General features: G+C 62.6%; 106 protein-coding genes, 1 tRNA gene and 1 pseudogene (1 of these 108 running past the window's edge). 57 read left to right on the top strand and 51 right to left on the bottom strand.

Going from position 1 to position 115343, the window contains the following annotated elements; all coding sequences use genetic code 11:
- The 10 genes from PLO63_16000 to PLO63_15955 form a co-directional block, all read right to left on the bottom strand.
- On the bottom strand, nucleotides 1-569 hold the 5' portion of the coding sequence (locus tag PLO63_16000) for a hypothetical protein (protein ID HOI75648.1). It extends 85 nt beyond the left edge of the window; the window shows 569 of its 654 coding nt (coding positions 1-569); the start codon lies at nucleotides 567-569; its stop codon lies off the left edge, out of view.
- A gap of 112 nt (nucleotides 570-681) precedes the next feature.
- Nucleotides 682-2226 (bottom strand): tetratricopeptide repeat protein, encoded by a 1545-nt coding sequence (locus PLO63_15995; GenBank protein HOI75647.1) that lies wholly within the window; start codon nucleotides 2224-2226, stop codon nucleotides 682-684.
- Between the two features lie 261 nt (nucleotides 2227-2487).
- Nucleotides 2488-3309, bottom strand: coding sequence for a hypothetical protein (locus PLO63_15990; protein HOI75646.1), 822 nt, complete (start codon nucleotides 3307-3309; stop codon nucleotides 2488-2490).
- Between the two features lie 158 nt (nucleotides 3310-3467).
- Nucleotides 3468-4319 (bottom strand): hypothetical protein, encoded by an 852-nt coding sequence (locus tag PLO63_15985; protein HOI75645.1) that lies wholly within the window; start codon nucleotides 4317-4319, stop codon nucleotides 3468-3470.
- Nucleotides 4320-4517: 198 nt separating this feature from the next.
- Nucleotides 4518-5180, bottom strand: a complete 663-nt coding sequence (locus tag PLO63_15980) for a polysaccharide deacetylase family protein (protein HOI75644.1) — start codon at nucleotides 5178-5180, stop codon at nucleotides 4518-4520.
- 44 nt (nucleotides 5181-5224) lie between these two features.
- Nucleotides 5225-5653, bottom strand: coding sequence for a MaoC/PaaZ C-terminal domain-containing protein (locus PLO63_15975; GenBank protein HOI75643.1), 429 nt, complete (start codon nucleotides 5651-5653; stop codon nucleotides 5225-5227).
- 22 nt (nucleotides 5654-5675) lie between these two features.
- Nucleotides 5676-6845 carry a Xaa-Pro peptidase family protein gene (locus tag PLO63_15970; protein ID HOI75642.1) on the bottom strand — a complete coding sequence of 390 codons (1170 nt, stop codon included), beginning with the start codon at nucleotides 6843-6845 and terminating at the stop codon, nucleotides 5676-5678.
- Between the two features lie 250 nt (nucleotides 6846-7095).
- Nucleotides 7096-8598 carry a caspase family protein gene (locus tag PLO63_15965; GenBank protein ID HOI75641.1) on the bottom strand — a complete coding sequence of 501 codons (1503 nt, stop codon included), beginning with the start codon at nucleotides 8596-8598 and terminating at the stop codon, nucleotides 7096-7098.
- A 298-nt stretch (nucleotides 8599-8896) separates the two neighbouring features.
- Entirely contained in the window at nucleotides 8897-9316 is a 420-nt protein-coding gene (locus tag PLO63_15960) for a Tudor-knot domain-containing protein (GenBank protein ID HOI75640.1), read from the bottom strand.
- A 149-nt stretch (nucleotides 9317-9465) separates the two neighbouring features.
- Nucleotides 9466-10779: an alpha/beta hydrolase gene (locus PLO63_15955; GenBank protein ID HOI75639.1), complete on the bottom strand. Its 1314-nt coding sequence runs from the start codon at nucleotides 10777-10779 to the stop codon at nucleotides 9466-9468.
- A 434-nt stretch (nucleotides 10780-11213) separates the two neighbouring features.
- Between PLO63_15955 and PLO63_15950 the strand changes: the two genes are divergently transcribed.
- Nucleotides 11214-12086 carry a 3-keto-5-aminohexanoate cleavage protein gene (locus PLO63_15950; protein ID HOI75638.1) on the top strand — a complete coding sequence of 291 codons (873 nt, stop codon included), beginning with the start codon at nucleotides 11214-11216 and terminating at the stop codon, nucleotides 12084-12086.
- A 744-nt stretch (nucleotides 12087-12830) separates the two neighbouring features.
- Here the strand turns inward: PLO63_15950 and PLO63_15945 are convergent.
- Nucleotides 12831-12907: transfer RNA gene (locus PLO63_15945), tRNA-Arg, on the bottom strand.
- A 109-nt stretch (nucleotides 12908-13016) separates the two neighbouring features.
- Between PLO63_15945 and PLO63_15940 the strand changes: the two genes are divergently transcribed.
- Together PLO63_15940 and PLO63_15935 are read left to right on the top strand one after the other, a co-directional pair.
- Nucleotides 13017-13763: an amidohydrolase family protein gene (locus PLO63_15940; GenBank protein ID HOI75637.1), complete on the top strand. Its 747-nt coding sequence runs from the start codon at nucleotides 13017-13019 to the stop codon at nucleotides 13761-13763.
- Nucleotides 13760-14479, top strand: a complete 720-nt coding sequence (locus tag PLO63_15935) for a SagB/ThcOx family dehydrogenase (GenBank protein HOI75636.1) — start codon at nucleotides 13760-13762, stop codon at nucleotides 14477-14479. Before PLO63_15940 ends, PLO63_15935 begins: the two co-directional genes overlap by 4 nt.
- A gap of 156 nt (nucleotides 14480-14635) precedes the next feature.
- On the opposite strand, the gene polA is transcribed toward PLO63_15935, so the two are convergent.
- The 4 genes from polA to PLO63_15915 all read right to left on the bottom strand — a co-directional run bounded on the left by polA (nucleotide 14636) and on the right by PLO63_15915 (nucleotide 18783).
- Nucleotides 14636-17299 (bottom strand): DNA polymerase I, encoded by a 2664-nt coding sequence (gene polA, locus PLO63_15930; GenBank protein ID HOI75635.1) that lies wholly within the window; start codon nucleotides 17297-17299, stop codon nucleotides 14636-14638.
- Nucleotides 17300-17342: 43 nt separating this feature from the next.
- Nucleotides 17343-17588: a hypothetical protein gene (locus PLO63_15925; GenBank protein HOI75634.1), complete on the bottom strand. Its 246-nt coding sequence runs from the start codon at nucleotides 17586-17588 to the stop codon at nucleotides 17343-17345.
- 124 nt (nucleotides 17589-17712) lie between these two features.
- Nucleotides 17713-18075 carry a phosphomannose isomerase type II C-terminal cupin domain gene (locus PLO63_15920; GenBank protein HOI75633.1) on the bottom strand — a complete coding sequence of 121 codons (363 nt, stop codon included), beginning with the start codon at nucleotides 18073-18075 and terminating at the stop codon, nucleotides 17713-17715.
- 153 nt (nucleotides 18076-18228) lie between these two features.
- Nucleotides 18229-18783, bottom strand: a complete 555-nt coding sequence (locus tag PLO63_15915) for an NUDIX hydrolase (protein HOI75632.1) — start codon at nucleotides 18781-18783, stop codon at nucleotides 18229-18231.
- A 116-nt stretch (nucleotides 18784-18899) separates the two neighbouring features.
- Between PLO63_15915 and PLO63_15910 the strand changes: the two genes are divergently transcribed.
- The 7 genes from PLO63_15910 to PLO63_15880 all read left to right on the top strand — a co-directional run bounded on the left by PLO63_15910 (nucleotide 18900) and on the right by PLO63_15880 (nucleotide 28030).
- Nucleotides 18900-19343: an Hsp20/alpha crystallin family protein gene (locus PLO63_15910; GenBank protein ID HOI75631.1), complete on the top strand. Its 444-nt coding sequence runs from the start codon at nucleotides 18900-18902 to the stop codon at nucleotides 19341-19343.
- Between the two features lie 74 nt (nucleotides 19344-19417).
- On the top strand, nucleotides 19418-21778 hold the full coding sequence (lon, locus tag PLO63_15905) for an endopeptidase La (protein ID HOI75630.1): 2361 nt from the start codon (nucleotides 19418-19420) through the stop codon (nucleotides 21776-21778).
- 19 nt (nucleotides 21779-21797) lie between these two features.
- On the top strand, nucleotides 21798-22616 hold the full coding sequence (locus PLO63_15900; GenBank protein ID HOI75629.1) for a hypothetical protein: 819 nt from the start codon (nucleotides 21798-21800) through the stop codon (nucleotides 22614-22616).
- 122 nt (nucleotides 22617-22738) lie between these two features.
- Nucleotides 22739-24940: an acetate--CoA ligase family protein gene (locus PLO63_15895; GenBank protein HOI75628.1), complete on the top strand. Its 2202-nt coding sequence runs from the start codon at nucleotides 22739-22741 to the stop codon at nucleotides 24938-24940.
- Between the two features lie 66 nt (nucleotides 24941-25006).
- Entirely contained in the window at nucleotides 25007-25717 is a 711-nt protein-coding gene (locus tag PLO63_15890; GenBank protein ID HOI75627.1) for a histidine phosphatase family protein, read from the top strand.
- A 22-nt stretch (nucleotides 25718-25739) separates the two neighbouring features.
- A complete protein-coding gene (locus PLO63_15885; protein ID HOI75626.1) occupies nucleotides 25740-26945 on the top strand; it encodes an acyl-CoA dehydrogenase family protein in 1206 nt (401 codons plus the stop codon).
- Nucleotides 26946-26962: 17 nt separating this feature from the next.
- Nucleotides 26963-28030: a phosphotransferase family protein gene (locus tag PLO63_15880; GenBank protein HOI75625.1), complete on the top strand. Its 1068-nt coding sequence runs from the start codon at nucleotides 26963-26965 to the stop codon at nucleotides 28028-28030.
- Nucleotides 28031-28135: 105 nt separating this feature from the next.
- Here the strand turns inward: PLO63_15880 and PLO63_15875 are convergent, their stop codons facing one another.
- From PLO63_15875 to PLO63_15855, 5 genes are all read right to left on the bottom strand, one after another.
- A complete protein-coding gene (locus tag PLO63_15875) occupies nucleotides 28136-28846 on the bottom strand; it encodes a lysophospholipid acyltransferase family protein (protein ID HOI75624.1) in 711 nt (236 codons plus the stop codon).
- Nucleotides 28843-29910, bottom strand: coding sequence for a CehA/McbA family metallohydrolase (locus tag PLO63_15870; protein HOI75623.1), 1068 nt, complete (start codon nucleotides 29908-29910; stop codon nucleotides 28843-28845). The genes PLO63_15875 and PLO63_15870 overlap by 4 nt, the downstream gene beginning before the upstream one ends.
- On the bottom strand, nucleotides 29903-30589 hold the full coding sequence (locus PLO63_15865) for a hypothetical protein (protein ID HOI75622.1): 687 nt from the start codon (nucleotides 30587-30589) through the stop codon (nucleotides 29903-29905). Before PLO63_15865 ends, PLO63_15870 begins: the two co-directional genes overlap by 8 nt.
- 104 nt (nucleotides 30590-30693) lie before the next feature.
- Complete coding sequence (locus PLO63_15860; protein HOI75621.1) at nucleotides 30694-32166, bottom strand: DegQ family serine endoprotease; 1473 nt, start codon at nucleotides 32164-32166, stop codon at nucleotides 30694-30696.
- A 133-nt stretch (nucleotides 32167-32299) separates the two neighbouring features.
- Nucleotides 32300-33115: a fumarylacetoacetate hydrolase family protein gene (locus tag PLO63_15855; protein HOI75620.1), complete on the bottom strand. Its 816-nt coding sequence runs from the start codon at nucleotides 33113-33115 to the stop codon at nucleotides 32300-32302.
- A gap of 256 nt (nucleotides 33116-33371) precedes the next feature.
- Here PLO63_15855 and PLO63_15850 point away from each other — a divergent pair, with 256 nt between their 5' ends.
- From PLO63_15850 to PLO63_15835, 4 genes are all read left to right on the top strand, one after another.
- A complete protein-coding gene (locus tag PLO63_15850) occupies nucleotides 33372-34157 on the top strand; it encodes an ABC transporter permease (GenBank protein HOI75619.1) in 786 nt (261 codons plus the stop codon).
- Between the two features lie 77 nt (nucleotides 34158-34234).
- The gene (locus PLO63_15845) at nucleotides 34235-34630 is read left to right on the top strand and encodes a hypothetical protein (GenBank protein HOI75618.1); all 396 of its coding nucleotides are present in this window, start codon (nucleotides 34235-34237) and stop codon (nucleotides 34628-34630) included.
- The gene (locus PLO63_15840; protein HOI75617.1) at nucleotides 34614-35540 is read left to right on the top strand and encodes a hypothetical protein; all 927 of its coding nucleotides are present in this window, start codon (nucleotides 34614-34616) and stop codon (nucleotides 35538-35540) included. The genes PLO63_15845 and PLO63_15840 overlap by 17 nt, the downstream gene beginning before the upstream one ends.
- Nucleotides 35537-36223 carry a hypothetical protein gene (locus PLO63_15835; protein ID HOI75616.1) on the top strand — a complete coding sequence of 229 codons (687 nt, stop codon included), beginning with the start codon at nucleotides 35537-35539 and terminating at the stop codon, nucleotides 36221-36223. Before PLO63_15840 ends, PLO63_15835 begins: the two co-directional genes overlap by 4 nt.
- Before the next feature lie 190 nt (nucleotides 36224-36413).
- Here the strand turns inward: PLO63_15835 and PLO63_15830 are convergent, their stop codons facing one another.
- Nucleotides 36414-37454 carry a deoxyhypusine synthase gene (locus PLO63_15830; GenBank protein HOI75615.1) on the bottom strand — a complete coding sequence of 347 codons (1041 nt, stop codon included), beginning with the start codon at nucleotides 37452-37454 and terminating at the stop codon, nucleotides 36414-36416.
- A gap of 145 nt (nucleotides 37455-37599) precedes the next feature.
- Between PLO63_15830 and xseA the strand changes: the two genes are divergently transcribed.
- From xseA to metG, 13 genes and pseudogenes are all read left to right on the top strand, one after another.
- Nucleotides 37600-38943, top strand: a complete 1344-nt coding sequence (gene xseA / locus PLO63_15825) for an exodeoxyribonuclease VII large subunit (protein HOI75614.1) — start codon at nucleotides 37600-37602, stop codon at nucleotides 38941-38943.
- Nucleotides 38944-38946: 3 nt separating this feature from the next.
- Nucleotides 38947-39174 (top strand): exodeoxyribonuclease VII small subunit, encoded by a 228-nt coding sequence (locus tag PLO63_15820; protein HOI75613.1) that lies wholly within the window; start codon nucleotides 38947-38949, stop codon nucleotides 39172-39174.
- The gene (locus PLO63_15815) at nucleotides 39171-40076 is read left to right on the top strand and encodes a polyprenyl synthetase family protein (GenBank protein HOI75612.1); all 906 of its coding nucleotides are present in this window, start codon (nucleotides 39171-39173) and stop codon (nucleotides 40074-40076) included. Before PLO63_15820 ends, PLO63_15815 begins: the two co-directional genes overlap by 4 nt.
- An 11-nt stretch (nucleotides 40077-40087) precedes the next feature.
- Nucleotides 40088-42001, top strand: a complete 1914-nt coding sequence (gene dxs, locus PLO63_15810; GenBank protein HOI75611.1) for a 1-deoxy-D-xylulose-5-phosphate synthase — start codon at nucleotides 40088-40090, stop codon at nucleotides 41999-42001.
- Nucleotides 42002-42025: 24 nt separating this feature from the next.
- A complete protein-coding gene (locus PLO63_15805; protein HOI75610.1) occupies nucleotides 42026-42847 on the top strand; it encodes a TlyA family RNA methyltransferase in 822 nt (273 codons plus the stop codon).
- On the top strand, nucleotides 42837-44579 hold the full coding sequence (gene ispH, locus PLO63_15800) for a 4-hydroxy-3-methylbut-2-enyl diphosphate reductase (GenBank protein HOI75609.1): 1743 nt from the start codon (nucleotides 42837-42839) through the stop codon (nucleotides 44577-44579). Before PLO63_15805 ends, ispH begins: the two co-directional genes overlap by 11 nt.
- Nucleotides 44580-44602: 23 nt before the next feature.
- Entirely contained in the window at nucleotides 44603-45190 is a 588-nt protein-coding gene (locus PLO63_15795; protein ID HOI75608.1) for a hypothetical protein, read from the top strand.
- Between the two features lie 25 nt (nucleotides 45191-45215).
- Nucleotides 45216-45437 carry a NifU family protein gene (locus PLO63_15790; protein HOI75607.1) on the top strand — a complete coding sequence of 74 codons (222 nt, stop codon included), beginning with the start codon at nucleotides 45216-45218 and terminating at the stop codon, nucleotides 45435-45437.
- A gap of 65 nt (nucleotides 45438-45502) precedes the next feature.
- A complete protein-coding gene (locus PLO63_15785; protein HOI75606.1) occupies nucleotides 45503-45682 on the top strand; it encodes a 4Fe-4S binding protein in 180 nt (59 codons plus the stop codon).
- Between the two features lie 127 nt (nucleotides 45683-45809).
- Nucleotides 45810-46505, top strand: a complete 696-nt coding sequence (gene tmk, locus PLO63_15780) for a dTMP kinase (protein ID HOI75605.1) — start codon at nucleotides 45810-45812, stop codon at nucleotides 46503-46505.
- A complete protein-coding gene (gene holB / locus PLO63_15775) occupies nucleotides 46457-47458 on the top strand; it encodes a DNA polymerase III subunit delta' (GenBank protein HOI75604.1) in 1002 nt (333 codons plus the stop codon). The genes tmk and holB overlap by 49 nt, the downstream gene beginning before the upstream one ends.
- 5 nt (nucleotides 47459-47463) lie before the next feature.
- Nucleotides 47464-48273, top strand: coding sequence for a regulatory iron-sulfur-containing complex subunit RicT (gene ricT, locus PLO63_15770; protein HOI75603.1), 810 nt, complete (start codon nucleotides 47464-47466; stop codon nucleotides 48271-48273).
- Nucleotides 48274-48308: 35 nt separating this feature from the next.
- A pseudogene (gene metG / locus PLO63_15765) lies at nucleotides 48309-50237 on the top strand (methionine--tRNA ligase).
- Between the two features lie 34 nt (nucleotides 50238-50271).
- Here the strand turns inward: metG and PLO63_15760 are convergent.
- On the bottom strand, nucleotides 50272-50706 hold the full coding sequence (locus PLO63_15760; GenBank protein ID HOI75602.1) for a pyridoxamine 5'-phosphate oxidase family protein: 435 nt from the start codon (nucleotides 50704-50706) through the stop codon (nucleotides 50272-50274).
- A gap of 33 nt (nucleotides 50707-50739) precedes the next feature.
- On the opposite strand from PLO63_15760, the gene mutY reads away from it, so the two are divergent.
- From mutY to PLO63_15740, 4 genes are all read left to right on the top strand, one after another.
- Entirely contained in the window at nucleotides 50740-51927 is a 1188-nt protein-coding gene (gene mutY, locus PLO63_15755; GenBank protein ID HOI75601.1) for an A/G-specific adenine glycosylase, read from the top strand.
- A gap of 78 nt (nucleotides 51928-52005) precedes the next feature.
- Nucleotides 52006-52491, top strand: a complete 486-nt coding sequence (gene ybaK, locus PLO63_15750; GenBank protein HOI75600.1) for a Cys-tRNA(Pro) deacylase — start codon at nucleotides 52006-52008, stop codon at nucleotides 52489-52491.
- Between the two features lie 8 nt (nucleotides 52492-52499).
- Nucleotides 52500-53078: a thioredoxin gene (gene trxA, locus PLO63_15745; GenBank protein HOI75599.1), complete on the top strand. Its 579-nt coding sequence runs from the start codon at nucleotides 52500-52502 to the stop codon at nucleotides 53076-53078.
- Nucleotides 53079-53207: 129 nt separating this feature from the next.
- Nucleotides 53208-55628, top strand: coding sequence for a penicillin acylase family protein (locus PLO63_15740; protein ID HOI75598.1), 2421 nt, complete (start codon nucleotides 53208-53210; stop codon nucleotides 55626-55628).
- Between the two features lie 117 nt (nucleotides 55629-55745).
- Here PLO63_15740 and PLO63_15735 read toward each other — a convergent pair whose 3' ends face one another.
- Together PLO63_15735 and PLO63_15730 are read right to left on the bottom strand one after the other, a co-directional pair.
- Entirely contained in the window at nucleotides 55746-56258 is a 513-nt protein-coding gene (locus PLO63_15735) for a hypothetical protein (GenBank protein HOI75597.1), read from the bottom strand.
- Nucleotides 56255-57592, bottom strand: coding sequence for a diguanylate cyclase (locus PLO63_15730; GenBank protein ID HOI75596.1), 1338 nt, complete (start codon nucleotides 57590-57592; stop codon nucleotides 56255-56257). The genes PLO63_15735 and PLO63_15730 overlap by 4 nt, the downstream gene beginning before the upstream one ends.
- Nucleotides 57593-57710: 118 nt before the next feature.
- Here PLO63_15730 and PLO63_15725 point away from each other — a divergent pair, with 118 nt between their 5' ends.
- The 20 genes from PLO63_15725 to PLO63_15630 all read left to right on the top strand — a co-directional run bounded on the left by PLO63_15725 (nucleotide 57711) and on the right by PLO63_15630 (nucleotide 76490).
- A complete protein-coding gene (locus tag PLO63_15725) occupies nucleotides 57711-58664 on the top strand; it encodes a hypothetical protein (GenBank protein ID HOI75595.1) in 954 nt (317 codons plus the stop codon).
- Between the two features lie 154 nt (nucleotides 58665-58818).
- Entirely contained in the window at nucleotides 58819-60126 is a 1308-nt protein-coding gene (locus PLO63_15720) for a phenylacetate--CoA ligase (protein HOI75594.1), read from the top strand.
- 14 nt (nucleotides 60127-60140) lie between these two features.
- Nucleotides 60141-60572 carry an ACT domain-containing protein gene (locus tag PLO63_15715; GenBank protein ID HOI75593.1) on the top strand — a complete coding sequence of 144 codons (432 nt, stop codon included), beginning with the start codon at nucleotides 60141-60143 and terminating at the stop codon, nucleotides 60570-60572.
- 116 nt (nucleotides 60573-60688) lie between these two features.
- A complete protein-coding gene (locus tag PLO63_15710; protein HOI75592.1) occupies nucleotides 60689-61381 on the top strand; it encodes a cytidylate kinase-like family protein in 693 nt (230 codons plus the stop codon).
- A 181-nt stretch (nucleotides 61382-61562) separates the two neighbouring features.
- Entirely contained in the window at nucleotides 61563-63710 is a 2148-nt protein-coding gene (locus PLO63_15705; GenBank protein HOI75591.1) for a PAS domain S-box protein, read from the top strand.
- Nucleotides 63707-65083: a sigma-54 dependent transcriptional regulator gene (locus PLO63_15700; GenBank protein HOI75590.1), complete on the top strand. Its 1377-nt coding sequence runs from the start codon at nucleotides 63707-63709 to the stop codon at nucleotides 65081-65083. Before PLO63_15705 ends, PLO63_15700 begins: the two co-directional genes overlap by 4 nt.
- A 281-nt stretch (nucleotides 65084-65364) precedes the next feature.
- Nucleotides 65365-65829, top strand: a complete 465-nt coding sequence (locus PLO63_15695; GenBank protein HOI75589.1) for a hypothetical protein — start codon at nucleotides 65365-65367, stop codon at nucleotides 65827-65829.
- Between the two features lie 87 nt (nucleotides 65830-65916).
- Nucleotides 65917-66756 (top strand): hypothetical protein, encoded by an 840-nt coding sequence (locus PLO63_15690; GenBank protein HOI75588.1) that lies wholly within the window; start codon nucleotides 65917-65919, stop codon nucleotides 66754-66756.
- A 57-nt stretch (nucleotides 66757-66813) separates the two neighbouring features.
- Nucleotides 66814-68211, top strand: coding sequence for a F0F1 ATP synthase subunit beta (atpD, locus tag PLO63_15685; GenBank protein ID HOI75587.1), 1398 nt, complete (start codon nucleotides 66814-66816; stop codon nucleotides 68209-68211).
- Nucleotides 68208-68594 carry a F0F1 ATP synthase subunit epsilon gene (locus tag PLO63_15680; protein ID HOI75586.1) on the top strand — a complete coding sequence of 129 codons (387 nt, stop codon included), beginning with the start codon at nucleotides 68208-68210 and terminating at the stop codon, nucleotides 68592-68594. The genes atpD and PLO63_15680 overlap by 4 nt, the downstream gene beginning before the upstream one ends.
- A complete protein-coding gene (locus PLO63_15675; GenBank protein ID HOI75585.1) occupies nucleotides 68587-68916 on the top strand; it encodes an AtpZ/AtpI family protein in 330 nt (109 codons plus the stop codon). The genes PLO63_15680 and PLO63_15675 overlap by 8 nt, the downstream gene beginning before the upstream one ends.
- Before the next feature lie 64 nt (nucleotides 68917-68980).
- A complete protein-coding gene (locus PLO63_15670) occupies nucleotides 68981-69289 on the top strand; it encodes an ATP synthase subunit I (GenBank protein ID HOI75584.1) in 309 nt (102 codons plus the stop codon).
- On the top strand, nucleotides 69277-69993 hold the full coding sequence (locus PLO63_15665; protein ID HOI75583.1) for a F0F1 ATP synthase subunit A: 717 nt from the start codon (nucleotides 69277-69279) through the stop codon (nucleotides 69991-69993). Before PLO63_15670 ends, PLO63_15665 begins: the two co-directional genes overlap by 13 nt.
- Nucleotides 69994-70019: 26 nt before the next feature.
- Nucleotides 70020-70298 (top strand): F0F1 ATP synthase subunit C, encoded by a 279-nt coding sequence (locus tag PLO63_15660; GenBank protein HOI75582.1) that lies wholly within the window; start codon nucleotides 70020-70022, stop codon nucleotides 70296-70298.
- 4 nt (nucleotides 70299-70302) lie between these two features.
- The gene (locus PLO63_15655; GenBank protein ID HOI75581.1) at nucleotides 70303-71070 is read left to right on the top strand and encodes a F0F1 ATP synthase subunit delta; all 768 of its coding nucleotides are present in this window, start codon (nucleotides 70303-70305) and stop codon (nucleotides 71068-71070) included.
- A gap of 33 nt (nucleotides 71071-71103) precedes the next feature.
- On the top strand, nucleotides 71104-72663 hold the full coding sequence (locus PLO63_15650; protein ID HOI75580.1) for an alternate F1F0 ATPase, F1 subunit alpha: 1560 nt from the start codon (nucleotides 71104-71106) through the stop codon (nucleotides 72661-72663).
- Nucleotides 72650-73585, top strand: a complete 936-nt coding sequence (locus PLO63_15645; protein HOI75579.1) for a F0F1 ATP synthase subunit gamma — start codon at nucleotides 72650-72652, stop codon at nucleotides 73583-73585. Before PLO63_15650 ends, PLO63_15645 begins: the two co-directional genes overlap by 14 nt.
- Nucleotides 73582-74367: a cytidylate kinase-like family protein gene (locus PLO63_15640; protein ID HOI75578.1), complete on the top strand. Its 786-nt coding sequence runs from the start codon at nucleotides 73582-73584 to the stop codon at nucleotides 74365-74367. Before PLO63_15645 ends, PLO63_15640 begins: the two co-directional genes overlap by 4 nt.
- Before the next feature lie 181 nt (nucleotides 74368-74548).
- The gene (locus tag PLO63_15635) at nucleotides 74549-75937 is read left to right on the top strand and encodes a PAS domain-containing protein (GenBank protein HOI75577.1); all 1389 of its coding nucleotides are present in this window, start codon (nucleotides 74549-74551) and stop codon (nucleotides 75935-75937) included.
- Nucleotides 75938-76019: 82 nt separating this feature from the next.
- Nucleotides 76020-76490, top strand: a complete 471-nt coding sequence (locus PLO63_15630) for a hypothetical protein (protein ID HOI75576.1) — start codon at nucleotides 76020-76022, stop codon at nucleotides 76488-76490.
- Between the two features lie 117 nt (nucleotides 76491-76607).
- On the opposite strand, the gene PLO63_15625 is transcribed toward PLO63_15630, so the two are convergent.
- From PLO63_15625 to rsmG, 10 genes are all read right to left on the bottom strand, one after another.
- Nucleotides 76608-78044 carry an RtcB family protein gene (locus tag PLO63_15625; GenBank protein HOI75575.1) on the bottom strand — a complete coding sequence of 479 codons (1437 nt, stop codon included), beginning with the start codon at nucleotides 78042-78044 and terminating at the stop codon, nucleotides 76608-76610.
- Nucleotides 78037-78462 (bottom strand): archease, encoded by a 426-nt coding sequence (locus PLO63_15620; protein ID HOI75574.1) that lies wholly within the window; start codon nucleotides 78460-78462, stop codon nucleotides 78037-78039. The genes PLO63_15625 and PLO63_15620 overlap by 8 nt, the downstream gene beginning before the upstream one ends.
- Nucleotides 78459-79160, bottom strand: coding sequence for a TVP38/TMEM64 family protein (locus PLO63_15615; GenBank protein ID HOI75573.1), 702 nt, complete (start codon nucleotides 79158-79160; stop codon nucleotides 78459-78461). The genes PLO63_15620 and PLO63_15615 overlap by 4 nt, the downstream gene beginning before the upstream one ends.
- A 68-nt stretch (nucleotides 79161-79228) precedes the next feature.
- The gene (gyrA, locus tag PLO63_15610; protein ID HOI75572.1) at nucleotides 79229-81718 is read right to left on the bottom strand and encodes a DNA gyrase subunit A; all 2490 of its coding nucleotides are present in this window, start codon (nucleotides 81716-81718) and stop codon (nucleotides 79229-79231) included.
- Between the two features lie 88 nt (nucleotides 81719-81806).
- Entirely contained in the window at nucleotides 81807-84209 is a 2403-nt protein-coding gene (gene gyrB, locus PLO63_15605) for a DNA topoisomerase (ATP-hydrolyzing) subunit B (protein HOI75571.1), read from the bottom strand.
- Between the two features lie 55 nt (nucleotides 84210-84264).
- On the bottom strand, nucleotides 84265-85386 hold the full coding sequence (gene dnaN / locus PLO63_15600; GenBank protein HOI75570.1) for a DNA polymerase III subunit beta: 1122 nt from the start codon (nucleotides 85384-85386) through the stop codon (nucleotides 84265-84267).
- A 159-nt stretch (nucleotides 85387-85545) separates the two neighbouring features.
- The gene (dnaA, locus tag PLO63_15595) at nucleotides 85546-86895 is read right to left on the bottom strand and encodes a chromosomal replication initiator protein DnaA (protein HOI75569.1); all 1350 of its coding nucleotides are present in this window, start codon (nucleotides 86893-86895) and stop codon (nucleotides 85546-85548) included.
- A gap of 88 nt (nucleotides 86896-86983) precedes the next feature.
- The gene (locus PLO63_15590) at nucleotides 86984-87847 is read right to left on the bottom strand and encodes a ParB/RepB/Spo0J family partition protein (GenBank protein ID HOI75568.1); all 864 of its coding nucleotides are present in this window, start codon (nucleotides 87845-87847) and stop codon (nucleotides 86984-86986) included.
- Nucleotides 87847-88623: a ParA family protein gene (locus PLO63_15585; protein HOI75567.1), complete on the bottom strand. Its 777-nt coding sequence runs from the start codon at nucleotides 88621-88623 to the stop codon at nucleotides 87847-87849. The genes PLO63_15590 and PLO63_15585 overlap by 1 nt, the downstream gene beginning before the upstream one ends.
- Before the next feature lie 96 nt (nucleotides 88624-88719).
- Nucleotides 88720-89382 (bottom strand): 16S rRNA (guanine(527)-N(7))-methyltransferase RsmG, encoded by a 663-nt coding sequence (rsmG, locus tag PLO63_15580; GenBank protein ID HOI75566.1) that lies wholly within the window; start codon nucleotides 89380-89382, stop codon nucleotides 88720-88722.
- Between the two features lie 168 nt (nucleotides 89383-89550).
- Here rsmG and PLO63_15575 point away from each other — a divergent pair, with 168 nt between their 5' ends.
- The 4 genes from PLO63_15575 to PLO63_15560 all read left to right on the top strand — a co-directional run bounded on the left by PLO63_15575 (nucleotide 89551) and on the right by PLO63_15560 (nucleotide 94524).
- A complete protein-coding gene (locus PLO63_15575; GenBank protein HOI75565.1) occupies nucleotides 89551-90390 on the top strand; it encodes an RNA methyltransferase in 840 nt (279 codons plus the stop codon).
- Between the two features lie 53 nt (nucleotides 90391-90443).
- A complete protein-coding gene (locus tag PLO63_15570) occupies nucleotides 90444-91790 on the top strand; it encodes a S41 family peptidase (GenBank protein ID HOI75564.1) in 1347 nt (448 codons plus the stop codon).
- Nucleotides 91791-91858: 68 nt separating this feature from the next.
- Nucleotides 91859-92818 (top strand): divergent polysaccharide deacetylase family protein, encoded by a 960-nt coding sequence (locus PLO63_15565; protein ID HOI75563.1) that lies wholly within the window; start codon nucleotides 91859-91861, stop codon nucleotides 92816-92818.
- Nucleotides 92815-94524, top strand: coding sequence for a tetratricopeptide repeat protein (locus PLO63_15560; protein ID HOI75562.1), 1710 nt, complete (start codon nucleotides 92815-92817; stop codon nucleotides 94522-94524). Before PLO63_15565 ends, PLO63_15560 begins: the two co-directional genes overlap by 4 nt.
- Nucleotides 94525-94587: 63 nt before the next feature.
- Here PLO63_15560 and ybgF read toward each other — a convergent pair whose 3' ends face one another.
- The 4 genes from ybgF to mdh all read right to left on the bottom strand — a co-directional run bounded on the left by ybgF (nucleotide 94588) and on the right by mdh (nucleotide 98600).
- Nucleotides 94588-95421 (bottom strand): tol-pal system protein YbgF, encoded by an 834-nt coding sequence (gene ybgF, locus PLO63_15555; GenBank protein HOI75561.1) that lies wholly within the window; start codon nucleotides 95419-95421, stop codon nucleotides 94588-94590.
- Nucleotides 95422-95439: 18 nt separating this feature from the next.
- Nucleotides 95440-96030, bottom strand: coding sequence for a peptidoglycan-associated lipoprotein Pal (gene pal / locus PLO63_15550; GenBank protein HOI75560.1), 591 nt, complete (start codon nucleotides 96028-96030; stop codon nucleotides 95440-95442).
- Between the two features lie 145 nt (nucleotides 96031-96175).
- Complete coding sequence (gene gltX, locus PLO63_15545) at nucleotides 96176-97585, bottom strand: glutamate--tRNA ligase (GenBank protein ID HOI75559.1); 1410 nt, start codon at nucleotides 97583-97585, stop codon at nucleotides 96176-96178.
- Between the two features lie 82 nt (nucleotides 97586-97667).
- The gene (gene mdh / locus PLO63_15540) at nucleotides 97668-98600 is read right to left on the bottom strand and encodes a malate dehydrogenase (GenBank protein ID HOI75558.1); all 933 of its coding nucleotides are present in this window, start codon (nucleotides 98598-98600) and stop codon (nucleotides 97668-97670) included.
- 220 nt (nucleotides 98601-98820) lie between these two features.
- Here mdh and glmM point away from each other — a divergent pair, with 220 nt between their 5' ends.
- Nucleotides 98821-100170, top strand: coding sequence for a phosphoglucosamine mutase (gene glmM, locus PLO63_15535; GenBank protein HOI75557.1), 1350 nt, complete (start codon nucleotides 98821-98823; stop codon nucleotides 100168-100170).
- Nucleotides 100171-100260: 90 nt separating this feature from the next.
- The gene (locus PLO63_15530) at nucleotides 100261-101220 is read left to right on the top strand and encodes a hypothetical protein (GenBank protein HOI75556.1); all 960 of its coding nucleotides are present in this window, start codon (nucleotides 100261-100263) and stop codon (nucleotides 101218-101220) included.
- A 753-nt stretch (nucleotides 101221-101973) separates the two neighbouring features.
- Here the strand turns inward: PLO63_15530 and PLO63_15525 are convergent.
- The 13 genes from PLO63_15525 to PLO63_15465 all read right to left on the bottom strand — a co-directional run bounded on the left by PLO63_15525 (nucleotide 101974) and on the right by PLO63_15465 (nucleotide 115269).
- Nucleotides 101974-103434, bottom strand: a complete 1461-nt coding sequence (locus PLO63_15525) for a DUF853 family protein (protein ID HOI75555.1) — start codon at nucleotides 103432-103434, stop codon at nucleotides 101974-101976.
- A gap of 95 nt (nucleotides 103435-103529) precedes the next feature.
- A complete protein-coding gene (locus PLO63_15520; GenBank protein HOI75554.1) occupies nucleotides 103530-103835 on the bottom strand; it encodes a hypothetical protein in 306 nt (101 codons plus the stop codon).
- An 85-nt stretch (nucleotides 103836-103920) separates the two neighbouring features.
- On the bottom strand, nucleotides 103921-105789 hold the full coding sequence (locus PLO63_15515) for an aldehyde ferredoxin oxidoreductase family protein (GenBank protein HOI75553.1): 1869 nt from the start codon (nucleotides 105787-105789) through the stop codon (nucleotides 103921-103923).
- 66 nt (nucleotides 105790-105855) lie between these two features.
- Nucleotides 105856-106626, bottom strand: coding sequence for an AAA family ATPase (locus PLO63_15510; GenBank protein ID HOI75552.1), 771 nt, complete (start codon nucleotides 106624-106626; stop codon nucleotides 105856-105858).
- The gene (locus tag PLO63_15505; protein HOI75551.1) at nucleotides 106626-107267 is read right to left on the bottom strand and encodes a hypothetical protein; all 642 of its coding nucleotides are present in this window, start codon (nucleotides 107265-107267) and stop codon (nucleotides 106626-106628) included. The genes PLO63_15510 and PLO63_15505 overlap by 1 nt, the downstream gene beginning before the upstream one ends.
- Nucleotides 107268-107283: 16 nt before the next feature.
- The gene (locus tag PLO63_15500) at nucleotides 107284-107652 is read right to left on the bottom strand and encodes a 4Fe-4S dicluster domain-containing protein (GenBank protein HOI75550.1); all 369 of its coding nucleotides are present in this window, start codon (nucleotides 107650-107652) and stop codon (nucleotides 107284-107286) included.
- Between the two features lie 22 nt (nucleotides 107653-107674).
- Complete coding sequence (locus PLO63_15495) at nucleotides 107675-108514, bottom strand: 4Fe-4S binding protein (GenBank protein HOI75549.1); 840 nt, start codon at nucleotides 108512-108514, stop codon at nucleotides 107675-107677.
- Between the two features lie 80 nt (nucleotides 108515-108594).
- Nucleotides 108595-109014 (bottom strand): SCP2 sterol-binding domain-containing protein, encoded by a 420-nt coding sequence (locus PLO63_15490; GenBank protein ID HOI75548.1) that lies wholly within the window; start codon nucleotides 109012-109014, stop codon nucleotides 108595-108597.
- A 14-nt stretch (nucleotides 109015-109028) separates the two neighbouring features.
- Nucleotides 109029-110225: an iron-containing alcohol dehydrogenase gene (locus PLO63_15485; protein ID HOI75547.1), complete on the bottom strand. Its 1197-nt coding sequence runs from the start codon at nucleotides 110223-110225 to the stop codon at nucleotides 109029-109031.
- Nucleotides 110226-110291: 66 nt separating this feature from the next.
- Nucleotides 110292-111437 (bottom strand): acyl-CoA dehydrogenase family protein, encoded by a 1146-nt coding sequence (locus tag PLO63_15480; GenBank protein HOI75546.1) that lies wholly within the window; start codon nucleotides 111435-111437, stop codon nucleotides 110292-110294.
- A 29-nt stretch (nucleotides 111438-111466) separates the two neighbouring features.
- A complete protein-coding gene (locus PLO63_15475; GenBank protein HOI75545.1) occupies nucleotides 111467-112999 on the bottom strand; it encodes an AMP-binding protein in 1533 nt (510 codons plus the stop codon).
- A 50-nt stretch (nucleotides 113000-113049) separates the two neighbouring features.
- Complete coding sequence (locus PLO63_15470; GenBank protein HOI75544.1) at nucleotides 113050-114111, bottom strand: 4Fe-4S dicluster domain-containing protein; 1062 nt, start codon at nucleotides 114109-114111, stop codon at nucleotides 113050-113052.
- Nucleotides 114112-114210: 99 nt separating this feature from the next.
- Nucleotides 114211-115269 carry a 4Fe-4S binding protein gene (locus PLO63_15465; protein ID HOI75543.1) on the bottom strand — a complete coding sequence of 353 codons (1059 nt, stop codon included), beginning with the start codon at nucleotides 115267-115269 and terminating at the stop codon, nucleotides 114211-114213.
- Nucleotides 115270-115343: the final 74 nt, after the last annotated feature.

Genomic DNA, 115343 nt, shown 5'->3' with positions numbered 1-115343 from the left:
GTGAAATACTTGTGGATGCCCTGGAAAGAGGCGCGGTACACACCGGCCGCTTCCTCCTCGCGGGAAAGACAGATCACCGACTCCACGTGCCAGTACGTTGCAATCACCTGCGATTCGAGGAGAAACAGGATAATGTCCCGAAGCGTGAGCGGAGATGGGGAAAGATCCAGTATTTTCCCGATCTCCATCCTCTGTCCGGGACGAATCCGGGTTGCGTCCACCCTCGCCAGGGGGGTGAAGTATTTCACCGACACGACAGGCTCGCACGTTGTCTTTCGAATGCCCATGAGCATGACACCATGGACGGCATACCGGGCAAGGGACGGAACGGCATCAAAGGATTCCGCGACAAGATCGGCAGCCTGCACCACGGGACCGGAATCCCCCGACCGGGTGCTTCGGGCGTCCCATACCCGAAAGGGGTTCTGCGCTCTCGTCACGCGGATCCGGGTGACACACGATTCCGATCCGTTTCGATCCCCGGCGCCCGCTGCCGCGGCATCGGGATTCATCAGGACTCCCGTCGACAGCAGGGCCAGGAAAAGAAGCGGCCAGAGGTTCCTTTTCATGGTGCGTCTCCAGCATGCAAATCTTTGATCGGGTTTCCCTCGACCCGGCGGGATGCCGTTTTCCGAACGGGCCGACCGGGGCGGAATAAAATCCGGAAGGCAACACCCCGGTTCAGTTGCATCGCAGTTTGCCCTTCATCGCTTCGTACCCGCTGCATTTCCCCAACTGGCAGGCCTTGATGAAGGAACGGCAGCTTTCCCGCGTGTTGCCGAGAAAGAAAAGGGCATAGCCTCGCTGGCTGTAAGATGCGGCATGATCGGGCTTCAGCCGGATCGCCTGATCGAAGTCCATGAGGGAGTGTTGGTACCGCTTCAGCCCCATGTATTCCAGGCCCCTCAGGAAATAGGCCTCCGCACTGTCCGGCTTCAGCAGGATCACCTGGTCGAAATCGCGGATCGCCCGTTCCGGTTGTCTGGTAATGCCATACGCGTTTCCCCGCGACAGATAATACGAGTAGTCTCCCTGAAGGGAGATGGCCTTGCTGTAATCTTCGATCGCCCGATCGTAAATCCGCAGTGACGAATAGGAACCTCCACGGCTGGAGTACAGATCGGCCGAATCCGGCTTCAGGCGAATCGCTTCGCTGTAGTCCCGGATGGCATTCTGATGCTGACCGAGCCTCGCGTAGGCAAGCCCCCTCGAATTGTAGGCGAATGCGTCGCCGGGCGCCCTTCGGATCGCTTCGTCGAAGCTTTTCACAGCGAGTGCATATTGCTTCATTCCGACGTAAAGAAGCCCTCGCTTTAAATACAAAAAGGAATTGTCCGGCTGCAGCTGAATTGCCCGGTCGTTGTCCTCGATGGCCTTCTGAAAATTGCCCAAGCCGGCATAGGCGGAACTTCTTCTCAAATATCCGAAAGCGTCTTTCGGCTTTTCGAGCTGGATCACTTTTCTGTAATCGGCCGCGGCTTGAGCTTCCCGACCGGTAGCAGAATAGATGTCACCCCGCAACGCATAGGCCTCGCTGTAATCAGGTTTCAGCTTGATGGCCGTCGACAGGTATTCCACCGCTTTCCGGCCGCCTTCGGCGATTTGCGACAGATAGGACAATCCGTGTGCGCCGGAAACCGTAAGCTGCCATTGCGCCGAGGCCTGCCTGTACCAGTCCACCGCCGACAGCTCCCGCGAAACTTCCTGGAACTGCTTTTTCAGCTTCGCGGGGCTTTCTTTTTTCACCGTGAGACGCCTGTTTTCATCTTCAAGCCTGGCCACCTGGTCCAGCAGCTGCTTTTCCCTTTTCCTGGCCTGATTGAGCTGGTCCAGGTAGGTCCTGTCGCGGAGAAGTTTTCGGACCCTGCTTTCCAAAAGCGACGTGTCCACCAGCACCTTGACGACAACCTCAATCCCAAAGCTGTCTTTCGTATGATAGTTCTCCTGGGAAATCACCTCCGCCTTGAGCACGCCGGCAGCCAGGGCAAGGATTTCATCCTTGGCGACGGTGCTGTCCTTCACAACCGTGAGACTCTCGATATAGGTCCCTGCCATCTCCAGCGCTTCGCGCTTCGCCTTGGCAATCGCCGCAATGCGTGCGTCGTCGGGCGACTGGCTGCCTCCGAAGGGCTGCTTGACCGTGTGGGTGATGGTTTGAATGTCCGCCTGGACGCAGGCTGGAAGGAACAGCAGAAGTGCCAGAAAAATCGTGAGAAAGGTTTTCACGAGGACCTCCTGTTATCGGACCGGAAGGAATTCATATCATGATCCCATATACAGAATCCACGGAACAGTCGTAACCGGCCATCCCGCAAAAATGGACCCCGTCGAACCGTGCATCCCGGCACGTATCCACAGCCCCACAAACGGGAACGATTCGGACCGGACAAACAGACCGGATGCATCGCCGGCCGGGAAACGGTCGTTGAACAACCGGTTTTCATCCGTTCATCATCCCCGATCTGCGATTCTGATCCGCCGTCCCGGTCAGAACGAGGCCTTCCTTCCCGGAACCAGGAGCCTTGTTTCCATGCCGGCCCTGCTCTTCTTCAGCCTCGCCGTGAATCCTTCAAGGTCTGCGGACCGGATCGTCCGGAAATCCGCTCCCGGAACCAGGGGAAGCGAGAAGTCGTCATAGTGAAACGGTACGACACAGGACGGCCCGACGATATCAATAAGCCGCTCGGGATAGCCCGGCCATTTCTTCCATCCGGGAGCACAGAGAAAGAGCACGTCGCAGGTGTGCCCCGAAAGCTCCTCTTCCAGAAACCCGGCGCTCCCGACGTGGAGGAACGTGACCCCGCCCAGTTCCACCTTCACGGCAAACATGGAACCGAGCCTATATTGGTTTGCCCTGAGCGGTGGTCTTCGGGCCCCATCGATCTCGCCCTCCATGAGAAGCAGACGGGAGAGGACGAGGCCGTGCATGGAAGGAATCAACGTCAACGCAAGCCGGTCGTCGAGGACCAGGCGCTCCCGGGCACGGCAGACCGTCACGCGGCCTGGCTGGCCGGATATGCCCAGAAGGGTGTCGAGACTGTTGCTGCCGATGAGCATTGCATCAGTCCGACGCGCCACCTCCGGGATGTCCAGCGCATGATCGAAGTGGGTGTGGCCCGCGAGGACGGCCCGGACATCGCCCTCCAGGCCGTCAAGGTAGGACTGGACGGCCCCGGGATCCGGTTCGAGACGGCGGATGAAGATCGATCGCTTCGACGGCCTTGTTATATAGGGGTCGATCAGCACGATACGGCCGTCGAAATGGAGCTCGATATGGGCTGTCCCCATCCAGCGCGCTTCAACCGGCATGGTTTCCTCCTCCATTTGCCATGATCTTCCTCCGGTCGATGCATCCGCTGTCCATCTGCCGGGAAACAACCACAAAAGGCCGAATCGGTATCGGGGGCTGCTCACCGGCGGAATGATGCCCGTCCCGGAACGGGACTGGCTTCCGTGAGGCAGGTCTTTCAGCGAAGGCCCCGGAGTTGCCTCCAGGGTTTCAGGTGGTGGATCGCAATCCCGCGGTAACTTGGCTGTTCGCGACAGACACGCTCGACGATGGCCATCTCCCGCGACAGGATCTCGAATCCAAGATGCTGAAAAGTGAGCTTCTCCGGCTCGGCAGGCCCGGTCTCCAGCCCGATCACCACGCCTTTTCCGGTCCTGGAAGCGTAGGCCAACTCCTGCCGGGCGTGGAAGATGATGCCGTCCTCCCCCTCGGCGTGGTTCCGGTAGTCCATCAGGGCGACATAGTCGTAAAGGTCCTGTACGAACTCGTTGAGCGGGCGCTGCTGTCCCTGCCACTCCACCTCCAGCCCGTCGTACCAGAACGGGATGGCCGCCCCGACTTCCAGGTGAGCCTTTTTCGCCATGACGACCCATTCCCGGGAACGCTCCAGGAACAAGCACGCAATCCTGTTGCTGTTCTTCTCCCAGGCGGCCATTGTGTAGGGTTCGATGTCCAGGTGGATGGCGTCGAAGCGCGACCGCGCCTGGGCCTTCACGTTGAAATCCACCACCCGTTGCACCATTTCCCTTGCCGCTTTGGCCTTTTCGGGCAGCACGTACCGGGGGGTGTTCAGATAGAGGGATCCCAGGAGGGCCTCGACTTTGAAGCCGCGGCCGTGCATCCGTTCGATCAGGCCCTGGAGCTTTCCCGGCTCCTCAACAATGGGCAGGCGCCCCTTGTAGGAATCCGCGTAAAGGTACAGGGTGGTGATCCCCTGGGACCGGAGGTCATCCAGGATCTCCTTCTCGAACGCGGGATCGTCGATCAGGCGGAAGCTGTCCACTTCCCAGATCCACATGGCTCGAGGCATAGCCGCCTCCGCACAGGACGCCCAGGGGGCGAAGAAAACCGCCAGCAGGAATAAGACACACAGGATGAAGCGATCGGGGAAAGCATTCATGGACAGGCCATATGCGGAAGCGATTCTTTCTGTCAATGCAATTCGGCCCCGGTCTTCGTCGGCGAGTCTTCCCCGAGGGGTGCAAAGGATATGGGAAAGGGTGCTCTCTTACGGATTGCCGCCCGCAAACAGGTCCGCCGGGTCGCTCCAGCGCGCATCGGGATCGGCGCCGATTCGCCGGATCATTTCTTCAAAGGCATTCCACATGGCCTCCGTGGTCATCTCGTAGGAATGTCCCCAGAAATAAAAGACGCCGCTTTCCCTGGCGTTCTCGTACCGGGACCACAGGTCCAGCGCAAGAAAATGGCAATTGGGATGGAACAGCATGGGGTTTTCGGGTGGAAACGTGCCTCCGGCTTCGCGGTCGGTCCTCCCGTAGACATGACCCGCTTCCCGGACCAGCGTCACGACAGCGTCATTGTACGAGCCGAAAGGATAGGCAAAGCCCGGCACCGGCTGACCAAAAAACTGCTGGAGGCGTTCCCTGCCCTCCGTGATTTCACGTCGCGCCGCATCGACCGGCATTTGATCCAGGCGCGGATGCGTCAGGCTGTGGTTGGCAATCGTGAAGCCGTCATAGACGGCCCTCCGTTCATCCCGCCCGAGCCGCCTGACCTCCACGCCCTGGTAAACGAAACTCAACGAGCGGTGTTGCGCATACAGGCCGTCGCTGAGGTTGAAGGTGGCCTTTGCTCCGTGCCGCCGGAGGATATCGACGAGCCGGACATCCGTCGTCACGCCGTCGTCCCAGCACTGCACCACGGTCATCATGGTTTCTTCGACCCCGCCCTTCCCACAGCGTCCGTCCGTCGCCCTCAGGGGTGGTCGGTGACGAGCGTCCTGCTCTCCGCCGAGACGAACGTCCGGCCCCGGCCGTCGGAGATCAGGCCTTTCAGCGTCACGACGGTTCCGGACAGGCTGGGCTTTTCCTGGACGGCCGTCACCTCCCAGGAGATCTCCACTTCCTGGCCCGCCTTCACGGCCCCATGGGTGACACAGGAAAAATCGAGACCGAGACCGATGCGACCGGAAGGCCGATAGAAATGGGTCGCCACCAGGCCCGTCATCAGGGAAATCAGCTGGCCGCCCGTGACCACGAGGTCCCCGAAACGGGTCCGGCGGGCGAAATCGGCATCGCGGTGGATCGGACTCTTGTCACCCGTGGCGGCGGCAAAACGCCGGACTTCTTCGGCGCTCACGACGACGTTGCGGCGGAACCGCTCACCGACGGCAATGGCTTCCATGCAGGGACTCTCCTTGTCGCCTCTATCCATCGATCACCGTCAACTCCAGGGGCGTCTTGCAGAGCATCTCCCCACCGTCCTTCGTGACCAGGACCGGACACTCCAGCCTCATGCCGCAGACGCCGGGAACGGTCATGGCCAGGAACGCCACCTCGACGGCATTCTCCTCGAGCACGACGTCCCGGAATTCGTCATTGTTGACGATGGCCGGATACCACTCGTGGCCGAACACGCCGAGTCCGTGCCCGAAGGAGGGAATGGTGTACGCGGCGTATCCAAGCTCGTTAATCAGATCCATCACGGTCTTGCAGACATCGCCCACCGTCTTCCCCGCCTTGAAATTCCGGACGATCGTTTCTGCCGTTCTGAGATAGGCGTCGGCCAGTTTCCGCTGCTCTGCCGATGGCTCTCCAATAATGAAATTGTGCGCCAGATCGGAGGGATACAACTGGTAAAGCGGGTGCAGGTCCACGATGATGTTTTCGCCTTTCTGCACCATTTTCTGCGTGGGCTGGGTCGTTCCGTTCATGGCGTATGTCGCCCGGTACCCGGAGGCGATCTCGGACGATCCCGTGATCGCCCAGTGGTACTCGCTGCCGAGGCGCCGCAGCTCCATCTCGCCGATGCCGGCGATTTGCGCCTCCGTCAAGCCGATCTCCAGTGCATCCCGGACGCATCGGATCCCGGCGTCCGCCATGGCGGCGGCCTGGCGCATCAGCTTGATCTCGCCCGGCTCCTTGACGTAGGAGGCCTGATCCACCACGTAGAGCGCGTTGACGAAGGTCGCCTCCGGCAGCGCGTTTTTCAGGAATTCGTATTCCGTGGCAAAAAGGTATCCCGTGTTCCCGCGGGGGGAATGGCCGAGCTCCACGCCGATCCTTCCCTTTTCCGCGCCGTTCTGCCGGACGAAATGGACGATGAGGTCCACAAGATCCATGCCGGGCAGGGGGGCATAGGAGGAAATGCTGCTCAGCCAGGACTCGTTCTTCAATCGCTCGCAGTCGAGCAGCATGGAAACCAGACCGGCGAATCCGTCTTTTGACACGATCACGGCGCTTCTCCACGGAACGAAGGCGCCGGACACATAGCTCAAGCTCACCGTCCGCGTGCCCACGAACAGATCGAGATCGGTTTTCTTCATCTCCTCCCGTATTTTCGTTATCCGCCCGGGATAGTCAATGTAAGTGTTCATATATCCTCCGTTATCTCATATTTGACGAACGATTTCCTTCATCGGGAAGAACTGTAGGTCCGTTGCCGCTGCAAGTCAAGCCGGCCTTTATTCCGACCAGACGATCGGAGAAATCCGCTCGGGATGGCAAGGGGATTGCCGGAATGGAACGAATCGCCCACGGCCTCCCGGAAGAAGATCCGGGACAGCTCAGGGACAGGAAAAGACGCTGGGATCACAGATTCGGCAGGATCCGCGAACGTCCTCCGGTTCATCGCCTGGTAATCTTGACCTGGAGGAAGGCGACCGCCTGCTGCCCGGCTACGCAGACACCGAACGACTTCAGGGAAAACTGGCTTCGGATCCGGGAGATCAGGCTGTTGTTGACATAATAGCTCAGGGTCTCCCCTCGAACCTCGACTCTCTGGACATTCCGGACATATCGGCCGTCGCTGATCGGCGCCGTGTTCGGCCTCCACGGCATGGCATCGTCCACCGGGATATCGTTCACGTTGACCCAGATCACGGATTGCCCGTTCGCCGAAACTCCGAACGTATACACATTCAGGCGGTCCTGACCCAGCATCAGGCCGTAGGCGTTGTTGTTGATGCCTCTCAGCCACACCGAGACGAGCTCGACGTCATAGTCCCCCGTCGCCCCGGGCGGCAGAGGGAGCATTTCGAGGGACTTCCGCTCGTTCTTCGTCTCCATGACATAGCGGTTGTCCTGGAACACGGCGTCGTAGAAGGGGCCGTTCACGTACACCGGCCAGCCGTTTTTCGGCGATGAGAAGTCGTCATAAAAAAGAACACTGCCGTAGCCCGCCGGCTCTTTCGGCACCGTCAGCTTGCTCTGCTCCAGACTTTTCCGCTGTTCCTCGAGTTTCTTCCTCTCCTCCTCCAGGGCCCTCTTCTGTTCCAGGATCTCTTTTTCCCTCTGAATCCGTTCCCTCTCTTCGGCCAGGATTCGCCGCTCCTCTGCGAGATCATCCGGGGCCTTCGCCGCCGGGACCGCGCCTTTCTGCGGCTTGAAGGAAAAACTTCCTTCCAGGGAGGAAAGTTCCCAGGGAATCTGCTGACCTTTGGTCCGGCGTACCAGATCCTGGCGGACCCGCTTGAAAACCTCCTCAATGGGCACGTCCGGCGACGTCATGTGCTTGATCAGGGATCCCGTAAAAGGGCTGTTGCGCCCGGATCCGTCGACGGCGACCTTTCCCGGGCTCGTGGAGTAGCTGATGAAGGTCCCCTTCGGCGCGGAGGAGATGATGGCGAGTCCGCGGGATGCGGACCGGAAACTCCGGGCGAACGGATTGTCCCGGCAGGCATCCAGGATGACGATGTTGAGATCGTTGGCCGCATTGGCCATTTCGTCCAGGACCATTTCGGTGTCCAGCGCCTGGTACTTCACATCCGTCTCGCGATTGATGCGCGCCCCGACGGGGATGAGGTAGTTCCGGCCGGCGATCTGGATCCCGTGTCCGGCATAGTAGAAAAGCCCCACACCGCCGCGCCGCAGGCGGTCGCCGAAGTCGCGAAGCGACTCGTCCATTTCCTGAAGGCTGGCGTTCTTCTTGAGAATGACCGTGAACCCGAGTCTCTGAAGCGTCGCCGCCAGGTCGGACGCGTCATGCACCGGATTGGTGAGAGGACCGGTTTGGTAGGCGCTGTTGCCGATCACCAAGGCGACACGCTGCGTCTGCGCGGCGGAAGACGCCTGGGGAGCAAAGAGAAGAAGGGCCAGAAACAGCAGTATGAGTCGGCGGATGGGTTCCATGACGGCAAATCTCTTGTGACTCATGACCGGTTTATGGATCGGGAATAGACAACCTGACGTTTGTTTCCCTATACCACACACGGATCGGGATTTCCGCCCGGTTTTTCGCCGGCGGCCGTTCATCGGAAAAAAAACTTAAATGATAATAGGCTCATAAACAGTTATTGCAATCCGTTGCCACCATCTCCCCGCGGTGGCCACGGATTGCAATAAGACACCATTTCGTCTGCTTCCGGAAAGGCTGACCGATCCGATCTGGAAACCGGAAGGTTCAACACCCGGAGCCTTCCGATGGAAACTACTTTGCTTTGATCCTTTTCGGTCCCACCCATTCATCCCAGGAGTTATTGTAGCCGTCATAGTGGATGAGATACTGTTTACCTTTTGTTTTCAGAACATGCGCGTCATACCACTTGCCCTTCCACAGCACACGAACAGCATCTCCTTCATTGAAATCCGCTGCCGGGGCTGCCGGGGCCGCCTGCCCTGCAAGCTTGATCCGGTCGGGACCGACCCACTCATCCCATGAGCTGCTGTAGCCGTCGTAATGGACAAAGCACTGTGTGCCCTTGGCTTCTTTCACCATTGCGGGATACCATTTGCCCTTCCACAGGACCTGGGCCTTGTCGCCGGGCTGACATTCCGCCGCGGCCAACGAAACAAACAAAAAGGAAAGAAACAGACAACATGCAATAAGACCGACGGTTTTCTTCTTCATGAGATCCTCCTCGTTTCAAGAAATTGAATTTATGCAGCAACACCAACTCCTAAATCTTTTCAGCTAAAAAAACAGATTTGAAACTCCCGATCAAGCCATATTTCGTTTTTCAAAGCGGTCCCAAGTAGTCTTCTACCCCGCCGCTCCTATTACCTGAATATTTCGTCCAGCCAGTCGAAGAGTACCAGTCCCACAATGCTGCGGTTCTCCATGATGCAGTGGTTCGTCGCGCCCTCGTCGGACGGCGTGATGACCATTGCCTTCAACGGATTCGGGAAGCTGTCCATGCAGATCTTCTGCTGCCGCTGTACCTCCGCGCTCTTGTACTCGCCTTCCCCGACGATGATCAGGGCCGAAACGGTCACCCGGGCGGGATCGAAGGTGAAGCCCCTGTTGGCCGCGGCAAGCGCCGACGGCTTGTCCATCGGCACACCCCAGCGCCAGTTGATGACTTTGACGATGTTTCCATGGAAAGTGGTCCAGGAATCGATCTCCTTCTGATCGGCGAGAACGACCGGCATCGTCGAGAAGAGCGGGTAGGCGTCCACCACGGCGGAATTCATGGCAACGGCCCGGATCCGGGGATCGTGCATGGCGGCCTGGGGCACGAACCCGCCGCCACCGCTATACCCGTAAGCGGCCAGCCGTTTGGGGTCCACGTCGGGGCGGCTGAGGGCATAGTCGACTACGGCCTTCATGGGCACATACATATCCGGCCGGAAGACTTTCCCCTCCAGGGGAAGGAGCCCCTGCCCCGGCAGATCGACGGTCATGAAGTTCCAGCCGCGCTCATGGGCCTGGGAGGCGATATAGAAATAGAGGTCCTCTGCAAAGGTCTCGCCGCCGCCGACCATGATCAGGGTCTTTTCCGGCTTCATGCCCGCGGCGGCCTTACGGAAATACCCCGGCAGCACCGTTCCCTCGTAGGGAATCTCGAAATACTCCAGCGGCGGGTCAAAGAGTGCTCCCGCTTTTTTCACCAGGCTCCTGCTCTTCCGCGCCCGCTCCTTGAAGTGCGGATCCGTCGGCAGCATGGAGATGAGGGAAATTCGGTAATAGTATGCGGCACGATGGAACTGGTCTCGGGCGCTCACCCTGTGGCCCGCGGTCAGGGATGCCTCACCCCGTGCCTCGACACGGCGCGCCAGCTGGAGCCATTCCTCATGCCAGCTTGCCGCGTCCCCGTCCTTGATTCGAGAGGCCGCATAGAAGGCCTCGCCGATTTCAGCCCCGTGGTTCACGGTGGAACCGAGAACAATGGTGCCGAAATGGAAATCCATGTCCGTGTCATTGAAATGGAAGCGGACACCGGTGTCGTGGGCGTCGAAGGCCTTCTTCTGTCCTCCCGCCTGCACCGCCTTGTTCTCCTGTGCGGCCAGGCCGACACCGGTACCGCCGGAAAAAGCCAGGAATGCCGGCACCATGAAAACGAGCCCCATCTTCCACCAGGTCCTTTTCTTCATATCCGATCTCCTTCCTTCTGCTGCCGGATTTCCCAATCTTGTCTTCAGATCCGGTGCGGCCGGGACGAACCTCCCGCCGGCTGACTTACACAGAAACCTTGTATCAGATTCAGGTTGTCAGGAATGTGGTTTCTTGAGCAGGGATGCCGTCGTCCTGAGTGAGAATCGGGGCAGAGCAGTGATGAAATTCAGAAAAGCGTCCACCTGATCAGCCTGACCGGCCCTGTTTCTCGCGGAAAGTCTTGACCGCTCATGCACCATTTGCAGTGTGGATTACGATTGGGAATTATGGTACCTGGAAATATGTTCGACCGACGTTAACCGATCTCAGACCCATCCAACCCTGTCAGGGGGATCTATGGGAGGAGCCATGCAAAACCCCGTACTTCGGAAGAGAGCGGGGTTTTTTATTTGAAGAAAGGAAGGTGAATACCATGGCACGGAACAAGGTCATTATCACGGCGGCACTGGCAGGCGGGCCTACGAGCAAGGCCAACAACCCGTCGACCCCCTACACACCGGAGGAGTTTGCGGAGGAGTCCTGGCGCTGCTGGCAGGAAGGCTGCTCCATCGTTCACATCCACGCCAAGAACCCGGAAAACGGCATGCCCACTGCGGATATCGACATGATCCGCCCCACCATCGAGGCCATCCGCGCTCGCGTACCGGAAATCATCATCAACATGTCATCGGCCATTTCTGTCGGACTGACCGCCGAGCAGCGCATCGCTCCGATCGAGGTGTTGAAGCCCGAGATGGCATCGTTGAACACCAATACCATGAATTTCGGTTTCGCCGACCGCAAGACCGGCAAATTCATGTTTGAGTTCATCTTCGAAAACACCTTCAAGACCATTGAGGATTTTGCCCGACGAATGATCGCGGCAGGGGTGAAGCCGGAATTGGAGGCCTACGATCCGGGCGGGATATACAACGCTCTTCTCCTGCGCAAACAGGGCGACGTGTTTATCGAGCCCATGCACTGGCAGTTCGTATTTGGAGTCACAGGCGGAATGCAGTTCTCTCCGCTGGGGTACTGCCACTTGAAGAGCCTGCTGCCCGAGGGGCACACCTGGAGTGCGTGCGGGGTGGGAAACCTCCAGTTCCCGGCCATCAGCCTCTCGTGCCTGGATGGCGGCCATATGCGGGTCGGTCTCGAGGACAGCGTGCGGGTGCCGGGCGGCGCGTTGGCCAAGGGGAGCTGGGAGCAGGTGACCTGGGCGAAAAAGATCGCGCAGTCCCTGGACCGCGAAGTCGCCACTCCGGACGAGGCCCGGCGGATCCTGGGGCTGAAACCGCGGGAATAAGAGTGGCTCTTGCAGATGGAGCAGCAAAGGCTTTTTTACAATACCGGATGATGGATCGCGATTACAATAAAACCAACTGTAATGATTCCTTAATAAAACAGTGCGCACACATCGCTCGTCAATATTATAAATAACATTGCTTAAGCAAATGCTATTGTCTGAATACTATTGACAGCGGCAATGTAACAAGGGACGGGTTCGGAGTATCTGCTTGGTGTCAAATAAGAGAGAAGGATCAACAGAAAGTTTATGCGCAAACGAAGCTGTAGAAAAACGAGCGCCCAGCCATGTTCCCTTCATGGCCGGGCTCTCTAAATCTCGCTCCGGTGTTTGAAAACGCATATTGGGAATAAGAAGAACACCCGGAACAGACCTGAAGGCATTTTGCCTATAATGTCCCAATAGTCAATATACCTTTAGATATATTTTTTATAATTAGAGCCTGTTCGTCAGTAAAGAGTTATTTAAATTCTGTTCCTGCGAATCTTTTCTCCACAAAGTAGTTCAGAGGACAATATGATTGTGTTCGAATCTTCCTGAGGTTTCTTTAATACACTCTTCGATTTTTCTTCAAGTATTTCGAAAGTTTTTATCTGTCTTTTCGTGGCTTCATTTTTTCTAATTTTTTTGCATCAGAGCAATGACTCGCTCGCCATGACCCTTGAAGTGGGAAGAGGATGGGGACAGAAAAACGCAGGAAAGAAAAGGGGTCGCAGCTTTCCATCTGCAACCCCCTGATGTAACTGGTACGCCCACTTGGATTCGAACCAAGGGCCTTCGGATTCGTAGTCCGACGCTCTATCCAGCTGAGCTATGGGCGCACGGTGCGGGCCGTGTGAATAGCGGTTGACCGAAAGAGGAGGTGCCTATAGCATATTCCTCCCGTGGAGGCAAAAATAAATCGAAGCTCCCGCTCAGGAGGAATCCCCCGTGAAAATCATCGATTCCCACATGCACTGCGGCGTTCAGAACGTCCGGCAGCCCTACTCTCTCATCCGGAGCGAGCTGGACGACGGGGACATCGCCGGGGCCTGCGTTTTTGCCCCGGTGGAGGACGTGTACGACCGCTACGACTACCACTTCGAGGACAGCCAGGCCTGGGTCGACTGCCGTCAGCGGGCGAACCGCTATCTGCTGGACATCCAGGAGCAGCACGAGGACTTCTTTGCCTACTACTTCGTCTGGAACGACTTCCGCCGGGAGGAACTGGCGAAGGGTTACCGGGGGGTCAAGTGGCACCGCCACGAATACGAGCCGGTCTATCGCTACGGCGACCCGCGCTGCGGCGAGTTCCTGCAGGAGGTCTTCCGCCTGGAGCTGCCCGTCGTCCTGGAGGAGTCTTTCGAAAATTCGCTGTATTTCCTGAACCGGGTGGCCGGGCGGACCGTCGTCATCATCCCCCACATGGGCATGCTCAACGGGGGATTCACGTCCCTCTTCCGGGAGGGAATATGGGAAGATGCAACGGTGTACGCAGACACCGCCCTGGCATCCCGGCACGAGATCACGGCCTTCCTGGACAGCTACGGGCCTGACCGGCTCCTCTTCGGAAGCGATTTCCCCTTCGGGACACCGTACCAGGAACTCCAGAAAGTCGAACGGCTGGGCCTTCCGGCGGAAGACTTCGAAAAGATCGTCTCGAAGAACATCCTGCGGCTGATGAGGGCCGGGGCATGAGGAAGAATCGTGCAGGACAAAAAAGCATCCTGCGGCGCATCGCCATGGCCGTGGTTGTCCTGCTTGCGGGCCTGTCGCAGGCGATTCCCGCCGAAGCCGCCAGGGGGGTGAAAATCATGAAGATTTTCCCGGGGGAAGGAACCGTCCAACTGTCCAAGCCGGCCGTTCGCGGCACCGTTTCGGTGGAGGAGGCCCTGCAGAAGAGGTCCTCCGTTCGGGACTTTTCGGCACGGCCGTTGACAGCCGCCCAGGTTTCACAGCTCCTGTGGGCTGCCCAGGGAACAACGCGCTCCTGGGGCGCCCGAACGGCACCGTCGGCGGGAGCCCTCTATCCCCTGGAGCTGTACGTGGTTCTCCCCGAGGGGCTGTTCCGTTACCGCTCCCGGAGCCATGAACTGGAGCGGATATCCGCCGGGGATCTCCGAAGTCCCCTGGGTGGAGCGGCCCTCGGCCAGGGCTCCGTCCGGGAGGCCGCCGCGGTCTTCGTCGTCGCGGGGGTCCAGGAGCGCACGGCCGGGAAGTATGGAGTCCGAAGCGAGCGCTATGTCAAGATCGAGGCGGGTCACGCGGCTCAGAACCTGATGCTCCAGGCTGTTTCGCTGGGCCTGGGCTCGGTGCCGATCGGGGCGTTCCATGACGACAAGGTCCGGCAGGTCCTCGGTCTGCCGGCAGGGCAGGAACCGCTCTATCTCGTCCCCGTCGGGCATCTCCGGTAACGGGCTCGCCTCCGGTTGGGTCGCCGGGGGCAGGCGCAGGGCAGGATCTTCCGACTCAACCCGCTCCCGCGGGTGGCCGGTTCCCGTTCATTTCCCATTTCGTTGTCTGGTGGGATTTCCTTCCGAGTGTCCGATGCGGCCAGGAATGCCCGGCGCCTATGTGTGGGCCTCGTCCCAGTTCCGGCCGGAGCCGATATCGACCTTCAGGGGAACCTGGAGCGAGATGACCTCCTCCATCTCCTGCTTCATCAGGGCCATGACCTCCTCCTTCTCCTCCGAGGGCACCTCCAGGACCAGCTCGTCGTGAACCTGGAGGATCATGGCGGACCGGAGCTTCTTTCCCTCCAGGAGGCGGTGGATGTTCACCATGGCCACCTTGATGAGGTCGGCGGCGCTTCCCTGGATGGGCGTGTTGATGGCCGTCCGCTCGGCGAACTGGCGGACCGCCACGTTGGAGCTGTTGATCTCCGGGAGGTAGCGGCGGCGGTTGAGGAGGGTCGTCACGTATCCCTGCCGGCGGGCCTCTTCGAGAATGCCGTCCAGGAACGTCCGGACCCCCCGGTAGCGCTGAAAATAGCCGTCGATGTACGCCTGGGCCTGCTTCTGGGTGATCCCGAGCTCCTTGGCCAGGCCGAAGGCGCTCATGCCATAGAGGACGCCGAAGTTGATCACCTTGGCCTGGCGGCGCATGTCCGGCGTCACCATGCCCGGGAAGACGCCGAAGACGTCCGAGGCGGTGCGGGTGTGGATGTCCTCCTCCGAGGCGAAGGCCTCCACCAGGGCCGGATCCCCGGAGAGGTGGGCCATAACCCGAAGCTCGATCTGGGAATAGTCCGCGGAGACGATCTCCATTCCCTCCGGCGCCTTGAAGGCCTGCCGGATGCGCCTTCCCTCGGGGGTGCGGATGGGGATGTTCTGAAGGTTCGGGTTGCTGCTGGAGAGGCGCCCCGTGGCGGTGACGGTCTGATTGAAGGACGTGTGGATGCGCCCCGTTTTCGGGTTCACGAGCAGGGGCAGGGCATCCACGTAGGTCGACTTGAGCTTCGCCAGGCTCCGGTGCGAAAGGATCATTGCCGGCAGTTCGTGCTGGGCCGCCAGGTACGTCAGGACGTCGACGTCGGTCGAGTATCCCTCCTTCGTCTTGCGGCCCCTGGGAAGCTTCAGCTTCTCGAAGAGGATCTGCTGGAGCTGCTTCGGCGAATTGATGTTGAACCGCTCCCCGGCCAGGTTGTGAATCCGTTCCTCCGAAGTCGCCAGGAGTCCGCCCATCTCCCGGGAGATCTCCTTCAGAAGCTCCACGTCAACGAGGACCCCCTTCCGCTCGATCGCCGCCAGGACCTCCACCAGGGGCATCTCCACCTGGTGGAAGAGATCGCCGAGGCCGCCCTCCCGGATCTTTTCGAGAAGGACCGGAACCAGGCTCGCAACGCCATCGGTCCGCCGGCAGGCGTAGGACAGGCGGGCATCCTCGGGCAGATAGCGGAAGGGAACGGCCTTGGCGCCGCTGCCCACCACTTCCCGGGCGGCCGGGACATGGCGGCCCAGGTGCTCCGTGACGACCTCCGGCAGGTCGGCGGACGGCCGCGCCGGATTCAGGAGGTAAGAGGCGATCATCGTGTCGCAGCCGAGGCCCGTCATCCGGACTCCGCGGTTGGCCAGCAGGATCATCGTCTCCTTCAGGTCGTGTCCGTTCTTGGCCTTCTTCCCGTCCGCCAGGAGAGGTGCCAGGATGGCGAGGACCTTTTCGGTTCCCCCGTCCGATGACAGGGGCAGGTAGCGCACGTCCCCGGGCGCGGCGGAGATCGTGACCCCCACCAGGTCCGCCTTCATGGGATCGTCGCCGTCCACGAGCGCACCGACGGTGAAGGAGTTCGCCCGCGACAGGCGGTCCACAAGGGCCTTCATCTCCTCTTCCGTCCAGACAAGCCGGTACTCCCCCTCCACCGACTGCTCCTGGAATTTCAGCTGCTGGAGAAGCGACGAGAACTCGAACTCCCGGAACAGGTCCTTGAGGATCCCGGCATTGGGTCCGGTCCAGCGGGCGGCCTCCAGGTCGAAGGGCACGTCGGCGTCGGTGCGGATGACCGCCAGGTCGCGGCTCAGGCGGGCCTGGTCGGCATGCTCCACCAGGGCGGCCTTCGCCCGGGCGTTGTGCACCTTTTGCAGGTTCCCGAGAACCCCCTCGACGGATCCAAACTCCTCGATGAGCCGCTGGGCGCCCTTCTGGCCGATGCCGGGCACCCCCGGGATGTTGTCCGAGGCGTCCCCCATCAGGCCCAGGATCTCCGGAACCTGCTCCGGTTCCACGCCGAAGCGCTCCCGGACGGCCTTGCGGTCGTAGGTTTTGTCGTTCATCGTATCCACGAGGGTCACGTTGTCCGTCACGAGCTGCATCAGGTCCTTGTCGCCGGAGACCAGGACGACATTCATGCCCGGCGACGCATAGCGCCGCGCCAGGGTGCCCAGGATGTCGTCCGCCTCGATTCCCTCCTGCTCCAGGACGGGGATGGAAAACCCGCGCACGATCTCCTTCACAAAGGGAATCTGCGGCAGAAGCGACTCCGGAACGGCGCGGCGGGTGGCCTTGTAGCCGTCATAGGCCTTGTGCCGGAAGGTGGGGCCTTTGACGTCGAAAGCCACGGCGATGTAGTTCACATCATTCTCCCGGATGAGCTTCAGGAGCATGTTCGTGAAGCCGTACAGCGCGTTGGTGGGAAACCCCTTGGAGTTGGAGAGGTCGCGGATGGCGTAGAAGGCCCGGAACAGGTAGTTGCTTCCGTCCACCAGGTAGAGGGTGGATTTCGTTTCCCCGTTCGTCATGGCCGGCCCCGGAGGGAGGAATCCTGGATCGTCCCGATCGGCCTCAATTGGCCGATCCTCCAAAATGCTCGATGGTGAATTCCTCAACGACGATCCCGGGAGACTGGCCTTCCCGGAGCCGGGCGATGACCTCCAGCACCGACTCCCGGTTCCAGTCCGTCTTGCCGCGGACCGCACAGGCCAGGAGGACCGCCAGGAAGAGCTCCGGGCGCACGCCGAAGGTCCGGCAGATCTCCTCGCAGGCATTCCGAAACCGTCCCTGATCGAATAACCGTTGCTGCATCGTCATGTATATGCCTCCCGACGGTCCCTGAAACATCATTCGCCGCCACGGACGGCGGCTCCTTCGGGGACAATCAAAGCCCCACGGATTCAACGTTCCAAACCGTTCGTTTCACGTGAAACAGGCGGGATTATCCCGTTCCCCGCCCGTAATCATCAGCCAGGCGTTCGATGTCATCCTCGCCGAAATAGTCTCCAGTCTGTACCTCTACATAGACGAGGTCGCCGCTGCCGGTGTTGTGAATCCGGTGGAGGGCTCCCCGGGGAATATCCAAAGCCGCCCCCGCCTTCACGGGGATCTCGCGGTCATCCAGGGTCACCGCCCCTTCCCCCTGCACGACAAACCAGTGCTCGGCCCGCCGTCGGTGCCGCTGGAGGCTCAGACGACCGCCCGGACGGACGAGAATCCGCTTCACCTTGGCCTCGCTGCCGTCGTAGAGGACCTCGAAGAAACCCCAGGGGCGATGGCTGTCCGTCTCGCTGCTCACGATCATTATTCTCCTGTGCCCTTGATTCTGAGCGTATCGGAAAAACGCATCCCTTTCAAGGTGAAGAAAGACGTGCCCGGAAAGGTCATGGGCCGGGGGAAGCGGCAGCGGCTTGGCCGCCTGCCGTGCGCCTCGCTGCAGCCGCCCGGGACGCCGCTTTCAGGCGCCTCCCTTCCGGAACTCCATGAAGTACCGGTAAAAGGCGGCGATCACGAGGGAGTGCCGGATCTCGCCGTCCCGGATCATGCCGGGAATGTCCGCCAGCGGTCGCAGAACGACCTCGATGTCCTCCTTGTCGTCCTGCTCCTGCACGCCCGCCGGGACCACATTCGCCGCCAGGAAGGTGTAGCAGCGGTTGTTCTGAATGGCCGGGTTGGGAAGGACATAGCCCAGGGAGGTCATCCGCTCCTCCCGCCATCCCGTCTCCTCCCGGAGTTCCCTCCGGGCCGCCCCTTCCGGCGTGTCGCCCTCTTCCATAACGCCGCCGGGGATCTCCAGGGTCACCTCCCGGGTGCCGTGGCGGTATTGGCGGACCAGGACCACCTCTTCTTTCGGTGTAAGCGGAATGACGTTCACCCAGGTCGGGGATTCAAGGATGAAGAACTCGTGATCCTTGCCCGTCCGGGGAGAGCGGGCCCGGTCGGTCCGCAGGCGGAAGACCCGGAAGGTACGGTCGTAGCGGGTAGAGAGGACATCCCATGCTTTCGGCATCATGGGGCCTTCCTACTCCAGGAGAACCGGAAAAACAACGGTTGATTTTATCCCGCGGGCCATTATATTCATGCTGTCGCCTGAAGCATTCCTCAGGCCTGCCAACGGGAGGAAGCTGCATGCCCTACATCAGAATCCGCTTCGGAAAAGAGTCTCGCCAGGTCATGGCGGCCCACATCCCGAAAGATTCCCTGCATTTTTTTCAGTCCGAGCGGGAAGAGGGGCTCCGCGTCTGGCAACCCCACATGGACATGTATGAAACTGTCGGTGAAATCGTACTCCTGGTGGAAATCGCCGGCGTCCGCCGGGAAGACCTGCAACTGGAGGTCTCCTCGGATACCGTAACCGTCTCGGGGCGGCGCTCCGAACCTTCCATGGAAGGCAGCGCCCGCTTCCGGCTCGCGGAAATCCCCTTCGGTCCCTTCGAACGCCGGCTTTCCCTTCCGGCCCCGGTGGATGCGGACCATGTCCACGCCACCTTTTCCAACGGCCTCCTGGTCATCCGGATGCTCAAAAGGCCGCTGGATCGGGTCCATCGCGTGCGCATCAAGAACCAGGCTTGAAATCCATCCCTTGATCTCTGCCCTTTCATGCTTACTCTAAGGGGGCGTTTGGAACGACCCGAATGGAGGTAATCATGGAGGAATTGAAAGCTCCCGAGGAAATAAAAGTTGAGGCCGGTGCCGTTCAGGTGCCCGGCGTCATTCCCATCATGCCGCTTTTCAACGTGGCCGTGTATCCCCGGATGATGTTTCCGATGGAGGTTTCGGGAGAGCAGGCAATCCAGCTCGTCGACGAGGCCATGTCCACGGACCGCGTCATGGGCCTGCTCCTGGCGAAAACCCCTCCCCAGGAAGCAAAGCTCGAACGCAGCCACTTCCACGACATTGGAACCAGCGCCGTCATTCTCAAGATGGCCAAGATCGGCGATAACAAGGCCCAGCTCCTCGTCCAGGGAATCAGCCGTTTCCGGGTGATCGAGTTCATCGAGGGGAAGCCCTACATCCGCGCCCGGGTGGAGACCCTGGAGGACCGGGGAGGAATGGACCTCGAGGTGGAGGCCCTGATGGCCAACCTCGTCAGCCTCTTCGACCGCATCGTCAAGCTGTCTCCCTTTCTACCCCAGGAATTCGGGGCCATGGCGAAGAACATCAGCGAGCCGGGCATCCTGGCGGACATCATCGCCTCGGTCATCAACGTCACCATGGAGGAGAAGCAGAAGATCCTGGAGGCCCTCGACGTCAAGGAGCGGCTCCAGGAAGTGACCCGGCTGGTGAACCACCAGGTGGAGATCCTGGAGCTGGGCAGCAAGATCCAGTCTCAGGTCAAGAACGACATCGACAAGAGCCAGAGGGAATACTACCTGCGCCAGCAGTTGGCGGCCATCCGCAAGGAGCTGGGCGAAGGTGAGGAGTCCAAGGTCGAGATCGAGGAGTACCGGGCAAAGATCGAGGAAAAGAACCTTCCGGAGGAGGCGAAGAAGGAAGCCCTCCGGGAACTGGACCGGCTGTCCCGGATGCACCCGTCCTCGGCGGAGTTCACTGTCTCCTCGACGTACCTGGACTGGATCACGGCCCTGCCCTGGCACGAGAGCACAGAAGACAACCTGGACATCCGGAAGGCCCGGAAGGTCCTCGACGAAGACCACTACGGCCTGGAAAAGCCGAAAAAGCGCATCCTCGAGTACCTGGCGGTCCGGAGGCTCAAGCCCGACTCCAAGGGGCCCATCCTCTGCTTCGCCGGACCTCCGGGCACCGGCAAGACCTCGCTGGGGACGTCCATCGCCCGCGCCCTGGGCCGGAAGTTCTACCGCCTGTCCCTCGGCGGCGTGCGGGACGAGGCGGAGATCCGCGGGCATCGCCGGACCTACGTCGGCGCCCTGCCGGGCCGCATCATCCAGGGCATCCGGCGGGCCGAGTCGAACAACCCCGTCTTCATGCTCGACGAAATCGACAAGCTGGGCAGTGATTTCCGGGGCGACCCCTCCTCGGCCCTCCTGGAGGTGCTTGACCCGGCCCAGAACAACACGTTCGCGGATCACTACCTGGACGTGCCCTTCGACCTCTCGAAGGTAATGTTCATCACCACGGCCAATGTCCTCGAGACGATCCCGCCGGCCCTCCGGGACCGGCTGGAGATCATCGAGCTGCCGGGCTACACGGAGGAGGAGAAGGTCCACATTGCCCTGCGCTACCTGATCCCCCGCCAGATCCGGGAAAACGGCCTTTCACCCGATCAGATCCGGATTTCCCGAGGGACCATCCGGCGCATCATCTGCGGGTACACCCGGGAGGCGGGGGTCCGGAACCTGGAGAGGGAGATCGCCAACATCTGCCGCGGCGTGGCCAGCCGAATCGCCGAGGGAGAGATCCAGAAGGCCTCCATCCGCACCGGGGATCTCCACCGGTACCTGGGACCCGTCCGGATCTTCTCGGAGATGCACGCCCGCGTCTCCAAGCCCGGCGTCGCCATGGGCCTGGCCTGGACCCCCGCCGGGGGCGACCTCCTGTTCATCGAGGCCACCTCCATGAAGGGGAAAAAGGGCCTCACCCTGACGGGCCAACTGGGAGACGTCATGAAGGAATCGGCCTCGGCGGCCCTGAGCTTTATCCGGGCCAATGCCGTCGAACTGGGGATCCCCGAGGATTTTTTCGAGGACCGGGATATACACATCCATGTGCCTTCCGGCGCCATCCCCAAGGACGGACCGTCGGCGGGCGTGACGATGCTGACGGCCCTCACGTCGCTTTTGACGAACAGGCCGGTGAAGAGGGACCTGGCCATGACGGGCGAGATCACGCTCCGGGGCCTTGTCCTCCCCGTCGGCGGAATCAAGGAGAAGGTCCTGGCGGCACACCGGGCGGGCGTCAAGACGATCCTGCTCCCGCGCTGGAACCGGAAGGACCTGGAGGATGTGCCTGTGAAAGTCCGGAAGGAGATTGTCTTCCACTTCGTCGACGACATGATGGAAGTCCTCCGGCTCGCCCTGGAAAAATAGCAGACAGAAGAGGTTGATCATGATCGTAACCCCCAAGGAAGCATCGACCGTCATCCTGCTCCGCCGCCCCCCCCGGGGCGGCGAGGGCTTTGAAGTGCTCATGGTCCGGAGGGACCGGAAGAGCAAGTTCGTCCCCGACGCATATGTCTTCCCGGGAGGAGTCCTGGACGAGGAGGACGGCTCGGAGCGGCTGGAACGGCTCTGCGCGGGCCTGACGGCCTCCCGGGCCCTGGGGATCCTGGAGGCCTGCCCGTCCCCGCACGTGGCGCTGGGTTCCTGGGTCGCGGCCATCCGGGAAACCTTCGAGGAAGTGGGCATTCTCCTGGCCCGCCGTCCCGACGGCGGCCTCTTCTCCCCGTCCCTCGACGGGGAGGCGGAACGGCTGCGATCCTGCCGGAGGCGCCTGATCGGGGGCGACATCGCCTTCGCGGATATCCTCGAACAGGAAACGCTGACGCTGGCCTGCGACCGGCTCCACTATTTTTCCCACTGGATCACCCCGGAGTTTCTTCCCCTGCGCTACGACGTCCGCTTTTTCCTGGCAGAGGCGCCGGGACACCAGGAGGCCCTTCACGACGGGGTCGAGCTCACGGACCACGTCTGGCGCACCCCCGGGGACATCCTGGAAGACTCCCGGCGGGGACGGTTCAACATGGTTCTCCCCACCCTCCTGACCATCGAGGAGCTGTGCGGTTTCCGGACCCTGGAAGAGGCAATCCGCTCCACCCGGAACCGGGTCGTCGAAGGCATCCTGACCCGGATGATCGAGGAAGACGGCATCATCGTCGAGTACACACCGGACGGCCGGGCCTTCCGAAACCTCCCACCGTCCGTCTGAACGCGTTCACCCCTCGTCCACCCTGATTCCACGGTTCGTATTTACAGAACGGTTTCGCCTGTGGTATGGGTCGAACCGCGTTCACCCCATAAACGACGTTTATCGGATCATAGAGGTGTTTCATGAAGATAATTGCAGGGATCCAGAGGGCTCTCCAGGAGGGGAGATCCGCGTTGACGGAGGCGGAATCCAAAACGCTGCTCCGGCAATACGGGATTCCCGTCGTGGAGGAAGCCGCCTGCAAAACACCCGGGGAAGCCATCGAGGAGGCCCGCCGCCTGGGATACCCCGTGGTCCTGAAAGGTCTGGGCGCGCGCCTGACCCACAAGACGGAGCGCGGGCTGGTCAAGCTTCACTTGGCATCGGACGAAGAGGTACGCCGGGCTGCGGATGAAATCGAACAGTCTGCCGGCTCCGACCTGGAAGGATACCTGGTCCAGCCGATGGTGGCGGGCCGCCGGGAATTCGTGGCCGGCCTCTTCTGTGATCCCCTGTTCGGCCCCGTGGTCATGTTCGGCCTCGGCGGCGTTTTCACCGAGGCCCTGCGGGATGTGGTCTTCCGCGTGCCGCCCTTTGATGAAGCGGAGGCCGCCCTGATGGTGGATGAAATCCGTTCCGCCGTCCTGCTGGGTCCTTTCCGCGGGGACCGGCAAGTCCACAGGGAAGACATCATCCGGACCCTGACGGGCCTGTCGCGCCTGGCGGAGGAGTGCCCGGACGTGACGGAAGTGGACATCAACCCCCTGCTGATCGGACCGGACGGCCGCGTCACCGCCGTCGACGCCCTGGTCGTGCTGGGCAGGAGGGCCGCCCCCCCGGCAGCGGCGGAGCCTGTAGACCCCAAGGATCTGGCCGGATTCTTCTACCCCCGCTCCATCGCGTTCATCGGCGCATCCGGAATCATCGGGAAATGGGGCCACATGCTGTTCACCAACGTGGCCGCGGGCGGATTCAAAGGCGAGTTTCACCTGGTGAACGCGAAAGGCGGCGTCATCGCCGGAAGGCCCGTCTTCAAATCGGTCATGGACATCCCCGAACCGGTGGACCTGGCAGTCGTTACTGTCCCGGCGGCCGGCGTGTCAGCGGTCATCCCCGAGATCGCCGCCAAGGGAATCCGTCGTGTCGTGCTCATCAGCTCGGGCTTCAGCGAGACAGGCGACAAGGGACGGCAGATCGAGCGGGAGCTGATCGCCCAGGCGCGGGAGCTGGGCATCCTGATCCTGGGCCCCAACACCATGGGCCTGTGCAATCCGCACCACCTGTTTTACTGCATGGGGATGCACGTCCGGCCCGGGGCGGGGGACATGTCCCTGGTAGCCCAGTCGGGAAACCTGGGAACGCAGCTTCTGGCATATGCGAAATCACAGGGAATCGGAATCCGGGCCTTCTGCGGCTCCGGCAACGAAGGGATGATTACCATCGAGGATTTCCTCGACGCCTTCGAAAAGGACGATCCGACCCGCACGGTGGTTCTGTACCTGGAGAGCATCAAGAACGGGGCCCGATTTGTCGAGACGGCCCGCAGGGTGGGCCGCAGGAAGCCGGTGGTGGTTCTCAAGGGCGGACGGACCGATGCGGGGAACCGGGCCGCGGCCAGCCACACCGGCGCCCTGGCTTCCAACATCGCCGTCTTCCAGGCCGCCTGCCGCCAGGCAGGCATGATCGCGGCCGACCATCCCACGGATCTCCTGGATCTGTCCGCGGCATTTTCCGCCCTCCCCCTGCCGAAGGGCAACCGGATCGGCATCGTCACCCTGGGCGGGGGATGGGGCGTCGTGGCGACGGACCTGTGCGTCGAGAACGGGCTGGTGATCCCCAACCTCTCGGATGAGATCATCGCGGGGATCGACAAGATCCTGCCCCCCTATTGGAGCCACACCAATCCCATCGACCTGGTGGCCGAGTTCGATCCCCTGATTCCCCAGCGCATCACCGAGGAGCTCCTGAAATGGGAGGAGTGCGACGCCGTTCTGCACCTGGGCATGCTGGGGCGGGTGAGCTTCTTCCGGACGGTTGCCGATTCGGCCATCCGGACGGACCCCAATTACACGGAAGACGGGCTGAAAGCCAGTCTCGACCTGGTGAGCCAGCATGAAAACGATTTCACCCGGTTCGCTGTCCGCATGATGGAGACCTATCGGAAACCGGTGCTGGGCGTGGCCCTTCTGAACGCGGAAGACAGCCGGTCGATCGTGGAGGTGGAGGGAAGCCCTTACAAGGGCGTCGCCTTCCAGACGCCGGAGCGGGCCGTCAGGGTTCTGGCAAAGATGTGCGCCTACTCGCACTGGCTCTCACACGAGAAGAGCCGCACCATGGAGATGTGAAATCATGAGAACTTCCCCGGTCTCCCCTCTGTACCGGGATTCCCTGGCGAAAGAGAGGGCCGTTGCGTGAGCCGCATCCTTCTGATCCGCCACGGCCAGGCATCCTTCGGCAAGGAGCGCTATGACCGCCTCTCCCGGATGGGCTGGCGGCAGGCGCGGATCCTGGCCGCGCACCTCTTCCAGGCGGGCCACACGTTCGACTCCGTCTGCGCGGGGGAGCTCGAGCGCCAGCAGGACACCGCCCAGGCCGTACTCGCCCACTACGATGGCCGGGAGAGGCCCCTCCCTCCCCTGGAGACGGTCCCCGAGTTCAACGAATATCCTTCCCGATCGATCTTCCTGCACTATTTCCCGCTGGCCATCCGCGACAACCCTTCCCTCGAGAAAAACCCGGAGCGCCTTTACAAGGACCGCAAGGCCTTCCAGCGGATTTTTGAAGCGGTCGTCCACCGGTGGATCGACGACCCGGCACCTCCGGCGGAGATCCTGGGCTGGGACGACTTCCGCGCCACCGTCGCCTCGGGCATGCAAAAAATTCTGCAGCGGAACGGCCGGGGCAGCCGGATCGCCGTTTTCACCTCCGGGGGCGCCATCTCCGCCGCCGTCCAGACGGCCCTGGGCCTCTCCACGGAGGAGACGTTCCGCCTGGCCTGGATGATCCGCAACGCCTCCGTCACGGAGTTTCTCTACGACGGGGAGCGGGTTTCCCTGCTGTCCTTCAACGGGACGGCCCACCTCGAACTGGAGGGGGATCCGTCCGTCATCACATACCGGTAACCCCCGGTAGAGGAGGTGTCCCATGGATTTCGCCGTATCCGAGAAAATGCAGGCCATCACGGGGATGATGGACGACTTCGTCCGGAAAGAGCTGTTTCCCCTCGAACCGGAATTCCTGACCACCGATTTCCGGGACCTCCTCCCCGTCCTGGAGGAAAAGCGCCGCATGGTCCGGCAGATGGAGCTGTGGGCGCCGAACCATCCGCCCGAGTACGGCGGTATGGGGCTCGACCTGATGGATCACGCCCTCGTCTCGGAGGTCCTGGGCCAGTCCCCCATCGGCCACTACGTCTTCGGCTGCCACGCCCCGGACGCGGGAAACATCGAGATCCTGCACAAATACGGGACGGAGAAGCAGAAAATCCAGTACCTGAAGCCGCTGGTGGAGGGAAAGATCCGCAGCTGCTTCTCCATGACGGAGGTGGACCTCCCGGGATCGAACCCGGTCCTGATGGACACGACGGCCGTCACCGACGGGGACGACTACGTCATCAACGGCCAGAAATGGTACTCCACCGCGGCCGACGGGGCGGCCTTTGCCATCGTCATGGCCGTCACGAATCCCGACGCGGCCCCGCACATGCGGGCCAGCATGATCATCGTCCCCACGGACAACCCCGGCTTCAACCTGGTCCGGAACATCCCCGTCATGGGGCACACGGGAAGCGATTTCGCGAGCCACGCCGAGATCCTCTACCAGTCCTGCCGGGTCCCCCGGGAGAACCTCCTGGGGCCGGAAGGATGGGGCTTTGTCATCGCCCAGGAGCGGCTCGGGCCGGGGCGGATCCACCACTGCATGCGGTGGCTCGGCATCTGCAAACGCGTCTTCGACCTGATGTGCCGGCGGGCCGCCTCGCGGGTCATCACGGCCGACGGCAACACCCTGGCATCGCGCCAGATCGTGCAGGCCTGGATCGCCGAAAGCGCCGCCGAGATCCAGGCCGCCCGCCTCATGACGCTCCATTCCGCCTGGAAGATCGAGAACCTGGGCGCCAAGGAGGCCCGGGAGGATATCTCCCTCATCAAGTTCTACGTCGCCGGGGTCCTTCAGAAGGTAGTGGACCGGGCGCTCCAGGTGCATGGCGGCATGGGAATGACCGACGACACGATCATCGCCTATTTCTATCGCCACGAGCGGGCGGCCCGGATCTACGACGGGGCGGACGAGGTGCACAAGGTCACCGTGGCCCGCCGGATCATCAAGCAGAAGGTGACAGGCAAGGCCTGAACGGACAGGGAGACACCATGGACTACATCGATCGAACCAGGACGATCCGCCCGGGAGAAGAGCTGGATCTCACGCGGCTGGATCCGTACCTGAGAAGCATCATCCCCGGTCTGGACGGGCCGATGGAGGTGGAGCAGTTCCCCGGCGGCTATTCCAACCTGACCTACCTGATCCGCTGCGGCGGCCGGGAGATGGTCCTCCGCCGGCCGCCCTTCGGGAAGAAAGCGAAAACGGCCCACGACATGGGCCGGGAATACCGGGTTCTCAAGGCGCTGCGGCCCGTGTTTCCCTGCTGCCCCGAGCCCCTGGTCTACACGGAGGATGAATCGATCATCGGCTGCCCCTTCTTCGTCATGGAGAGGATCCGCGGCATCATCCTCCGGCGCGAGCTCCCGAAAGGGCTGTCCTTCAGCTCCGAGGAGGCCCGGAAGCTGAGCGAAAACCTCCTGGACGTCCTGGTCGACCTGCACAGCGTAGATGTGGACAGGGCGGGGCTCGGCGACTTCGGGAAACCCGAAGGGTACGTCCGGAGGCAGGTGGAAGGGTGGAGCGGCCGCTACCGGAACTCCCGGACACCCGACGCACCGGATTTCGAGGCAGTGATGGCCTGGCTCGCGGACAAGCAGCCGCCCGAATCGGACCGCGTGTCGGTGATTCACAACGACTACCGCTTCGACAACGTGGTCCTGCACCCGGACGATCCCTTCCGGGTCATCGGGATCCTGGACTGGGAGATGGCCACCATCGGCGACCCCCTGATGGACCTGGGAGGCGTTCTGGCCTACTGGGTGGAAAAAGACGATTCGCCGGACCGCCAGGTTCTCCTCTTCGGTCCGACCAACCTGGAGGGCTCCCTCACGCGTGCCGGGGTGATCGAATACTACCTGCGGAAAATGGGCATGACGACGAAGGCCATGGATTTCTACCAGACCTTCGGCCTTTTCCGACTGGCCGTCATCGCCCAGCAGATCTACTACCGGTTCTACCACGGCCAGACGAAGGACCAGCGGTTCCAGATGATGATCGTGGCCGTTCAGGTCCTGGAGAAAGAGTCCCTGAAGCTGATCGGGACGTCGTCCCTGTAGGACGGGGGGCGACCGGAGCGAACCGTTCAGCCGGAACGGGAATCACCCGAAAAGGCAATGACGATTTGCAGGGAACGTTCGCGCTCGCGGCGGTTCCGCCGCGTTTCAATGCCCTTCCAGAAGCAGATTTTTCCAGCCCCACCGCCGGTCGTCCCGATCCTGCTCTTCCCGGATGCTCCGCTCCATGTTTTGCCTCAGGCCTTCAAATCCCGGGACGTCGAGATTCTTCGGGACGTACATGGGCTCACCCCACCGGACGACGATCCGGCTGAAGGGCTTCGGGATGAGCATCCGGTCCCAGCTTCCGAGGCTCCAGGCCCGGCTGAAGGAGATGTACACCGGAACGACGGGGGCACCGGAGAGCTGGGACATGCGGATCAGGCCCGCCTTGATGACCCCCCGGGGACCCGTGGGGCCGTCGGAGGCATGGACGGCAAAGGGGTGCTCCCGAAGGTCCTCGACCATGGCGGACAGGGCCTCGCGGCCGCCGCGGGTGCTGGACCCCCGGACGGGCCGGAAGTTCAGGCGTTCCACGATCCGGACGATGAGGTCCCCGTCCCGGCTGGCGCTGACGATGGCCGAGGGCTTGAACTCCCGGAATCGGGAGGCATATCCGACGACGCCAAGCACCCTCTGGTGCCAGAGCGCGGCGATGGCCTTGCCGCCACCCCGCAGATGGGAAAGCATCCGCTCCTCTCCGATCACCTCAAGCCGCACCAGCGACAGGTATCCACGAATCAGGCTATGCGCCAGGGAAATAACGAGGCTCGACTCGACCACCTTCCTGCCAAGCCATTTCAGGAATCTTTTCTTCACGACACCTCCCGCAAATAGACCGGATTCGAATAGATCCACGGGCGCCGGCGGCCCCAGGCCCACCGATCCACTTCCACCCTGTACACGCCCGGCCCCGGGGCCGGAACGGAAAGAGACCGGCCCCGCTCTTCCCGGATGGTGTGCCCGTCCCGAAGCAGGCGGATCCGTGCCACGCCGGGAACCTGAACGTGAAGCACGCATTTTTCGGTGAGCCGGAAAGGGAACTCTCCCCCCATGACGACGATTTCTCCCGGCCGCTCCGCGTAAAAGCGAAATCCGACGGAAGGCTTGAGCCAGTCATTTGCCACGAACGAACGGCCCTGCTCCAGCGCCTCCAGGACGGTCACCACCGCCGTACCCGGTTCCCCGGACAGGGGCTCCTCCGTCAGGATGTGGGTCCTCAGGATCGGCAGGACCCGGGAAAAGGGAAAGACCGGCAGGGTAACACCAAACCATTGCTTTTTCGTGTCGTGGTTGTCGCACTCGCCGATCCCCGGGACCCGGCGCTCCCTCCCCAGGGCGTCCCATCGGGCCAGTGTTTCCCGCTCGGGTCCCCGGAGGAACAGGGCCGGCATCAGGTAGCTCGCAAAGGCACGGAACTGTCCCGTCAGGGACTGCTGCCAGTCGGTCATGAAATCCCAGATTCCGATCCCGGTGAAACCGCTGACGTCCCAGTCCGTCCAGGGATAATGTTTCACGTGAAACACAGGGGCGCCCCGGTGGTCCGGATGAGCGATAAAGCCGATGCCTCCCGCTTCATGGACCCGGTCGATGTAGCTCTGCGGAGCCACCCCTTCCGTGTCGTCGGGAATGTCGACCGTCCCGCAGGAACCGAATGCCAGGTAATGATTGAAGCGGGGCGATATCTCCTGGCCGACGATGACGAGGACGCCGTCGTGCCATCCCTCCCAGCCGCGCTCCCGGGCGGTGACGCAGGCGTGATCCGTCAGGGCGAGGAAATGAACGCCCGACGTCCGGGCCGCCCGGATCATCTCGGAAACCGGCGTCCGCCCGTCGAAGGAATACTCCGAGTGGAGGTGAATCACCCCTGTGTACTCATGCACGGGCCGTTTCCCCCTTTCGGCCGGCGCGCCGCGAGCCGGCCCCGGCGACGGGACAGCCTTCGCACAGGGGCCGGGCCTTTCGGCAGAAGATCTTTCCCGTCTGGACAAAGAGTGCATGGTACTGCTTGAAGAGGGGAACTTCCTCCGGGAGGCCGTTGACGACCGCGTCCCGAACGGCCCCGTAGGATTCCGATCCGTCGATCCATCCGTGCCTGGCCAGGATCCGCCTCGTATAGGCGTCGACGACGAACACCGGCCGGTTTCCCGCATAGAGGAGGATGCTGTCCGCCGTCTCCTCTCCGATCCCGTTGATCGACAACAATTCCTCCCTCAAAATCCCGGTGTCCTCCCGGAACATCCGTTCCAGGCTCAGGCCGTATCGGGATTGCAGGAAGAAAAGAAAAGCCTTCAGGCGACGCGCCTTGACGCGGAAATACCCCGCCGGACGGATCCGCTCCGCCAGATCCGCTTCCTCCAGCCCGCAGAGCCCCTCCGGGGTCAGGCAGCCGGCCTCCTTGAGGTTTCCGATGGCTTTTTCCACGTTCGTCCAGGCGGTATTCTGCGTCAGGATGGCCCCGACGGCGACCTCGAAGGGAGTTTCCCCCGGCCACCACCCGAGGTCGCCGAAACGGCCATTCATCCTTGCATAGAGATCGAGGGTCGAGGGTGTACTATCCATAAGACCGCCTTTTGCCGGCTTGAAAGGATGGAAGGCGGCGTCCTCCCCCTCCGGATGCCCCGGGGAGGAGACGCCGGAGGATGGTCGTGGAGACTTCCGGCAGCCTATTTCCGGAGGGCCACGTAAAAGGTGGATCGGCCCCGCTTGATCAGGAGGAGCATGGTGTTCTTGTCGCTCTTCTTGGCAATTTCCCGCTGGTACTCCTTCACGGACGTAACCCGCACCTTGTTCACCTGCAGGATGATGTCCTGGGGCTGCATGCCGACTTCGTCCGCCTGGCTTGCCTCCCGCACCTCCGTTACGAGCACGCCGATGCGCGGGGCGACTCCCAGGTAGCGGGCAACCTGCGGGCTAATATCCTGAACGGTGATGCCGAAGTTCTGCCTGTCGTCCCTGCTTCCGGCCCGCGCCACTTCCTTCGAATCGGTCCGTTCCTCCACGACGACCTGGAACATGCGCTCCGCTCCTTCCCGCAGCACCTTCACCGAGATCCGGTCATTCACCCTCAACGAGGCGATCATAAGCAGGAGATCGTGGGTATCTTTGACCTTCTTGCCATTGATCTCGGTAACCACATCTCCTGCCTGGATTCCCGCCTTATCGGCGGGATCTCCCCTGAACACCTCGGAAATCAGGGCTCCGCTCCGGTCCTTGAGCTTCATGCTCTTGGCCAGGTCCTCCGTCACGTCCTGTACGGAGATCCCCATCCAGCCCCGGGTCACCTTCCCTTTTGCCTTCAGGTCCGAAAGAATGGCCTTGGCCATCTCCATGGGGATGGCGAAACCGATTCCCTGGCCGTGAGCCACGATGGCCGTGTTGATGCCCACGACCTTCCCCTCCATGTTGAACAGGGGGCCGCCGCTGTTGCCCGGATTGATGGAGGCGTCGGTCTGGATGAAGTTGTCATAGGGACCGGCCCCGATGACCCGTCCCTTGGCGCTGACGATGCCCGCCGTAACGGTCGCGTCCAGGCCGAAGGGGTTGCCGATGGCGACGACCCAGTCGCCGACGCGGATCTTCTCCGAGTCTCCCAGCTCCGCCACGGGCAGGCTGTCGGAGGTCTTGATCCGGATGAGGGCGATGTCCGTCTTGGCGTCCCGCCCGATGACCCGGGCCTCGAACTCCCGGCCATCGGAGAGCTTCACGAGGATCTTGTCGGACTGCTCGATGACATGGTTGTTGGTGAAGATGTATCCGTCGGAGCTGATGATGAATCCCGAACCCAGGCTCCGCTGCTTGAAGGTCCGCGGCGTGTCTCCGAAGAACCGGCGGAAGAAATCATCCCCGAAATAACGATCGGAGAGATCGTCCTGTCCGAATGGGGTGCGGAACGCCCCCCTGCCGGATCGAACCGTTTTCGTTGTGCTGATGTTGACCACCGCCGGCTTCACCTTCTCCGCGAGGTCGGCGAAAGACCCCGGCGCCTTGACGCTGACGGCGTTGGCGGAGGGGATCTCCGTCCCCGACGGGACGAAGGACGACTTCAGTACCTCCACGAAGGAGACGATAAAAAAGGCGATGAGAAACGCCAGGAGAAACATGATGAACGTTCTCCTGCTGCTTCCTTCCTTGGCCATATGTCCTCCTCTGGAACCCTGCTCTGAACTCCTGCCGCGGGAAAAGGGCGGCCCGCGTGATCCGGTCTTATAAACGGATGAGAACTTTTGTCAACAGCCTTCTCCGCTACCGGCGACGATCAGCCGCTGCCGCTCAAGCCGGTTCGCTCTCCCGCCGCACCGGGTTGGTGAGGGTCCCGATCCGTTCGATGTCCACGGACACGGTGTCCCCGTCCTGAAGAAAGATCGGCGGTTTTCGGGTGAACCCGACGCCCTGGGGTGTCCCCGAGAGGATCACCGTTCCCGGATCGAGGGTCATGGAAAGGCTCAGGTTGCTGACGATGGCCGCCACCGGAAAGATCATGTCCGCGGTCGAGGCGTCCTGCAAGGCCCGCCCGTTGACCAGGCAGCGGATCCTCAGGTTTCCCGGGTCCTCCACCTCGTCCCGGGTCACGATCCACGGCCCCAGGGGGCAGAAGGTGTCGAAGCTTTTCCCCCGGGCCCACTGCCCTTTCTGTTTCTCGATCTGCCAGTCCCGGGCGCTGACGTCGTTGGCGCAGGTGTATCCGAATACGTATTCCATCGCCTCTTCGGGGGAGACGTTCTTGGCCCGGCGGCCGATGATCACCGCGAGTTCCGCCTCGTAATCCACGTGCTCCGCTCCGGCCCGCGGCAGGAGGATCGTCTCGCCGGGACCGATGAGGCTCGTCGTGGCCTTCAGAAAAAGGACCGGCTGCTCCGGGTAGGACATGGCGAACTCATCCCCGTGCTGTCGGTAGTTGATGCCCAGGGCCAGGATGTTCGGAGGCGCCAGGGGTGAGAGAAGCCGCCGGACGGGACGGCACTCTTCACCGACCTCGAAGCCGCCGAAGAGATCCCCTTTCAGGACCCATGCCTCGTCCGCACGGTCGTCGCGGGCCATCCCCAAGGCAACCCGCCCTTCCGGATCGGCAAAACGTATGATCTTCATGGAACTCTCCTTCCGATCCATTCACCGGCATTCATGCCGCCGGCAACGTGAATTTCCCTGCCGGAATCGGGTCCCTTCCCATCCGGACCGCCGTCACGGCACCCCCGTTCTTCCCGCGCATGGAAGCACTCTTAACACGTTTGGGAACCACAGGAAAGGCCTCCAGATCCCCTTTGCCGGTCCGGCCCGCCTTGTGGTAGGATCACCCCTGCCATTTTCCAGCCCGGCGTCTTCCAGGCGGATCGGAAAGGGATTCATGTACGCAGCCATCGAACGGATCGGAGAGTCGAGCATCCGGACGGCCAAGGCCTTCTACGAGACCCTGGCCTTCTCCAGCGTTGTCTTCTTCAAGCTCTTCGACCGGAAATCCTTCAACAGCGCCATGCGGATGGTCCTGGTCAACCAGATCTATTTCACCTCCGTCCAGATCCTGCCCCTTTTCATCGCCGTGTCCATTCTCTTCGGTTCCCCCATCGTGGGAATCACGCTCCAGATTCTCAAGCAGTTCGGCCTTGCCGACCGGATGGGATCGGTCCTGATGGGTGTCGTCGTGACGGAGATATCCCCTTTCATGACGGTTCTCCTGATCGCCCTGCGGTCCAGTTCCGCCATCAACGCCGAGATCGCCGTCATGAAGGTCAACCGGGAACTCAAGACCCTCGATGTGTTCCGCATTGACGTCCTGGATTACCTCTTCCTGCCGCGCATCATCAACGGCATTCTCTCCGTCATCTGCCTGAGCACCCTCTTCTCCATCCTGGCGCTGGCCAGCGGGGCCTTTTTCAGCCGCTACATCCTGGACATGAGTTTCGATGATTACACGACCCTCCTGTTCCTGTCGGCGGATTTCTCGGATCTCTTCATCCTGCTTGTGAAATGCGTCTTCCTGGGATTCTTCATCACGCTGATTCCCATCCGCTTCGGCCTCCGGGCCACCCATGAGCTGACTAGCATCCCCATCTCTGTTCTCAACGGGATGGTCAAGGTTTTCATTGCCATTGTGATCATCGAGGTGATATCATTACTATTCAGATTTATTTAAAACTTTTCCCCCGGGAGGAGGTCCTGGAGAAAGCGCTTGCCGCCATCGTCGCGGAATGCGGCAACGGGCTGGGGCTTGTGGCCGCGGACGTGCCGCTGATCTCCAACCTGGACGTCCTGGGAAACCTCGCCCTGATCAAGCAGTACCGCGAGGATCTCCCGAAACTCGAGGCCGAAACCCTTGTCTTGTCTTATCTCCGGCGATTCGATCTGGAGCGGATCGCCTTCCGTCGGAATCCGGCCCTGACGGCGGAAGAGCGGTTCTGTGCCATGCTGGTCCGGGCCGTCCTGGTTCCCGAGGCGTGCGTCGTCATCGATCGTCCCCTGAAGATCGTGCCGGACCTGCAGGACAACCGCTTTTTCCGGGACATGCTGACGAAGGTTTCTGATTCCTGGTCATCCTGTGTGATCATAGACTATCCCTGGAACCGAGAACGCTATGAAGATATCCAGGTCGTTGACGACAAATCTTAAGGTCGGGCTGTTCCTGACGATCATGGCCTTGCTGGCGATCGTTTTCCTGTCCTACATGGCCCACAAGAAGGGAATTTTCGAACCCACTTCCACGTTCACGCTGTCCTCGAAGACCGGTGAGGATCTGGCGGAGGGCATGCCCATCCATTTCGCCGGCTTCCGGATCGGCCGGATCGACGAACTGGAGCTGAACGACCAGGGCATGGTGATCATCAAGGTCAAGGTGCCCCGGCGGCATGTCAAGTGGATCCGGACCAACAGCATCTTCAGCCTCTATAAGCCCCTGATCGGCTCTCCCCGCCTTATCGTGTCCACGGAGAACATGGCCAGTCCCGTCCTGCCGGAGGACAAGGTCCTGGAGCTGGTCGTCGTCAACGACATCAACGAGGCCATCAAGCAGCTCACCCCGATCATCGAGGAGGTCGGCCAGATCGTCTCCCACATCGAGGCCATCACGGGGAATCTCGCCGACCCGAAGGGCAGCGTCAACAAGATCCTCCGGAACGCCGAGCAGGTGACAGCGAACTTCACCGAAAAGAAGTCCATTGCGGAGATGGCCCTGGGCGACCCGGAATCGGTGAAGTCGCTTCACGAGTCCGTGAAGAAGATCCGCGACATCCTCGTCAAACTGGACGACATGGCCGGAAAGACCGATGTGGAGCTCTACGGAAAGGACGGGGTCCTCCCCCTGGTCCGCTCCATCCTGGCGGACGTCCTGGTCAAACTTCAGAAACTGAACAAGGCCCTGGACAACATCACCAAGGTCACCTCCGACGCAGCGGCCTCGACGAAAGACCTGCATCTGCTCCGAAACGACATCGACGCGACCATCCAGTCCATTGGCCGCACGGTGGAGGACCTGGACCGGATCGTTCCCCTCAAGAAGGAACGGGAGATCAAACTGCCATGACGCGACGCCTCACCTTCGCCCTCATGATCCTTATCGTCGCCATCCTGGCCGGCTGCGGCGGCGCCCGGGTACCCGACTGGACGACCGATGGATACAACAACCTGGAGGCCTTCAAGGAACGATACCTGGCCGGCCGAAGCGGCCCGGCCGAAGCGAATTGGCGCCATGCCGTCGAGGCCATCCGGATGAGCGGGGATCTGGAGGTGCTCGGCCGGGCCTACCTGACCCGGTACGCCGTCCTGACGGCCTGCCTGGAAACCTTCGACGACGCACCCTACCGGGAAATCGAGGCGCTCCGTCCCATGCCGGAGAACCGGGCCTTTCACCGCTTTCTGACCGGGGAGCTGTCCGCCGTAGACGACCGGAGCCTTCCCGATCCGTACCGGGGCATGCTGAAGGCCCTTCGGGACGGAAACCGCGATGCCGTCGCCGGGGAGGCCGGCCGGATCAAGGATCCCCTCTCCCGCCTCATTGCCGTCGGCGTGGCCGTGCGGATGGGATACGGCGATCATGAAGCCCTGCTCAAGACGGGCCTGGCGGAGGCCTCCCGGAGCGGCTGGAAGCGGGTTGTCCTGGCCTGCCTGGAACGTCTCCGCACCCTCTATGAGAAGCGGGGCGACACGGCGGAGGCCGAGAAAACCGGGAAGACCCTGGAAATCCTGAAACGGGAGCTTCCGTCCTAAGGGAGAGCATCTTCTCAACCCGATGTTCGCCGGAACTGTTACGGGGGCTTCCTCCGTCGCGGAAGCTATACCACATTCTATCGCCCGCCCCCGGCCGCGTCCCCACGCCAAGCACAATACTCATGAAGATAAAAAAACCGGGCGACCGACCCGGCCGCCCGGCAAACCTTTTCTGTTTTCCGCCACCCTTCTATTTCTTTACCGACCTGTCCGGAAACAGCTTCGAGAACGACCGGCGCCGCCGTTTCTTCCAGGCCCCCCGATGGTATACATAGCTGGCCATCAGCGGCAGGATCGAAGTCGCCTCTCCATACACCATCTGCTCGCTCGTGCCGTCCACCTTGCCCCAGGAGCTCGCCTCCTTGAGCGTGGAGCTGGAGCAGGCCCCGTCCCGGACATCCGCCACGGTAACCTGGACGGCATACTTGTGCATTGGGACCTCCTTCCCCAGGACTTCCGCGCAGATGACCGTATCCTGTGCAAAATTCTTCGGTACACCACCGCCGACAATGAAAAGACCCGTCGTCCTGGCCTTGATCTTGATCTGGGTCAACTCCCTGAAATCCTTGACGGAATCGATGGAAACATGGGCATTGGGGTACTTTGTCTGATGCAGGACAAGCCCGAAGCCGGCACTGCTGTCCGAAAAGGCGGGACAGAAGATGGGCACGTCGTGATCGAAGGCCGTCTCCACGAGAGAGCCCTTTTTCCGCGCGCCCTTTTTGAGAAAACGGCCCATCTCCCGGATGAACTCCCGGGAGGAGTAGATTCCCGGGGGCAGCGAATCCGCTATCTCCCCGATCGTGCGGTCGCAGTTCTGGAGTTCCTCCTCGTCGATGAAGGTATCGTAGATCCGGTCGATGTAGAGGGAGCGGAGCTGGCGGTCGTCCACGTGGGGGCTTCCCTGGTAATGACGGAATCCCAGGGCCTCGAAGAAATCCATGTCGACGATGGAGGCCCCCGTCGCCACGATGGCGTCCACCATGTTGTGCTTCACCAGGTCAGCGTAGAGGTTCATGCAGCCGGCGGCGCTCGTGCTACCGGCGATGCAGAGGATGACGGAACAGGACCGGTCCTTCAGCATCCGTTCGAAGAGGTCGGCGCCGGCGGCCAGGTCCCGGGCGGTAAAGGACATGCCCTTCATGGCCCGGACCAGGTCGACGGCGTCGATGGATGTGATGTCGATATGCCTCACTGGCGTGTGGAGATAATCCTTCTTTTTGATCTTCATAACCCACCTTTCCGTTATTTCTTGGTTTTTCCTTAACCCAGGGACCCGCCGGTTGTCAATGACCACCTGGGACGCCCGGGCCTGCATCGGCGGGCCTTCCAGAATCCGCCTTGTCATCCTCCGGAATATCTGGTAGGTCCCCGGCATGATGGATGGGTTTTCCCAAAAAGTCTGGACAGTTTCGGAGCTCAACGAGGCCGTCCGGGACCTGCTGGAGGGACGGTTCGATCTCCTGTGGGTGGAGGGGGAGGTGGCCGATCTTCGTCGTCCCTCCTCCGGACACGTATACTTTTCCCTGAAAGATTCGGGAGGCCAGGTCCGGTCGGTCCTGTTCCGCTCCGCCGCGGCGGCGCTCCGGTTCCGCATCGAGGACGGGATGCGCCTGCTCGTAAGGGGGCGTCTGGGCGTCTATCCGCTCCGGGGAGAGTACCAGCTCGTCGTCACCGCCGCCGAGCCCTACGGAATCGGCGCCCTGCAGCGGGCCTTCGAACAGCTCAAGGCCCGCCTCGAAGCGGAAGGTCTCTTCGACCCCACCCGCAAGAAGGCGCTCCCCTTTCTGCCCGGACGAATCGGGGTGGTCACGTCCCTCTCGGGCTCGGTCCTGCGGGACATTCTGCATGTCACCGCCCGCCGCTTTCCGTCGATTCCGCTCCTGGTCGCCCCGGTGCGGGTCCAGGGCGCGGAGGCCCCCCCGGAGATCGCCCGGGCCATCCGGGATCTCCAGGGGGAAGGGCTCGTGGACGTCATCATCCTGGCCCGGGGAGGAGGATCCTTGGAGGATCTGGCACCCTTCAACGACGAGCGCGTTGCCCGGGCCATCGCGGCCTCCACGATCCCCGTCGTCTCCGCAGTGGGACACGAAACGGACTACACGATCGCCGATTTCGTCGCCGACCTGCGGGCCCCCACTCCCTCCGCGGCGGCGGAGCTGGTCGTACCCGTCCGGAAGGATCTCCTGGCAACGGTGGCGTCTCTCTCCGGACGTCTCACCCAGGCTATGGATCGGAACATTTCCGCTCGTTTGGACCGGATCGCCTCGGCGCGCCGGCGGCTCAGGGACCCGGCCCGGCTGATCGCCGACCGGCGCCTGACCGTGGACGAGCGCCTGCAACGGCTGCAGAGACTCCTCCAGGAATCGGTCTCGGGACGACGGCACCGCCTTGCTTATGCCGCCCAGCACCTGCGATACGCCGACCCCCGCGGAAAAATCCGTCGTGAAGCCATGCAGTTGGAAACCCTGCATCGGGACATGAAGCGGGCCCTGGAGGCGGCGATCCTCAAGGAAAAGCAGCGGGTCCGGACCCAGGCGGTCCGTCTCGACGCCCTCAACCCCCTGGCGGTGCTCCGGCGCGGATATGCCCTTGCCCGGCGCCTTCCCGAGGGGACCCTCGTCACGGACGCTTCCGCACTGGCCGAAGAAACCCTCGTGGACATCCGGGTGGCCGAGGGTGGATTCCGGGCGGCGGTGAAAGAAACCTACAGGAGCTGACCCATGGCCCGGGAAAAATTCGAGGACGCCCTCGAAAAACTGGAACAGATCGTTCGCCGAATGGAAGCCGGTGAAATGACCCTGGATGAATCCCTGAAGGCCTTCGAGGAGGGCATCCGCCTGGTCCGCCTCTGCAACGCCCGCCTCGACGACGCGGAGAGGCGTGTCGAGGTGCTTCTCCGGGAGGGAGACCAGCTGGCGGTGAAGCTCTTCGGCGGAGAAGACTCATGAATGACAGGCCGGACGGCTTCTCCCTGTACCTGAAGTCCCGCAAGGAGCTCGTGGAAAGCGCCCTGAACCGCTATCTCCCCGCCGAGGGGGTGTACCCGGTCGAGATCTACAACGCCATGCGTTACAGTCTGTTCGCCGGCGGCAAGCGGCTCCGTCCCATCCTCTGCATCGCCTCGGCGGAGGCCATGGGAGGTCTCCTGGATGATGCACTCCCTGCCGCCTGCGCCCTGGAAATGATCCACACGTATTCGCTCATCCACGACGACCTGCCGTCCATGGACAACGACGACTTCCGGCGGGGAGCCCCGACGAGCCACAAGGTTTTCGGCGAAGCGGTGGCCGTCCTGGCGGGGGACGCTCTCCTGACGGAGGCGTTCCGCCTCCTCACGGATCCTGCGGCCATCCGTTCCGTGGAACCCGCCCGGGTGGTCCGGATCGTTCACGAGATCGCCACGGCGGCCGGCGCCGGCGGAATGGTGGGCGGCCAGGTGGTGGACATCCTTTCGGAAGGACGCCCTTCCGATTATGAAACGCTCCATTACATCCACAGCGGCAAAACCGGCCGGATGATCCTCGCCTCGCTCCGGACGGGGGCGATTCTTGCGGACGGCGGGGAAGAGGAACTGGAAGCCGTCTCGGAATACGGCCGGCATATCGGCCTGGCCTTCCAGATTTCCGACGACATCCTGAACGTCGAAGGGGACCCATCCCTTCTCGGAAAGGGAACGGGGAGCGACGCCGCCCGCCGGAAGGTCACCTTTCCCGCCCTGATCGGGCTGGAAGAGTCGAGATCCATGGCCCGGCAGAGCATCGAGGCGGCCCTGGAGGGCATCCAGCGCCTGGACGAACGTGCAGACCCCCTGCGAAGGCTTGCCCGCTATATCCTCGAACGAAAATCCTGAAGATCGATTCCATGGCCACAAAGGAAGAAAAACAAGCGCCCAGGGCCGTATCCCTCGCGGAGATCCAGTCACCGGAAGACATCCGCAGCCTCGAAGTGTCCCAGTTGAACCTTCTGGCCGAGGAGATCCGTGCCCTCATCATCCGGACCGTTTCCGTATGCGGGGGGCACCTCGCATCCTCCCTCGGCGCGGTGGAGCTGACCCTGGCCATCCACAAGGTTTTCGATACCCCCCGGGACAAGCTTGTCTGGGACGTGGGGCACCAGGCATATGCCCACAAGATCCTCACGGAGCGGCGCGAACGCTTCTCCACCCTGCGCCGCCGGGGCGGCATCAGCGGTTTTCCGAAGCGTGAAGAAAGCCCTTACGACGTGTTCGACGTCGGCCACAGCGGGACGTCCATTTCAGCCGCCGCGGGCATTGCCGAGGCCAAGTGCCTCCGCGGGGAGGACTTCAAGGTGATCGCCGTCATCGGCGACGGCTCCATGACCTCCGGGCTGGCCTACGAGGGGCTGAACTGGGCGGGAGACCGGAAGAAAAACCTGATCATCATCCTCAACGACAACGAGATGTCCATCTCCCCCAACGTCGGCGCTCTTTCCTCCTACATGAACCGGATGTTGACGGGCCAGCGGGCCATGAAAATCCGCTCCGAGATGAAGAGCCTGTTCCGCACCCTGCCGGGCATCGGCGAGCAGATGCTGAAGTTCTCCCGGCAGGCCGAGGAAGCCCTGAAAGGCTTCCTGCTGCCCGGGGCCCTGTTCGAAGACCTTGGCTTTACCTACGTCGGCCCGCTGGAGGGACACCGGCTCGACCACCTTGTCAAAAACCTGGAAAATGTCCGGAACATGCCCGGACCCGTCCTGGTCCACGTGGTGACACGCAAAGGTAAGGGATACGCTCCGGCGGAAGCCAGGCCTCTGCTTTTCCATGGCATCGGTCCCTTCCGCATCGAGACGGGGGAGCCCATCGCGGCGGCAGGCGGAAGGATCTCCTATTCCCGGATGTTCGGCAACACCCTCATCCGCCTGGCCGAGAAGGACCCCCGGATCGTGGCCATTACGGCGGCCATGTGCGAGGGAACGGGCCTCGATGAGTTCGCCCGGCGGTTTCCGTCCCGCTTCTTCGACGTCGGCATCGCCGAACAGCACGCCGTCACCTTTGCCGCCGGCCTGGCAACGGAGGGAATCGTCCCGGTCGTGGCCATCTATTCGACGTTCTTCCAGCGCTCCTACGACCAGATTCTCCACGACGTCTGCCTGCAGAAGCTTCCCGTCGTCCTGGCCCTGGACAGGGGCGGCTTTGTGGGAGACGACGGGCCCACCCATCACGGTCTCTTCGACCTGTCCTATCTGCGGTCGATTCCCAACATGACCGTCCTGGCCCCGAAGGATGAAAATGAATTCCAGCACATGCTGAAGACCGCCGTGGAATGGGGCGCCCCGATCGCGATCCGATATCCCCGCGGGGCCGTGGCGGGAGTGCCCCTGGACGACGACCTGCAACCCCTTCCCATTGGCCGCGGGGAAGTCCTGTGCGAAGGAGGCGATCTGGCCATCGTGGCCATCGGCTCCACGGTCCTGCCCGCCCTGGCGGCGGCGGAGCGGCTGAGGGAGGAAGGAATCGGGGCCCGGGTGGTCAACGCCCGCTCCGTCAAGCCCCTGGATGCCGATCTTTTGTGCGAATCCGCCGTCCGGACGGGAAAGGTGCTGACGGTCGAGGAAAATGTCCTCATGGGGGGGTTCGGCAGCGCCGTCCTGGAGCTTTTCCAGGAAAAGGGTCTCCAGAATGTCGCCGTGGTTCGGCTCGGCGTCCCCGATACCTTCGTCGAGCAGGCCACCATGGCGGAGCTGAGGGACCTCTATGGAATCGACGAGGAGGGCATCCTTCGGGCGGCCCGGGCCATGGTCCGCTCCGGAGACTGACGCAACCCTTTCCCGCAGGCAGCCATGAAAAAGGAAAAAAAGCAACGGATCCGGCTCGATACGCTTCTCGTCGAGCGGGGACTCTGCAGCAGCCGCGAGCGGGCCCGGGCCCTGATCCTGGCGGGCGCCGTCCTGGTGGAGGAAATGCCGGTGGACAAGCCGGGCTCCTTCCTGTCGGCCGACGCCGCCGTCCGCCTCCGAACCGCCGACCACCCCTACGTGAGCCGCGGGGGCGTGAAGCTCCAGGGAGCCCTCGAAACCTTTTCCCTCTCCGTCTCCGATATGGTCTGCCTCGACGTGGGGGCGTCCACCGGCGGGTTCACCGACTGCCTCCTGCAAGCCGGAGCCCGGAAGGTGTACGCCCTGGACGTGGGCTACGGGCAGCTGGCCTGGAAACTCCGCCAGGATCCGCGCGTCGTGCCCGTGGAGCGGACGAACATCCGGATCTACGACGGGAAAGACCTCGACGGGCCTGTGGACCTGGTCACCATCGACGCCTCCTTCATTTCCCTCAAGCTGGTCATTCCGGCGGCGCTGCGCTGGCTGAAGCCGGGCGGGATTGTCCTGGCCCTGATCAAGCCCCAGTTCGAAGCGGGGCGCGAACGGGTCGGCAAGGGCGGCGTCGTCCGCGATCCCATCGCCCACAGGGAGGTCGTGGAGGAAATAGAGCGGTTCTGCCGCGACGAGGGCCTCGACATCCGGGGAACCTGCGAATCCCCCCTTCCGGGTCCCGCCGGAAACCGCGAGTTTTTCATCCTGGCGTCGGCCCCGCCCGAGACGGATGCCGCAACACCGCCGGAGCCCTCGGAAAACGCGGGAAGGACGCCCGGGACCCATGAGCGTTAAACTGGCAAAGACAGCCGGTTTCTGCATGGGCGTCAAACGGGCCGTGGACATGGTCCTCGACATGCCCCTGCCCCAGGGCAAGGCCCGCTTCTACACGTTCGGTCCCCTCATCCACAACCCCCAGACCGTTGAACTCCTCGAAAAAAGGGGATTCCGCCCCATCCAGAGGATCGAGGAGATCCAGGAGCCCCGGGAAGGAGCCACCCTCATCATCCGCGCCCACGGCATCTCGCCGGAAGAGAGGCGGGAAATCCGGGAATCAGGCATGAAGATCGTCGACGCCACCTGCCCCAAGGTCGGCCATGTCCAGGCCATCATAAAGAAACATGCCTCCCGGGACTACGACATCCTCATCATCGGAGATCCCCATCATCCGGAGGTGAACGGGCTGCTCGGATTCGCCGGTGAACGGGGCATCGTCATCCAGAGTGAGGAACAAGTGGCGACCCTGCCGGATCTCCGCAAGGTGTGTGTCGTCGCCCAGACGACCCAGAGCCTGGACACCTTCCACCGGGTCGTCCGCCGGATCCAGGAGCGCTTTCCCGAGACGCTTGTTTTCGACACGATCTGCAACTCCACGGAAGAGCGGCAGCGGGAGATCGAGTCCATGGCCCCGGAACTGGATGCCTTTTTCATCGTCGGCGGGCGGAACAGCGCCAATACGCTGCGCTTGGCGGCCCTGGCCGCCCAGACGGGAACACCGACCTTCCACATCGAGACGGCGGACGAACTGGCGGGAATCGACCTCTCCCGCTACGACCGCATCGGCGTGTCCGCCGGCGCCTCCACGCCGAACTGGATCATCGACCGGGTCGTGGAAGGGCTCCGGAAGGAGCAGGATCGCCGCAAGGGTCTGCTGCGCAGTCTTTTCCAGGGATGGATTCTCCTGGTCAAGACGGACGTCTTCTCCTCCCTCGGCGCCGGGGTCCTGACGCTGGCCTGCCTGCTCCTCCAGGGCCGCCCGCCGGAATTCCTCCCGGTCTGGACGGCGGCGCTGTACGTCTACGCAATGCACACCCTCAACCGGGTCCTGAATCCCCGGACCAGCTCCATCCTGGGAACATTCCGGGAAGCCTCCTACCGCCGCCACCGCCGCCTGTACGCGCAGCTGGGCTTCGGTTCCATGGTTCTCGCGCTGGCGTTCTCCCTCCTGGCGGGCATGGCCTCGTTCCTGTTCCTCCTGGTGCTTTCCGTTCTCGGCATGCTCTACAATGTCCGGATATGGCCCAACAAATGGAAATTCGAGACGTTCCGCGACATCCCGGGATCGAAGAACGTCTCCATGGCGGCCGCCTGGGCCGCCGTCACGGCCGTTTTGCCGACTCTCCGGGGCGGTTTCGGCCTGGAGGCGGGCTGGGTCGTTTCCTTCCTGCTCATCTTTTCCCTGGTCGTCGTCCGCTCGGCCCTTTCGGACCTGCAGGATCTGCAGAGCGACCGGCTTCTGGGACGGGAAACGATCCCTGTCGTGATCGGGAAGGAAATGACCCAGAAACTGCTGAAGTCCTTCGTCATCTTTTCCGTCCTGCTCCTTGTGTCGGCCGCCGCGGCCGGCTGGGTGACTCCCTTTGCCTGGCTGCTCCTGTGCTGTCCCTTTTACCTGTGGATTTGTTTCCGCCTTTGTGATAGAAGGTCCGGACTTTCCGGTGTAGTTCTGGAGGGTTTGCTGGAAACGACCTATTTCATTGCGGGTTTGGCCGCCCTGTTCTGGACGGGAATCGGCCGGTTCGCCTGACATGAAATCATGGAGGTACGATCATGAAGAGATCCGCGGGAATCGCATGGGGGTTGTTCCTGGTTCTCCTGCTTGCCGGATGCGGCGGTCTCCGCTATTCCCAGGTCGCCCCTGAAGCCAAGGATTTTCATCCCCAGCGGATCGGCGTCCTGCCTGTCGATGCGGGAACATATGAGGAAGCCCGGGGCACGGCGGACGAGGTCATCGCCGCGGTCCTGGTGAACAGGAAATGGTTTACCGACGTGGTGGCGGCCGACGCCATCGGCCGCCAGGTCCAGTCCAACGAGGATCTTCGCAAGGCCCTCCTGGACTACCTGACCAAGCTCAAGACGGTGAATTTCTCCGATCCCGCGCTGAGCCGCCGCATCGGGGAACTGTGCCGGGTGGATGCCTTCCTGGTGACCAGCGTGGACTACTGGAATTACACGATGGAAGGCGAGAAGAAAGTCGGCAAGGTCGGCCTCTCCCTCAAGATGGTGGAGGCATCCACCGGAAAAGTCATGTGGAAGGCGGCGCACCACGAAACCTCCCGGTATTACCTGATCAAGCCTGACCTGAAGGGTGTGGCGGAGAGCCTGTTCAAGACCATGATCGAGGAAATGCCCCACTGAGGGGCCGAGCGGTCTGGAGGTTGCCATGAAAGAGCGCGTCAAAGCCATCCTGGAAAAGGTTCGCCCCAGTCTCCAGGCGGACGGGGGAGACGTCGAGCTGGTGGACGTCTCCGAAGAAGGGGTGGTCCGGGTCCGCCTGACGGGGGCCTGCAAGGGATGCCCGATGTCCCAGATGACCCTGAAAATGGGAATTCAGCGGTACCTCCAGCGGGAGATGCCGGAAATCAAAGATGTTGTTGCGGTTTAGACCGAGGCCCGGAGGCCGGGCGGCCGGTCTTGAAAGAAGGAAAAAACAAAAGGAGCTTCGTAAAAATGGCTTACGTAATAACCGATGACTGCATAGCCTGTGGATCTTGCGAGAGCGAGTGTCCCGTCGAGGCCATCTCCGAAGGGGATGACAAATACGTGATCGACCCGAATCTCTGCACCGACTGCGGAGCATGTGCCGACCAGTGCCCGGTGGAGGCGATCGTCCCGGGAGAGGAAAAGTAGGCGGACGATTGTCCGGACAAGGGGAATAGGGGAAGCCGCCGGCCCTCCGGCCCGGTTGTTTCCCCTCTTGCATTTTCAGGCCGTCACCCGGCGGCAAGTTCTGGCTTTTTCCTGGCGGGAGTCCTCCATGGGACCCTTCATCACCTTTGAAGGCATCGAGGGATCGGGCAAGAGTACCCAGATTCGCCTGGCAGCCAGATACCTCGAGGAGCGGGGGATCCGGACCCTGGTGACCGGCGAACCCGGGGGGACGTCCCTGGGCGTCCGGATTCGGGAGCTTCTCCTGAACCGGGGATCCGTTGCCATCGGGGCCGAGGCGGAGTTGTTCCTTTTCGCCGCCGCCCGAAGCCAGCACGTACAGGAGCTGATCCTGCCGGCCCTCCGGGAAGGCCGCTGGGTCCTCTGCGACCGCTTCTCCGACGCCACAGTGGCCTACCAGGGATTCGGGCGCCGGCTCGATTCCGCCTTTGTCCGGAAGGTGAACTCCTTTGCCGGCGTCGGACTGGTTCCCCGGCTCACCATCCTGATCGACATGCCCGTCGAGACCGGCCTCGGACGGGCTCTCGACCGGGCGTCCCGCCAGCCCGGCCCCATGGAAGACCGCTTCGAGCACGAAGAGCTTGCGTTCCATCACCGGGTCCGCTCAGGCTACATCGAGATGGCCCGGCAGGAACCGGAGCGCTTCCGGGTCATCGACGGCGACCGGTCCATCGAGGAAATCCACCGGGAGGTCTGCTCGCACCTGGACGCCCTCCTCCCGACAGCAGGTGATTCATGCCCTTCGGGGATATCTGCGGCCACGAAAAGCCAATCGCCATCCTGAGGCGGGCCCTCGCTTCCGGCCGGATCGCCCATGCCTATCTTTTCCGGGGCATGGACGGCATCGGGAAGCGAACCGTGGCGGAGACGTTCGCCAAGGCCCTCAATTGCTCCCGAATGGAGGACGACGCCTGCGGCGATTGCCCCTCCTGCCGGAAATACGACAGCGGAAACCACCCCGATGCCGTCACCGTCCGTCCCACGGGCCCCTTCATCCGAATCGGCGATATCCGCTCCCTCCAGGACCAGATGGGATTCCGGCCGCTCGAGGGGGGCCGGCGTGTCTTTCTCATCCTGGAGGCGGACCGGATGAACGAGCCGGCGGCAAACGCCCTGCTCAAGACCCTGGAGGAGCCGTCACCCCGGAATCACCTGATCCTGGTCACGAGCCGGCCCCACCGCCTCCCCTCCACCATTCTGTCCCGGTGCCAGCACCTCCCATTCAACCCTTTACAAACGGAGGCGATTGCCCTATTCTTGCGCGAACATATGGATTTTTCAGAGGCCCAGGCCCGAACGCTGGCCTCCTCCGCGGGCGGTAGCATCGGCCGGGCGCTTGAAATGGCCCGGGAAGACGACATCCGGGTCCGCGACGGGATCATGGACGCCGTCGCCGAAACCCTGCGGAATCGGACATTCCCCCCGCAGCCGACCCTTCCGGCCTCCCTGGGAAAAGACCGGGAGGAGGTTCTCCGGCGCCTGGAAATGGTCCGCCTGTTCCTGCGGGACCTTCTTGTCTGGAAAGAGACGGAACTTAAGGAACTTCTCCTGTACGGCGACCGCCTTGACCTGATCGGCCCCCTGTCGAAGACGCTCTCCGGACGGGAACTTCTCGCCCGGCTGGATGCCGTGAGCAGGGCTCAGCGGGCCGTGGAGCAGAACGCGAACCGTCCCCTTGTCCTGGAGGCGATGGTTCTCAAGTGGGCCGGACCGCCTCCGGTACGGACCGGAAAGTGACTGTCATGGAAGAAGCGACCGCCGAACCCCGGATCGTCGGTGTACGGTTCCGGAGGGAAGGCAAGACATACCTGTTTGACGCCGGAGGGTTGTCCCTGAACCGGGAAGACGCCGTGGTCGTGGATACGGAGTTCGGTCCGGCCCTCGGGCTGGTGGCAACCACGAACAGCATGATCCCCCTGTCCGAACCACCGGCTTCCCTGAAGAAGGTCCTGCGGATCGCTACGGACGAGGATCTCCAGGTCCGCATGGATCTGCAGCGGTTCGAGCAGGAGTGCCACCGGTTCTGCAAGGAGCGCATCGCCGAACGGGGTCTGCCCATGAAGCTCATCGAGGCCGAATGCCTCTTTGACCGGAGCAAGGTGATCTTTTACTTCACCGCGGACAACCGGGTGGACTTCCGGGAACTCGTCAAGGATCTCGTCCAGCGGTTCCGGATCCGCATCGAGCTCCGCCAGATCGGGGCGAGGCAGGAAACGCGCCTGCTCAAGGGCATGGGCATCTGCGGACGGGAGGTCTGCTGCGCGGGATTCCTTTCCAACCTGGACCGGGTCACCGTCAAGATGGCCAAGGAGCAGGGGATGTCCCTCAATCCCGAGAAGATCTCCGGGCTCTGCGGACGGCTCATGTGCTGTCTGGCATACGAGTACGACAGCTACGCGGAGCGAAAGAAAAAACTCCCCAAATGCGGCAAGGTCGTCCAGACCGAAGGGGGCGCCGGCAAGGTCATCCGGCAGAACGTCCTCAAGGGAGACGTCATGGTCCAGCTGGAAGACGGCAAGGAAGTGACCCTGAGCATCAAAGACCCGGATTAGCCGGCCGAGACGGCCCGGCGGACGGCTTTTCGAGCAACCTGTCAGAGGAACCACACATGGAAAAGGCCTACTACATCACCACGCCCATCTACTACGTAAACGCCTCGCCCCACATCGGCCACGCCTACACCACCATCGTGGCCGACGTGCTGGCCCGCTACCACCGAAGTCTCGGCTACCGGACCTTCTTCCTCACCGGAACCGACGAGCACGGGGACAAGATCGCCGAGGCAGCCGCCAAAGCCGGCATCAGCCCCCAGGAATTCACCGACCGGATCAGCGCCCAGTTCCGGGAGCTCTGGCCGGAGCTGATGGTCACCAACGACTATTTCATCCGCACGACCGACCAGAACCACGTCCGGACAGTCCAGGCCATCCTTCAGAAGGTCTACGACCAGGGAGACATCTATTTCGGCCACTACGAGGGCTACTATTGCGTCGGCTGCGAACGCTTCTACACCGAGAAGGAACTGGTCGACGGCAAGTGCCCCGACCACCAGACGCCTCCCCTGCACCGCAAGGAAAGCAACTACTTCTTCAAGATGAGTGCCTACCAGGATTGGCTGATCCAGTACATCCAGGACCACCCCGATTTCATCCGCCCCGAGCGGTACCGGAACGAGGTCCTGGCCTTCCTCCGGGAGCCCCTCGAAGACCTGTGCATCTCCCGGCCGAAAAGCCGCCTCACCTGGGGCATCGACCTTCCCTTCGACGAGAACTACGTGACGTACGTCTGGTTCGACGCCCTGATCAACTACGTGACCGGCGTCGGTTACCCCGACGGCGAAAATTTCCCGATCTTCTGGCCGGAGGCCCAGCACCTCATCGCGAAGGACATCCTCAAGCCCCACGGGATCTACTGGCCCACCATGCTGAAGGCCGCCGGGATTGAGCCCTACCGGAACCTGAACGTTCACGGCTACTGGAACGTCGACCAGAGCAAGATGTCCAAGAGCCTGGGGAACGTCGTCAAGCCCCTGGACCTGAAAGACAAGTACGGCCTGGACGCCTTCCGCTATTTCCTCCTTCGGGACATGGTCTTCGGGCTCGATTCGAGCTTCAGCGAGGAGGCCTTCGTCCAGCGGGTCAACTCCGACCTGGCCAACGACCTCGGAAACCTGGTGAGCCGGTCGGTGACCATGGCCGTCAAGTACGGCGGCGGGAAGGTTCCCTTCCCTGCGGAAATCGTACCGGAGGAGGACGGGATCCTTCAGGAAACCGCCGCCCGGGCCCTCGCCGAGGTGGAGGCCTGCTTCGCGGAGCTGGCCCTGCACAAGGCCTTGATCGCCATCTGGGATCTCATCAGCATCACGAACAAGTACATCGTCGAACGGGAACCCTGGAACCTGGCCAAGGATCCGGAGCGGAAGGGCCGGCTGGAGACAATCCTGTACAATTTATTGGAAACCTTGAGAATTGTGGCAAACCTGGTGGCACCGTTCATGCCGGGCTCGGCGGAGAAGATCCTCCGGCAGATCGGCATCGTCGATCCGGGCCGGCAGACCATCGACACCATCCGGACATGGGGCGGCCTGGCCCCCGGGCTGGCCCTGACGCGCGGCGAATCGCTGTTCCCGCGCATTACATTCAGCAAGGAGGAACAGCCCGTGGAGACGAAAAAGGCCCCCCTGGCGCCCATCAAGCCGGAAATCTCCTACGAGGATTTCGAGAAGATCGACCTCCGGGCCGCGAAGATCCTGGAAGCGGAACCGGTGCCGAAGTCGAGCAAGCTCATGAAGCTCAAAATCGACATAGGGGAGGAGCGCAGCATCGTCGCCGGCGTCGGGAAGGACTACAAGGCGGAAGACCTGGTGGGAAAAACGATCGTCGTCGTGGTGAACCTCAAGCCCACGAAACTCATGGGAGTCGAGTCGCGGGGCATGCTCCTGGCGACGGACAGCGAAGAGGGCCTGACGCTGGTGAGCTTCGACCGCTCCGCCCTGACGGGGGGAAAGGTCCGGTAGGGAACGTCACGGCCCCCCGTCCGGTGGGTGGGACCTATTCGCCTCCGTCCAGGTCGCGGAAATGGGCCTCGGTGATCCCGTCCAGCAGCTGAAAAGAGCGGATGCGAATCACAACGACCGGTGCCGCCGGATCCTTCGCCAGTTCCTCCAGGTCGGGGTGACGCTCGATCAGGCAGCGCCGAATACCGGCTTCCCGCTCCGGAGAACCGGGAGACTCGAAGCGGCCGCTGACGGTCAGGGCCATAGCCCGCGGCTGTCGTTCTCCCCGGGTGTCCACGAGAAGGCTGACGTTCGGATTCGCAAGGAGATTCCGGTATTTTTTTGTCTCCGCCCGGGTCAGCATCCAGACCTCCCGGCCGTCCTCCGAGACCGCGTAAGACATGAGCGAACAGTGCGGAACCCCCTCTGATTCCGTGGCCATGACGCACAGGTCCTTCCGTTTCAGCAATTCCTTCATTCGCTCCAGCATGATCCCTCCCGACCCCCATTCTTTTGATTCCAAATGAAACAGAAATCCTCACGGAAATCAACCTCTCCCGGCCTGCCTCCGCACACGGGGCACCTCCGGGCCCGAAGGACCGGCCCAACGGATGATACGGACCGCCCCGTATCCCGGATCCGGCGGCGGCTCCTCGGGTGGTATGAAAAAAACCGGCGGGACCTTCCCTGGCGTGAGACCCGGGACCCCTTCGCCGTCTGGATCTCGGAGATCATGCTCCAGCAGACGCGGGTGGAAACGGTCATCCCGTATTACCGGCGCTTCCTGGAGCGCTTTCCCGACGCCTCCTCCCTGGCGGCCGCCTCGACCGACGAAGTCCTGAAGGTCTGGGAAAACCTGGGATACTATTCCCGGGCGAGGAACCTCCATGAGGCAGCGAAGATCGTGGCGGAACACCACGGCGGCCGTCTCCCGGAAGCGCATGAGGACCTGGTGGCCCTGCCGGGAATCGGCGAGTACACGGCGGGAGCCGTCGGCAGCATCGCCTTCGGACGGATCGTTCCGGCAGTGGACGGCAACGTCCGGCGCGTCCTGGCGAGGCTGTACGCCATCGGCGAACCGGTTGACTCCGGCCCCGGAAAGTCGCGGATCCGGACGCTGGCGGAGAGGCTTGTGTCCCCGGAAGACCCCGGGGCCTTCAACCAGGCCCTGATGGACCTGGGCTCCCGGATCTGCACGCCCGCCCTGCCCCGCTGTCGGGAATGCCCCCTGGCGGACGAATGCGAGGCCTTCCGGCAGGGCCGCCAGGAAGAGATTCCCATGAACTCCCCGAAAAAGCCCCTGCCTTTCGAGACCGCCGTTGCAGCCGTTCTCCGCAACCGGGACGGTCGTCTCCTCGTCGTCCGGCGGCCGCTTCACGGATTCCTGGGCGGGCTGTGGAAGCTCCCCGGTGGTTTCCTCCAGCCCGGCGAGGATCTCCCGGCTGGGCTCCGGCGGACCATGAGGGAAGAGACGGGGCTTGCTGTCCGCGTCCTTGACGAGCTGGCCTCCGTAAACGCGGTCTATTCACACTTCCGCCTCCGCCTGACGGCCTTCCGCTGCCGGAGACAGGGCGGCGGGAGACCGCCTTCTGAAGGCCCTGACCGGAGATGGGTCACGTTCGAGGAGATGAACGGCTTGGCCTTTTCCAAGGCGGACCGGCTCCTGTTGCCGTTCCTTCCACCCTTCCCGTCGCGCGCCTCCGCCGGATAAGCGGCGATACCCGTCCGATCCCTTTACTTTTTCCGCCGGATTCATTATCTTCAGAAAAACGCATCGGGCGAGGAGGACATGTCCAAGGACAAGATCCCGGCGACCCCCGCGATCCGTTTCCTCAGGGAGCGAGGGATTGATTTTCAGCTTCGTCCCTACCGCTACGAGGAGCACGGCGGAACCCGCGTCTCCGCCCGGGAACTGGGCGTCAGCGAACACCAGATCATCAAGACGCTCGTCATGGAAGACGAGCATGGCGCCCCGCTGATCGTCCTGATGCACGGGGACCGGCAGGTCTCCACCAAGGCCTTCGCCCGGCAGTTGGGAGTCAAGAGCGTCACCCCCTGCGATCCGAAGGTTGCGGAGCGGCACACCGGCTACAAGGTGGGGGGAACCTCCCCCTTCGGGACCAGGAAGCCGCTGAAGATATACGTGGAGGAGAGCATCGCGGGCCTGCCCAGGATCCTCATCAACGCGGGGGGACGGGGGATCCTGGCGGAGATGTCTCCGGCCGACCTGATCCGGGCTCTCCACCCGGTCACGGTGCAGGTCGCCATTGAATGAGGCGCGTCATGCCGAAGGAACGAAAACAGCAGGAAGAGCAGATGATCGTCCGGTGCCTCCACTGCGGGGTCAAGAACCGCATCCCCAAGGTCCGCCTGCAGGACCGCCCCGCCTGCGGCAACTGCCATTCCCCCCTGGATGAGATGATCATCCGGTGCCTCCACTGCGGCGCCAAGAACCGCATGCCGGAAAACCGGATTCACGACCGCCCCGTCTGCGGCGTCTGCAAGACTCCCCTCATCATCTGTCATGCCCCCGCCTTCCCCGTCGACGTGAACGACCAGAACTTTTCCCGGGAGGTCCTGGGAGAAGCCTGCTCCGTCCTGGTGGACTGCTGGGCCCCCTGGTGCGGCCCCTGCCGGACCATGGAGCCCGTCATGGAGGACCTGGCGGCCAAATACGGCGGCGCGGTGAAGATCGCCAAGCTTAACGTTGACGAAAATCCGATCACGGCCTCCCAGTACGCCATCCGGAGCATCCCGACACTCCTGTTCTTCCGCGGCGGGGTGGTGGTGCAGCGGCTGGTGGGCGCCCAGTCGAAAGAGGCCGTCGAGGAGCAGCTCCTGGCGACCATCCAGACGAACTGACGGGGTCCTGCCTTCAAACCGTCCTTCCCTGCAATCCGGCACGGCCGGATGCCCCGCAACGGGTTTTCAGCCGCAGTGCCGGCCTCCGATACCGGCGAATCCAAGAATGCACCCAGACAGGATGTCCTCATGAAGAGATGGAACCTCCGGCTCCTTGTCGCAATGGCCCTCTCGATCCTCCTGGCCGCGGGCTGCGCCCGCCTCAACTCCTTCCAGCGGGACGGCGAGATCCGCCTGGCCGGGCTGAAGGCCCCGGTGGAGGTGGTCCGCGACGAGAAAGGGATGGCGTACCTCTACGCGGCCGATGAGCACGACCTGCTTCGGGCTCAGGGCTTCGTAACGGCCCAGGACCGGCTCTTCCAGATGGAGTTGCTTCGCCTGCTCTCCTCCGGCCGCATCTCCGAGCTGGCGGGTCCGGCGGGCCGGGAAGCGGACATCCGCATGCGGACCATCGGCTTCCGCCGGCAGGCCGGAAAGCACGTGTCCATCCTGAGCGGCGAAACGGCGCGTTTCCTCCAGGCCTACCTGGACGGCGTGAACGCATTCATCGCGCGGAGACAGGACTGGCCGTTGGAGTTCAGGCTGGCGGGGCTCCGGCCGCAGCCCTGGACCATCGAGGATTCCCTGGCCGTTGCCTATTACATGGGCTGGGGCTCGGCGGCGAATCTCAAGGATGAAATCATCGCCCAGATGATGGTCGAGAAATTGGGCCCCCAGCGGGCGCGGGAGCTTTTCCCCCTGAACGTCAATCCCGACGAGGTCAGGGAATGCCCGGCATCGAACGGAATCGGGCGGGGCGCCCTTCCGGAAAGGCGCCACCTCGATCTTGCCTCCGACCGGACGCTGATGGCCCTCCCGGCCGACCAGGCCGCGGGATTGCGCCTCGGAAGCAACAACTGGGCAACGGGAGCCGCCCTTTCCGTAAGCGGCAGGCCGGTGGTCGCCAACGACCCGCACCTCGATGCCCGGATCCTCCCGGGGCCCTGGTATCCCTGCGGCCTGATCCTCCCCTCCTCCAGGATTGTGGCCGCCTTCATCCCTGGCGTGCCGGGACTCGGCATCGGCCGGACCGACCGCATCGCCCTGGGAATCACCAATTCCTACGGCGACGCCCAGGATCTGTTCATCGAGACGGTCGACCCGGCAGACCCCGGCCGCTACCTGGAGGGAGGGAACTCCCTCCCCTTCGAGGTGATCACGGAGACGCTGAAGATCAGGGACAAGGCCACCCCCGGTGGTTTCCGGGAGGAAAAAATCGCGATTCGCCTCACAAAGCGGGGTCCCGTCGTTTCCGGCGTCCTGAAAGGCCTTGGTGCGGACCACGTCATGAGCCTGCGCTGGTCGCCCTTCGAGACGATGGCGGCCTCCCTTGGAAGCGAACGCCTTCTTCAAGCCCGCAATGTACAGGAAATCAGGGAAAGCCTGCGCGGCCTGACCCTCATCATGCTGAATTTCGTCTTTGCCGACACGGACGGGAACATCGGCTGGCAGACAACGGGCCGCCTGCCCATCCGCGCCCGGGGACAGGGACTCCTTCCCCATAAAGTCACGGACGGCCGCGACGACTGGACCGGCTGGATTCCCTTCGAAAAGATGCCCCATGCGGACAATCCGCCGAGAGGCTGGGTAGGAACCTGCAATCATCATGCGGTTCCGTGCGATTATCCCCACTACTACTCGTCCCATGCGTCGGCGTCCTACCGCTACCGGCGGCTGATTGAGCTGCTGGACGCCCCGGGGAAGAAGACGGCGGCGGACCACTGGCGCTTCCAGAGGGATGCTGTAAACCTGATGGCCCGGAAGATTGCACCCGTCATGTCGGAGGCCCTGCTCCGGCACGAGGACACAAAAGCCCTGGGCCGCATCCTCGGCCGCTGGGATTTTGTCGACGATCCGGACCAGGCGGCGCCGGCCGTCTTCCAGGCGGTGTACCGCCGGTTCTTCTTCGCCGCTTACCAGGACGAGCTGGGACCGGCCCTCACGGAGCTCCTGGCTGACAATCCATACTTCTGGCAGGAATCTCTCCAGAAGATGTTCCTGGCCGGAGAGTCCGCCTGGTTCGACGACGTCTCGACGCCCGCCGTCCGGGAAGCGAGGGACGACGTCCTGCACCGCGCCGGGCGGGAGGCGATCCGGGAGCTGGGCCCCCTGTACGGCGGAGATCCGGAGGGATGGCGATGGGGCCGCATGCACCGCTTGACCCTGGTGTCTCCGATTCGCCGCGAGGGGTTTGCGGCTTCCATTCTGGGCGGCGGATCCCACTCCATGGGCGGCTCCCAGGAGACCCTCAACCGTGCCGCCCACGATTACAACCGTTCCTACGATGTGTCGTTATCCGCGTCCCTGCGCATGGTCATGGACCTGGGGGATCCCGACAAGGTCCTGGCCGTTCTGCCCGGCGGCGTTTCCGGCCGCCTCTTCGACCCCCACATCAAGGACCAGGTTGAACCCTTCATGAACGGAGAGGTTCGCTCCTGGTGGTTCAGCGACCGGAAAATCCGGGAAAACGCCCGGACGATCCAACACCTGCTCCCGGAAAAACAGGAGTGAGGATTCGAAGCCGAAGAAGGGATATCCCGCGACCGCCCCGCCCCGAAACTGCCGGCGGGCGGCGGGATGACAGGAAGGATGGATTCAAGAAGCGCCGGAAAGGCCGGTCCGCGCCGTTCAGCGCGTGGTCCGGTTCCGCTGGTGAAGCTGGATTTCCAGCTCCTTGAGGAGTTTCAGATCTTTTCTCAACTGCTCGTTTTCTTGCTGCAGGGTCGCCAGTTCCGCCTGGAGGCGCTCCCGGATCTGGCTCATTTCCCTGCGGAGCTGCTCATTCTCCCGCTGGATGCGCCTGGCCCCCTCCGCCGCTTCCGTGGCCGTCTTGGCCCCCGTCTGGATCGACTCGATCAGGCGCTCCTGCTCGTCCAGCAGGCGGACCAAGGCCTCTGCGGCTCTCACCCATCGGCTCTCGGGATACGTCACCGTCAACTCTGCGAAGCTGTTTCTCGCCTTCGCCAGCACTTCCTTGCTTCCACCCGCCTCAAGGGCCGCGAGTCCCGCCTCGAACAGCTCCGTGTCGGAGGCGGGAGGTCTGGGAACGTCCCGGTCGGCGACCGTTGTTTTCGACGGGGCGCAGGCGGCGATTCCCAGCACCAGAAGAATGACGGCCATGATCCGCATCCACGGTTTCATGCGATTGCCTTTCCCAACGTCTCCTGCTTCACGTAATTGCTTCCCGGCAGGGTCTTGGCGTATTCCTTGAGCTCCGCCGCCTTTTTCGCCATCGCCAGCGCGCTCGGGAAGCGGCTTCCGTCGTCCGTAACGATGGCCACGCTCACGGTGATCAGGGGGAATTTCTGCGCCTGCCCCTTCCGGTCTTTCCCCATGATGGACCCGCGCTCGCGGTCCTCGGTGCTGTAGAATGAATGGATCTGATTCTCGAACTCCTCCACGAGCTGCCGGCTCATCGCTTCGGCGGCAGCCGGCTCGGCGATAACGACAAAGTCGTCCCCGCCGATATGGGCGACGAAGACGTCCTCCTCGCCCGCCGCGTCCAGGTGCTGCGTCAGGATCTTGGCCACCTCCTTGATGATCTCGCTGCCCCAAGCGTATCCGTACTTGTCCGCGAAAGGCTTGAAGTTGTCAAGATCCACGTGGCAGAGGGAAAACATTTTTCCCTCCGTCCGCCGTCGTTCCAGTTCCCGCTCGATGGCCAGGTTCCCCGGGAGACCCGTCAGGGGGGAGGCGTCGAGATTCAGGGCCTCCAGCTCCTTCAACCTCTCCGTCATGACCCCGAAGGCTTTGGCCAGGGAGCCGATCTCGTCGTCCCGCTCCATCCGGATGGCCGGATCGAAGTTCCCCTCGGCGATCACCCCCGTGGCCTTTTCGAGTTTCCGGAGGGGAATCGATATGTTGTACGTAATGAACAGGGCGACGATCATCCCGCCCAGGAGGCTGACCAGGCTGAGCAGGATGGTGATGCGCGAGGCCCGGAGTCCCTGTTCGTTGATCAGGCTCATCCGGGAATCGACGTCCCGTTCCCCGAATTTCTGGCAATCCCGCAGGGAGGAGGCGATCTGGTCGAGCAGCGGTTTTCCCTCCTGCTCGGACAGCGCCCGGGCCTCGTCGACCTTGTTCTCCTCGACGAGGGCGATCTCCCGCCGGAAAACCTCCCCGTACTGCCGGTGGAGAAGTCCCATCAGGGAGACCCGCTTCGTGATGATCTTCGAGCGGTTCTTGCCCATGGCCTCCAGGCCGGACTTGAATTCCCGGTTCAGGCTCCAGAAGATCTCCGTCAGCTGCGGGTCCTTGAGGATCAGGTATTTTTTCTCGGCGCTCTCCTGGGCGAGGAGCGTCTCCGAGAGGCTCTTGGCGGTCTCCACCACCGGGACATCCTCGCTGATGATCATGTAGGCCAGGTCGCTCAGCCGGCCCAGGCTGAGTACGGCGTAGAGGCTCGCCAAGACCGTCAGGAGGGCCATGGCGAAATAGCCGAGCAGCAGTTTGCGGCGGATGTTCAGTTTCATGAATTCGTCCGGAAGCCTTTGAAAACAGGCCAATCCGTATCATATCGCCGAGCCTTAGGCAATTGTGAAATTGCCCTTTCCCTGCCCGCCGGCCTCTGCTACAAGGGCCGCGGAGACCATGAACATGAACGCGGCGGTCCGGGACGGATTCAAGAACGGCCTCAGCAAGGGATGGGACGGCTTCGTCTGGATGATCCAGATCATCATGCCGGTGTCCCTTCTCACGTCCCTGCTGGCCTGGAGCGGCTGGCTGCGGGAGATCGATTTCATCGTCCAGCCCCTCATGAACGCCGTCAGCCTGCCGGCCATGGCGGCCCTGCCGATCGTCATCGGCATGTTTTCGAGCATCTACGGCGCCATCGCGGCCATGGTCGTCCTGCCGATGAACCAGACGGAAATGACCCTGGTGGCGATCTTTGCCCTGATGGCCCACAACCTCATCCAGGAGGGAATCATCCAGGCCCGGTCCGGCATCCATCCCTTCAAGGCGACGGTCTTCCGCCTCGTCGCCGCCTGCCTGACCGTGATGGCCGTGGCGGCGCTGATGGGGTACGCCCCTTCCGGCGCGGCGGCCGCGGTGGCGGGTCCCGTCCCCGCCCGGGGTCCCCTGGACCGGGCCCTCCTGGAATGGCTGGTCGCGACGGTCAAGCTGTCAGCCATCATCTTCATTGTGATCATGGCTCTTCTTTCCGTCCTGGAAATCATGAAGAGCCTGGGCTGGATTCACCCCATCGTCCGGGCCTGCGCACCGGTTCTCCGCCTCATGGGACTCAACGAGAAAGTGGGAATCCTGTGGATGACGGCCGTCGTCTTCGGGCTATCGTACGGAGGGGCCGTCATCGTCGAGGAGGCCCGGCAGGGACACCTGACCCGGGAAGACCTGGAGACGCTGCATCTGTCCATCGGCATGAATCACTCGATGGTGGAGGATCCGTCCTATTTCATCGCCCTCGGACTTCATCCCCTCTGGCTCTACCTGCCGCGGCTCACGGCCGCAATTCTCACGGTCTGGATCATCCGGCTCTGGTACCGCATCCGGGATGGACGGTCCGCTCCTTCCGAGAAGGCCTAAACGCTCGAATCCCGGGGAAATCGCGGGTATTTGCGGGTTGCCCCGACTGCCGTCTTCTGCTATTTTACAGAAAAATCTCTTTTGCCGGAAACGCCCGTCCTTTCAGGATGCCGGGGCGGCACGGCGGGGAAGACATCTCCGGAGGGCATGGTGCATGATCTACAATGAAGAATTTGAAACGCTGCCGCGGGAGGCGCTGGAGGCGCTGCAGTTGAAGAGGCTCCAGCAGGTCGTCCAGCGGGTCTACCATACGGTCGGGTTCTACCGGAAGGCCTTTGACGACGCCGGGGTGAAGCCGGATGACGTGAAAAGCCTGGCGGACCTCCGCCGGCTTCCCTTCACCACCAAGCAGGACCTGCGGGACAATTACCCCTTCGGCCTCTTCGCCGTCCCCATGAGCAGCGTCGTCCGTCTCCACGCCTCTTCCGGAACGACCGGCCGGGCCACCGTGGTGGGCTACACGAAGCGTGACATCGAGCAGTGGTCGGAGCTGATGGCCCGCTGCTTCGTCGCCGCCGGGCTCACGAAAAACGACATCATCCACAACGCCTACGGTTACGGGCTCTTCACGGGCGGCCTCGGGGCCCACTACGGGGCGGAGCGCCTGGGGGCCAGCGTCATCCCCATCTCGGGGGGCAACACGAAGAGGCAGATCATGATCCTCCAGGACTTCGGCCCCACCGCCATCTGCTGCACCCCCTCCTACGCCCTGAACCTGGCGGAACAGGGAAAGGCCATGGGCGTCGACATGCAGTCCCTGAAGCTCCGGGTCGGCGTCTTCGGGGCGGAGCCATGGAGCGACGAGATGCGCAACCAGATCGAGGACGCCCTGGACATCCAGGCCATGAACATCTACGGGCTCTCGGAGGTCATGGGCCCCGGTGTCGCCATGGAGTGCACCGAGGGCAGGCAGGGGATGCACATCTTCGAGGACCACTTCCTCGCCGAGATCATCAACCCCGCGACGGGCGAGGTCCTCCCCCCCGGGGAGGAGGGCGAACTGGTCTTCACCACCCTCACGAAGGAGGCCTTCCCCCTCGTCCGCTACCGGACCCGGGACGTGACGCGCCTCATCCACGACCCCTGCCGCTGCGGCCGCAGCCACGTGCGGATGGACCGCGTCATGGGCCGGAGCGACGACATGCTCATCATCCGCGGCGTCAACGTCTTCCCCTCCCAGATCGAGGCCGTCCTCGTGGGCATCGATGGCCTGGAGCCACATTACCAGCTCCTGGTGGACCGGGAGGGTACCCTGGATACCCTCGAGGTTCAGGTCGAGGTCCGGGAAGAGGCGTTCGCCAACGCTGACGAAGTGAAGGTCCTCCAGCGGACGGAACGCCGGATCGTCAAGGACCTGAAGGATTATCTCGGCATCTCCGCCAAGGTCAAGCTGGTGGAGCCCAAGTCCCTCCAGCGCTTCGAGGGCAAGGCCAGCCGGGTCATCGACAAACGGAAAATCTGACGGGAGGTGTCCTCATGAAAGTGGAACAGATCTCCGTATTCCTGGAAAACAAGCCGGGGGTGCTCGAAGAGGTGATGAAGGCGCTCAAGGAAGCCAACATCAACATCCGTACCCTCTCCCTGGCGGATACGTCGGATTTTGGAATTCTCCGGCTCATCGTCAACGACGTGGCGGCCACCAGCACCGTCCTCAAGGAGAAGGGCTTCCGGGTCAGCCGCACGACAGTGGTGGCCGTGGAGGTTCCGGACCGGCCGGGCGGGCTCCATTCCATCCTGGAGGCCCTGGGAGGCGAGGCCATCAACATCGAGTACCTCTACGCCTTCGTGGAAAAAAGCGGCGAGAACGCCGTCATCATCTTCCGGTACGACAATCCGGACCGGGCCATCGAGGTCCTTCAGAAGAAGGGTTTCTCGGTCCTCTCGGGAGAAAAGCTCTACTCCATGTAACAACCGGTGCACCCGGGATCCGGCGTCCACGCCGGCCGGCAGGGATCAGCGAACGGGCCGGGCGGAAGGATGATTCCGGTACAGTCCGAAAAAAACGCCAGTGAAAGGAGGCCCCCATGAAAGCAAAGCCCCGCTCCGTCGAACAACTGGTGAAAGAGCAACTGGACAAATGGAACGGCTTGCCGCTCCGGACCGGAGAGACAAGGAAGAAACCCGCTTCCGTCATTACCGTCTCCCGGGATCCCGGAAGCGGGGGCACCGCGATTGCCCGCAGGCTGGCGGCGGCACTCGGCATGGACCTGGTCAGCGGACAGATCATCCAGAGGGTGGCGGACAGCGCCGAGATGAGCGAGAAGGTCGTAGCCTCCCTCGACGAGAAGCAGATCACCCGCCGCGACGACTGGATCACGTCCCTCTTCGAGGTCCGCCACCTCTGGCCCGACAGCTACCTCCGCCACCTGACGAAGGTCGTCGGCACCGTCGGGAGACACGGAAACGCCGTCATCCTGGGACGGGGCGCCAATTTCATGCTCCCCCCGGAGGAGACCTTCCGGATCCGCCTGATCGGTCCCCGGGAGGCCCGCATCGCCCGGGTCATGAAAGACAAAAAGGTCTCCCGGGACAACGCCGAGGAGTACGTGATCCGCACCGAGTCGAACCGGAGCGCCTTTGTGAGGAAATATTTCCATGCCGACATCGCCGACCCCGCCCACTACGATATGACCCTCGACACGAGCCGCCTCGGCATCGAAGGCACGGTGGAGTGCGTGAAAGCCGCCTACACGGCGTGGTGGAAGACCGCCGGCTGAGGAATCCGCGTTTCACGGTCACACAGGACACACGCCTCGGATTCCTTTTTGGGATCCGGGGCTTTTTTCGCTCTCCGGAAAAACGCGCCCTCCCAAACCGGTTGACGTCCGGGGGCGAAAACATGCAGAATGGCGCCAGCCATTCGGCGGAAAAGGCCCGGAAAGGCGGCAGGAATTCCTCGTGGCGAAAAACCCGGAACAACAGAACCCGGCGGATGAGTTGGCCGGCCTCCGGCGCAGGATCGCGGACCTGGAAAAGGCGCAACAGATCCGCCATGCCGGCGAGGCGCTCCTGGCCAGCATCATCGGCGGCTCCCCGATCCCGACCTTCGTCATCGGGCGGGACCACCGGATTCTCTACTGGAACCGGGCCCTGGAGGAGCTCAGCCGGATCCGCGCCGACGAGGTCGTGGGCACCAACCAGCACTGGCGGGCCTTCTACTCCCGCGAACGGCCCTGCATGGCGGACCTCCTGGTGGACGGCGCCCTGAAGGCCATCCCGACCTGGTACACCGGGAAATACATCCCCTCGAAGCTCATCGACGAGGCCTACGAAGCCACCGACTTCTTTCCCGAGCTGGGAGAAGAAGGACGTTGGCTGCGCTTCACCGCTGCCGTACTTCGCGATCCCCGGGGAAACCTCGTCGGCGTGGTGGAGACGCTGGAGGACATCACGGAGCGGCGCCAGGCCGAAGAAGCCCTCCGGGCCGCCCACGAGGAGCTTGAATCGCGCGTCCGGGAGCGGACCGCCGAGCTGGCCGAGGCCAACCTCGCCCTCAAGGAGACCACGGAGCATCTCTCCCTCATTCTCGAATCCCTGCCGATTGTCTCCTACAGCCGCCAGGCTTCATCCCCCTTCGCCCTCACCTACGTCAGCACCAGCGTGCGGGAAATGACCGGCTTTTCCCCCGGACAATTCCTGGAGGATCCCGGCTTCTGGGAGAGCCGCGTTCATCCGGACGACCGGGCGCAGCTTCCGCAGGTACCGAAGACGAAGCGGCGCCAGGGACGGTCGGAGTACCGCTTCCGCACGGCCGACGGCAGCTATCGCTGGTTCTCGGACTACTGGCGCGTGCCCCGCCACTCCGGGGGACCGCCCCCACAGGTCGCCGGTGTCTGTCAGGACGTGACGGAAGAAAAGCGGATGCGGCAGGAGGCGGAGCTTCGGCTCCAGCAGATGATCCAGACCCACAAGCTCACCGCCCTGGGTGAGGTGGTGGCGGGGGTGGCCCACGAGATCAACAACCCCGTCAGTTTCATCTCCTACAACATCCCCCTCCTGGAGGAGATCTGGAACGCCGTCGAGCCCGGCATCCACCGCCTGGGGGAGATCGACCCGCGCTGGAAGAACCGGGACATCCACCCCGAGGAGCTCACCCGGCACATGCGGGAGATCATCGAGGCCTTCCGCGTTGCTTCCAACCGGATCAGCCGGGTCATTACGAATCTCAAGGAGTTCTCCCGCTCGGACGAGCGCTCCGCCCGGATGAAGCCCCTGCAGGTCGCTGAGGTTGTCCAGGGTGCCCTCCTGATCGTCGGCGGCCAGATCCGGCGGACCGTCTCGACGATCGAACAGCGTATCGAGCCTGACCTGCCGCCGGTTCTGGGAAACCTCCAAAAGCTGGAGCAGGTCCTGACGAACCTGCTCATCAACGCCCACCAGGCCATGCCCGGCGGCCGCAAGGGCCGCATCACCGTCTCTGCCCGCTCCATTCCCCGCCTGAACGCGATTCTCCTGGACGTGGAAGACAACGGCCGGGGCATCCCCCGGGAAAACCTGGGGCACCTGTTCGATCCCTTTTTCACCACCCGGCGGGATTCGGGCGGAACAGGACTCGGCCTGTCCATATCTTACGGCCTGGTGCGGGAGCACAACGGCCTCATCGGCGTGCTTTCCCGGCCCGGCATGGGGAGCCGCTTCTCCGTTTTTCTTCCCGTCGAGGGCAAGACCCTGCCCAGGATCCTGCCGTCCATCCTGTGCCTGGGAACGGACCTGGAATTTCTCGGCGCCCTGAAGGCGGCTCTCGTAGAGGTGGAAACCTGGGAGGCCCGCCCCGGGGTCGGTGCACCCGCCGTCCTGAAATACCTGGACGAGCACCCGGAAGTGGACATCGTGGTCACGGAGTGGAGCCTCCCGGATCTGGACGGGCGCGATCTGCTCAAGGCGGTCCGGGACCGGTTCCCCCTGGTGGAGGTAGTGCTCTGCGCGCCCGAGGAGGAGATGCAGCGCCTGTCCGCCGGGGATGGCGCCACAGAGATTCTGCCCAAATCCGCCGCAACGAAGCGGCTGCAGAAAATCCTGGAGGAAAAGGGGAGGTTGCAACTGTGAGAATCCTGGCCGTGGACGACGAGGAGATCTCTCTCTCCTCGATCAAAAGGCTTCTGAACTGGCGCGGGTATAAGGACGTCGAGACCTGCCGCAGCGGGGCCGAGGCGATCCGCCGGCTCCGGATGGAGGACTTCGACATCGTCCTTCTGGACCTCCTGATGCCGGAGGTGGACGGACTGACCGTGCTGGAGACGGTAAAACCCTATCTGCCGCAGACGGAATTCATCATTCTGACCGCCGTGGACGACCTGTCGACCACGGTCAGGGCCATCCGGACAGGGGCCTACGACTACCTGGTGAAGCCCGTGGACAACGAGCTTCTGATCCTCACGATCCAGCGGGCCTTCGAGCGGAAGGGCCTGCTGAACAGCCTGGCCCCTGTGGCGGCGGGCCGGGTCTCCGAGACGCCCGAAGCCTTCGCGGCGATCGTCACGAAGGACCCGCGCATGAGGTCGCTCCTTGCCTACTCCCAGGTTATGGCCCGGAGCGGAAACCCTGTCCTGATCACCGGCGAGTCGGGAACCGGCAAGGAACTTGTGGCCCGGGGCATCCATCGGGCAGGCCCGTCGCCCGATGGACCCTTCATCGCCGTCAACGTAAGCGCCATCCCCACAACCATGTTCGAGACCCAGTTCTTCGGCCACGCCCGCGGGGCCTTCACGGGGGCCGAGTCGAGCTATCGCGGCTTCTTCGAACAGGCCGACGGAGGCACCCTCTTCCTCGACGAGATCGGTGAGCTGCCTCCGGGCCTTCAGTCGAAGCTCCTCCGCGTCCTGGAGGACAAGACCTTCACCCCCCTGGGGAGCAGCCGAGCCATCCAGGTAGACGTCCGGGTCATCTCGGCAACCAACATGGATCTGGACCGGGCCTGCCAGGAGGGACGCTTCCGCCTTGACCTTTTCTACCGCCTCAAGTCGGCTCACATCCATCTTCCGCCCCTCCGGGAGCGGGAAGGGGACATCTCCCTTCTGGCGAACCATTTCCTGAAAGAGGCCGTCCGGAGATACGCTAAGGAAATCAAAGGTGTCAGCCCGGAGGCCATGGAGATTCTCCTGCAGGGGCAATACCCGGGAAACGTCCGGGAACTGGCCCAGGCGGTGGAGAACGCCGTGCTGCTGGCCGATACGCCCTGGATCCTGCCCCGGCATCTGGGAGCGGCGGCGCTCCGGCCGGCCCCCTTCGCCCGTCGCCTGAGCACCCTCAAGGAAAACGACGAGGCCCATGTGGCCTACGTCCTCACGCACACCGGGGGGGACCGGAAACAGACTGCCCGGATCCTCGGGATCACGGTCCGCCAGCTCCAGAGAAAGCTCGCCCAGATGCGACAAGACGCGGCCTGGCTGGCTTATCTGGACGACCATTCCACCGCCTGATCTAGACGACCTTTCCGTCACCAAAGGGGCGACCTTTTCGTCGCCCCTTTTTGTTTCCTTTTATTTCAACTGGTTCGCTTCCAATGGTGTCCGTTCGGCGACCGTCCGGCCTCCGGGTGAAAGGACGGAGACAGGAACGTCCGGAACGTCCGACCCGGCGGCCGCAGCGTTTTCCTCTGCATATTCAAGCATATATACGCGAGTGGCCGACCCGCCATCCCTGGCATGCCCGTTGCTCTCTAAACGGCAAAGGACAAAATCTGCGAGAGGAGGTGGCGGACATGTATATGGGCATGAAGTTGATCGACCTGGTGGAAACGCACGCGGAACCGATCGCCCGGCAGTGGGCCAGGAACGTGCGGAAGAACCCGTTCACCCCTTACTACCATAACGTACCGGAAAAGGACCTGATTCCTCAGGCGGTGGTCTTCTACGAAAATTTCCGCAGGCTGTTCATGGAACCGAAGCCGGTGGAAGCGTCCCAGGGATACTTCACCCGTTACGCCGAGGAGAGCTACCGGAAGGGCGTGCCCCTCCACGAGGCCCTCTATGCCTTGATCCTGATGCGGAGGCAGATCTGGCTCTACGCCGAGTTCCAGGTCCTCTTCCTCACCGCGGTGGAGCAGAACCTGGCCGTGGAAAGCATCACCCGGACGATTCTGATGTTCGATTACGCCGTCTACTTCATCTCCAAGAGATACCGCGAGCTGATGAAGCTCGATTGGTTCGAGGCCCCCAACACGTAATCCCCCCCGCCCCGGGGCCGGCCGACCGCCGGTCCCGGGGCACCCCCCTCGTCCTCGCGATGCCGGGGGAGACAAGGAGGGCTGGCCATGTCCGGATCGCTGAAGCTGATCGCCCTGATCGAGAAGCACGCCGATCCCATTGCCCGCGCCTGGGCGAAGGACGTGTGCAAAAATTCCCGGACCGCATCCTACCACGACATGCCGGAGGACAAACTGGTTCCCCTGGCCATCCGCTTCTATGACAATTTCCGGAAGATGTTCTACGCCGAGAAGCCGGCTGAAGTCTCCCGGGAATTCTTCGCCCGGTACGCCGAAGAGCAGTACGAAGCGCATGTTCCCCTCCACGAGGCCATCTATGCGCTGATCCTCATGCGGCGCCACATCTGGCTCTACGCCGAGTTCCAGGTCATCTTCATCACCGCCGTGGAGCAGAAGCAAGCCGTGGACAGCCTGGTGCGGACCATCCTGATGTTCGACTACGCCATCACCTTCATGAGCCAGCGCTACCAGGAGCTGATCCGCGGCGAACTCAACGACCGACTGGCCCTGCTCAACATGATCCGGCTGGAGAGCCCTCTCGGCACGCGCCTTTCCCCGTATCGGACGGCCATCATGACGGTCCTGCTGATCGGCTCGCTCCTCTTGACGTACTACTACCACGCGATGATGGGGTCCAATGTCATCTTCACGCATCTTTTCTATATCCCCGTCGTCCTGGCGGGTATCTGGTGGAAGCGAAAGGGGATCCTGCTGGCGGTGGTCCTGGGAGTCTTCCTGATCCTGAGTCACCTCGTTTTTCTCGGGGGCATCCCCATCACCGACGACTTCGTTCGTGCGGTGATGTTCATCGTGATCGGAGCGGTGGTGGCCTTCCTGAGCGAAGGCATCACCATGGCGGAAGAAATCTATCGGCTGAAGGCCATGTAACGCCGGATTCAGCAAAGAGGGAGTCCGGCCATCCCGAAACGCGGAGGGTACGAATCGATGAAACGGGAAGCCAGCGAAGGAGTCATTCTGTCTGTCCGGGGGAGCGTCGTGGACGCCCGGTTCCCTACAGGCCGTCTTCCGGCCATCGGCAACGTTCTGACGACCGGGGATGACGGCCGGATCCGGGTGGAGGTCATGGTCCAGCTCAACGCGGAGACCATACGGGGCATCTCCCTGATGCCGACCCAGGGGCTGGCCCGGGGGTCGGCCATCAACGATACCGGCCACCCGTTCATGATTCCCGTCGGGAAAGAGCTTCTGGGGCGCGTCTTCAACGTGTTCGGGGAGCCCATCGACAACATCGAGTTCCACGGGAGCGGAGAGGTTCGGTCCCTCCACGGCACACCCGTTCCCATCACCCAGCAGTCCACCGTCTCGGAGATCTTCGAGACGGGGATCAAGGCCGTCGATGTCCTCTGCCCCCTGGAACGGGGCGGAAAGGCCGGGCTGTTCGGGGGGGCCGGCGTCGGCAAGACGGTCCTCCTGACGGAGATGATCCACAACATGGTGGGGCATCACCACGGCATCAGCATCTTCTGCGGCGTCGGCGAGCGCTGCCGCGAGGGGGAGGAGCTCTATCGGGAGATGAAAGAGGCCGGGGTTCTCCCCAACACGGTCATGGTCTTCGGCCAGATGAACGAGCCGCCGGGGGCCCGCTTCCGGGTCGGCCACACGGGGCTTACCATGGCCGAATATTTCCGGGACGAGGAGCGACAGGACGTCTTTCTCCTCATCGACAACATCTTCCGATTTATCCAGGCGGGCCAGGAAGTCTCGGGACTCATGGGGCTCCTGCCGTCCCGCCTCGGCTACCAGCCGACCCTGGCCTCCGACCTGGCGGAGCTGCAGGAGCGGATTTGCAACACCACCACCGGGGCCATCACATCCATCCAGGCCGTCTACGTGCCGGCGGACGACTTCACGGACCCGTCGGCCTCCCACACCTTCAGCCACCTGACGGCCTCCATCGTCCTGTCCAGGAAGCGGGCCAGCGAGGGGTTCTACCCGGCCATCGACCTCCTGCAATCTGGCTCGAAGATGCTCATGCCCAACATCGCCGGGGAGCGCCATTACCGGATCGCCCAGGAGATCCGCAAGAACCTGACAATCTACGAGGAGCTGAAGGACATCATCGCCATGCTGGGCATCAACGAGCTCTCCCGGGAGGATCAGCGCACTGTTTACCGGGCCCGCCGCCTGGAGCGGTTCTTCACCCAGCCCTTTCACGTGACGGAGCAGTTCATCGGCAAGGCGGGCAAGACCGTCTCCCTGCAGGATTCCCTGGACGGATGCGAGCGCATCCTCAATGACGAGTTCGCCGATTTCCCCGAAAACGTCCTCTACATGATCGGCTCCATCGAGGAGGCCGCAAAACAGAAGGAAGAGGCGTCATGAACCTGAAGATCCTGCTCCCTTCGGAAGTCTTTCTCAGCGCCGAGGTAACCAAGGTGGTGGCCGAGGCCGAAAACGGATTCTTCTGCCTGATGCCCCAGCACGTCGATTTCACGGCGGCCCTGGTCCCGAGCGTGTTTTCCTACACCGCCGCCGACGGCGCAGAGCACTACCTGGCCGTTGACGTGGGCACCCTGGTCAAGAAGGGAAGCGAGATCCTGGTCTCGACACGGAACGCCTTCCAGAGTCCGGAGCTTGGTCACCTGAAGGACGTGGTGATCCGCCAGTTCGAGGAGATCGACGAGCGGGAGAAAAAGGCCCGTGCCGCCGCGGCCAGGCTGGAGATCGATCTGCTTCGCCGATTTATGGAGCTGCGCCATGACTGAAGAGAAACTTTCGTCGCGGGAGAGGCGCCGGAAGCAGGCGGAGGAGTTCACCCGCAAGGTGGATACGAAGGAGAAGCGCCGCATCAAGGGGAAGACCCACAAGGACGAAACGGTCTGGTTCGGCCTGGGCATGATCGGCGTCGTCGGCTGGTCCGTGGCCATTCCCACCCTTATCGGGGTAGCCATCGGGCTCTGGATCGACAATTCCTGGCCGAGCCGGTTTTCCTGGACCCTTATGCTCCTGATCCTTGGAGTGTCTCTGGGAAGCCTCAATGCATGGTACTGGGTGAAAAAGGCCCGGGAAAACATCATCAAGGACTGACCGGAGTGTATCCGGGCAGGACGCGGCCAAAAGGACAAAGGAACGCATAAGGAGGATGCCTTTCATGGATTCCCTGACGCCTCTCTTGATTCCGCTTCTCGCGGGAAGCCTGCTTGGGCTCGTCTATTTCGTCGGCCTCTGGCAGACGGTGAAGCGCCTCCCCGGCGCCCGCCATCCATGGCGGCTTTTCGCCGTCAGCTATGCATCAAGGATGGTGGCGGTGCTGGGGGGATTCTACCTTCTCATGGATGGAGTGTGGGAGCGCCTGGCGGCGGCGGTGGTCGGCTTCCTCGTGGTCCGGACGCTGATGGTTCGCGGACTCGGCCCGAAGGACACCCTTCCTCCGAAAGGAGTACCGGCATGGAAATCGTAGCCATCAATCAGATCAGTCCCGACGAGGTCGTCCTCTTTGTCTGGCGGTTCGTCACGATCAACGCCACCCTGGTCTACACGTGGCTGATCATGGGTGTCCTGGTCGTCGGATCCGTCCTCATCACCCGGAACCTCGCGACGGACCGGAAGATGTCCCGCTGGCAGAACCTGATGGAGGTGATCGTCCTGGGGATCCGCGGGGAAATCAAGGAGATGGTGAAGGACGGGGTGGATTCCTATTTCCCCTTCATCGCCACGATTTTCCTCTTCATCCTGTTTTCCAACCTGTTTACGTTCCTCCCCGGCTACGTCGCTCCGACGTCCTCGCTGACAACCACCTCGGCCCTGGCGATCCTGGTCTTCTTCGCCGTGCCGATCTACGGCATCAGCAAACAGGGAATCCTCGAATACCTGAAGGAGTACATCCGCCCGAATCCCATTTTCTTCCCCTTTCACGTCATGGGAGAGCTGTCCAGAACCCTGGCGCTGGCGGTCCGGCTCTTCGGAAACCTCATGAGCCACGAGAAGGTCATCGCCATCCTCCTGGCCGTGACACCCCTGTTCTTCCCGATCGTCATGCAGGCCCTGGGGCTTCTCATCGGGCTCATCCAGGCCTACATATTTGCGGTTCTCGCCATGGTCTACATCGCATCGGCCACACAGACCCACGAGGAAGGGGAGCATTCCCCCCACAAGCCATCATAACCATCAAAACCAGAGGAGGTATCGGTATGGACAGCGTGACTATCGTAGCAATGGCATCGATCATTACAGCGGGCATCTGCATGGGGATCGGAGCCATCGGCCCCGCCCTCGGCCAGGGGCGGGCGGTTCAGGGAGCGCTGGGATCGATCGCGCAGCAGCCGGACGAGCGGAATTCCCTGACGAGAACGCTTTTTGTCGGTCTCGCCATGATCGAATCCATCGCCATCTACTGCTTCGTCATCTCCATGATCCTGGTCTTCGCCAACCCTTTCTGGGCCTATGTCATCAAAAAGGCGGGAGGATGATTCCATGCACATCGACTGGTTCGTCTTTTTCTCCCAGATCGTCAACCTGATGATCCTGATGTTCCTCCTGAAGAAGTTCCTCTACGGAAGGATCATCGGGGCCATGGACGCCCGGGAGGCAAAGGTCGCAGCGCTCTTCGACGAGGCCGAGCAGTCCCGCCGGGAGGCCGAGACCGCAGCCCTGACCAGCGAGCGGAAGCTCCGGGAACTGGACGAGGGCTACGAGTCGATGACCGAGAAGGCCCGCCGGGACGCGGAGCAGTACCGCGAGCGGCTCGAGGAGAAAGCCCGGGAGGAGACGGACTTTTTGAAAACCCGGTGGATCGAGGCGGTCAAGTCGGAACGGGAAAACTTCCTTCGGGAGCTCCGGCACCTGGCGGGGAAACAGACCTACGCCATCACCCGCCGCGTGCTTTACGACCTGGCGGAGATGGACCTGGAGGAGCGGATCGTGGAGATCCTGGCGGAACGGATCGCCTCCATGGACGACCGGGAGCGGGAAAAGTTCCGGGAACCCCTGGAGAACGGGGGCGTCGTCACCGTCACGAGCGCCTTCGACCTCTCGCCGGCAAGAAGGGAAAAACTGACCACCGCTCTCCGGCGGCACGTCGCCCCGGACATCGTGCTGGCGTACGAGGAGTCCGACGACATCCTTTCCGGCTGCGAGCTCCGGTCGGACGGCCACAAGATCGCCTGGAGCATCAAGGACTACATCGACACCCTGGAGGAAAGCTTCTACACGGCGCTCTACGAGGACACGCCGGAACGGTAACCGGGCTCCAAACCGGTCCAAGGAGAGAACACCATGACGGATACGACACCGGAAAAAGAACAGATGAAGGCCTTTCTGGACGGAACCTTCAAGACCATGGACGCCGTCCTTGCCGGCAAGGAGGCGGAACTGAAAGACCGCGAGATCGGCACGGTCAAGTACGTCGGATACGGCATCGTCCAGGTCAGCGGCCTGCCGAACATCCGCTCCGACGAACTGGTCCTGTTTCCCGGGAATCTGCAGGGGCTCGTGTTCAACATCGACCCCGACGAGATCGGCATCATTCTCCTCGGCCCCAGCGAGCACCTGTCGGCAGGGTCCGAGGTGAGAAGGACGGGACGCGTCCTGGACGTTCCCGTGGGGGAATCGCTCATCGGCCGGGTCGTGGACGCCCAGGGGCGGCCCCTGGACAACGGCGGGGAGGTCCGGACGACCAAGCGGCTGCCGGTGGAAAGGGAGGCGCCCCGCGTCATGGCCCGGGATCCCGTTACGGTACCGCTCCAGACGGGCATCAAGGTCATCGACGCCCTCTTCCCGATCGGACGGGGACAGCGCGAGCTGATCGTCGGGGACCGCCAGACCGGGAAGACCGCCATCGCCATCGACACCATCATCAACCAGGCCGGCAAGGATGTCCTCTGCATCTACTGCACCATCGGGAAAAAGGCCTCCGACACGGCCAAGGTCATCGCCGACCTGAAGCAGTACAACGCCATGGACTACACCACCGTCGTGGTCGCCACCGCGGAAGATCCTCCGGGTCTCCAGTTCATCGCCCCCTACGCCGCCACCTCCATGGCGGAGTACTTCATTGCCCAGGGGCGGGACGTCCTGATCATCTACGACGACCTGACCAGCCACGCCCGGGCCTACCGGGAGCTGTCCCTGCTCCTCCGGCGGCCCCCCGGGCGGGAGGCCTTCCCGGGAGACATCTTTTATATCCATTCGCGCCTCCTGGAACGGTCCACCCACCTGCGGAAAGAGCACGGTGGCGGCTCCCTGACGTCCCTGCCCATCGTGGAGACGGAGGCCCAGGACATCTCGGGGTACATCCCGACGAACTTGATCTCCATCACCGACGGGCAGCTCTACCTGTCGCCCCGCCTCTTCCAGAAGGGAATCCTTCCCGCCGTGGACGTTGGAAAATCGGTCTCCCGCGTCGGCGGCAAGGCCCAGCTTCCGGCCTACCGGGCCGTCGCCGGGGACGTCCGGATCTCCTACTCCCAGTTTGAGGAGCTGGAGACCTTCTCCCGCTTCGGAACCCGCCTGGACGAGGCGACCCGCAATGTCCTGGAGCGGGGCTGGCGGCTCCGGGAGATCCTCAAGCAGCCCCAGTACAAACCCATCCCCGTGGCCGAGCAGATCGCGGCGATTCTGGCCGTCACGTCCGGGCAGTTCGACACCGTCGCCGTGGAGGATATCCGGACCGCGGAAGACAAGCTCCGGAAGGACGTGGCGGAGAATCAGGCCGGTTTCTGCACCCGCGTCAGCGACGGAGAGAAATTCAGCGACAGGGACCGGGAGACGATCGTCTGCGTGGCCCAGGAAACGGCCGTCTGTTTCCGGAAGGAGCCCGAACGTGCTGACCGCTGAAGCCCTGAAGCGCAGAATCCAGAGCGCCCAGGACCTCCTGGGGGTGGTGAGGACCATGAAGGCCCTGGCGGCGGTCAGCATCCGCCAGTACCAGCGGGCCGTCGAATCTCTGATGGACTACAACCGGACCGTCGAGTTGGGCCTGCAGGTTCTCCTGAAAGACCGCCGCGAGGCCTCTTCCGCCACATCCCGGGTCCCCCGCCTCGGGGCGATCGTCTTCGGCTCAGACCAGGGGCTCTGCGGCCAGCTCAACAACATCATTGTACAGCATGCCCTGGAGGAGATGGCAAAAACCGGCATCCACGAGGAAAACCGGATCGTCATCGCCATCGGGGTAAAGACCGCGGATCTCCTGGAGGACGGGGGGCAGCAGGTCTTCGAGACCCTCCCGACACCGAGTTCGACGGCAGGAATCACGCCCATGGTCCAGGATATCACGCTCTTCCTGGAGACCTGGCGGTTCCGGAGTCTCGTCGAAAATATGGCCCTCTATTACAACGAGTACACATCCGGAGCGAATTACCGGCCGCGTTCGCAGAAGCTCCTTCCCGTCGACCGGGAATGGCTATCGAGTCTACGAAAGCAGAAATGGGAATCGCGCACCATCCCGATGTTCACCATGGACTGGGAACCCCTCTTCCGGGCCATGATCCGGGAATACCTGTTCGTCTCCCTCTACCAGGCCTTCGCCAACTCGCTGGCCAGCGAAAACGCGAGCCGGCTGGCGGCGATGCAGAATGCGGAGAAGAACATCGAGGAGCGCCTCGAAGAGCTCCACGTCCAGTTCCACCGCCAGCGCCAGATGACCATCACGGAGGAACTGCTCGATATCGTGAGCGGATTTGAAGCGATGAAGGAAAAAACGGTCGAAACGGTCGGGGACGGACCGGTGGCGTCCCGGAAAGGAGGGACCGGATCATGACAACGGAGAAACGGCTGTGTGTGATCTGTGCCTGGCGGGAGCACTGCCAGAAGCGTTTCAGTGTAACCTACAACGGATCGCTCAACATCCATTGTCCCGATTTTACGAGAGATTACACAATCCGGGACCTGGAGGCCGACAAGCAGGTCGTCGAGGCCGTCCTGGAAAAATGGCGCAAGGAGGGGCTGGCAGGCCCCCGCCCCTGCATCACCATCTCCCGGGAGCCCGGCGCGGGCGGGAGCGAGATCGCCCGGAAACTGGCCTCCGACCTCAAGATGGACCTGATGGGAGGCCAGATCATCTCCCGGGTGGCCGAAAGCACCGGCATGAGCGAGAAGGTCGTGGCCACCCTGGATGAAAAGCGCGTGACCACCCTGGACACATGGCTCTCGTCGCTCTTCACGGCGCGCCATCTCTGGCCGGACGTCTACCTGAAGCACCTGACGAAGGTCATCGGCACAATCGGGGAGCACGGAAACGCCATCATCGTCGGCCGGGGCGCCCAGTTCATCCTGCCGGTGGACAGGATCTTCCGGCTCCGGTTCATTGCCCCCCTGGAGCAGCGCATTGCTAAGGTCATGAAAGACCGCAAATGCAGCCGGGACGAAGCGGAGAGCTATGTGACCAAGGCGGATGCGGATCGGGCCGCATTCATGAAGAAATACTTCCGGGAGGACATCGCCGACCCGTCCCACTACGACCTGGTCCTCAACACGGCGGGCCTCTCCGTGGACCAGGCCGTGGAGATCGTAAAGGCCTCCTTCCGGGCCAAGTTCCCGTGATTCCACCGGGGCCGCGCCATCCCCGGCATCGTCCCCGGGCCGGCCGCCGGCCTTCGCCGGCCCGGGGCATTTCCCGGCCCGAACGGTCCCCGGCGATGGGCTATGGCCCGGACGGGATCCAATCGGGTTTACAACGCTGTCCCTGTCGCAGTTGGTGGTCGTTTCAAGAAAGGAGGACTTCATGAAAGAGAAAACCGTGACCAAGCGGACGTCCGACAGGAAAGAAAACGCGACGCGCCGGGTCAGGGCCGCCGCCGTTCCGGCGGTGTCGAGCCTGATGCACAGCGTGATCCAGGGGTTCTCCATTCCCGCCTTCGTCATCGGGAAAGACCATAAGGTCCTCTGCTGGAACCGGGCACTGGAGAAGCTGAGCAACATCCCCGCCTCGGAAATCGTGGGCACCAGCCAGCACTGGCGGGCCTTCTACGCCGAGGAGCGGCCCTGCATGGCCGACCTGATCCTCAACGGCATCCACGAGCGGATCCCTAAGTGGTACGCCGGCAAGTACCGCAAATCGGACCTCCTGGAGGAGGCCTACGAGGCGACGGACTTCTTCCCCGACCTGGGAGAAGAGGGGCGCTGGCTCCGCTTCACAGCCGCAGCCGTCCGGGACGAGGGCGGCAGGCTCGTGGGGGCCATGGAGACGCTGGAGGATATCACCGAGCAGAAGGTGGCCGAGCTGAACCAGCGGGAAATCGAGCAGCGGCTCTTCCACGTGATCGAGGGATCTCCCATGCCCACCTTTGTCATCGGACTGGATCACAAGATCCTCTACTGGAACCGCGCCCTGGAAAAGCTGAGCAAGCTTCCCGCGGCGGAAATGATCGGCACGAACGGCCATTGGCGGGCCTTCTACGCCAAGGAGCGGCCCTGCATGGCGGACCTCCTGGTCAACGAAACTCCCGAGATCATCCAGGAATGGTATCGGGGGGTGTCGAAATCGCAGCTCCTGGACGAGACCTACGAGGCGGAGGGCTTCTTCCCCGACCTGGGCAACGGCGGCCGATGGCTGCGCTTTATCGCGGTGCCCATCCGCAGCTCCCAGCGCGTCCTCCTCGGGGCCATCGAGACCCTGGAGGACATCACCGAGCGCAAGCGGATCGAGCAGTCGCTCATCGAGAGCGAAAAACGGCTGCACAGCCTGATCCAGGGCTTTTCCATCCCCGCCTTCGTCATCGGGAAGGATCACAAGGTGCTCTACTGGAACCGGGCTCTGGCGAAACTGAGCAAGATCCCCGCCTCGGAGATCATCGGAACCAACCAGCACTGGCGGGCCTTCTACGACAAGGAGCGGCCCTGCATGGCGGACCTCCTGGTGGACAGCGCGCTGGCCAGGGTCCCGAAATGGTACTCCGGGAAGTATCGGAAATCGGACCTGATCGAGGAGGCCTACGAGGCGACGGACTTCTTCCCCGCCCTGGGAAAGAAGGGACGCTGGCTCCGATTCACCGCCGCGGCGATCCGTGACACCCACGGGGACCTCGTCGGGGCCGTGGAGACGCTGGAGGACATCACGGAGCAGAAAGAGGCGGAAGAAAGCCTGAAGAAGGCGGCCCGGGTGAAGAAGTGATCCGGCATGATGCTACGGGAGGCGGCCCGGAAGATCCGTTTTTCCGCATGCGACTTTTTCCCGAGAAAAGGAGGGGCAGGCCATGACCACATCCTATGCCACAAAACTGATCGAGATCACCGAGCGCAACGCCGAGACGATCGCCCAGCAATGGTACAACAACGTGAGAATGAATCCCCGGACGCCGTCGTACCACAAGATGGCGGAAGAGGAGGCCAAGAAGCAGGCCATGTACTTCTACACGAATTTCCGGAAGCTCTTCTATTCGGACAATCCCTTTGAGGAGGCGCAGGATCTGTTCTCCAGGTACGCGGAGGCCCGCTACCGGGAGAAGATCCCCCTCCCCGAGACCGTCTACGCCATGACGCTCATGCGGCGCCACATGTGGCTGTTTTCCACCTCCCAGGCCGTCTTCATCACGGCGGTGGAGCACCACCACGCAGCGGAGAGCCAGAGCCGCACGATCCTGATGTTCGATTACGCGGTGTACATCATCATCCAGAAGTACGAGGAGCTCATGAAAAAGGAGTTCGAAGAAAAGAGGAAGAAGTGACGGCCCGGCGGGCGGGCAGGAATGGATCCGATCCGCCGGGGACGCGAGCGCCCGAGACCCCCCTCGCCCCGGGACGCGCCGGCAGCATAGGCCGTCCCGGGGTCCCTCCCGCCGCCGTCAGCCCTTGATGCAGCCGACGGCCCGCAGGCGGGCCACCCTGCGGGCGATCCCCGCCCGGTGAACCACGTCCACGACGGCCTCCAGGTCCTTGTAAGCCTCGGGAATCTCTTCCCTCAGGGTTTCCTTTCCGCTGGCCATAACCAGGATGCCCCGCTCCGCCAGTTCCCGGGCGACGGCCCGGCCGCGGCTCGACTTGACCGCCTGGGTGCGGCTCATGACCCGCCCGGCACCATGGCAGGAGCTTCCGAAGGTCTCCGCCATGGCCATCTCCGTTCCCGCCAGCACGTAGGATCCTGCACCCATGTCCCCGGGGATCAGGACGGGCTGGCCCACCGTCCGGTAGCGGTCCGGCAGGGCCGGATGGCCCGGCGGGAAGGCCCGGGTGGCCCCCTTGCGGTGCACGCACAGCGTCCGCTCCCGGCCTTCCAACTGGAAGGTCTCGACCTTGGCGATGTTGTGGCAGACGTCGTAGAGAAGGCGCATGCCCAGCTCGCGGGGGCTTTTTTTCAGGGTTTTCTCAAAGGTCTCCCGGGTCCAGTGCATGAGCATCTGACGGTTCGCCCAGGCATAGTTGGCGGCGCAGGCCATGGCGGCCAGGTAATCCTCCCCTTCCCGCGAGCGAATGTAGGCGCAGGCGAGCTGGCGGTCCGGAAGGTTGAGATCCAGGGTCCGGACGTGCTTCACCAGCCGCGCCAGGAAATCGTCGCAGACCTGGTAGCCCAGTCCCCGCGATCCGCTGTGGATCATGACGGCCACCTGCCCCATCTCCAGGCCGAAGGCCCGGGCCGCCTCGGGGTCGAAGATCTCCTCCACCACCTCGATCTCCAGGAAGTGGTTCCCCGAGCCCAGGGTTCCCAGCTGCGGCCGTCCCCGCTCGATCGCCCGGGGGCTCACCTTCTCCGGATCGGCCCCGGGGAGGCATCCCCGGTCCTCCGTCGTTTCGAGATCCGACTCGGTTCCGTACCCCTGGGCCACGGCCCAGCGGGCCCCCTCCACCAGGACACGCCGCTGCTCCTTTTCGGAGAGCTTGAGGACCCCCGTCGATCCCACGCCGGAGGGGATGTTCCGGAAGAGCGCCGCCACCAGGTCCTTCAGGGAATCCCGGATCTCCGGGAAAGACAGGCGGGTGGCCACCAGGCGGCAGCCGCAGTTGATGTCGTAGCCGACTCCCCCGGGGGACACGACCCCATCGTCCAGGTCGAAGGCCGCCACGCCGCCGATGGGGAATCCGTATCCCCAGTGCATGTCCGGCATCGCCAGGGAGGCCTTCACGATTCCCGGGAGATGGGCCACGTTGGCCACCTGGCGGATCCCCTCGTCGGCGGTCTTCATCAGCTCCCGGCTCGAGTAGATGATCCCGGGAACCCGCATGCCGCCGACAGGCTCGATGATCCAGCGGCAGGGGTCGACCTGCCTGAGCGGGATCTCAGACATCGAAGATCACCCTTCCCTTCCACCGTTTCACGTCCCCGGGCGTCTCCTCCAGGGATGCACCGTGCCACGTGACGGCCTTGATCTCCGTCCGGAGCCGGTGGCGGCCCGGATCGTACGGCTCGCCCGACACCTTGGCATCGAGGCTCGTCTCCTCCCCCAGGCGGACCCGGGCGGCCCGGATCAAAAACCCTTGCCCGGTGTAGAGATAGAGGCATTCCCGGAGGAAGTTGACCAGGAGATCCGCCGGGTCCTCCCCCGCGGCGCTTACGGCCCGGGTCTCGACATCCCGGATCCCGTCCCGCTCCGCCAGGAGGTCGAAGAGGGCCTCGGCGGCTCGGGCGAGGACGTCTTCCGGTGTATCCCCCGTGACCTCGATACCCAGGTCCGCGGTGTGGTCGATGATCCGGTAGAAGCTCACGGCGTCCCCTTCGGGGGGTCCGGCGGCTTCGCCTGCCGGACAAAGCGGATGATCTCGTGCCGCCAGAAATAGGCCAGGAGAAACGCGAGCGATCCGATTCCCAGGGCGATCATCCACGGTATGTTTTCCCGGCAGGGGTCCCGGGCGATCATGCCGCTGATGGACAGGCCGATGGTCCCGACGAGCCGGCCGACGGTGGAGACGACCAGGAACGGGCCCGCTTTCATATGGCTGAGCCCGAGGATGTAGCAGAGGGAGTCCTTCGGGAACCCGGGAATCAGGAAGAGGAAGAAGGCCACCACCGTCCCCTGGCGGGCCATGAATTTATCATACCGCTGTATCAGCGAGGGCCTGACGAACCGCTCCACCAGGGGCAGGCCGAACCAGTGGGCCAGACCGAAGGCCAGCCAGGAGCCGATGGTGAGTCCGATGGTCGAGTAAAGCGTGCCCAGGACGGGACCGTAGAGGAAGCCCCCGATGAACCCCGTCACCTCTCCCGGGATGGGTGCCAGGATGACCTGCAGGATCTGCAGGATGATGAACACGACCACCGACAGGGGTCCGTAGGACTCCAGCAGGCGGATCGTCTGCTGCCGGTCCCTGAAAAAATCGGCCAGGTTGAAGTGAACAAAGGCCCAGGCCGCGATCGCCACGAGGACTGCAAGGAGAATCAGCCTCAACCACAGTCGGTTTTTCATCCTGCCTCCGCCCGGGCTACGATCGTTCGGGAAGCCTGTCTCCTACCCACGCGTCCGGGACCGGCGCTTCATGCATCCTCCCCGGGCAGGTCATGGCCGTTCTCCCCGTTTCCCTCATCCTTCTCATCGCTTTCCTTGTCCGCCCGGGCGATGCCGACGAGTTTTTCCTCCGGGGCCAGGTCGATCAGCTTCACCCCCTGGGTGGACCGGCCGATGACCGGGATCTCCTCCACCTTCACCCGGATGATGTTGCCGGCGCTGGAGATGAGCATGATGTCCTCCGTCCCCATGACCTGCAGGATCCCTGAGACGTTCCCGATCCGGGGCACTGTCTTGAGATTGATGGTCCCCCGTCCTCCCCGTCCCTGGAGCCGGTATTCGGCGATGTCCGTCCGTTTCCCGTAGCCTTTCTCGGAAACGGTGAGCATCGTGCTGCCCTCGACGGGGATGTCGACGCCCACCACCTCGTCGTCTTCCTCCAGGTGGATTCCCCGCACCCCCCGGGCGGTTCTCCCCATGTCGCGGACATCGTCTTCCTGGAAACGGATGGACATGCCCCGCCGGGTGGCCAGGAAGATGTCCTGCCCGCCGCTGGTGAGCTTCACGTCCATCAGCTCGTCCCCGTCGTCGACGGAGACGGCGATGATCCCCGTCGAGCGGGGGTTGGAGAAAGCCAGAAGCTCCGTTTTCTTGATGATCCCCTTTTTGGACACCATGACCACGGACTTCTTTTCCTCGAAGGAGCGCACCGGCAGGATGGCCGCCACCCGCTCCTCCTGGGACATGTTGATCAGGTTCACGATGGCCTTGCCCTTGGCGGCCCGGCCAGCCTGGGGAATCTGGTAGACCTTGAGCCAGTAGACCCGGCCCTGGGTCGAGAAGATCAGAATGTAGTGGTGTGTGTTGGCGATGAAGACGTTCTCCACGAAGTCCTCTTCCTTCGTGGCCATCCCCACCTTGCCCCGGCCGCCCCGGCGCTGGCTGCGGTAGAGAGTCGCGGCGTTCCGCTTGATGTAGCCGGAATTGGACACGGTGACCACCATGTCTTCCTCGACGATCAGGTCCTCCACGTCGATGTCGTCTACGCTGGCTACGATCTCCGTGCGCCGCTCGTCGCCGAACCGGTCGCGGATCTCTACCAGTTCCTTCTCGATGACCTCCAGGACCTTGGCCGGGTCGTCGAGAATGGCCTGAAGCTCGCCGATCAGCGCCATGGTCTGGTCGTATTCCTGCTGGATCTTGTCCCGCTCCAGGCCGGTGAGCCGCTGGAGCCTCATCTCCAGGATCGCCTTGGCCTGAACGTCCGAAAGCCCGAAGGTTTTCATCAGGGCCTCGGATGCCTCGGCGGGGCTGCCGGAGGCCTTGATAACGGCGATGACCTCGTCGATCCGGCCGAGGGCGATCAGGAGCCCTTCCAGGATGTGGGCCCGCTCCCTGGCCCGGGCCAGGTCGAAGGTGGTCCTGCGGATCACGACCTCTTGCCGGAATTCGATGAAACGCTGGAGAATCTCCTTGAGGTTGAACACGCGGGGCTGCCCCCCGTCGATGGCCAGGAGGATGATGCCGAAGGAGCTCTCCATCTGGGTATGCTTGTAGAGCTGGTTCAGGATGACCCCGGCGATTTCGTCCTTCCGGAGGTCCATGACCACGCGGATGCCCTCCCGGTCGGACTCATCTCTTAAATCAGCGATTCCTCCTATCTTTTTCTCTTTTACGAGCTCGGAGATCTTCTCGATGAGGTTCGCCTTGTTGACCTGGTAGGGCAGCTCCGTCACGACGATGCTCTCGCGGTCCGTCCGGGCGTTCCGCTCGATGAGGGCCCGGGCCCGAAGCCGGATGATCCCCCGGCCGGTACGATACGCGTCGAGGATCCCGTCCCGCCCGTTGATGAAGCCGGCGGTGGGGAAGTCGGGCCCCGGGATGATCCGCATCAGTTCTTCCACGGAGATTTCCGGGCGGGCCATCAGGGCGATGATGCCATTCACCAGTTCCCCCAGGTTATGGGGGGGAATGTTCGTGGCCACCCCCACGGCGATGCCGGCGGTGCCGTTCAGAAGGAGTTCCGGAATCCTGGCGGGCAGGACCGTCGGCTCATCCAGGGATTCGTCGTAATTGGGTACAAAATCGACGGTGTCCTTTTCCAGGTCCGCCAGCAGCTCCTCGGCGATCCGTGACATGCGGACCTCGGTGTAGCGCATGGCCGCCGGGGGGTCCCCGTCGATGGAGCCGAAGTTTCCCTGGCCGTCGACGAGGGGATAGCGCATGGAGAAATCCTGGGCCATCCGGACGATGGTATCATAAGCGGCGGAATCTCCGTGGGGATGGTACTTGCCGATGATGTCCCCGACGATGCGGGCCGATTTCTTGTAGGCCTTGTTCCAGCGGTTCCCCATCTCGTGCATGGCGAACAGGGCCCGCCGGTGGACCGGCTTGAGGCCGTCCCGGACGTCCGGAATGGCACGCCCGATGATGACGCTCATGGCGTAGTCCATGTAGGACTTCTTCATCTCGTCTTCGATATTGATGGGAAGGCTCTTCTGCAGGAAAGACTGTTCCATTCCTCGTTATCCTTTTGTTTCTCTTGAAAAAAACGCGGCCAGAACCGTACTCGGCCCTGACCTGTCGGGAAATTCGGGCTCCTGCCCGCTATACATCCAGATTCGACGCGTACAGGGCGTTCCGGTAGATGAAATCCCGTCTCGGCTCGACCTGATCCCCCATGAGGGTGGTGAAAATCTCGTCGGCCACGACGGCGTCGTCCACCCGGACCTGGAGAAGCGTCCGCTTTTCCGGATTCATGGTGGTGGACCAGAGCTGCTCGGGATTCATCTCGCCCAGGCCCTTGTAGCGCTGGACGGAGAGCCCCTTCTTTCCGGACGCCATCACATGCTCCACCAGGGCGTCGAGAGACGGAAGCTCCACGTTTCCGACCTCTTCGCCTTCCATGGACAGCTTGAACGGCGTCTCCCCGAGGGCCGTCACCTGGCCGAGCAGGCTCCTGAGCTCGATGAACTTGGCCGATTTGACAACCTCCGGCTGGAGCAGCATGGCGTTCTTCCTGCCCGGACGGATGATCCGCAGGCCCAGGGCGTTCTCCTCCTGCTCGGGATCGCCCACGAACGAGATTTCGCAGCCGTCTCCTCCCAGCCGCGCGGACAGGCGCTCCCCGATTTCCTGGAGGGATTCCCGGGACCGGAAGGTTCCGGACGTAAGGGCCTGATCGGCGGCCAGAAGACGGATTACGTCCTGGTCGAAGCCGTCTTTTTCAAAGCGCTCGCCGATGCTCTGGATCCTCATGATTTTCCGGATCATCGCCAGAAGCCTTCCCCCGGTGAAGACGGCTCCGCTTTCTGTAACCAGGCGAATCCGTTCGACGCCGTTCTCGAGGACGAAATTTCGCATCTCTTCTTCGTTGTGGATGTAGATCTCCCGCTTCTTGTCGACGACCCGGAACAGGGGCGGCTGGGCGATATACAGGTGGCCCCGCTCGATCAGCTCCCGCATCTGACGGAAGAAGAACGTGAGCAGGAGGGTCCGGATATGGAGGCCGTCCACGTCGGCGTCGGTCATGATGATCACCTTGTGGTAACGCAGCCGGGTCACATCGTAGTCCTCCTGGCCGATACCGGTTCCCAGGGCTGTGATGATGACCTTGAGCTCCTCGTTCTGGAGCATCTTGTCGAACCGGGCCTTCTCGACGTTGAGTACTTTTCCCCGGAGCGGCAGGATGGCCTGGTTTTTCCGGTCCCGGCCCTGCTTGGCGGATCCCCCGGCCGAATCCCCTTCGACAAAGAAGATCTCGCTCAGGGCCGGATCCCGTTCCTGGCAGTCCGCCAGCTTTCCAGGAAGAGCCCCGACTTCGAGGGCGCTTTTTCTCCGGGTCAGCTCACGGGCCTTCCGGGCTGCTTCCCGGGCCCGGGAGGCATCCAGGCACTTTCCGAGGAGCTGGCGCCCGACGGAGGGGTTCTCTTCGAGGTACGTGCTGATCTTCTCGTAGACGATTCCCTCCACGAGGCCCTTCACGTCGCTGTTCCCCAGCTTGGTCTTGGTCTGCCCCTCGAACTGGGGTGCCCGGATCTTGACACTGATGACGCAGGTAAGCCCCTCACGCAGGTCTTCACCACGGAGGGATTCCTTGCCGTTCTTGAGGATGTTGCTGGCCGTTCCGTAGTTATTGAAGGCCCTCGTCAGGGCGGCGCGGAATCCGCTCAGGTGGGTTCCGCCCTCCGTGGTGTTAATGCTGTTGGCATAGGAAAAGATGCTTTCCGTGTACGTGTCGTTGTACTGGAGGGCCACTTCGACCTGGCAGTCTTCCCGGGCGCCGTCCACGTAGATCGGCTTGGTATGCAAAACCTTCTTATGCCGGTTCAGGTACTCCACGAACGAAACGATGCCGCCCTTGTAATAAAACTCGCTGGTCCGCTCGTCCCGCTCGTCCGTCAGCGTGATCCGGATGCCCGAGTTCAGGAAAGCCAGTTCCCGGAGCCGGTTGGCCAGGATGTCGAAGCTGAATTCCGTTTCTTCGAAGATCTCGGGGTCCGGTTTGAAGGTGACCTTCGTTCCCCGGCCCTTCGACTTTCGGACCTGCTCCAGCGGGGCCTTGGGAATCCCCGCCGCATAAGACTGAGTCCAGAGGTAGCCGTCACGCCGGACCTCGAGCTCCAGGTATTCCGAGAGGGCGTTAACCACGGAAACGCCGACGCCATGGAGGCCGCCGGAGATCTTGTAGCTCTCGTTGGAAAACTTGGCACCCGCATGCAGCTTGGTCAGCGCCACCTCCGCGGCGGAGACCCCTTCCGTGGGATGCATGTCCACGGGGATGCCCCGGCCGTTATCCGAAACCATGATGCTGTTGTCCAACCGGATCTTGACGATGATCGTGTCGCAATAACCCGCCGATGCCTCATCCACGCTGTTGTCCACCACTTCGTACACCAGGTGGTGAAGTCCTTCCTTGCCGGTGGAGCCGATGTACATGGCCGGCCGCCGGCGCACCGCTTCCAGTCCTTCCAGAACCTTTATGCTTTCCGCATCGTAATTTTCTGCCATAAACCTTCTATCCCGCTCTTTCAAAGACAAATGATCGCTTTATCAATGCAATCTTCTAAAATTTCAGAGGCATGATGATGCACAAGTAGCGCTCCGAGTCTACCGGCCTGACAATTCCCGGCTTCTTCGCCCCGCCGATCTCGAACATCCCGTCTCCCTCTCCGATCACTTCGATGGCATCGATCAGGAAATTCACATTGTAGGCCACCTCTACGCCCGGATCCTGGTAGGAAACCTCCACCTCCTCGCTGGCCTCCCCGACGTCCGGATTCGTGGAGTGAAGAACCATTTTGTCCGCCGTCATCTTTACGATGACCCCGCTGTATCCCTCGCTGGAGATGACGCTCATTCTCCGGAGGGCATGAAGAACCCGGTCCCGCTCGAACCGGACGAAATATCCCTTCTCCACGGGAATCACCCTCCGGTAATCCGGATACTCGCTGTCGATGAGCCGGACCTTGAGCATCGCATTGTCCGTCTTGAAGATGCACATCCCCTGGTGAATCCCCATCCTGACCTCGCCGTTTGAATCGTCCAGCAGCTTGCGGATCTCTCCCAGACCTTTTCGAGGCAGAATCACCCCCTTTTCCATCTCCAGGAATTCAACGTCGGGGCCGAGGGTCTTCCAGGCCATCGCCATCCGGTGCCCGTCCGTGGCTACCATTCGGATCTCCGCCCCGGATTCCTTCTTCTGAGACTCGAACAGGACACCCGTCAGATTCTTGCGAAGGGGATCCGTGGAAATGGCAAAGTACGTCTTCCGGATCAGCTCCAGGATATCCTCGGAGGATACCGCAAAATACCGGATTCCTTCCTCTTCCGCTATATTCGGGTATTCCCCTGCTCCCAGGCCGGGTATCCGGTACACGGCCTTGTCACAGGTGATCGTGACCAGATCCTTTTCGTTCTTCACAAAATGAACCATTTCCCCCTGGGTCTCGCGGACCAGCTCGTGGAGTTTCCGTGCGGAAAGGGTGATCGTTCCTTCCACTCTAACATCCGCCTCGTATCCGACCATCATGGCGATTTCCAGATCCGTGGCGCTGATGGTCACCTTCCCCGTCTGGGCGGTAATCAGGACGTTGTTCAGGATGGGCATGGTTGTTTTCTTTTCAACGATTCCCGCGGTTCTTTGCATTCCGGCCAGGAGATATTCCCGCCTGATACAGAAATCCATGTCTCTCTCCCTTTCTTTATCTTTTCTTTAATTTTTCTTTAATGAATGTAAATAGCAGTCTTAGTAAGGGGTGTTGATATCTTCATGAAAATCATTTTTCTGAATGAACACGAATGAATAGGTAACCAAGATGCTGTGGATAATTCGTTGATCCCGCTGTTATGAAGACTGCTGGAGGGCATCTTCAAGGTCCTGGATCATCTTTTTCAGGTTCACATCCTTTTCGATCATGGTACCGATCTTGTTGACGGCGTAGATCACCGTGGAGTGATCCCTGCCGCCGAGCTTGTCACCGATGTCCGGGAAGGAGGCATTTGTAAGCTTTCGACACAGGAACATGGCGGCCTGTCGGGCAAGGACAATGTTTTTGCTCTTCTTTTTCGACTTCAGATCGGAGAGCTTCACGTTGAATTTTCCCGTCGCTGCACGGATGATCTCGTCGATGGTAATGTTTTCCCGCTCGTTCTGACGGACGATTTTCCGGAGAACCTCCCGGGCCAGATCCAGGTCGATGGGGCGTCCGGTTACGGAGGCATAGGCACTGATCCGGACCAGGAAGCCCTCGAGTTCCCGGATGTTCGACTGTGCGTTGGACGCCACGTAGTGGGCGACGCTGCTGGAGAGCAGGATGTTGTTATCCTGGGCTTTTTTCTGCAGGATCGCGATCCGGGTCTCAATGTCCGGAGGATGGATATCGGCAATGAGGCCCCATTCGAAACGGGAGCGCAGCCTGTCTTCCAGGTTCGGGATGTCCTTCGGGAACTTGTCGCTTGTCACGACGATCTGTTTTCCGGCGTCGTGAAGGGTGTTGAAGGTATGGAAGAATTCCTCCTGGGTCCTTTCCTTGCCGGCGATGAACTGGATGTCGTCGATCAGGAGACAGTCGATTTTCCGGTATTTTTCACGAAATTTCGGCGTCCGGTCGTATCGGATGGAGCTGATGAGTTCGTTGACGAACTCTTCCGCCGACACATAGACCACGTTCATGTCGGGGTAGAGATTCGTGGTGAGCAGTCCGATGGCGTTGAGCAGATGCGTCTTTCCCAGACCGACGTCACTGTATATGAAAAGCGGATTGTAATTCTTGGCGGGCAATTCCCCGACGGAAACGGCGGCGGCATGGGCGAACTGGTTGCACGAGCCGACGACGAACCGCTCGAAACTGTAGCTCGGATTCAGGTTTGAATCATACCGGGCAGTCGGGGCTTTCCTTGCGGCCTTTCCCTCCACCTTCTTCGTTTCTGCCGGTGTCTCCGCGGGCCGGCCGTCTCCCTTGCTGACGGAAAAATGGACACTCAGGTCAATCCCCGAAACCTGTTTCAGGCTTTCCTTGATCAGGGACAGGTAGTTGTCATTCAGCCAGTCCTTGAAAAACTTGTTCGGGACGGAGAACTGAATGCTGTTCCCCTCAATGGTTGTGACCCGGATCGGCTGGATCCAGGTCTCGAAGTTCTGCTGGCTTACCTGCTTTTGAATGATATTCGTTGCTTTTTCCCAAATAATATCCACTATCTAATTACCTCATCCACAAGTTTTTCAACAGCTGTGGATAAATGAATTCGGTATTGCCTGGATGTCCCTGTGGGCCGCTACCGGATCAGGATTTCCCGTCCAAAAGGAGCCGAATCAGCCGGTTGAGCTCTTCCTCTCCGGAAAAGCGGATCTCGATCCTCCCGCTTTTCCGGCCCTGGCGGATCCGTACCGCACTGAGATAACGCTCCGCCAGGGACGTCTCCAGATGCTTCAGATGAACCGAGCCGGGCGGCTCCTTTTTCCGGTCTTTATTACCCTTTTTTGTCAGGAGTCCTTTGATCAGCCGCTCTGTTTCCCGAACGCTCAGCTTTCGCTCGATAACGGTCCGGTAGGCCTGGAGCTGGGACGACGCCTGTTCCAGGGAAAGGAAGCAGCGGGCATGGCCGGAAGAAATTTTTCCCGCCGTGAGTCCCTCCAGGATCTCCGAAGGAAGACGGAGGAGACGCAGGGAATTCGCCACGGTGGACCGGTCTTTCGCTACACGGTGGGCGATGTCCTCCTGGGAGAGGCCGAACTTGTCCGCCAGGATGCGAAAAGCATCCGCCTCCTCCACCGGATTGAGGGACTCCCGCTGGATGTTCTCCACGATGGACCACTCCGCCGCGTCGAGATCCCCGGCCTCCCGGATCACGACGGGGACCTCCTTCAGTCCTGCCTGCTGGGCCGCCCGCCATCGGCGCTCTCCGGCAATGATTTCGTATCCTTCCTCCGCCCGGCGAACGACAATGGGCTGGATGACGCCGCTTTTGCGGATGGAGGCGACCAGGCTCTTCTGTTCCTGGTCCCGAAAAGACTTGCGGGCCTGGAACCGGTTGGGAGTCAGCTCCTCGATGCCGCACAGAATATAGGAAGGCCGTTCGTCGACCCGCTTGAGAAGCTCCGGAAACATGGCGCCCAGGCCTTTTCCCAGGGAAGATTTCGTCGACATCAGGACCCGCTTCCTCCGTTTTCCATGATTTCCCTGGCCAGCTCCATGTAGGAAACGGCGCCCCGGGAGCGGACGTCGTACAGGATGATCGGCAGCCCGTGGCTGGGACTCTCGGAAAGTCTCACATTCCGGGGGATGACCGTCTGAAAGACCTTGTCCCCGAAGTGCCGCCGGACATCTTCGCTGACCTGGCGGGACAGGGTGTTCCGTCCGTCGAACATGGTCAGGAGAATTCCCCCCAGCACCAGGGCGGGATTGAGCCTCGCCTGGACGAGCTTGACCGTTGCCAGGAGCCGTCCCAGCCCCTCCAGGGCGAAGTATTCGCACTGCAGGGGTACGATGACGCTGTCCGCCGCCACCAGGGCGTTGAGTGTGAGAAAACCCAGGGAAGGCGGACAATCGATGATCACGTATTCGTAGCCGGAATCCGAGGACCGGATCAGACGGCGAAGTTTCTTTTCCCGGTCTTCAATGGCGACGAATTCGATTTCCACACCGGTCAGGTCCTGGTTGGAACCGACCACATCGAGAAAAGGAAGACGGCTTTTCAGTACAACGTCCTGCAGGGAGCCGTCCCCGCTGAGTGCGGTGTACAGGTTGTGCTCGGGCAGCGCCTCCAGGTCGATGCCCAGGCCGCTCGTGGCGTTCCCCTGCGGATCCGCATCGATGAGAAGCGTCTTCCGTTCCGCTGCGGCGAGGGTAGCCGCCAGGTTGATGGCGGTGGTGGTCTTGCCGACCCCCCCTTTTTGGTTCGCGATGCTTATGATTTTACGCATGATTTTGGGGAAAGGGACTGGAACGTATTCACCCCCCTGACGCGACGGAACGGTACCATAAATCAAGGTTTTTTCAAAGGAGATTTTTTCAGATAACTAATTGTTATTGCATACTTTTTTATAGATAAACATTTTTCGCCGGTCCCCGGAAAAAGGCAGTTCGTAATCGTGGATCGAAACCGGCTCGAGGTGGGCCTCCTCCGGGGGGGAGGTCCGTCGGTCGGTGCAGGGACCGGCCATGACCACAAGGTATCCTTCCGGCTTCAGGAACGGCGAGCCGGCCAGGGCGAACCGGGACGGGGGCAAGAAGGCCCGGGAAATTACCATGTCGAAGGATCCGGCGACACCTTCCCGCCGGAGATAATCCTCCGCCCGCTCCCAGAGAACATCGATTCTGTCCAGGCCGAGGATCCCCGCGGCCCGCTTCAGGAAAGACGCTTTCTTGCGGGACGCTTCCAGAAGCAGGACGTCGAGCCGCGGGCAGGCGATCCGGAGAGGAATGCCCGGAAAGCCGGCGCCGCTCCCCATATCCAGCAGACGCCCGTCGCGACGGGGAAGCCGCGGGACCGGCGCGAGCGAGTCGAGGACATGCCGGATGACGATCTCTTCCGGGTCGCTCGTCGCGACGAGGTTGTGGCTTCGGTTCCAGAGGAGGAGTTCGTCGATGTACAGGCGGAAGAGGGCCAGCTGCGCCGTGTCGAGGGGAACCCCGGCGATCCGGGCACCCTCGGCCAGCATCTTAAGATGGGTTTCTTCCATGGTTTTTTGCCTGCATGGGTTGGCCGGATCCGCGAACCCGGCCGTGCCGGGGAGGACATGCTTTCCCGTGCCCGATAGCAGAAGGAGGAGGAACGGACAATCAAAAAATGCGTGCCGGTCCGTTTTGTGGTATCAGGGTCACCGCCGGGAATAAAGGATACGGAGAAAATGAAGAAACAAGACAATCAGGAAATCCGGGTGCGAATGGAAAACGTGGCGGTGGTGCTCTGCCGTCCGAAATTTTCAGGGAATGTGGGGTCCGTGGCCCGGTGCGCGAAAAACATGGGAATCGGGAAACTGATCGTTGTCGGAGGGGAGCCCCTCGACCGGGAGGAAATACTGCAGCGGGCCACCCATGCCGCCCGGGACCTGGTGGACACGATGGAATGCTGCGAAACGCTGGAGGAGGCCGTGGCCGGTTTTTCGTGGCTTGTGGGCACGACCGGCCGCCGGGGGTCCGCGCGCGGTCCCGGCGTCTCCCCGCGGGAAATGGCCCGGAGGATGTGCGATCTCAGCCGGAACAACCGGATTGCCCTGCTCTTCGGTCCCGAGGACAAGGGGCTCTCCAACGAGGAGCTCCGCCTGTGCCATACCGTCGTCAACATTCCCGCCTCCGAGGCGTTCCGGTCCATCAACCTGTCCCATGCCGTAATGATTCTCTGCTACGAGCTGTTCGTCGCCGCGGCGGATCCTCCTCCCGTTTTCCGGCCGCGGCTTGCCTCGTCGGCGGAGCTGGAGGGAATGTACGGGCACCTGCGGGATGTCCTCACCCGGATCGGGTTCATCAACAAGCAGAATCCCGAATACTGGATGCTCCATGTACGGCGGCTCTTTTCCCGGGTGCAGCTTCAGGCCCGGGAGGTAAAGATCCTCCGCGGGATCTGTCGCCAGATCGACTGGGCCACGGGACAGCCGGGACCGGACCCTGGGCGGCGGTCCGCGGAAAAAGTACCGGAATGCGCCGCCGGCTCAGAAAATGCGATGGAATTTTACAAGGAAAAGAAGTAGGTTTTTAAACTTCCATATTTAAGGAATATGACACCGGGCAAGGGGAGGTATGAATGAAACGGAAAACGGTGAAGACGGGGATCCTTCTCCTGGGGCTGTCGGCCCTGGTGATCCTCATCGGCCTTGCCGGAGACAGCCCGGTCTCGGCCCTGGACCGGAGCACCTACCGGAGCCTCAAGACCTTCAACGAGATCCTCGACATCGTCGAGAAGAATTACGTCGAGCCGGTCGAGACCAAGAACCTGCTCCAGGGGGCCGTCAACGGGATGATGCGGTCCCTGGATCCGCACAGCTCGTACATGACGGCGGACATGTACAGGGAACTGGAAGTGGAGACCAAGGGGCGCTTCGGCGGTATCGGCATTGAGATCACGATCCGAAAGGACGTTCTTACCGTCGTATCGCCGATCGAAGACACGCCGGCCTACCGGGCCGGCGTCAAGGCCGGTGACGCGATTATCCGGATTGACGGCAAGTCCACCAAGGACATCACGATCATGGATGCCGTCAAGAAACTCAGGGGGCCGAAAGGAACAAACGTCACCATCACGATCATGCGGGACGAAACCACGAAGCCCCAGGATATCACCATTACCCGGGATATCATCCAAATTGTGAGCATCCGGTCCAGGATCTTCGAGGATGGGATCGGTTATGTCCGGATCTCCTCTTTCCAGGAACGGACCGCGGAAGATCTGGCGAAGGCCCTGGCCGAGGTGACGAAGAAGACCAATCCACTCAAGGGGCTTGTCCTGGACCTCAGGAACAATCCGGGCGGACTTCTGAGCCAGGCCGTCCAGGTCTCGGATGTGTTCCTGAAATCGGGAATGATTGTGTCCACCCGCGGCCGCGTGAAATCCGTGGAGAGCTCGGCGAAGGCGCGAGACAACGGGAACGAGCCGAGCTGCGCCATCGTGGCCCTGGTCAACGAGGGGACCGCCTCCGCGGCGGAGATCGTCGCCGGTGCCCTCCAGGACAACGGACGCGCCCTCGTCCTCGGAACGCAGACCTTCGGCAAGGGGTCCGTGCAGACGGTCATCCCCCTGGACGACGGATCGGCCCTCAAGCTGACGACGGCAAAATACTATACGCCCAAGGGCCGCTCCATCCAGGCAGAGGGAATTCAGCCGGACATCGTGATCCGCAGGACGAGAATTGTCAACGGCAAGGAACGGGAATCAACGGAGGAGCCCCTGCGGGAAAAGGACCTGGCTGGACACATCCCCTCCCCACGGGAGAACGGGGAAGTCAAGGAAAGTCCGGCCGCGCCTCCGACGCAGCCGCGGCCGCTCCCCAGGCGGGAGGAAATGGGGGATGTGACCCAGGACAACCAGCTCAAGAGCGCCATCGACATCCTCAAGAGCTGGGACCTCTTCCGGAAGGGAGCCCGCAGCAGCTGAGGAAAGGGAAACGTCCCCCGGACGCCCCGTCCGGGGGGTTCCGGTGAGGACGAAGCCGGAACGGACAGATGGCAGGCAGAAAACGCAGAAAAAAGGGGAAGTGGACGGCTTGGATCGTTTTTCTCACAGCGATCGCAGCCATTGTCGCCATTGCCTATTTTCTGCACGTGGAGCGGCAGCGGGAGACACGCCGGGTGCAGGCGCCCCCGCGCAAGGCCGCTCCGGCCCGGACCGTTCCCGCTGTTGTCGTTCCCAAAGCCGTTCCCGCCGAGAAGGACAGGGCCGGGCGGAATGTTCCGGAACCCAGGCCGGAACCGAAGCCGGAAGCTGTAAAAGGCCCGCTTCGGGTGGTGATCATCATTGACGATATCGGACACGATCTGGCCCCGGTCCGGGAACTCCTTTCGCTCAAGACGCCCATTACCTTTGCCGTTCTTCCCGATGGTGCCCGAGCGGCCCAGGCGGCGGCCATGATTCACGGGGACGGACGGGAAGTGATCCTCCATCTGCCCCTCGAACCCCGGTCTGGGACAAAGGCCAACCCGGGGGCGATGGTCCTGCGGACGAACATGAATGACGAGGAAATCCGCCGTCAGCTTGTACAGGATATCCGGGCTGTGCCCCATGCCAGGGGAGCCAATAGCCACATGGGGTCCCTGTTCACGGAGAACCCGGAAAAAATGGTTGTTGTCATGAAAGTTCTTCATGAAAAGGGGTTCTATTTTATCGACAGCCGGACGTCCGTCCGGAGCCGGGCTCTTGAAGCGGCCCGGCAGACGGGCGTTCCCTTCGGGAGACGAGACCTGTTTATCGACGGTCGTTCCAAAGACGAGATCCTCCAGCAGATCCTCCGGCTGGCGAGGACATCCGATACGGCGCAGCCGCCTGTCGTCATCGGCCACCCCTATCCCGGCACCATCCAAGCCCTCCGGAACGTTATCCCGATGCTCCGTCGTCATGGAATCCACGTGGTTTCCGCATCGGAGGCGGTCCAGCCGGTGGGTGGCGACGCCAGGGCCATGCGATGAAAAAACGAACCCGTTCCATTCTTTTCCTGCTTTTCCTTGCCAGTGCGGTCCTCCTTTCCCTGTGCGGGTGCGCAACGGCGCCTTTCCGCGGCAGTCCCGCCTCCGTGCCGGGTCACGGCGACGCCAGGGCGATGTTCCACTATTCCATCGCCATCCAGTACATGCTGGACGGGAAAATGGACGAGGCCATCGCGGAGTTGGAGACTGCACGCCGCTTTGACGAGCAGTCCGTGGAACTGACCATTGAGCTGGCGGTCCTGTACGCGGAAAAAGGAAACCCGGAAAAAGTGATCGCGACCCTTCAGGACGCGACGCGACGGCATCCCCGCGAACCCATGATTTATCTCCTTCTCGGGGGAGCCCAGGCCGCCCGGAAGGAGACGGACCAGGCCGAGCGCTCTTTCCGGAAGGTTCTGGAGCTGGACCGGAATAATGAGACGGCCTGGCTGCATCTGGCGGCCCTTTATTCGGAATCGGGGAGGCATGAAAAGGCCCTGGCCTGTTATGACCGTCTCCTCGAAATTCATCCGGACCATGCGGCGGCTCTCTACTACCGGGCAAGGATTTTCCAGGAGCTGAAAAGGGATGGGGAAGCCGAGGCGGGGTTCCGGAGAGTCCTGGAGCTGCGACCGGCCTTTGAGGCGGCCTGGATCGACCTGGGGTACTTCTATGAATCCCGCAGGCAGACGGAAAAAGCGGTGGATACATACCGGCGGTTCATGAAGCAGTATCCCCTGCGCATGGGGGTACGGCTCCGGCTGGCGGAGATGCTCCTCCGGCTCCAGCGGTTTGACGATGCGGAACAGACCCTTCAGGATGCCCTGAAGATCGAGCCGGACAACCGGGATCTCCGGCTTACCCTGGCCATTGTCTACCTGGAGCGCAAGGATCACCCCCGCGCTGTTGGCATGCTGGAGACCCTGGTACGGGAAGATCCTGTAGATGCCCGCCTTCGGTATCTTCTGGCCTCGGCATATGAAGAACGGGGCGACGCGGACAAGGCCATCACCGCCTATGGCGAAGTGGCGGTGAAATCGGAATTCTTCGGGAACGCCCGGGTCCGGATGGCCTTCCTGCACAGCAAGGCGGGCCGGAAAGAAGAGGCCCTGCGGACGGCCGGCCAGGCCCTGGAGAAAAAGAAGGACTACCCGGGGCTCTATCTGTACCTGGCTTCGCTTCACGAGGAGATGAAGAACCCGGCAGCGGCCGAAAATGTGCTGCGCCAGGGAATGGCCGCCATTCCCCGGAACGTGGATCTTCCCTACAGCCTGGGGGTTTTATACGAGAAAAGCGGCCGCTTTGAGGAGGGCATCGTCCTGATGAAGGGGATTCTCGCCATCGAACCGGATCACGCGGATGCCCTGAATTTCATCGGATACAGCTATGCGGACCAGGGGTTGCACCTCGATGAAGCGGAACGGCTCATCCTGAAGGCCCTGAAAGCGAAGCCAGGGAACGGGTACATTACGGACAGCCTGGGATGGGTTTACTACAAGAAGAACGAATTGGGTAAAGCCGTCCGGTATCTCCGGGAAGCTGCTCTTGCGGTTCCTGACGATCCCACCATTGCCGAACACCTGGGAGATGCCTGTGCAAAGGCAGGGTATCGGGAAGAGGCCCTGTCGGCCTATCGGAAGGCGCTCAAGCTGAATCCGTCGAGTACCGAGCTCCCGCGGAAAATCCGGGAACTCGGCGAGAATCCATAAAAAAAGGAGACCGGCGGATGTGCCGTCTCCCCTTCTTTCCTGGAAGCCGCCGAAGCGCAGCCTCTATTTCAGTTCGTTGAGTTTCGTCCGGGCCGTCCGGGCTGAACTCGTGTTCGGATAGTCCTTGATGATCTGCTGCAGAATCATGCGGGCGCTGGTTTTATCGCCCAACTGGGCAAAGGCCAGCCCCTGCTTCAGGAGGGACGGGGGAACCTTGTCCCCGTCCGGATAACTCTTGATGACCTTTTCATATTCCAGGATGGCCTTCTCGAACTTGCCTTCGGAAAAATAGCTTTCGCCGATCCAGAACTGGGCATTGTCGGACAACTCGGTGCGGGGATACTTCTTGAGGAAATTCTGGAATTCTCCGCGGGCTTTCTCGTACTTTCCCTCTTTCAGGGTGGCGTAGGCCGCCCCGTAGAGGGACTCCCGATCGGATTTGCCCTTTGTTTCCTTGCCGTTGCCTCCGTTGTTCCGGTTTACCGGCTCGCCTCCGTCCTTCTTGCTGATACCCATGTAATTCTCGAGAAACTGGATCTTCAGAGAGAGGGCGTCGATCTTTTCCTTCAGCTCGTCCTGACGGCCGCCACCGCTGGACATGTCTTTCTTCATTCCGTCCACGAGGCCGCGGATCTGGCGAATCTGGTCTTTCGCCTCCGCCAGGTCGGCGCCCGTTTCGGCCTGCCGCTTCTGCAGCAGCGTTACGGATTCCGAGACGGTCCTGGCATCACCCTTGATGGTCTGATCGGTCTGGTCCAAGGCGGCGATTTTCTGCTCCGTCGCCTCGATTCGGGCGAGCAGGTCTCCCTGAACCCTTCTCAGGTCCTTCGAGGTGGCGCAACCGGACACCCCGGCCAGACCGATCAGAACAAAAAGGACAAGACAAAACTTCCTCATACGAGGGGCATCACAGCGTTATTTTGCGTTGAGTTCGAAATGAGCCCGGCGGTTCTTGGCCCACGCTTCTTCGTTGGAAGCAGAGTCGAGGGGACGATCTTTCCCGTAGGAGATCGTCTTGATCCGCCCCTTGTCGATACCCAGGTCGATCAAGTACTTCATGACGGCATTCGCACGCCTTTCACCCAGGGCCAAGTTGTACTCGGCGGTTCCACGCTCGTCGCAGTGACCCTCGACGAGAAGCGAATCCGCTGCGCTTTCCTTCAGGTAGGCGGCCTGTGCAGCCAGGCGATCCCGGAATTCAGGCTTGACATTGTACTTGTCGAAATCGAAGTTGACATCCGCGAACAGGGCTGCGAGTTTCTCGGCCTTTTCACGGGCGAGACGCTCCTGCTCGGCCCGGCGGGCGGCTTCCTCTCTCAGGGCGCGTTCCCGGGCTGCTGCCTCAGCGGCCTTCTTGGCGGCATCATCGTCTGCCGTCGCCTGGGCGGTGACTTTCTGCTCCTGCATTCCCGTGTCTTCCTTGACGGCCTTCTTCGCGCAACCGACGGCGACCAGGAGAACCAGGCAGGAGAGAATCACCATGGTCCGAAAGAACCGGCTCTTCATAATACCAATCTCCTTTCTTGAATGGGGAATCATAGTGAATGGGTTCAATAACAACGGCACCTAAATAACCACAATCAGCAGGGCAGGTCAATGAAAAACCGGCCGTTCCCGCAGACCATCCGGTGTTGTCAGGGCGTTTCGGGGATCAGGAGGAGTTCCCGGCGCGAATGTGTGACAAGGCCCCGGCGATTCGCTTGAGGGTCCGTTCCCGGCCGAGGGTTACCATGACCTCGTCGATTCCCGGGCTGACGGTCTTTCCCGTCAGTGCTACACGCAGCGGCTGGGCGATGTCCTTGAGTTTCACCTGGCGGGACTCCGCCAGGGTGCGAAGAAACGTCTCGATACCCTCCTTGGAGTAATTCTCGAGTCGGGGCAATTCCATCTGAACCACTTCCAGGTTGGCGGCCGAGGCCGGCGTCAGGAACTTTTCCGCCGCCTTGGGATCATAGTCCACCTCCTCGGCGAAGTAGAAGGCGGCACCGTCGATCAACTCAAGAAGCGTCCGGCTCCGGGACTGGAGATCCCGGACCACCCCGCGCACGAGAGGCTCCCGGGCGGGGTCCGATGCCGCCGGCCACAGGGGCCGAAGGGCTTGCACCAGTCGGTCCGGCGAATAGGAACGGATGTAATGCTGGTTGAGCCACAGGAGCTTTTCCGGATTGAACACCGCCGGGGACTTGCCCACGGCGTCCAGGTCGAAGAGGCTCGTCAGCTCGTCGCCGGTAAAGATCTCCTGGTCTCCGTGGGACCAGCCCAGGCGGACCAGGTAGTTCACCAGGGCCTCCGGCAGGTAGCCCATGTCCTGGTAGGCCATGACGGAGGTCGCTCCGTGGCGCTTGCTCAGGCGGGCTTTGTCGGATCCGAGGATCATGGGGACGTGGGCGAAGAGCGGCACGGGAAATCCGAGGGCCTCGTAAAGGAGGATCTGTCGGGGCGTGTTGTTCACATGATCGTCTCCCCGGATAACGTGGGTGATTCCCATCTGGGCGTCGTCGACGACGACAGCGAAGTTGTACGTGGGATACCCGTCGGCCCGCTGGATGATCAGGTCGTCCAGCTCCTCGTTCTGAAAGACGATGTTGCCCTTGATGAGATCCCGCATCAGGGTGGCTCCGCCCTCGGGGCAGCGGAACCGCACCACCGCGCCCGGGGTCGGGGCGAGGTGCCGGTCCCGGCAGGTTCCGTCATATTTGGGCTTCCGTCCCTCGGCCAGGGCCGTCTTTCTCTTTGCTTCCAACTCTTCCTGGCTGCAGGTGCACCAGTAGGCCTTCCCCTCGTCCACCAGCTTCTCGACCATCTGCCGGTGGATGCCGACGCGCTCCGCCTGGAAGAAGGGGCCTTCGTCCCAGTTCAGGCCGAGCCATGTCATGGCGTCCAGGATGGCCCGGGTGGATTCCTCCGTCGAGCGGAGCTGGTCCGTGTCCTCGATGCGCAGGAGAAAGATGCCGCCGTGCCGGCGGGCGAACAGCCAGTTGAAAAGGGCCGTCCGGGCGCCGCCTATGTGGAGATAGCCCGTGGGAGACGGGGCAAACCGGGTCTTGAGAGGTGCGTTCATGGGATTCATCCTTCCGCTGCGGGCGTTATAGGAGCCCGGACCGGCAATGTCAAGGGGCTTTGCTCACAGCGGTGCTGCCAGTTTACCCAAGGCGGGAGAGAATGTCCACCAGTTCCCGGACGGCCGCGGCCGACCGCTGCAGGTCTTCCCATTCCCGCTTCAAGAGCTTCAGGGCCATGATTTCCTCGACACCGCCCTTTCCCAGTTTGACGGGAACCCCCACGAACAATCCATGGATGTCATACTCGCCCTCGAGGAGGACCGAACAGGGAAGGATCTTCTTCCGGTCCTTCAGGATGCTCTCGGCCATGTCCACGGCCGCCGAGGCCGGGGCGTAGTAGGCGCTGCCGGTCTTGAGAAGTCCCACGATCTCGGCGCCGCCGCTCCTCGTCCGGGCCACGAGCGCCTCGATGCGCTCCGGCGGGAGAAGCTCCGGGAGGGGAACCCCGGCAACGGTCGTATAGCGGGGCAGGGGGACCATGGTATCTCCGTGCCCGCCCAGCACGGTGGCATGAACGTTCTCCGCGGAGACGCCGAGCTCCCGGGCGATGAAGGAGCGAAAGCGGGCGGCGTCGAGGACGCCGGCCATGCCGATCACTCGGTTCTTCGGGAAGCCGCTGGCTTCATACGCAACATGGCACATGGCATCGAGGGGGTTGCTGACGACGATCAGGACGGCCTCGGGGGAACGGGCAGCGGCCTCTTTCGTCACGGCGGAAACGATGCTCCGGTTCGTTGCCAGTAGATCGTCGCGGCTCATTCCGGGTTTCCTCGGGATGCCGGCGGTGACGACGATGAGATCCGATCCCCCGGCCTCATCATAGGCGTTCGCCCCCGTAAGAAGGGCATCGTGTCCCTCGATGGGGGCCGCCTGGCTCAGGTCCAGGGCCTTTCCCTGGGGGACCCCTTCGACGACGTCGATGAGGACGACGTCACACAGTTCCTTTTCCGCCAGCCTCTGGGCCACGGTGGCCCCCACGTTGCCGGCGCCGATGACGGTTGCCTTCGCGCGCATGGACTGCATCTCCTTTCCTTGCGGTGGGGAACCTGTGTATACCAAAAAAAGGCGGAGCACAACGGACTCTTTCCCTTCTTCCAGGGGATTGGAAATCCGGGTTGCAAAAGACATTTCGGTAGGATAGGATCGCCGCCGATTCCCGGCCGGGAGATGAAAACCGCCGTTTTCCCCGGGCGTTTTAGAGTCCGGTCCGGGAGTGACTTCCAGGAGGAGTGGAATGGGAAAGCTGTTCGGAACGGACGGGATCCGTGGACCCGTCAACCGCTACCCGATCACTGCGGAGATGGCCTTCCGCATCGGCCGCGCGGCGGCACTTTTCTTCCTGCAGCGGGAGCAGCCGGCCCACCGGATCGTTCTCGGGCGCGACACGAGGGAATCCGGGGAAATGCTCGAGCGGGCCCTGATGGAGGGAATCTGCTCGACCGGCATGGACGCCCTCCTGGCCGGCATCATCCCCACGCCGGCGGTGGCCTTTCTGACGTCGGACAAGCAGGCCGACTGCGGAATCGTCGTCTCGGCCTCCCACAATCCCTACCAGGACAACGGGATCAAGATCTTCTCCGCGGAAGGCACGAAGCTGCCCGATGACGCCGAAGAGACCATTGAGGGGCTGATCCTGGGCGATCGGGAGAACGGCGCCGGACCGCTTCCCGACTCCCCCGGAATGGCCCGTTCCCTCGATGACGCCCGGAGCTGCTATGAATCCTTTCTCCGGGGAACCGTACCGGGTCTTTCCCTTGCGGGCCGGAAAATCATCCTTGATTGCTCAAACGGGGCGACATACCGCGTGGCGCCGGAGGTCTTCGCCGCCCTGGGGGCGGAGGTGACGGTCCTTTTCGCCCGGCCCGACGGGAAGAACATCAATGACGGCTGCGGCTCCCAGCACCCGGGCACCCTTGCCGGGAGGGTCGTGAAGGAGAAGGCCGATGCGGGCTTTGCCTTCGATGGCGACGGAGACCGGGTCATTGCCGTGGACGAGACAGGCAGGGTTCTCACGGGGGATACCCTCCTGGCGATCTCTGCCCGCCGGCTTCGGGAGGAAGGACGGCTCGCGAACAACCTGGTCGTCCGCACGGTCATGAGCAACATAGGCCTGACACTGGCTTTCCGGGAAATGGGGATCGACTCGATCATGACGGATGTCGGGGATCGTTACGTCTTCGCGGCCATGAAGGAGCGGGCGGCCGTCCTCGGCGGCGAGGACTCGGGCCACCTGATTTTTCTGGAGCACCTCTCCTCCGGCGACGGCATCCTCACGGCCCTCCAGGTCCTGGCGGCAATGGACCGGGCCGGAGCTTCCCTCTCGGAGCTGGGACGCCTCATGACGGTCTATCCCCAGGTGCTTCTCAATGTAGAGACGCGGTCCCGCCCTGACCTGGAGACCGTGCCGGAAGTCATGGCGGCCGTCCGGGAGGCGGAAGCGGCGCTGAACGGCCGGGGCCGGGTCCTCGTGCGATATTCGGGGACCCAGAACCTCTGCCGTGTGATGGTGGAAGGCCCGACGAGGGAGGAAACGGAGACCCACGCCGGCCGGATCGCCGGGGTCGTGCGAGAGGTTCTCGGATAGGTGCGGGCCGGCAATGCGGCGCGGATTGCGGGGCCTTTTTTCGTTCGGTATGGCGATGATTGAAACCTGCCGCGAGGCAGGCTATGATCCATGGAAAAAAAGGAAGCCGGGAGGCCGGCCCAAAGAAAGGACCGGGTCATGAAAATCCGGATCTACGTCTGCGTTCTTCTTTTGCTCCTGATGTCCGCATCCGTTTCCGCGGCGGGCCATGAGGCCGCTTCCATCGTCCAGTTCGGCAGCGACGTCACCGTCGAGGCGGGAACGAAGGCAAGGCGCGTTGTTTCCTTCGGCGGTCAGGTAACGGTGAACGGTACGGTAGAAAAGGACGTCGTGGCCGTGGGGGCGTCGGTCGTGGTGAGTCGGGGGGCCATCGTCGAAGGCGACGTGGTTTCCATCGGGGGCACCGTTGTCCGGGGACGGGGCGCGGAAATTCGGGGGAGCGTCACCGCGATCAACACGACCAACTTCTGGGCCTTCGTATCCTCCGCCGTCGAGGACGAAGCGGAGGGCTGGTCCTGGGTCCTGGCCGTCATTTCCCTGGCGATCTTCTTCTGCCTCCTCATCATCGCCATGCTCGTGACGGTCTTGATTCCGAAGCCCATCGCGGTCATCTCCACGACCATCCGGGAAGAAACCCTTCGCTCTTCGCTCTGGGGGCTCCTGGCCCTGGTCCTGGCGGTGCCCCTGGCGATCCTCCTGGCCATCTCCGTCATCGGGATCGTCCTGATTCCCCTGGAGGTCGTCATCATGACCGTGGCGGCCCTGACCGGGTTCATCGCCATGTCGCAGCTTGTCGGCCGGCAAGTGTACGCGCTGGTGAAGAGGCGGAACCAGGGAATCGTCCGCGAGACCTTCTGGGGCCTGATCATCCTGTGGTTCGCCGGGTGGATTCCCTATATCGGGCCGATCGTGAAAGTGCTGGCCGTCGTGCTGGGGCTGGGCGGGGTTATCTTCAGCCGGTTCGGGACCCGGATGAAAGGCATCCACGTCCAGCCTCCGCCTCCACCCGTGGAGCAGCCGCCCGCGGAACCGCCACCCGCCGTCGCTTGACCGGACACCCGCCGGTCCGCACAAGAGAGGAACGGATTTCAAATCCGCTCCCCTTCCTTTCTTACACTTCGCATCAGGGCACGGGGGCTGCCACGGGGGCTTCCGCCGTCGCGGACATTTTTCCCCGCGTTCCCTCGTCGACGGTCCGTCAGGCTGGAGGGATGGGGAAAAAGTCCTAATCGCTCCTCTGGAAACCCCCGGTCGCGCCCCCGCGAACGTCGGCCAAAAAGAACACTTCCCCCAAATATTTCGTTACGAACAGGCATGGTGCGTTGTTACCGAATCAAAAAAATGGGGATGTGTCCTTCGTTTTACTATGTCTAACCCCACGAACGTCGGTCCGGGAGAGGGGCTTCCCAGAGGAGCAATAGGGATAAATTTCCATTGCAAAGTCATAACTCGCACCGGACGGTGCTCAGACAGATGACTTTGCGGGCGCTGCGCTGCGACGGCAGGGTGCCCCGAAAAAGCCGCTATTCGCGCTCCGGGAAGCCCCCTCTCCCCTGACCAACGTTCGCGGGGGCGCGACCGGGGGTTTCCAGAGGAGCAATCAGAAAACGTTTCCGGACCCCAGGCTCTTCGGTTTCAGAAGGCGAAGAACAGAAACGTTTTCGCGACAGAGGAAGCCCCCGTGGCAGCCCCCGTGCCCTGATGCGAAGTGTAAGAAAGGAAGGGGAGCGGATTTGAAATCCGTTCCCGTTTTTCGTGGCCGCGGCATCCGTCTCTTCGGAGGGGTTCCGAAAAGAACTTCTGTTATCGCCGTCCTCCGAACAGGGATCCCAGGACGCCGCGGATGAGCTGCCGGCCGATCTGGCTGCCGATGGCGCGGGCGGCGCTCGTGGTCAGGGCGCCGACGAGTTGCTCCGTCTGGCTTTTGGGCTGCCTTTTCCCTCCCTTCGCGGGCGGCATCGACTCCGATTCCTGTCCCGCCCGGGTCTTGAGCTTTTCGTATGCCGATTCCCGGTCCACCACGTTTTCGTATGAGCCGTATATGGGAGACTCCTTGACGATCCCGAGCAGCTCGGCAGGCGTCAGGGGCGTAAGAGCGCTCCGGGGCGGAGCGATCCAGGCTCGCTCCACGATCCCGGGCACCCCTTTCTCGTCCTGCATGGAGACGAGTGCCTCCCCCACGCCCAGCTCCAGGATGGCCGCTGCCGTGTCGAGGCCGGGATTGGCCCGGAAGGTCTCCGCGGCGGCCCGGACCGCTTTCTGGTCCCGGGGCGTGAAGGCCCGCAGGGCGTGCTGGACACGGTTGCCCAGCTGGCCGAGAACGGCGTCGGGGATGTCCAGAGGGTTCTGCGTGACAAAATAAACCCCCACGCCCTTGGAGCGAATCAGCCGTACCACCTGCTCGATTTTTTCCTCCAGGGCCTTTGGGGCGTCGTCGAAGAGGAGGTGGGCCTCGTCGAAGAAGAAAACGAGCTTCGGCTTCGGAGGGTCCCCCGCCTCGGGGAGGTGTTCGAAAAGCTCCGACAGGAGCCAGAGGAGAAACGTGGCGTACACCTTGGGGGACTGCATGAGCCGGTCGGCCGAGAGGATGTTCACCGCTCCCCGCCCCGCCGCGTCGGTCTGCAGGAGGTCGTCGATGTTGAGGGCAGGCTCACCGAAGAATTGCTCGCCGCCCTGTTCTTCCAGGACGAGAAGGTTCCGCTGGATGGCGCCGACACTGGCCTTGGAGATGTTCCCGTACTGGAGCCGGAACGTCTCGGCATTGTCGCCCACGTACTGGGCCATGGCGCGCAGGTCCTTGAGGTCGAGAAGCAGGAATCCGTTGTCGTCGGCGATCTTGAAGAGGATGCTCAGGACGCCGCTCTGGGTCTCGTTCAGGTTGAGGATCCGGGACAGGAGGATCGGTCCCATCTCCGTGACCGTTGTCCGGACCGGGTGACCCTTCTCGCCGAAGACGTCCCAGAAGACGGCGGGATACCCCTCGTAGGAGAAGGAGAACTCCTGCATCTTGAGCTCTTTCACACGCTCGGCCACTTTGGCGTGATCCCCGCCGGGCCGGCCGATCCCCGAGAGGTCTCCCTTGACGTCGGCCAGGAAGACGGGGACACCGAGCGCGGAGAACTGTTCCGCCAGTACGCGCAGGGAGATGGTCTTGCCCGTGCCGGTGGCGCCGGCGATCAGTCCGTGCCGGTTGGCCATTTTCGGGTACAGGAAGAGGTCCGATTTGCCTCTGGCGACGAGAATCGGCGGGATTTGCTGAGCCATGACGCCTCCGGATGTTCCGGCCGCGAAGGGGCCGGGAAAGAAGGCGGCCCCGCCGGGGGGCGGGACCGCCATGCATGCCTGCGGGAACCCGCCGGCTACTTCTTGGCGGGCGCCTTCTTGTCAGGTGCCTTCTTCTCGGCCTTCTTGTCCTCTTTGACGTCAATGCTGGCGGCGGTCATGGTGTACTCGATGGTGACCTTGGAGCCGACCTTGAGATCGCCCTTCACCTTGGTGTCCTTCGACAGGGCGAGCTCCCACTTGTCCTTCCCCTTCTGAACGACGATGATGTTGTCCTTCTTCTCCAGGACCGGCCCCGTGACCTGGTACGTCTTGGGACCGGCGGCGGCTGCGACGGTGACAAACAGGAAAACGACGGCGACGGCAAACAGGATTCGTTTCATAAGCATTCTCCCTTCCTTTGGATTTCCTGTTACATGGAAGAACGGAGGCCAAAAGTCAAGGCCCGCCTGTCTGTCGGGATAGGGTTCAGCCCCATGTCCGTTCCGCCTCTTCTTCCATGCCTGCAGCCACAAGGGCCTCCCGGGTCGGGATCCCCTTCTCGGGGTCGATGTCCATGAGTTCGTAGAACCGGGCCTTCATGAACGCCAGGTCCACCTGGGAGCCATCGGCCTCGCCATCCTTGCCCGGCTCGAGCATCCGGGGCGTCAGGCTGTCGTCCGCGGCCGTGAGGCCGAATTCGTGGTTGATGAGGCGCTTGAGGAAATAGATCCGCCTGCCTGCCCGCATCATCTCCTCGGCGTCCCATCCATAGTCGGCCACGGCGTTGAAGAGGATGAGCCAGTCCGGGATGGTCACCTCGGCGTCGGCGAAGTTGCAGAAGCAGGCGCTGTTCTCGATGGCCCCCAGGGCCACCGCCGTCACGGCGGCCTCCGCCTTGTTTTCCGAGGTCTGCGGCTCCAGGATCAGGTCGAAGCCGATCTCCGGGTAGTACCGGGCTCCCATCTCCATGAACAGCATCGGGTCGGCGACGTGGCAGGCCCCCCGGGCGCCGACGGCGTATGTCAGGGCCATCCCGTGCCCGCCGCCGCGCGGGTCGTGCATGGGCGCCTCCAGCCCCTTGCTGTGAACCGTGTACTCCAGACCCTTCCCGATCTTCTTGGCGGCCTTCACGCTGCCGTCGGCAAGGAGTTCTCCGAGCATCCCCTCCCGTCGGCCGATCTTCGGGAGGATCACGTCGATGACCGTGGCCATGTCACCCCAGACGAAGGGCACGCCGTCCGTCTGCTCCAGGGTGAGGTCCCCCCGTTCGAAGGCCTCCATGGCCCATGCGATGGTCCCGCCGGCGGAGATGCTGTCGATTCCGAGGTCGTTGCAGAGGCGCCCCGCTTTGCAGGTCGCCGCAAGGTCGATGCTGCCGATGAGGGTGCCGAATGCGACAATGGTCTCGTATTCAGGCCCGGGTCCCTCGGGGACGGCGAAGGGGCCTTCCTTGACCTCCACGACCCGCTTGCAGGCGATGCCGCAGTAGGCGCAGGCCCCGCGGCGGGTCAGGTACAGGTCCGTCAGGGTTCCTCCCGAGAGGGCCTCCGCCGCTTCCTCCCAGAAGTTGGAGGTCCAGTTTTTGACCGGGACATCGCCGCTGTAGACACCGCCCATCAGGTTCGCCGCCGTCCCGTTCTCGTGAAGGACGTTGGACGCCAGGGCCTCTTTGATGCGCTCGTTCAGGTCTTTCCGTAGCTCCTCGAACGCCTCCGGGTCCGCCAGTTCCATCGTTTTTTTCGAGGCCTTCACGACAATGGCCTTGAGGAGCTTGGCCCCCATGAGGGTGCCGAAGCCGGCCCGGCCCGTGGCGTGGTGGCCGTCGTTGAGGATCAGGGCGAACTTGACCAGCTTTTCCGCCGCGGGACCGATGACCAGTGTCCGGGCGTTCTTCCCGTAGCGCTCCTTCAGAAGGCGTGTCGTCTCTTCGGTCCCCTTCCCCCAGAGGTCGGAGGCGTCAAGGATCTGCACCCGGTCGTCCTCGACCAGGAGCAGGGAGGGTTTGTCGGACCGCCCCGTGATCACGAGACCGTCGAGGCCGCAGTAGCGCAGCTCCGGGGCGAAGAACCCCCCGCAGGAGGAGTCGCCCCAGTGCCCCGTCAGGGGAGAGCAGCCCGCGACGCTGTTCCGGCTGGCCCCGGAGAGGCGAAGCCCCGCGAAAGGGCCGTTCATGAAGATCAGCATGGCCGCGGGGTCCAGTGGCTCCAGGTCGAATCGCCCCCGCTCCCGGAAAAGCTTGGCCGCCAGCCCGCTGCCGCCGATATACTGCCTGTACCAGGCCTCGGGAAGGGCCTCGATCTCCGTTTTCCCTGCCGTCAGATCCACGTTGAGTATCTTGCCTGTGTTGCCTTTCATGGGGGCACCTCCGAAAAATGGCCCCGGTTCTCCGAAGGTCCCGGGACGGTAAGGGGTTTGGGGTTATCAGGACGCCGGACCCGGCGCGATGAGCCTCTCGAGAAGGCTCTCCGCGGCCTGAAGGGCGGTGTTGTCCGGGTCCATGGACAGCAGGTCGACTCCGGCGAGGTTGCGGGCCGCCACGTCGCCGTCTGCGGGGATCACACCCAGGGGCTCGATCCCCGCTTCCCGCGCCAACCTTAAGAAGATGTCCTCCGACTCCCGGGGGAAACGGCTGCCCACCACGTAGATCCGGTCGTAGGGCAGGGACAGTTCCCGTACCAGCTCGTCGATCCGCCGGGCCGTGTCAAAGCTTAGCCGGGAGGGATCGCAGGAAATCAGAAGGGTATCCGAGGGGTTGCCGGCCCGGCGGCTGAAGTGCTCCAGCCCGGCGCCGAAATCCATCAGGACCAGGTCGTACATGGCCATCGTGTCCAGCAGGCTCTCCGTCAGGACCGAATGCACGGCGCAGTAGCAGCCCTCACCGCTGGTCCTGCCCATGACGAGAAAGTCGAAGGAGCGGTCGTGGCGGATCGTGTCCCAAAGGGAAAAGCGCAGCTTTCTTCCCCGCCCCGCCGATCCCTTGAGCTCGCTGCGGCGGCGGTCCACTGCCTGTCCGACCGTGGCCTCCACCGGGATCCCCAGGGTCGCCGACAGGTTCGCGTCCGGGTCAGCGTCGATGACGAGAATGTCCTGGAATGTCCCCCGGCGGATCAGGGCGGCCAGCATGAGGGAGGCCAGGGTCGTTTTTCCCGATCCTCCCTTGCCTGTAAAGGAAAAGACGCGCGGTTTCTTCATCAGAGAATCTCCCCCGTCCGGAGCCAGACATGCTCGTACAAAACGTATTCCACGATCAGGGCGAAACGGCCAGGATTCTCGATCTCCAGGGTCTCCGCGGGAACGAGTTCCTGGAAGACGCCATGTTCCCGGTGATACCGGACGATACCGGCCCCGATACCGGCGATCCGGTCCGTGGTTTCTTCATCCAGGTCATACGGAAAGATGAACTGGGCCCGGGAGTAAGACCCGGCCAGCGCCTCCAGTCCCTTCATCTTTTCCGCCAGGCGGTCCGTGCCGTCGAAGGCCACCAGGCACTCCTTCGCCGGCGGCCGATAGTCCCGGATCCGGCAGCGGGGCTTACGGTTCTCCATGTCGAGTTCAACCCAGTGTTCCCGGGCCGCCTCTTCGAGGACCGACACGATGTATCCGGGCGGATATCCCGTCCGGCGGGTAATCTCCTCCAGGGACACCCAGCCGGCGCCGATCAGCGGGTGCAGGACCCCCGTGGGAACGAAGCCGCGCTTGAGCCTCGCCTTCAGGTCCCGCAGGCGGGGGAGAACTGCCGCGACGTCCACGCGGATGTCCGTCCCCGGCACGCGGAAATCCGTGCGGGCGGCGTAGCCCCGGCCGGCAAGAAAGGCGGCGCAGGCCGCACGCATTAAGTTTCCGCCCATCCTAGTCGGGGAAAATCTCCGTCCCGTCGGCCAGCGTGCCGCAAAGGACGATGCTGCCGTCCCGGGGGATGAGAGCCCGGGGGACCTGCGACTGCGGAACGACCAGCGTCAGGGCGCTCTTGGGGCAGACGGCGACGCACTCGCCGCAGCCGTCACAGTTGATCATAAAGCCGGAGATGATCCGGTGGTCGATGTCTTCGAGCCTTCTGGGAATGAACTTGTCCGGATCCGGGGCCTCCTTGTTCATGTAGGCCAGGACGTTCGGCCCGTGGTCGAGGCAGGTCCGGACGCATTTCAGGCATTCGATGGCGTTGCCGCAGGCATCCTCGTCCACGGCGATCCGGTAGCGTGGCGTTACGTGTTCTTCCATGGCTGGCACCTCCTTTCCGCCGTTACCACTCGTCCACAAGGGCGGGATAGGTCGTCCGGTCCACCAGCCGGATGGCCCCGGTGGGGCAAACGGGCCGGCACAGGCCGCAGCCGAAGCATCGGCTGATGTTCACGCTGGCGATGGTGTCCAGGGGGGAGTACCGAAGGGCTCCGAAGGGGCAGCGGGGAAGGCAGAGAGGCATTTTCGTGCAGCCTTCGGCGCATTTCTTCCGGTCCACCACGGAGACGTATTCCCCCTTCCGCTGGGCGTTGACGATCCCGAAGTGCGCCCGCATGCGGGTGGGCATGCAGTCCGTCTCCAGGCAGTGGCACATGACGATGGGCGGTTTCCCGTCGGCGTCCACGCCGGAGTCCCACAGAGAATGGACCAGGCCGAGGCGGTCCATTTCCTTTTCAAATTCCCTGGCCTCTTCCCGGGTAATGACCCGGCTGTCGGTCTCCCAGGGGCGCTGCTCCAGGGCCCGGTCCACGACGGGATCGAAAAAGAGGCAGGAGTACACGTCCTTGTGGCCGAAGTAGCGCCGGCAGGCGCAGTGCATGAGGAGGAAGCGGTCCCCCGGCATCATGTCGATGACGTTCAGGGCGTCTTCCAGGGGGAGGACCTGCCCCTGGTGCTGGGTGATCTTCTCGAGGGCGATGTTGAAGGCGCCACCGAAATTGTAGTCCGGGAGCGTGTCCTCGCTGTCGGCGACGGCGCCGACCTCGAAGCTGTTCTTGTAAACCCCCGAGAGCATGTCATAGGCGGTGTTGTGTCCCGGGGCCTGGAACAGCTCCGGGCGGTAATTGTCCGGGTTGAAATACCACTTTGTTCCGTTGCCGTATTCCGTGCAGTAGCGGCACATGATCCTTCACCCTCCCTGTCTTGAGTGGAAAGGCATCCGGGCGGCGGCCGAATGGGGCGCACCGCCCGGGGTTCCGGCGATTATTTGATGATCTTGTCTTCCCAGCCCAGCTCCCGCAGGACCTCGTTGTAGGCAAGGGCTACCTTCTTGAGCTTCGGGGCCAGTTTCAGGAGTCCCACGGCGGAGCCCTTGACCCGGATCTTCTTGCGGGTGATCGCCATGACCGGGTTCAGCTTGTCGGACCAGGACCGGTGCGCGTCGTCCGCGGAGAGGCTCATGACCAGGTCCGGCGTCCCCGGGGGATCGCCAGCTCCGAACTCGAGCTTGCCGCCGCGGGAGTCCACCCAGACGGCGCAGCCGGGGCCGCTCTCGGTGTAATCGTACAGGATGAGCTGGTTCACTTTCTTCATCCCTTCCGAAAGCTCCGGATCCTGCGACACCTTCTCGTGGAGCTTCAAAACGGCCGTGACGGCCTCCTGCGGATCCTTCCAGAATTCCATGGGCTTTCTCCTTTCTAACGGGCTTTCAGGTAAAGGTTGATGATGTCTTCCTCTTCCACGTACCGCGGATTGTAGCTGATCTGTCCGTCCCCGGACGCCAGTTCCACCAGGGAGGCGAGACCCTCCCGATCGCCGGGGACATCGAAGTCCTTCAGGGTCTGGGTGAGGCCCACATCCAGGAGGAGGTCCTTCACGGCCTGCACGGCCAGCCGCCCGGCCTCGATGGGATCCTTCCCGTCCACGGGGATCCCCATGGCGTCGGCGATCATCATGAAACGCTCCGGCCGCTCCTCCAGGTTGAACTCCATGACGTGGGGCAGCATGATGGCGTTGGCCAGCCCGTGGGGGATGCCGTAAATGGCGCCCAGCGAGTGGGCCAGTGCATGGACGGCGCCGGTCAGGGCGTTGACGAAGCACATCCCGGCGATGCAGCTGGCCAGGAGCATGTTCCCCCTGGCGTCTACATTGTCGGGCTCCCGGACCGCCGCCGGCAGGTAGCGGCAGATCATGCGGATCGCATGAAACCCCAGGGCGTCCGAGATCGGCTGGGCGTTGTTCGACGTCACACCCTCGATGGCATGGGTCAGGGCGTCCATGCCCGTGAAGGCGGTGATCTTTGCCGGCAGCTTCAGGGTCAGCTCCGGGTCGAGCATGGCGATGTCGGAGTTGCAGAAGGGATGGGTGACTTGCAGCTTTGCATGGGCCTCCGTGTCGAGGACCACCATGGCGTTGGTGATCTCGCAGCCCGTCCCCGCCGTCGTCGGAAAGGCGATGTGAGGCGGGAGTGGTTTCGCCCCGTCCCACAGGGCAGCCTGGGCGGCCAGAGGGGCGAAGTCGTCCAGGCCCTCGCCGATGAGGATGTTGACCGCCTTGGCCGTGTCCATGACGCTCCCGCCGCCCACGGCGATCAGGCAGTCGGCGCCCTTTTCCCGGTAGAACCGGGCCCCTTCGTTGATGAGATCGATCCGGGCGTCCTGGAGGACCCCGTCAAAGATCCCGACCAGCTCGAGATCCGATTTCTCCACGGCCTCGGCGACCATCCCGGCCACCCCGGCGCCAACGAGACCCTTGTCGGTAAAGATCACCGCTTTGGTCCCGCCCAGCTGGGCCATTTCGTAGCCCACCTCGCTCCGCAGGCCCGGGGAGTACATGATCCGGGAGCGGTTCACCCAGCTGAAAAACGATTCATACGAAAGTTCTGGATACTTCATGAATCCTCCTCGTCTGGAATGTTCGGTGATGGGTTGATCGTCAGACGGCGTCCGCCGCCTCCCGGCTTATCGCAGGATCTGTCCGGCGATGATGGTCCGCTGGATCTGGTTGGTCCCCTCGTAGATCTGGGTGATCTTCGCGTCCCTCATCATTCTCTCTACAGGATATTCCCGGACATAGCCATATCCCCCGAAGACCTGCACGGCGTCGGTGGTCACCTTCATCGCCACGTCCGAGGCGTACCACTTGGCCATGGAGGCGATCTTCGGCAGGTCCGCCGCCTCCGGCTCCGAGTCGATCATCGACGCCGCCCGGTACACGATCGACCGCGCCGTCTCCACCGACAGGGCCATCTCCGCCAGCATCCACTGCATCCCCTGGAACGAGGACAGCGGCTTCCCGAACTGCACCCGCTCCTTGGCGTACTTGATCGACGCCTCCAGGGCACCCTGGGCGATCCCCAGGGCCTGGCCGCCCACGGCCGGACGTGTGTAGTTGAACGTCGTCATCAGCGTCCGGAATCCGCCCCCCTCCGGGCCCAGCAGACGGTCCGCCGGCAGGAACACGTTCTCGAACACCAGCTCCCGCGTGTCCGAGCCGTGGAGCCCCATCTTGTGCTCCTTCTTCCCCACCGTGAATCCCGCCTCGCCCTTCTCCACCAGGAGCATGCTGATGCCCCGGTTCCCCTTCTCCCGGTCCGTGTAGGCCAGGACCGTCACGATCTCCGCCTCGCCCCCGTTGGTGATGAAGATCTTCGCGCCGTCCAGGACATACCCGCCATCCACCTTCTTCGCCGTCGTCTTCATCCCCGACACGTCGGAGCCCGCCCCCGGCTCGGTGATCCCGCAGGCCCCCAGGCACTGCCCCGAGGCCAGCCGGTACAGCCACTTCTTTTTCTGCTCCTCCGTCCCCACCAAAAGCAGCGGGTCGGAGGCCAGCGCCTGGGTCGTCAGGATGACCGAGGTCGAGCAACACACCCGGGCGATCTCCTCCACCACCAGGACCATCGCCAGCATCCCGGCCCCCGCCCCGCCGTACTCCTCGGGGATCTGCACGCCCAACAGGCCGTTCTCCGCCAGGACCTTCACCGACTCCGACGGGAACACCTCCTTCTCGTCGATCTCCGCGGCGATGGGCGCAAACTTCTCTTCGGCGATCCGCCGGACCGTATCCCGGAGCATCTTCTGGTCTTCGTTCAATATGAAATCCATCGTACTTCTCCTTCCAAATTCGTTTCTTGCTATTTATCGTTAATGATTCTGCGGATTTCCCGCTTCAGGATCTTGCCCAGGCCCGTCTTGGGCATGGCGTCGAAGAAGAAGATCTTCTTCGGGGCCACGAAATGGTGGAGGTGTTCGCCCAGGTAAGCCAGGAGCTCCTCCTCGGTGGCCTGCTGGCCCGGCTTCAGGGTCACTGCCGCTGCCACTTCCTCGCCGTATTTCGGGTCCTTCATGGCGACGACGGCGCACTCCCAGATCGCCGGATGCTTGTACAGCCAGCCCTCGGCGACGCCGGGATCGATGTTCTCGCCGCCCTTGATGATCAGGTCCTTCAGGCGTCCCGTGATGTAGAGCTCCCCGTCCTCGTCGAGCTTCCCGACGTCGCCGGTGTGAAGCCACCCGTTGACGAGGGCCTTGGCGGTCTCCTCGGGCTTGTTCAGGTAGCCCTTCATGACGATGGGGCCTTTGCAGATGACCTCCCCCTCTTCGCCCCGGGGCACGTCCTTCCCGTCGGCATCCACGACCCGCAGGGCCAGGCCGGGCAGGGGGAAGCCGACGCTGCCGGGCTTGCGGGGCCAGTCGCGGCGCTGCCGTGTCATGGAGCCGCCGACTTCCGTGCAGCCGTAGCCCTGGGTGATCTCGATCCTGAAGGTCTTCTGGGCGTTCTCCAGGGTATCCAGGGCCAGGGGGCCGCCGGAGCAGATGAGGAGGTCCAGGGAGGACGTGTCGTCCTTCGCGGGATCGAAGACCATCATCAGGAAAATGAGCATGGTGGGTACGACGGGGATGAAGGACACCTTGTAGTCCCGGATGGCGTCCAGGACCTTGCGTGGATCGAAGGGGGGCATCAGGAGGCTGACGCAGCCCAGGTGGTACAGCTCCAGGGTGCTGATGACGCCGAAGATGTGATTCATGGGAACCGTCGTCAGCATGATCTCACCCTTCTTTCCTCCCCACACCTGGGAGCCCGTCATCATCTGCTTTTCCATGTTGCCGTGGCTCAACATGACGCCCTTGGGGAAGCCCGTCGTGCCGGAGGTGTACATCAGGATGGACAGGTCGTCCGCCTCGACGGGGACCACGTCTCCCAGTTCGTCCCCCTTCGCCAGCAAGTCTTCATAGGGAAGAAGCCCCTCTCCGCGCTCCTGGCCGATCACGATGATCGTCTCGACCGTTTTCACACCTTCGGCGGCCTCCCGGACCTTGGGCAGAAGCTTGTCCTCCACGAGGACGAACTTGCAGCGGGAATCCTCCAGGATGTAGCGGATCTCCTTGGCCGTCAGCATGAAGATGATGGGGAGATAGACGGCGCCGCACCGGTTGATGCCGTTGATGAGCGACGGAGTCTCGGGGAGATTGCTCACCACCGTGCCGATGATGTCGCCCTTCTGCACACCCATCTTCCGGAGGCCCGTGGCCAGGCGGCGGGCCTGGTCCAGGAGATCCGTGTTTTTAATCCGTTTTTCCCCTTCCGGGCCGAGGTAGATGAACTGCTCGTACTCTCCGTAGTGGGCGACGTTGAATTCCAGAAACCGGCTGATGTTGCTCTCCATAATCATTCTCTCCCTGTCTTTTTTTTGCGGACCATGCTGTCCGGAGACGGTCATGCCAGTCCCCGGAGCCGGGCCATGTTCAACATCTGTTCCATTGTTCCATGCGGTGGAACCCTTTGTTCTTCCTTCGGAACCATCCGGATCGCCTCGAGGGGGCAGTCGGTCGCGCAGAGGCCGCAGCCGATGCAGCGGTCCCGGTCGATCCGGGCATGCTCGGTTTCGTCCATCGAGATGGCTGCCATCTGGCAGCGGTGCAGGCAGGCCCCGCAGCCGGTGCAGGCGTCCGGATCGACCCCGGCATAGTAATTCGAAAAGACCATTTCGGCGGGCCTGGAATGCAGGTTCAAGGCCCGAAGCACACTGCAGCAGTCGCCGCAGCAGTTGCACATCCCCCCGGGATTCTGTGCCGTCGCCGGCTGTGTGACGAGGCCGGCGTCCCGGGCCTCCTTCAGCAGCCGTACGGCTTCTTCCAGGCCGACCTCGCGTCCGAGCCCTTGATCGAGGTAATACTGCCCCATGGAGCCGAACATGAAACAGACCTCCCGCGGCTTGCCGCATCCCTTTCCGAGCAGGGTCTGCTGCTTGCGGCAGATGCACTCGGCGACGACGATGCGGGGCTGTGCGCGAAGGATCTCCACGGCGTCCTCCCAGGCGGCGACCTGATGGGTGACATCCAGGGACTCCCGCACGGGCACGGTCCGCAGGAACGCCGCGGCGCTCCGGGAGACGGCGTCGTAGAAGGCCTCGTGGAAATAGCGCTCCAGGAGTGCCGAGAAATCCCGGTCCAGACGGGTCACCTGGAACTCAAAGAGGCCGTGGACGAAGGGGATGGTGCCGTATTTTGTGACACCGCCCTTCTTCAGGGTGAAAAGAAGACCCCGGGACGCCATGTCCTCGAGGTGGCCCGCCGTTTCGCCGGGATCGAGATTCAGGCGGGCGGCCACGTCCTCCGGTGTTTCCAGGCGCGGGCTCATGGCCAGGAACAAAGAGGCGTCCCGCTCGGAGAACATCTTCCGCAGGATCTCGATCTCGATGCCCGAATCCGTGGGGGGAAATCCCAGGGACAGGAGGTCCAGGTACTGCTGGAGCTTCCGGAACGTATCTTGAGGCATGACAGAATCCTTTCTCCGTCCTCTGGAAGAGAATGAACAATCCTGCGGTCGGGTCCGGCCCGTGTCTCGCTCCGTTGAAACGGATTCCGCTTTCGGCGATCAGAGAAGTCCCCGCTCCCGGGCGATGGTGATCTGCATCTCCATGACGTCCCGCGGGGGGGTATAGCGCTCTTCTGGCTTCTTGTAGTCGAGCCTGACGGCCTCGAACGGGCAGGCGCCGACGCAGACGCCACAGCCGATGCAACGGTCCGGATTCACCACGGCGCTGTCTTCCACCCGAATCGCGTCCATGGGGCAGCGGCCCTCGCAGATGCCGCAGTTCGTGCACTCCTCCGGGATGACCCGGGCCCGGAAATTCGTATGGGCGACCTCCGCGGGCCGGTCCATCTGTTTCAGTGTTCGGAGGAGCGCGCAGCAGCAGCCGCAGCACATGCAGAGGTTCCAGACCTTCTGCCCGTTTCCCGGCTGGAGCACGAGTCCCGCGTCCATCGCCTTCCGGAGGATCTCCAGGGCCTCCTCGACCGAGACCTCGCGGCCCAGGCCGTTCTCGATGTAGAAGTATGCACCCGTTCCGAAGGCCATGCAGGTCTCCACGGGGTGGTCACAGCCCACCCCGACCATCTTCTCCTCCTTCCGGCAGATGCAGGTGGCCACGGAGATCTTCGTCTGGGCCCGGACGAGGGCCTCCGCCTGCTCGTAGGGAAGCACCTCCATGTCCGGCGTCACACTTTGCGATATGGGCACGATCCGGTGCTGGCTCGTCTTCGTCCCGTACCACCCCTTCGTCATGAACTCGTCGAAGTACTTCCGGAGGAGCCGGACATCCTCCGCGTTGTTCTGGTGGATGTGAAACTCCCACATGCCCTCCGCCAGGGGAACGAGGTTGTAGAACCGCCTTTCCCCCTTGGCGATCCGGAATATGAGCCCCCGCTTCGACATGTCCTCGAGCACCGGGGCCAGGGTCTCCTCCTTCACTCCCAGGCGCGTCGCGATGGCCGGCGCAGCCTCGGGGAGGCCCGTCATCGCCAGGGCGATGCGTGCCTCTTCCGGGGTAAACCAGCGGGCCAGGATCTCCCGCTCGATGCCGGAGGAGGTCTCCGGGTACGGAATGGGCAGACGGTCCAGGTGCTTCGCCAGCTTCGCATACACTTCTTCCATGCTTCCCGCCTTTCCTCTCTCCGCCCCGGACCGCCCGCGAGGCGGTCCGGGGCGATGTACGGCCCTATTTCGCG

Source organism: Syntrophales bacterium, from assembly GCA_035363115.1.
In the GTDB taxonomy this organism is placed as follows: Bacteria; Desulfobacterota; Syntrophia; order Syntrophales; family PHBD01; genus PHBD01.
This window is presented reverse-complemented; position numbering and strand designations above follow the sequence as displayed.

Bases quoted from the DNA above. Each gene is read 5' to 3' on its own strand.
- PLO63_15990 (HOI75646.1), bottom strand. From the start codon at position 3,309: ATGCCGGTTGAAGCGCGCTGGATGGGGACAGCCCATATCGAGCTCCAT.
- PLO63_15985 (HOI75645.1), bottom strand. From the start codon at position 4,319: ATGCCTCGAGCCATGTGGATCTGGGAAGTGGACAGCTTCCGCCTGATC.
- PLO63_15980 (HOI75644.1), bottom strand. From the start codon at position 5,180: ATGATGACCGTGGTGCAGTGCTGGGACGACGGCGTGACGACGGATGTC.
- PLO63_15975 (HOI75643.1), bottom strand. From the start codon at position 5,653: ATGGAAGCCATTGCCGTCGGTGAGCGGTTCCGCCGCAACGTCGTCGTG.
- PLO63_15970 (HOI75642.1), bottom strand. From the start codon at position 6,845: ATGAACACTTACATTGACTATCCCGGGCGGATAACGAAAATACGGGAG.
- PLO63_15965 (HOI75641.1), bottom strand. From the start codon at position 8,598: ATGGAACCCATCCGCCGACTCATACTGCTGTTTCTGGCCCTTCTTCTC.
- PLO63_15960 (HOI75640.1), bottom strand. From the start codon at position 9,316: ATGAAGAAGAAAACCGTCGGTCTTATTGCATGTTGTCTGTTTCTTTCC.
- PLO63_15955 (HOI75639.1), bottom strand. From the start codon at position 10,779: ATGAAGAAAAGGACCTGGTGGAAGATGGGGCTCGTTTTCATGGTGCCG.
- PLO63_15950 (HOI75638.1), top strand. From the start codon at position 11,214: ATGGCACGGAACAAGGTCATTATCACGGCGGCACTGGCAGGCGGGCCT.
- PLO63_15935 (HOI75636.1), top strand. From the start codon at position 13,760: ATGAGGAAGAATCGTGCAGGACAAAAAAGCATCCTGCGGCGCATCGCC.
- polA (HOI75635.1), bottom strand. From the start codon at position 17,299: ATGACGAACGGGGAAACGAAATCCACCCTCTACCTGGTGGACGGAAGC.
- PLO63_15925 (HOI75634.1), bottom strand. From the start codon at position 17,588: ATGACGATGCAGCAACGGTTATTCGATCAGGGACGGTTTCGGAATGCC.
- PLO63_15920 (HOI75633.1), bottom strand. From the start codon at position 18,075: ATGATCGTGAGCAGCGAGACGGACAGCCATCGCCCCTGGGGTTTCTTC.
- PLO63_15915 (HOI75632.1), bottom strand. From the start codon at position 18,783: ATGATGCCGAAAGCATGGGATGTCCTCTCTACCCGCTACGACCGTACC.
- PLO63_15910 (HOI75631.1), top strand. From the start codon at position 18,900: ATGCCCTACATCAGAATCCGCTTCGGAAAAGAGTCTCGCCAGGTCATG.
- lon (HOI75630.1), top strand. From the start codon at position 19,418: ATGGAGGAATTGAAAGCTCCCGAGGAAATAAAAGTTGAGGCCGGTGCC.
- PLO63_15900 (HOI75629.1), top strand. From the start codon at position 21,798: ATGATCGTAACCCCCAAGGAAGCATCGACCGTCATCCTGCTCCGCCGC.
- PLO63_15895 (HOI75628.1), top strand. From the start codon at position 22,739: ATGAAGATAATTGCAGGGATCCAGAGGGCTCTCCAGGAGGGGAGATCC.
- PLO63_15885 (HOI75626.1), top strand. From the start codon at position 25,740: ATGGATTTCGCCGTATCCGAGAAAATGCAGGCCATCACGGGGATGATG.
- PLO63_15880 (HOI75625.1), top strand. From the start codon at position 26,963: ATGGACTACATCGATCGAACCAGGACGATCCGCCCGGGAGAAGAGCTG.
- PLO63_15865 (HOI75622.1), bottom strand. From the start codon at position 30,589: ATGGATAGTACACCCTCGACCCTCGATCTCTATGCAAGGATGAATGGC.
- PLO63_15860 (HOI75621.1), bottom strand. From the start codon at position 32,166: ATGGCCAAGGAAGGAAGCAGCAGGAGAACGTTCATCATGTTTCTCCTG.
- PLO63_15855 (HOI75620.1), bottom strand. From the start codon at position 33,115: ATGAAGATCATACGTTTTGCCGATCCGGAAGGGCGGGTTGCCTTGGGG.
- PLO63_15850 (HOI75619.1), top strand. From the start codon at position 33,372: ATGTACGCAGCCATCGAACGGATCGGAGAGTCGAGCATCCGGACGGCC.
- PLO63_15835 (HOI75616.1), top strand. From the start codon at position 35,537: ATGACGCGACGCCTCACCTTCGCCCTCATGATCCTTATCGTCGCCATC.
- PLO63_15830 (HOI75615.1), bottom strand. From the start codon at position 37,454: ATGAAGATCAAAAAGAAGGATTATCTCCACACGCCAGTGAGGCATATC.
- xseA (HOI75614.1), top strand. From the start codon at position 37,600: ATGATGGATGGGTTTTCCCAAAAAGTCTGGACAGTTTCGGAGCTCAAC.
- PLO63_15820 (HOI75613.1), top strand. From the start codon at position 38,947: ATGGCCCGGGAAAAATTCGAGGACGCCCTCGAAAAACTGGAACAGATC.
- PLO63_15815 (HOI75612.1), top strand. From the start codon at position 39,171: ATGAATGACAGGCCGGACGGCTTCTCCCTGTACCTGAAGTCCCGCAAG.
- dxs (HOI75611.1), top strand. From the start codon at position 40,088: ATGGCCACAAAGGAAGAAAAACAAGCGCCCAGGGCCGTATCCCTCGCG.
- PLO63_15805 (HOI75610.1), top strand. From the start codon at position 42,026: ATGAAAAAGGAAAAAAAGCAACGGATCCGGCTCGATACGCTTCTCGTC.
- ispH (HOI75609.1), top strand. From the start codon at position 42,837: ATGAGCGTTAAACTGGCAAAGACAGCCGGTTTCTGCATGGGCGTCAAA.
- PLO63_15795 (HOI75608.1), top strand. From the start codon at position 44,603: ATGAAGAGATCCGCGGGAATCGCATGGGGGTTGTTCCTGGTTCTCCTG.
- PLO63_15790 (HOI75607.1), top strand. From the start codon at position 45,216: ATGAAAGAGCGCGTCAAAGCCATCCTGGAAAAGGTTCGCCCCAGTCTC.
- PLO63_15785 (HOI75606.1), top strand. From the start codon at position 45,503: ATGGCTTACGTAATAACCGATGACTGCATAGCCTGTGGATCTTGCGAG.
- tmk (HOI75605.1), top strand. From the start codon at position 45,810: ATGGGACCCTTCATCACCTTTGAAGGCATCGAGGGATCGGGCAAGAGT.
- holB (HOI75604.1), top strand. From the start codon at position 46,457: ATGCCCTTCGGGGATATCTGCGGCCACGAAAAGCCAATCGCCATCCTG.
- ricT (HOI75603.1), top strand. From the start codon at position 47,464: ATGGAAGAAGCGACCGCCGAACCCCGGATCGTCGGTGTACGGTTCCGG.
- PLO63_15760 (HOI75602.1), bottom strand. From the start codon at position 50,706: ATGCTGGAGCGAATGAAGGAATTGCTGAAACGGAAGGACCTGTGCGTC.
- mutY (HOI75601.1), top strand. From the start codon at position 50,740: ATGAAACAGAAATCCTCACGGAAATCAACCTCTCCCGGCCTGCCTCCG.
- ybaK (HOI75600.1), top strand. From the start codon at position 52,006: ATGTCCAAGGACAAGATCCCGGCGACCCCCGCGATCCGTTTCCTCAGG.
- trxA (HOI75599.1), top strand. From the start codon at position 52,500: ATGCCGAAGGAACGAAAACAGCAGGAAGAGCAGATGATCGTCCGGTGC.
- PLO63_15740 (HOI75598.1), top strand. From the start codon at position 53,208: ATGAAGAGATGGAACCTCCGGCTCCTTGTCGCAATGGCCCTCTCGATC.
- PLO63_15735 (HOI75597.1), bottom strand. From the start codon at position 56,258: ATGAAACCGTGGATGCGGATCATGGCCGTCATTCTTCTGGTGCTGGGA.
- PLO63_15730 (HOI75596.1), bottom strand. From the start codon at position 57,592: ATGAAACTGAACATCCGCCGCAAACTGCTGCTCGGCTATTTCGCCATG.
- PLO63_15725 (HOI75595.1), top strand. From the start codon at position 57,711: ATGAACATGAACGCGGCGGTCCGGGACGGATTCAAGAACGGCCTCAGC.
- PLO63_15720 (HOI75594.1), top strand. From the start codon at position 58,819: ATGATCTACAATGAAGAATTTGAAACGCTGCCGCGGGAGGCGCTGGAG.
- PLO63_15715 (HOI75593.1), top strand. From the start codon at position 60,141: ATGAAAGTGGAACAGATCTCCGTATTCCTGGAAAACAAGCCGGGGGTG.
- PLO63_15710 (HOI75592.1), top strand. From the start codon at position 60,689: ATGAAAGCAAAGCCCCGCTCCGTCGAACAACTGGTGAAAGAGCAACTG.
- PLO63_15695 (HOI75589.1), top strand. From the start codon at position 65,365: ATGTATATGGGCATGAAGTTGATCGACCTGGTGGAAACGCACGCGGAA.
- PLO63_15690 (HOI75588.1), top strand. From the start codon at position 65,917: ATGTCCGGATCGCTGAAGCTGATCGCCCTGATCGAGAAGCACGCCGAT.
- atpD (HOI75587.1), top strand. From the start codon at position 66,814: ATGAAACGGGAAGCCAGCGAAGGAGTCATTCTGTCTGTCCGGGGGAGC.
- PLO63_15680 (HOI75586.1), top strand. From the start codon at position 68,208: ATGAACCTGAAGATCCTGCTCCCTTCGGAAGTCTTTCTCAGCGCCGAG.
- PLO63_15675 (HOI75585.1), top strand. From the start codon at position 68,587: ATGACTGAAGAGAAACTTTCGTCGCGGGAGAGGCGCCGGAAGCAGGCG.
- PLO63_15670 (HOI75584.1), top strand. From the start codon at position 68,981: ATGGATTCCCTGACGCCTCTCTTGATTCCGCTTCTCGCGGGAAGCCTG.
- PLO63_15665 (HOI75583.1), top strand. From the start codon at position 69,277: ATGGAAATCGTAGCCATCAATCAGATCAGTCCCGACGAGGTCGTCCTC.
- PLO63_15660 (HOI75582.1), top strand. From the start codon at position 70,020: ATGGACAGCGTGACTATCGTAGCAATGGCATCGATCATTACAGCGGGC.
- PLO63_15655 (HOI75581.1), top strand. From the start codon at position 70,303: ATGCACATCGACTGGTTCGTCTTTTTCTCCCAGATCGTCAACCTGATG.
- PLO63_15650 (HOI75580.1), top strand. From the start codon at position 71,104: ATGACGGATACGACACCGGAAAAAGAACAGATGAAGGCCTTTCTGGAC.
- PLO63_15640 (HOI75578.1), top strand. From the start codon at position 73,582: ATGACAACGGAGAAACGGCTGTGTGTGATCTGTGCCTGGCGGGAGCAC.
- PLO63_15635 (HOI75577.1), top strand. From the start codon at position 74,549: ATGAAAGAGAAAACCGTGACCAAGCGGACGTCCGACAGGAAAGAAAAC.
- PLO63_15630 (HOI75576.1), top strand. From the start codon at position 76,020: ATGACCACATCCTATGCCACAAAACTGATCGAGATCACCGAGCGCAAC.
- PLO63_15625 (HOI75575.1), bottom strand. From the start codon at position 78,044: ATGTCTGAGATCCCGCTCAGGCAGGTCGACCCCTGCCGCTGGATCATC.
- PLO63_15615 (HOI75573.1), bottom strand. From the start codon at position 79,160: ATGAAAAACCGACTGTGGTTGAGGCTGATTCTCCTTGCAGTCCTCGTG.
- gyrA (HOI75572.1), bottom strand. From the start codon at position 81,718: ATGGAACAGTCTTTCCTGCAGAAGAGCCTTCCCATCAATATCGAAGAC.
- gyrB (HOI75571.1), bottom strand. From the start codon at position 84,209: ATGGCAGAAAATTACGATGCGGAAAGCATAAAGGTTCTGGAAGGACTG.
- dnaN (HOI75570.1), bottom strand. From the start codon at position 85,386: ATGGATTTCTGTATCAGGCGGGAATATCTCCTGGCCGGAATGCAAAGA.
- PLO63_15590 (HOI75568.1), bottom strand. From the start codon at position 87,847: ATGTCGACGAAATCTTCCCTGGGAAAAGGCCTGGGCGCCATGTTTCCG.
- PLO63_15585 (HOI75567.1), bottom strand. From the start codon at position 88,623: ATGCGTAAAATCATAAGCATCGCGAACCAAAAAGGGGGGGTCGGCAAG.
- rsmG (HOI75566.1), bottom strand. From the start codon at position 89,382: ATGGAAGAAACCCATCTTAAGATGCTGGCCGAGGGTGCCCGGATCGCC.
- PLO63_15575 (HOI75565.1), top strand. From the start codon at position 89,551: ATGAAGAAACAAGACAATCAGGAAATCCGGGTGCGAATGGAAAACGTG.
- PLO63_15570 (HOI75564.1), top strand. From the start codon at position 90,444: ATGAAACGGAAAACGGTGAAGACGGGGATCCTTCTCCTGGGGCTGTCG.
- PLO63_15565 (HOI75563.1), top strand. From the start codon at position 91,859: ATGGCAGGCAGAAAACGCAGAAAAAAGGGGAAGTGGACGGCTTGGATC.
- PLO63_15560 (HOI75562.1), top strand. From the start codon at position 92,815: ATGAAAAAACGAACCCGTTCCATTCTTTTCCTGCTTTTCCTTGCCAGT.
- ybgF (HOI75561.1), bottom strand. From the start codon at position 95,421: ATGAGGAAGTTTTGTCTTGTCCTTTTTGTTCTGATCGGTCTGGCCGGG.
- pal (HOI75560.1), bottom strand. From the start codon at position 96,030: ATGAAGAGCCGGTTCTTTCGGACCATGGTGATTCTCTCCTGCCTGGTT.
- gltX (HOI75559.1), bottom strand. From the start codon at position 97,585: ATGAACGCACCTCTCAAGACCCGGTTTGCCCCGTCTCCCACGGGCTAT.
- mdh (HOI75558.1), bottom strand. From the start codon at position 98,600: ATGCGCGCGAAGGCAACCGTCATCGGCGCCGGCAACGTGGGGGCCACC.
- glmM (HOI75557.1), top strand. From the start codon at position 98,821: ATGGGAAAGCTGTTCGGAACGGACGGGATCCGTGGACCCGTCAACCGC.
- PLO63_15530 (HOI75556.1), top strand. From the start codon at position 100,261: ATGGAAAAAAAGGAAGCCGGGAGGCCGGCCCAAAGAAAGGACCGGGTC.
- PLO63_15525 (HOI75555.1), bottom strand. From the start codon at position 103,434: ATGGCTCAGCAAATCCCGCCGATTCTCGTCGCCAGAGGCAAATCGGAC.
- PLO63_15520 (HOI75554.1), bottom strand. From the start codon at position 103,835: ATGAAACGAATCCTGTTTGCCGTCGCCGTCGTTTTCCTGTTTGTCACC.
- PLO63_15515 (HOI75553.1), bottom strand. From the start codon at position 105,789: ATGAAAGGCAACACAGGCAAGATACTCAACGTGGATCTGACGGCAGGG.
- PLO63_15510 (HOI75552.1), bottom strand. From the start codon at position 106,626: ATGAAGAAACCGCGCGTCTTTTCCTTTACAGGCAAGGGAGGATCGGGA.
- PLO63_15505 (HOI75551.1), bottom strand. From the start codon at position 107,267: ATGCGTGCGGCCTGCGCCGCCTTTCTTGCCGGCCGGGGCTACGCCGCC.
- PLO63_15500 (HOI75550.1), bottom strand. From the start codon at position 107,652: ATGGAAGAACACGTAACGCCACGCTACCGGATCGCCGTGGACGAGGAT.
- PLO63_15495 (HOI75549.1), bottom strand. From the start codon at position 108,514: ATGTGCCGCTACTGCACGGAATACGGCAACGGAACAAAGTGGTATTTC.
- PLO63_15490 (HOI75548.1), bottom strand. From the start codon at position 109,014: ATGGAATTCTGGAAGGATCCGCAGGAGGCCGTCACGGCCGTTTTGAAG.
- PLO63_15485 (HOI75547.1), bottom strand. From the start codon at position 110,225: ATGAAGTATCCAGAACTTTCGTATGAATCGTTTTTCAGCTGGGTGAAC.
- PLO63_15480 (HOI75546.1), bottom strand. From the start codon at position 111,437: ATGGATTTCATATTGAACGAAGACCAGAAGATGCTCCGGGATACGGTC.
- PLO63_15475 (HOI75545.1), bottom strand. From the start codon at position 112,999: ATGGAGAGCAACATCAGCCGGTTTCTGGAATTCAACGTCGCCCACTAC.
- PLO63_15470 (HOI75544.1), bottom strand. From the start codon at position 114,111: ATGCCTCAAGATACGTTCCGGAAGCTCCAGCAGTACCTGGACCTCCTG.
- PLO63_15465 (HOI75543.1), bottom strand. From the start codon at position 115,269: ATGGAAGAAGTGTATGCGAAGCTGGCGAAGCACCTGGACCGTCTGCCC.